Here is a 115,343-nt window from a genome sequence, read left to right on the forward strand (position 1 = left end):
TTGACGGGCTCCAGCGGGAATTCACCAAGGAAGTCAAAACGACGCCCAGTACCCTGGAAACTTTCCAGCGCGCGCAGAATAGCGTCGTCTTCAATACCCTCTTCGGTCGCTACCGCAACCGCGGCTGCCGCGTTCAGCGCATTGTGACGGCCTGGCGCATTTAACGTAACGCGCAGGTCGGCCATCCCCTGACGCAACAGCGTAAAGTGACCCTGCGGGCCAATCTGCTGGTAATCTTCTATGCGTACGTCAGCATCATCGCTGAAACCATAGGTTGTGGTCTGACGACCGACGCGCGGTAGCAATTCACGGATCACCGGATCGTCAACGCACATCACTGCACGACCATAAAACGGCAGGTTATGCAGGAAATTAATAAACGTCTGCTTTAAATTTTCGAAGTCGCCCTGGTAGGTATCCATGTGGTCAGCTTCGATATTGGTGACAATCGCCACCATCGGCTGCAAATGCAGGAACGACGCATCGCTCTCATCCGCTTCCGCAATTAAATAACGGCTATGGCCTAAGCGCGCATGTACGCCCGCCGCCTTCACCAGCCCACCGTTGACAAACGTCGGATCCAGCCCTGCTTCTGCGTAAATGCTGGAGACCATCGCGGTGGTCGTGGTTTTACCGTGCGTCCCGGCAATGGCGATACCATGACGAAAACGCATTAACTCAGCCAGCATCTCTGCGCGACGAATCACCGGAATACGCGCTTCATGCGCCGCCACAATTTCCGGGTTATCCGCAGAAATGGCGCTGGACACCACCACCACGCTCGCATCACGCACGTTTTCCGGGCGATGGTTGAAGAAAATCGTCGCGCCCAGATTACTCAGCTGTTGCGTGACCGGATTCGGCGCTAAGTCAGAACCGCTGATCTGATACCCTTCATTGGCCAAAACTTCGGCAATACCACCCATACCAGCACCACCGATGCCGACAAAGTGAATGTGCCGAACGCGACGCATTTCGGGCACGATGGAACGCAGTTTTGCCAATTGTTGTGTATTCATTGTTTAGCCATTAACTTCTCAGTTCATGCGATGCAAAAGGCATCGCCACAATTACGCCCGGGCAGCCCGGCTCACTGCATTTGCAACCCATTCGGTGGAATTCGGTATGGATGCATTGCGAGCACGTTCTGCCATGGTTAATAAGGTTTCTCGCGACCACCCTTCAAGGGTGCTGGCGACGGCATCCACAGTAAACTGCGGCTGCTCTAAAATTTTGGCGGCGCCCGCTTTTTCCAGCGGCAACGCATTCCAGTACTGCTGTCGGTCTTTATGCTGGAACGGCACAAAAATCGCTGGCAGGCCCGCTGCTGCGATCTCGCTCACCGTTAGCGCGCCGGAGCGACAAACCACCACATCTGCCCACGCATAGGCTGCGGCCATATCATCAATAAATTCGGTGACCTTATGCTGCGGCTGTCCGGCATCAACATAGGCCTGTTCCACGGTCTGCTGTGCGCCTTTACCGCTCTGATGCCAGATAGTCACCGCGTCGCCAAGCTTTGCAGCAACCTGCGGCAGCGTTTGGTTCAGCACGCGCGCGCCCTGAGACCCCCCGACCACCAGCACGCGAACCGGACCTTCACGTCCAGCCAGGCGTTCTTCAGGTAGCGGCAGCGCCAGCACATCGGTACGTACCGGGTTACCCACCACTTCCGCATCCGGGAAGGCGCCAGGAAACGCCTGCATCACCGTGGTGGCAATCTTTGACAGCCATTTGTTGGTTAAGCCCGCAATGCCGTTCTGCTCGTGCAGCACGACTGGAATACCTAACGACCAGGCCGCCAGACCACCGGGACCGGAGACATAACCGCCCATCCCCAGCACCACATCGGGCTTAAACTGCTTCATAATGGCGCGAGCCTGGCGCCAGGCGTTAAAAATACGCACGGGTGCGGCCAGCAGTGCGTTGAGGCCCTTGCCACGCAAACCGGAGATACGAATAAAATCAATGTCAATGCCATGCTTCGGCACTAAGTCCGCTTCCATACGATCGGCGGTGCCCAGCCAACGAACCTGCCAGCCCTGGGCCATTAAATGGTGCGCAACCGCCAGTCCCGGGAACACATGCCCACCGGTACCGCCTGCCATCACCATTAACCGCTTCGGTTGACCACTCATCGTGCACCTCGTGTAAACGCCTGTGCTTTTTCCAGACGCGTTTCATAATCAATACGTAACAAAAACATGATGGCCGTCGACATGATCAACAGACTTGAACCACCATAACTGATCAGCGGCAGCGTCAGACCTTTTGTGGGCAGCATACCTGCCGCCGCTCCGACGTTAACCAGTGCCTGAAAACTAAACCAAACCCCGATCGAGCAGGCTAAAAAGCCTGAAAAACGGTGGTCAATTTCCAGCGCTTTACGGCCAATCGACATCGCGCGAAAAGCGACGAAGAATACCATTAAAAGTGCCAGTACCACACCGATATAACCCAGTTCTTCCCCAATAATGGCGAAGATAAAGTCAGTGTGCGCTTCCGGCAAATACTCCAGTTTTTGTACCGAATTCCCCAGCCCCTGCCCCCAAATCTCACCACGACCAAAGGCCATCAGGGATTGCGTCAGCTGGTAGCCGCTACCAAACGGATCCTCCCAGGGGTTCCAGAAAGAGGTTACGCGACGGATACGATACGGTTCGGCGAGGATCAGCAGCACCACCGCCGAGATCCCCATGCCGATGATGGCGATGAACTGCCACAATTTTGCACCAGCCAGAAACAGCATCGCCAGCGTGGTAACAAACAGCACCACCACCGTACCGAGGTCAGGCTGCGCCAGCAGTAGCACCGCCAGCACCAGGATCACGCCCATCGGTTTTAAGAAGCCGCGCAGGTTGTTACGCACCTCATCCACCTTACGTACCAGGTAGTTGGCGAGATAACAGAACAGCGACAGCTTGGTAAATTCCGCCGGCTGAATACGCAGCGGGCCCAGTGCAATCCAACGCGATGCCCCGTTAACCGAGCTGCCTACCACCAGTACGATCAGCAACATGATGATCGAGGCGATCAACATGGTGGTGCTGTACTTTTGCCAGAATTCCATCGGCAGACGTAGCGTGACCATCGCCAGACAGAACGCCAGGAAGATATACAGCGCATCACGTTTGGCGAACAGGAAAGGATCGCCCGCCAGACGTTGCCCAACGGGCATTGACGCCGATGTCACCATCACAAAACCAATCGCTGCCAGACCAAACGTCAGCCACAGCAACATGCGGTCATACATGATCAGGCTGTCCGCGTCTTTATCACGCGACGCCATCACCCAGCCTTTAAGCGCCGCGAAGATCCACGCCAGGACACCCCATCCCGGTATGCGCGGCATTCTCAGACGAGGGAGAGATAAACGCATCAACCCAACTCCTTCGCCAGGCGGGTAAAGACATCGCCACGCTGCTCAAAGTTTTTAAACTGGTCGAGGCTGGCGCAGGCCGGCGACAGCAACACCATATCGCCCGGTTTAACGCGCGGCGCGAGCAGACGCATCGCCTGCTCCATGGTTTCAGTTTGCTCGGCAACGTCTGGTCGCAGAGCGGCAAGCTGCGCCCCATCGCGACCAAAACAGTAAAGACGAATACGATCGCCAACCAGATAACGACTGAGCGGAGAAAAATCAGCGGATTTCCCGTCCCCGCCCAGCAGCAGATGCAGCGTGCCGTCAACGTGCAGGCCATTCAGCGCCGCTTCAGTACTGCCGACGTTGGTGGCTTTAGAATCGTTAATCCAGCGTACGCCGTTATGTTCCAGCACAACCTGAAAACGATGCGCCAGTCCGGTAAAGGTGGTTAGCGCTTTCAGACTGGATGCCCGCGGCAGGCCAGCCGCATCCGCCAGCGCCAGCGCTGCCAGAGCGTTGGTATAGTTATGCTGGCCGGAAAGCGTCATCTCTTTCACGTTCAGCACTTTTTCGCCCTTCACGCGCAGCCAGGTTTCGCCCTGCTGACGATTCAGGTGATAGTCACCCATATTGATGCCAAAGCTCACGCAGCGTTCATCAGCCCCGCGAACCGGCATCGTCAGCGCATCATCGGCGTTAACCACGCACACTTTCGCGTTCTCATAGACGCGCAGTTTCGCTGCACGGTACTGCTGCAACCCAAACGGGTAGCGATCCATATGATCTTCAGTCACGTTCAGAATAGTGGCCGCCACAGCCTGCAGGCTGGAGGTGGTTTCTAGCTGGAAGCTGGAGAGCTCCAGAACGTACAGCTCGCGTTCAGCATCCAGCAGCATCAGTGCAGGCAAACCAATGTTACCGCCGACGCCGACGTTCACCCCGGCCGCTTTTGCCATTTCACCGACCAGCGTGGTGACGGTGCTTTTACCGTTAGAACCGGTAATCGCCACGATCGGCGCCTGCGCTTCGCGACAGAACAGCTCGATGTCACCCACAATTTCAATCCCGGCATCAGCGGCCGCGCTCAGCGCAGGATGCGCGAGGGCAATACCAGGGCTGGCGACGATGAGATCGGCGGCCAGCAGCCAGTCATCATTCAGGCTGCCAACGTGGCGCTCAACCGCTTCCGGTAATTTATCCAGCCCCGGCGGCGTCATGCGGGTGTCCATCACCCGCGGCGTGACGCCACGCGCGAGGAAAAAATCCACACAGGACAGTCCGGTCAACCCCAGACCGATAATGACGACTTTTTTACCCTGGTAATCAACCATGATTAACGTACCTTCAGCGTTGCCAGGCCAATCAGCACCAGCATCAGCGAAATAATCCAGAAGCGCACAATCACGCGCGGCTCCGGCCAGCCTTTCAATTCATAGTGATGGTGGATCGGCGCCATACGGAAGATGCGCTGTCCGCGCAGCTTGAAGGAGCCCACCTGCAGGATCACCGACAGGGTTTCCACCACAAACACACCGCCCATGATCACCAGCAGGAACTCCTGGCGCAGCAGCACGGCAATAATACCCAGTGCGCCGCCCAGCGCCAGCGAACCGACGTCGCCCATAAAGACCTGTGCCGGGTAGGTGTTAAACCACAGGAAGCCTAATCCTGCCCCGACAATCGCCGTACAGACGATCACCAACTCCCCCGCATGGCGTAAATACGGAATATGCAGATAGTTGGCAAAGTTCATGTTCCCGGTCGCCCACGCCACCAGCGCAAAGCCAGCAGCAACAAACACGGTCGGCATAATAGCCAGGCCATCAAGGCCGTCGGTCAGGTTGACCGCATTGCCGGTACCGACAATCACGAAGTAGGCCAGCAGAACGTAGAACAGGCCCAACTGCGGCATGACGTCTTTAAAGAACGGCACGACCAGCTGCGTGGCGGGCGTATCTTTGCCCACCAGATACAGCGCGAAGGCCACGCCTAATGCAATCACCGACATCCAGAAGTACTTCCAGCGGGCGATCAGGCCTTTGGTGTCTTTACGCACCACTTTGCGGTAGTCATCGACAAAACCGATAATGCCGTAACCCACCAGCACCACCAGTACGCACCAGACGTAAGGGTTAGACGGGTAGGCCCACAGCAGAACGGAGATAACAATCGCGGTGAGGATCATAATGCCGCCCATGGTCGGCGTACCGCGCTTGCTGAAATGCGATTCTGGGCCGTCGTTACGCACAACCTGACCAAAAGACATTTTTTGCAGGCGGGCGATCATGCGCGGGCCCATCCACAACGAGATGAACAGCGCGGTCAGCAGGCTGACGATGGCGCGAAACGTCAGATAAGAGAAGACGTTAAAGCCGGAATAATATTTGACCAAATGTTCGGCCAGCCAAACTAACATGTTGCATTCTCCTGTAATGCGCGTACTACCTCTTCCATAGCGGCACTACGTGAACCTTTCACTAAAATCGTCATCACCTGATGCTCGGCAATCAATGTCTTAAGATGCGCGGCCAGCGCGGGTTTATCCGCAAAATGTTCGCCAACACCACTGGCATCGCTGATTGCCTGACTCAGTTTCCCTGTACTCAATACGCGGTCGATACCCGCCGCCTTCGCAGCCTCTCCTACCTGTATGTGACAGGCTTCGCTTTCCGCGCCAAGTTCTGCCATATCGCCCACCACCAGCACGCGATAGCCCGGCATTTCAGACAACACCTGTACCGCGGCGGTCATCGAACCGACGTTGGCGTTATAGGAGTCATCCAGCAGCAGCTGATTTTCGGCGAGCGGGATAGGGAACAGGCGTCCCGGCACTGCGTGTAACTCTTTCAGGCCAGTTTTAACCGCCTCATGCGTCGCGCCAACCGCCATGGAGAGCGCGGTGGCAGCCAGGGCATTGGCAATGTTGTGACGCCCCGGTAACGGCAGCAAAACATCAATGCTGCCCGTCGGCGTGTGCAGCGTAAACTCGGTGCCGTGTGACGTAACATGAATGTTGGTAGCAGAAAAGTCGCTGTTGGCCGCATTCGGCGAGAAGCGCCAGACGGTGCGATCGCCAATAATGCTCTGCCAGTTCAGCCAGTCGTTGTTATCGGCATTCATAATGGCGATACCGTTTTCCGCCAGGCCGGTAAAGATTTCGCCTTTTGCTTTGGCGACACCCGCCAGAGAACCAAACCCTTCCAGGTGAGCCGCCGCCAGGTTATTCACCAGCGCCGCTTCCGGTCGAGTTAATCCGACGGTCCAGGCAATCTCGCCCTGGTGGTTGGCACCAAGCTCAATCACCGCATAGTCATAATCGTTGTTCAGTCGCAGCAGCGTCATTGGTACGCCGATGTCGTTGTTCAGATTGCCCGCAGTGTATAACGTGTTCCCACACTGGCTGAGAATCGCGGCTGTCATCTCTTTGACAGAGGTTTTACCGGATGAACCGGTCAGTGCCACCACCCGGGCCGGAACCTGAGCGCGCACCCACGCCGCCAGCTCGCCAAACGCCAGGCGCGTATCCTTCACAATCACCTGCGGCAGAGAAACATCCAGCGGACGACTGACCAGCAGCGCTCCCGCCCCGTTCTCCTTCGCCTGTTGGGCAAAATCATGGGCATCGAAGCGTTCGCCTTTCAGCGCCACAAACAGGCAACCCGGCGTGACTTTACGCGTATCGGTGGTCACCGCATCAAGGGTCAGATCGCCCCCTTTCAGTTCGCCACCGAGGATCTCCGCCAACTGGCTGAGCGTTACGCTAATCATGCGATCACCCCCAGCAAACGAGCGGCCGTCACGCGGTCAGAATAGTCGAGGCGATGCGCGCCGACGATCTGGTAATCTTCGTGGCCTTTACCGGCCACCAGCACAACGTCGTTTTCTTTCGCCTGCATAATGGCGTTGGTGACCGCTTCAGCACGACCTTCCATCACCTTCGCGTGCCCGGCATCCAGCATACCGGCCAGAATGTCGTTAATGATGGCGCGTGGCTCTTCAGTGCGCGGGTTATCATCGGTGACCACCACAATATCGGCGAACTCTTCCGCGATGGCGCCCATCAGCGGACGCTTGCCTTTGTCGCGATCGCCGCCGCAGCCAAAGACGCACCACAGCTTACCGGAGCAGTGCAGACGTGCCGCCTGCAGCGCTTTTTCCAGCGCATCCGGCGTGTGGGCATAATCCACCACCACCGTTGTTTTGCCCGGCGCGCTGAACACTTCCATACGCCCGCAAACTGGCTGCAGACGTGCCGCCGTTTTCAGTAAATCCGCTAACGGGTACCCTAATGCCAGCAGCGTTGCCAGCGCCAGCAGCAGATTGCTGACGTTGAAGGCGCCCATCAGGCGGCTTTCAATTTCACCGTCACCCCAGGATGACGTAAAGCGGATCGTCGCGCCGCTGTCGTGATAATTCACCTCAACCGCTTTCAGCCAACGACCGTGGCAGTTCGGGTTAATATGGTCTTCCATCGAAACGGCGACCGCATCCGGCAATTTTGCCAGCCAGCGACGGCCGACTTCATCATCTGCATTGACGATGGCCTGACCGCAATGGTGCGTGGAGTACAGCAGCCACTTCGCGGCTTCGTAATGTTCCATATCACCGTGATAGTCGAGATGGTCACGGCTTAAGTTGGTAAATACCGACGCGGCAAACTTCAACGCTGCCACGCGATGCTGAACCAGACCGTGGGATGACACTTCCATCGCGCCTAACGTGGCACCCTGCTCAACCAGCCCCGCCAGCACATGCTGGACGTCAACGGCTGAACCGGTGGTATTTTCGGTCGGGATCACTTTGCCCAGCAGGCCATTGCCGACGGTCCCCATTACGGCGCTGGTTTCGCCCAACAGCTGGCTCCACTGCGCCAGCAGTTGGGTGGTCGTGGTTTTCCCGTTGGTGCCGGTGACCCCCACCAGACGCATAGTGTCAGAAGGCTCGTGGTAAAAACGGCCCGCCAGTGCTGATAAACGTTCGTTAAGCTGGCTCAGATAGATAACCGGTACGCCGTGCATTTCACGGATTTCACCGTCGGTTGCCTCATCTTTTGCCTCTGCAATAATGGCAGCCACACCTTGCGCTATCGCCTGCGGGATATATCGACGCCCGTCCGCCTGATGACCTACCACTGCCACAAAGAGATCGCCCGATGCAGCCACACGGCTGTCGAGCGTCATCTCCCGCAGTGCTCGCTCCGGTGCACCCGGCACCCATGGAGCAAGAAGGTCGCGCAAATTACGATCTGCCACCTGTCGCCTCGCCTTGATTATTCACAAAATCACTTTTATCGCTCGTTGTCAGCGCATCCGGCTCGATGTTCATGGTGCGCAGTACGCCGCCCATGATGGCACCGAAGACCGGCGCGGAAACGGCGCCACCGTAGTATTTACCCGCCTGCGGATCGTTGATAACAACCACCAGCGCGAAGCGCGGCTGACTCGCAGGCGCAACGCCTGCGGTATAAGCAATGTATTTGTTGATGTAGCGACCATCCGGCCCTACTTTTTTCGCCGTACCGGTTTTAATGGCGATGCGATAGCCTTTAATCGCCGCCTTCACGCCGCCGCCGCCGGGCAGCGCCACGCTTTCCATCATATGAACGACGGTACGTACGGTAGATTCCGGGAAGATACGCTCGCCCGGAACAGGAGGATCAACTTTGGTAATCGACAGCGGGCGATAAACGCCATAGCTGCCGATCGTTGCGTAGACTCGCGCTAACTGTAACGGGGTTACCATTAGCCCATAGCCGAAAGAGAAGGTGGCCCTCTCTATGTCAGACCACCGTTGTTTTTGAGGATATAAGCCACTGCGTTCTCCGACCAACCCCAAATTGGTCGCTTTTCCCAGCCCAAAACGTGAGTAAGTATCTACTAACGCTGAGGACGGCATCGCTAACGCCAGCTTGGAAACACCGACGTTACTCGACTTCTGTAGTACCCCGGTCAGGGTCAATTCGCTATAACGCGCCACGTCTTTGATTTCGTGGCCATTAATTCGATAGGGAATGGTGTTCAGCACGGTATTTTCACGCACCACGCCGCGCTGCAGTGCCGTCATCACCACCATCGGTTTAACCGTTGAGCCCGGTTCAAATACGTCGGTGATGGTACGGTTACGCATGACATCTTTTTGCGTACCGGAGAGATTGTTTGGGTTGTAGGATGGGCTATTCGCCATCGCCAGCACTTCGCCTGTGTTGACGTCTACCAACACGGCGCTACCTGATTCCGCTTTGTTAAACGCGACGGCGTTGTTCAGTTCGCGATAGACCAGTGCCTGCAAGCGCTCATCAATACTCAGCGCCAGGTTATGTGCCGCCTGACTGTCTGTTGAAGAAATATCTTCAATCACGCGGCCATAGCGGTCTTTACGCACCACGCGCTCGCCCGGCTGACCGGTGAGCCATTTATCAAAACTCTTCTCAACGCCTTCAATGCCCTGGCTGTCGACGTTGGTAAAACCGATGAGGTGAGCGGTCACTTCCCCGGAAGGATAGTAACGGCGGGATTCTTCGCGCAGATGAATCCCCGGCAGCTTGAGTTTTTTGATGTAGTCGGCCATGTCAGGGTTGACCTGGCGTGCGAGGTAGATAAAACGCCCTTTCGGGTTGGCATTGATGCGAGAAGCCAGTTGGTCGAGCGGGATGTTCAGCGCAGTCGACAGCGCTCGCCAGCGTTCGCCAACGCTTACGCCACCCGCATCATGCACTTCTTTTGGATCGGCCCAGATGGCCTTCACCGGCACGCTCACCGCCAGCGGACGGCCGGAACGGTCGGTAATCATGCCACGTGACGTGGAGACTTCCTGGACGCGCAAGGAGCGCATGTCGCCCTGACGCACCAGCATGTCAGGCGCAATAATTTGCAGCCACGCAACGCGTCCCAGCAGGAAGCACAGCGCCAGCAAAATACAGCCGCACAGTAACGCAAAACGCCAACTGATAAAGTTGGCTTGTTCTTCCTGGCGTTTTGGTTTGAGCGTCTTTGCCGCTGCTTTCATGCGTCGCGTTTATCCTTATTTTTGTACAACGATATTTTCTTGTGAGGGATCGACATGCTGCAACTGCAGCTTTTCCGTTGCGATCCGTTCAACACGGCTATGGTCACCGAGAGCGTTCTCTTCGAGGATCAGGTTACGCCATTCGATATCCAGTGCATCGCGTTCCAGAACTAACTGTTCACGCTGTGCGGTCAGTAACCGCGTATGGTGCGCGGTCGTCACGACGGTGACCGCCGTCAAAATAATGCAAATGAACAGGCAGAGTGGCAGCTTCCCGAACCGCAAAAGATCGTCACCGATCACGCCAGGCAAAGCATGGCGCTCGTTACTTCCTATCGATCCTTTAACTTTGCTGAGGGCTTCTGTCACTCTGCTGATCATGCGTTCGTCCTCTCTGCAATGCGCAGAACTGAACTACGGGCACGAGGATTTTCTGCGACCTCTTCTTCACCCGGCATCAACTTGCCTAATGCTCTCAACTCACGGCCGCCCAGCTTTTGGATCTGCGCTTCGGTCATCGGGATCCCCGCCGGAACCTGAGGACCGCGACTTTGTTCGCGCATAAAGCGCTTCACAATACGGTCTTCAAGCGAGTGGAAACTGATGACAGAAAGGCGACCACCTGGAGCCAGCACGCTGAGCGAGCTTTTTAGCGCCTGCTCTATCTCCTCCAGTTCACTGTTCACCCAAATGCGCACCGCCTGGAAGGTACGGGTCGCGGGATGTTTGAATTTGTCTTTTACCGGCATGGCCGCCGCAATGACTTCCGCCAGTTGTTTGGTGCGGGTCATCGGTTCAACGCGGTTACGCTCGACAATGGCGCGAGCAATGCGTTTGCCAAAGCGTTCTTCGCCAAAGGTTTTAATCACCCAGGCAATATCCGCTTCATCTGCCGTTTGCAGCCACTCGGCGGCTGACTGGCCGCGCGTTGGGTCCATACGCATGTCCAACGGACCGTCACGCATAAACGAAAAGCCGCGCTCCGCATCGTCTAATTGCGGAGAAGAGACACCAAGATCGAGAAGGATGCCATCGATCTTACCGGTTAGCCCGCGCTCACTCACGTACTCAGCCAGCGCGGAGAAAGGTCCATGAATGATGGAGAAGCGGGGGTCGTTAATGCTCTGAGCCACCGCAATGGCCTGCGGATCGCGATCGATAGCCAGCAAACGCCCCTCTTCGCCAAGCTGCGAGAGGATCAGTCGTGAGTGACCGCCGCGACCAAATGTCCCGTCAATGTAGATGCCGTCCGGACGAATATTCAGACCGTTTACGGCCTCATCCAGCAACACCGTTGTATGTTTAAAATTTTCCATCATCTTATAGAGACAAATCCTGCAATCGTTCCGACAGCGCGCCGGTAACAGATTGCTCAGCGTCGATATCTTCCTTGACCTGTTGATACCAGGTCGTTTCATCCCACAGCTCAAATTTGTTGAACTGCCCAACCAGCATCACTTCTTTTGTTAACCCTGCATGTTGCCGCAAAATGGGTGCTATCAGTAATCGACCGGCGCTATCCATCTGACATTCACTGGCATGCCCCAACAGCAGGCGCTGTACGCGGCGCTCGACCGGATTCATGCTGGACAGACGAGATAGCTTCTGCTCGATAATTTCCCATTCAGGCAGGGGGTAAAGCAGCAGGCACGGGTGATGGATGTCAATGGTGCAAACCATTTGACCGGTAGCACTCTCGAGCAGTTGATCCCGATACCGGGTAGGCACTGATAAGCGCCCTTTACTGTCGAGATTAACTAACGTCGCTCCCCGGAACATGCCAGTCTCACCCCCGATTACCACTTTGTCCCACAAAATCCCACTTATAAGGAGTTTACGGAGCGGAGGAAAACCTTGTCAAGCAAGTCACGGCGCTTAGCGGAGCAAAAAACCCAATGTTTACGGCCAATATCAGCGTTGAACAAATTCCGTACAGCGAACGAAGCAAATTAACGTCATGAATATTTGTAAGAAAAAAATCCAACAACTCATCATTGTTTAAAACAACTCAATATCATCTCGAGAAAATATAAAGTGTCAGTTTGCGACGCGAGCGGCATTTTAGGACAATATGCAGCGAGATAACAGTACCAGTTGATCGGTCTGTACGCCTTGTACGACCAAGGCAGGCGAGAAAAATCTGCAATACGGAAGCAAAGTGTTTGTTAATTCGGCAAATCCACACAACCATGTAACAAAATAATACAATCGTAACGCGTCGTTACGTATCAATAACGTAAAAAGGGTGGGTTGCGTTTTTAATCACGATATATAGAAATTGAATTTCAGATAATTCTAAAGAATATTCTTAAATATAATGAGGTTATTTCTGATAATTGAATAAATGACCGCGCCAGAAGGTTATCGCCTTCCAGCGCGTCCAGCAGAACACCTTAACTCCGACTGAGAATACCGCGGCGATACAGGTTACGCTTGATGCGCGTTAAGCCTGGTTTTGGCTTACGCGGCTCATCCAGACTGGCCAACACGATTTCCAGTACGCGCTCTGCAACGTCGCGATGACGTTGCGCCACCGCCAGTACCGGGCACTGTAGGAAGTCGAGCAATTCATGATCGCCAAAGGTAGCAATCGCTAAATCAGACGGTAGCTGCCCGTCACGACGTAATGTCACATCCATCACGCCCTGTAAAAGCGCAAAGGAAGTGGTAAACAACGCCTGTGGCATCGGGTGCGTTTCCAGCCATTTATCAAACAGCTGCGCGGCGGCTTCCCGCTCATAACTGTTGGCATACAGGAAATTCACTTCACGCGGATCGTCCTTCCACGCGGTACGAAAACCCTGCTCGCGCAGGAAACTCACAGATAATTCCGGCAACGCACCGAGATAAAGGACGGTATCAGCCGGGAACTTACGCAATTCTTCCGCCAGCATTTCTGCATCGTCCTGATCGGCCCCGACAACGCTGGTGAAATGTTCACGATCCAGCGCGCGGTCTAACGCCACAATCGGGAATGCGCTGTTAGCCCAGCGCTGGTAAAACGGATGCTCTGGCGGCAAAGAGGTCGACACAATAATGGCATCAACCTGGCGTTGTAATAGATGTTCAATACAACGCATTTCGTTATCTGGCTGATCTTCAGAGCAGGCAATCAGCAGCTGATAGCCACGCTGACGCGCCTGGCGCTCCAGATAGTTGGCTATCCGGGTATAACTTGTATTCTCCAGATCCGGGATCACCAGCCCGATAGAACGTGTGCGTCCAGCACGTAGCCCGGCTGCCACAGCATTTGGGTGGTAATTATGCTCGCGCACCACCGCCATGACTTTTTCAACCGTTTTGTCGCTTACGCGATATTGCTTTGCTTTGCCATTAATAACGTAGCTTGCAGTCGTTCGCGAAACGCCGGCCAGCCGAGCGATTTCATCCAGTTTCACAATTGCCCCTTGCGTAAAATGTACCAACCATAACCTTTGAGATGGCATGGGTTAAACTCTTAACATCTAAGCGCAGAATAATGACCGCGGCAACCGCTTTTGTCTCTGGTTACCGCTGATTTCTCAAAAAAAAGCCCAACCGGTAGCATTGGGCTCACGAATTAATAACTGGGCCATGATTAGCGCATGATTTTATCACCGCGAGAAAGCCCCACCACGCCGGAGCGCGCAACCTCGACGATTTTCGCCACTTCACGCAATGTAGCCAGGAAAGCATCGAGCTTATCGCTGGTACCTGCCAGTTGTACGGTGTAGATGGACGGCGTGACGTCAATGATTTGCCCGCGGAATATTTCCGTATTGCGCACCACTTCTTCACGACCGTAACCGCTGGCCTGAATTTTCACCAGCATGATCTCTCGTTCAACATGAGCCCCCTGTCCCAACTCGCTTACGCGCAGGACATCCACCAGTTTGTGCAGCTGCTTTTCGATCTGCTCAAGGACCTTTTCATCACCCACCGTCTGGATCGTCATTCGCGATAACGTCGGATCGTCCGTCGGTGCGACGGTCAGGCTTTCAATGTTGTAACCGCGCTGAGCGAAGAGACCAATCACTCGTGACAATGCACCCGACTCGTTTTCCAGTAATACTGATAATATCCGGCGCATAATCAGGTCCTCTCCGTTTTGCTTAACCACATTTCATCCATACCGCCTCCGCGAATCTGCATCGGGTAGACATGTTCACTGCCATCAACGGTGACATCGACAAACACCAGACGATGGTTACGCACGTGTTCCAGCGCCTCAGCCAATTTGCTCTCGAGTTCATCCGGATGGTTTATCTGGATACCAATATGACCATATGCCTCGGCAAGACGTACAAAGTCGGGCAGCGACTGCATGTAAGACTGCGAGTGACGCCCGGAGTAAATCATGTCTTGCCACTGTTTAACCATGCCGAGGTAACGGTTGTTAAGATTGAGTACCAGCACCGGCAGCTCATATTGCAACGCCGTCGACAGCTCCTGGATATTCATCTGAATACTGCCATCGCCGGTGACGCACACCACCGTTTCATTCGGTAGCGCCATCTTTACGCCTAACGCTGCAGGTAAACCGAATCCCATGGTGCCGAGGCCACCGGAGTTAATCCAACGACGCGGCTTATCAAACGGGTAGTACAGCGCGGCAAACATCTGGTGCTGACCAACGTCCGAGGTTACATACGCATCCCCTTTCGTCAGACGCCAGAGGGTTTCAATGACAGCCTGCGGCTTAATGCTCTCACTTTGCGTGTCATATTTCAGACACTGGCGCGCACGCCACTGTTCTATCTGCTGCCACCAGTCGCGGTTATCATCAAGCGGTTGCTGCGATTTCTCCTGCGGTAACAGTTCCAGCATCTGATCCAACACCAGTCGGGCGTCGCCGACAATCGGGATATCCGCCGTGACGGTTTTGGAAATAGAGGTCGGATCGATGTCGATATGCAGCACGGTCGCATTTGGGCAATATTTTGCCAGGTTATTGGTTGTGCGATCGTCAAAGCGAACGCCAACGGCAAAGATCACGTCGGAATGATGCATGGTCATATTGGCTTCGTAGGTGCCATGCATCCCCAGCATGCCCAGCGCCTGACGATGCGTGGCTGGAAACGCGCCCAATCCCATCAACGAAGAAACAACCGGCAGGTTAAGCGCTTGTGCAATCTGGCCAAGTTGTTCATGACAGGCCGCATTGACCGCACCGCCGCCAACATATACCACCGGTTTTTTAGCCGCGACCAGCGTTTGTAGCGCGCGCTTTATTTGCCCCTTATGTCCGGTTGTCGTCGGATTATACGAGCGCATACTGACCGACTCCGGCCAGCTATACGGCAGTTTCTTTGCCGGATTCAGAATATCCTTTGGCAAATCCACGACCACAGGGCCTGGGCGACCGCTTGCCGCCAGCCAGAAGGCCTTTTTCAGGACCTGAGGAATATCTTCCGTTTGCTTAACGAGGAAGCTGTGCTTCACCACCGGACGAGAGATACCGACCATGTCGCACTCCTGAAAGGCATCGTAGCCAATCAGCGACGTCGCCACCTGCCCGGAGAGGATCACCAGCGGAATGGAATCCATATACGCCGTAGCAATACCGGTAATCGCATTGGTTGCGCCCGGCCCGGAGGTCACCAGAACCACGCCGACGTCACCCGTGGCACGCGCCAGACCATCGGCCATATGTACGGCGGCTTGTTCATGACGGACTAGCACATGATCGATTCCCCCGACCGTATGCAGCGCATCATAAATATCGAGGACCGCGCCCCCAGGATAACCAAATACCTGCTTCACACCCTGATCGATGAGCGATCGCACGACCATCTCGGCTCCAGACAACATCTCCATGGCTTGCCTCCACTCTTATAATGAATAACGGTTTAACAACACATTAACCGCTGAGGATGACGCATGGCAATTGACACCTAAGAGGGGGAATTCGCATGAATAAGAATAAAAAGGAGGTAAGCGCAGAATAAATGGAGATTTAAACCAGCATCCGCTAATGAAATGAGAAATAATCGCTTAAAAATGGAGACTTACAGCGATTAGTCTATTTTTTTACACTTTTGGACAGATGCAGAAAGACAAGTTCAGCACAAAATCTTAGATAAAAAGCCAAAAGCAGAATAAACCAGACATCTTGCCCGATTTATTCTGTCGAATACTACTGCTTACAGACGGAGACTAATAATTCTTCCATCCATTGGTGGCCTTTATCCCTGCCCGCAGCTTCATGCCAGGAAAGATAGCATGTACGGCTATTCAATTTTAACGGTAAAGGCAATATCTGTAGATCTAACTGCTCAGAGAATTCTTCCGCTAACCAACGTGGTGCAATAGACACCAGATGCGTTTGCGAAACAATATTCAACACGCTGATTAACGCCATACCTTGATAAGCGACACAAGATTGTTTATCCGCAGTGTCATACCAGGGTTGGCTAAATGATGCAAAGCGATCGAGAGAGACCACCGCATGCTGTTCATTATAAACATCGTTTTCCAATAATGGACCACTAATACGGGGGTGTTTTCTGCTCGCGACTAACACCATCTCGTCATTGAACAAGGGAATACTGGTGAATTCAGGGCGACGGAACTCTTCATAACTAATAACGAACTCCGTTTCCTGATAGCGTAATTGATGTTCGGTATTTTGATTGAGTGAAGATTTAAATGCGACATTAATGTTTGGCGCAACTTGCTCAACCCGATTATAAATCAAGGAGGTCAGAATATTATCCAATGGGCTGCATACGCAGAGGTTGAATACGCGCTCGCTACTGGCAGGCTCAAACCCCGAACCCGGCAGTTCATTCTGTACCAGTTGCAATGCCTGACGGACGGAGCCAAAAAGTTGGAAGGCCCGCGCTGTCGGCTGGATCCCACGGCCATAACGAACAAAAAGTTCATCATTGAACATAATTTTCAAACGCGCCACAGCATTACTGACTGCAGGTTGCGACATCCCCAGAGTATGCGCAGCGCGGGTAATATTTTGTTCCTGCATTACCGCGTCAAAGACGGTTAATAAATTAAGATCAACCATGCGAAGCTGCGGCTTTCCCATTGTTATAGGATTTGGTTTATCTATTATTTTCACTTCTGGCATATTTAACTCCACTGTCACTCTAAACTCCCTTTTCCCAGACGGAGTGAAGAAATAACCTCCGTTAATATGATTTACCATGCATATAAAATAAGAAAAAGGAAAAACATTAAAATTAGGAAAACATAAAGGTACGAACCTAAATGAACAGAAACCCAATGCGAGCGCAGTGTGGCAGATGTCACTGCACGATGATTCATATGTTTAAATTTCACGAACAATATAACCATAAGCACGACGAATACACAATCATACGTACGGTGAATATATATTTAAGATTTGATTAAATGTTTATATTATTAATACATTAAAAGTTAACATTAATTTATCAATCATTGAGAAGCGTGCCCCCTGCATTCATTCATGGACACTATAAAAACTGATAAATCATAAAGATAAAAAGTGTATCTACACCCCATCTCATCAGCATGCTGTCACAATAGTTGCAAACAAATATGCTCAAATATGTCAAAGCATGAAAAGTATGTACGAACGCACACTGATTTATTTTATGCTTCTCTAAAAATTCAGCACAATTCGCTTAGATTGCAAAGGTGTTTTTCTTCTGAATACGGACGTTTACGGGGAGCGGGGTTGACATCAGCTTTCATATCCAGTACCACTAAAAGCATATCGCATTCGCCTGGAGCCTGATTGATGACTTACATTGTTCGTTTTAACGGTCTACTACTACTAAACGCATCTTCGTTGCGCGGTAGACTGGTGAACGACATTTAGCATTACGTCAGCTCCAGTTAAGACAAAAACCCGCGCCGCTGCGCGGGTTTTTTTATGCTCGAAGCAAGGCGCCAAAAAAGACAAAGGACCTAAACCATGAGCCAGCAAGTCATTATTTTCGATACCACCTTACGCGATGGTGAACAGGCGTTACAGGCAAGCCTGAGTGTGAAAGAAAAACTGCAGATTGCTCTGGCTCTCGAGCGTATGGGCGTTGACGTGATGGAAGTCGGTTTCCCTGTGTCTTCGCCAGGTGATTTTGAGTCGGTACAGACCATTGCCCGACAGGTTAAAAACAGCCGCGTCTGCGCCTTAGCCCGCTGTGTGGAAAAAGATATCGATGTGGCCGCTGAATCCCTGAAGGTGGCTGAGGCTTTCCGCATTCATACGTTTATCGCCACCTCGCCGATGCATATCGCCACCAAATTACGTAGTACGCTGGATGAGGTTATCGAGCGGGCTGTATATATGGTTAAGCGTGCGCGTAATTACACGGATGACGTGGAATTCTCATGCGAAGACGCCGGCCGTACCCCTATTGCCGATCTGGCTCGCGTGGTAGAAGCGGCGATTAATGCCGGTGCCAAAACCATTAATATCCCCGATACCGTCGGGTACACCATGCCCTTCGAATTTGGCGCAATCATTTCCGGCCTGTATGAACGAGTGCCGAATATCGACAAAGCGATCATTTCCGTGCACACCCACGACGATTTAGGTCTGGGCGTCGGTAACGCGCTGGCCGCTGTTCATGCCGGTGCGCGTCAGGTCGAAGGGGCGATGAACGGGATCGGTGAACGCGCCGGTAACTGCTCGCTGGAAGAAGTGATCATGGCGATCAAAGTCCGCAAAGATATTCTGAACGTACAGACCCGCATTAATCATCAGGAAATCTGGCGTACCAGCCAGTTAGTCAGCCAAATCTGCAATATGCCGATTCCGGCCAACAAAGCGATTGTCGGTAGCGGCGCCTTTGCCCACTCCTCCGGTATTCATCAGGACGGCGTACTGAAAAACCGTGAAAACTACGAAATCATGACCCCGGAGTCCATCGGTCTGAACCAGGTGCAACTGAACCTGACGTCCCGTTCCGGACGTGCTGCGGTCAAACACCGTATGGATGAGATGGGCTATAAAGAGAGTGAATACAGCCTGGATAACCTGTACGACGCCTTCCTGAAGCTGGCGGATAAAAAAGGTCAGGTATTTGATTACGATCTGGAAGCGCTGGCCTTTATTAACAAACAGCAAGAAGAACCCGAACATTTCCGCCTGGATTACTTCAGCGTGCAGTCTGGCTCCAATGATATTGCCACCGCCTCCGTCAAGCTGGCCTGTGGCGAGAATGTGAAAGCCGAAGCAGCCAACGGTAACGGCCCGGTCGACGCCATCTATCAGGCTATCAACCGCATTACCGACTACAACATCGAACTGGTGAAATACAGCCTGACCGCAAAAGGCCACGGTAAAGATGCACTCGGTCAGGTAGATATCGTCGCCAACTTTAACGGCCGCCGCTTCCACGGCGTAGGTCTGGCAACGGATATTGTCGAATCCTCTGCCAAAGCGATGGTGCATGTACTGAACAACATCTGGCGCGCCGAAGAAGTCGAAAAAGAATTGCAACGCAAAGCTCAAAACAACGAGAACAACAAGGAAACCGTGTGATGTCGAAGAATTATCATATTGCTGTTTTGCCGGGTGACGGTATTGGCCCGGAAGTGATGGCGCAGGCTCTGAAAGTACTGGACGCGATTCGCACCCGTTTCGCTATGCGCATTACCACCAGCCACTATGACGTGGGCGGCGTTGCCATCGACAACCACGGTCAGCCGCTGCCACCCGCAACAGTTGACGGCTGTGAGCAGGCCGATGCCATTCTGTTTGGCTCCGTGGGCGGCCCGAAATGGGAAAACTTGCCGCCAAACCAGCAGCCGGAGCGTGGTGCCCTGTTGCCGTTGCGTAAACACTTCAAATTATTCAGCAACCTGCGCCCGGCTAAGCTGTACCAGGGGCTGGAAGATTTTTGCCCGCTGCGCGCCGATATTGCCGCCAACGGTTTCGACATCCTGTGCGTACGCGAACTGACGGGCGGGATCTACTTCGGTCAGCCAAAAGGCCGTGAAGGTAGCGGTCAACATGAAAAAGCCTTTGATACCGAGGTCTATCACCGTTTCGAGATCGAACGTATTGCGCGCATTGCATTTGAATCTGCCCGCAAGCGTCGCTGTAAAGTGACGTCGATTGATAAAGCCAACGTGCTGCAAACCTCGATTCTGTGGCGTGAAGTGGTCAATGAAATAGCCAATGAATACCCGGACGTTGTCCTGACGCATATGTATATCGACAACGCCACCATGCAGTTGATTAAAGATCCGTCTCAGTTTGACGTGCTGCTGTGCTCCAACCTGTTTGGTGACATCCTGTCCGATGAATGCGCGATGATCACCGGCTCCATGGGCATGCTGCCGTCTGCCAGCCTGAATGAGCAGGACTTTGGCCTGTACGAGCCCGCCGGCGGCTCAGCACCGGATATCGCCGGTAAAAACATTGCCAACCCGATTGCCCAGATTTTGTCACTGGCGCTGTTGCTGCGCTACAGCCTGGACGCCAATGATGCAGCAGCAGCCATTGAAAGCGCCGTTAACCGCGCATTAGCAGAAGGTATTCGCACCGGTGATTTAGCCCGTGGCACAGCCGCAGTCAGTACCGATGAGATGGGCGATATCATTGCTCGCTACGTCGCAGAAGGGGTGTAATCATGGCTAAAACGTTGTATGAAAAGTTGTTCGATGCGCACGTCGTGTATGAAGCGCAGGACGAAACGCCGCTGCTGTATATCGACCGCCATCTGGTGCACGAAGTGACCTCACCGCAGGCATTCGACGGCCTGCGGGCGCATAACCGCCCGGTTCGCCAGCCGGGCAAAACCTTCGCCACCATGGATCATAACGTCTCGACGCAAACCAAAGACATTAACGCCTCCGGTGAAATGGCGCGCATCCAAATGCAGGAGCTGATCAAAAACTGCAATGAGTTCGGCGTCGAACTGTACGATCTGAACCACCCTTTTCAGGGCATCGTCCACGTGATGGGACCCGAGCAAGGTGTGACCTTACCGGGTATGACCATTGTCTGCGGTGACTCCCACACCGCCACACACGGTGCGTTCGGCGCGCTGGCGTTTGGTATCGGGACCTCAGAAGTCGAACACGTGCTGGCCACGCAAACCCTGAAGCAAGGGCGCGCCAAAACCATGAAGATCGAAGTTAATGGCACGGCAGCACCAGGAATTACAGCCAAAGATATCGTGCTGGCGATTATCGGTAAAACCGGTAGCGCAGGCGGTACCGGGCACGTGGTTGAGTTTTGCGGCGATGCCATCCGTGCCCTGAGCATGGAAGGTCGTATGACCCTGTGTAATATGGCAATCGAAATGGGGGCCAAAGCGGGTCTGGTCGCACCGGATGAAACCACCTTCAACTATGTACAGGGACGTTTGCATGCCCCTAAAGGTCAGGATTTTGCCGATGCCGTCGCCTGGTGGAAAACGCTGAAAACCGACGACGGAGCGACGTTTAATACCACCGTCACCCTGCAGGCAGAAGAGATTGCTCCGCAGGTCACCTGGGGCACTAACCCAGGCCAGGTAATCGCCGTGAACGATAACATTCCCGACCCCGCGTCGTTTAGCGATCCGGTTGAACGCGCATCAGCAGAAAAGGCGCTGGCCTATATGGGGCTGAAACCGGGCATTCCGTTGACGGAAGTGGCTATTGATAAAGTGTTTATCGGCTCCTGCACCAACTCGCGTATTGAAGATTTACGCGCCGCAGCTGAAATCGCCAAGGGCCGCAAGGTCGCGCCGGGCGTGCAGGCACTGGTGGTGCCGGGTTCGGGTCCGGTTAAAGCCCAGGCAGAAGCAGAAGGTCTGGATAAGATTTTCATTGAAGCCGGTTTTGAATGGCGCTTACCGGGTTGCTCAATGTGCCTGGCGATGAACAACGACCGTCTGAATCCGGGCGAACGCTGTGCTTCCACCAGCAACCGTAACTTTGAAGGTCGTCAGGGGCGCGGGGGGCGTACGCACTTAGTCAGCCCAGCCATGGCTGCTGCCGCCGCCGTAACCGGTCATTTTGCCGACATTCGCCGCATCAAATAAGGAAACTACCATGGCAGAGAAATTTACCCAGCATACCGGCCTGGTTGTCCCCCTGGATGCCGCCAACGTCGATACGGATGCCATTATTCCCAAACAGTTTTTGCAGAAAGTGACGCGCACCGGTTTTGGTGCGCACCTGTTCAACGACTGGCGCTTTCTCGATGAGAACGGCCAGCAGCCTAACCCGGAATTCGTGCTGAATTTCCCGGAATACAAAGGGGCGTCTATTCTGCTGGCGCGAGAAAACTTTGGCTGCGGATCCTCGCGCGAACATGCACCGTGGGCGCTGACCGATTACGGATTCAAAGTGGTGATCGCGCCAAGTTTCGCCGACATCTTCTACGGCAACAGTTTTAATAACCAACTGCTGCCGGTGAAATTAAGCGACGACGAAGTGGATGAACTGTTCACGTTGGTACAGGCCAATCCGGGGATCCGTTTTGAGGTGGATCTGCAGGCACGGGTGGTGAAGGCTGGCGATAAAGCGTATCCGTTTGAAATCGACGCCTTCCGCCGCCACTGCATGCTGAACGGTCTCGACAGCATCGGGCTGACGTTGCAGCACGAGGACGCGATCTCGACTTACGAGGACAAACAGCCGGCGTTTATGCGCTAGTCATTGTGATGCCGGATGCGCTGCGCTTATCCGGCCTACAAGCGCGCTCCAATTGTAGGCTGGATAAGGCGTTTACGCCGCCATCCGGCGAGCACAGCGACGCCGGGACTGTACCGGACTAGACGTCTTTCACCCGTCCAGTCATCACCAGCGTAACTACCGAAATCGCCGCAATCACCCAGTAGACGGCATAATGCCCGTAGCTTTGCGCCACCGCTCCCTGAATCACCCCCGCCAGAATCACCCCCGTGGAGATACTGTTGGTAAATAAGGTGGTGGCTGAACCCGCCCTGCCCGGCATCAGATCCTGAAACCACAGCATGCCTATTCCGGCAACAATCCCGATGAATACCGCATTAAACAGCTGCAGGACCAGTAGCGCCGTATGGCTATGGAAGAAGATAAGCCCAAGGTAAAACAGCACGCCTGCCGCCACGGCGGTTATCATCATCCGCCGCTTACCAAAACGCTTCACGTAGTAACCCGCCAGAATCATTGCCGGAATTTCCAGCCCGGCGGCGGTGCCCATCAGGATCCCTGCCAGTTTGTCCGGTAGTCCCAGTTCAAGGCTAATCCACAGCGGCATATCGATAATGTACATGGTGTTGCAGGTCCACATCAGCGTGGAGGCAATAAACAACATGCGCACATTTTTGTCCTGCCAGCCGCCGGTCTGCTCAAGCGGGACATCGACAGGCTGCTCGACCCGCGCCGCCGACGGCAGTATCAGCGCGATCAGCACCAGGCTAACGGCAAATATCCCGGCAGCAATCGAAAACATCATCGTGAAGCCGTAATTTAACGCCAGCATAAACGCCAGCGGCGGCCCAATCACCCACGCCAGCGAAAGCTGCGCACGCATCACCGAGCTGAACATCACCACTTCTCGCGCCGAGTTATCGGCATACTCCCGCGCCAGCGCAAACAGCTGCGGCATGGCGGTATTTGCCAGCGAAGCCAGCAGCACCCCGCAGGTGATCAGCGTTAAATAGTGGCGGTTAAAAGCAAACAGCAAAGCATTGCCAATCGCCATCAGACAGCAGAACATGATCAGCTTACGCCGATCGCCCCGACTGTCGGATCGTTTCGCCAGACCAAGGCTGACCGCGATCCCGGCGATCGCATTGACGGTGTAAAACAGCCCAACCCAAAATGGCTGTGCCCCCACCTCGCGACTTAGAAACAGGCTCAGCGTGGGTGCCTGTAACGCGCCCGCTACGCCCATCATAAAGGCAACCAGCATAAACGCCGCATACACGCCGTTGAGGCGCCGTCCCATGGTCATAATCCAGAGCATATCTTTCCTTTTAAGCGCAGCGGAAACGAAAAAAGCCAGCAGATAATACCTGCTGGCGGGTGAACGAGGCTGTATCCTGCCATTATATCTGGCATCGACGCTGGGTAAAAAACGCATAATCCAGGCGGAGGGCGCTGGGTATAGAAACCTATTCCCAAGCCTGACAACGCAGAGTATGCGTTTTTTACACGCGTCCCAGAGGGCTGGGGCTATTTTTTCACATAGCTGTGTTGCTCACACCTTATTTGGTTCACCAAATTTCACTGTTCGCGCCTTGCCATGTGAAAAAATAGCCACCAGCGATGCTCAGAGATAATGGCAGGATACAGCCTGCACCAATACTCAGTCACACATGATGTCTGCAATTCCCAATTCAGAGGTCAGTCTTGCAACTCCCACTGCATCAGTTCATCGAGCATCTTTAAGCGCTGCGGGGCACTCAGGCAAGCCAACCAGGACAAACGCGTTGTCGAGGTAAAGTACTTTAAATAGAACTGACGCATAGATGACCCCTTCGTTGTCTCATCGCTTCATCGGAATTCATTATTGGCTTAATATGGGGATAATAAAATTGCTGAGTTTTCCGTGGGAGTTCCCCTTTTATGTCTTCAGGTCGTTTGCAACAACAGTTTATCCGCCTGTGGCAATGCTGCGACGGCAAAACGCAAGACACCACACTGAACGAGCTGGCAGAGTTGCTCAGTTGCTCGCGCCGCCATATGCGCACCCTTCTCAACACCATGCAGGAACGCGGCTGGCTAACGTGGGAAGCCGAGGTCGGTCGCGGCAAACGTTCACGCCTGACCTTTCTCTATACCGGGCTGGCGCTCCAGCAGCAGCGGGCGGAAGACCTGCTGGAACAGGATCGCATTGATCAACTGGTGCAACTGGTCGGCGATAAAACAGCCGTGCGACAAATGCTGGTTTCCCATCTGGGCCGCAGCTTTCGCCAGGGGCGGCACATCATGCGCGTCCTTTACTATCGCCCGATGCACAATCTGCTCCCCGGTACGGCACTACGCCGTTCCGAAACCCATATCGCCAGGCAAATCTTCAGCGCCTTAACCCGCGTAAATGAGGAAAATGGGGAACTGGAAGCCGACATTGCCCACCACTGGCAACAAATTTCGCCGCTGCACTGGCGGTTCTTCCTGCGTCCTGGGATCCATTTTCATCATGGTCGCGAGCTGGAAATGGAGGATGTGATCGCCTCACTGGGGCGGATCAACAGCCTGCCTCTGTACTCGCACATTACGCAAATTGCCTCCCCCACGGCGTGGACGCTGGATATCCATCTGGCGCAACCTGATCGCTGGTTGCCGTGGCTACTGGGACAGGTCCCCGCCATGATCCTGCCGCGCGAATGGGAAACGCTGAATAACTTTTCCAGCCACCCGATTGGCACCGGTCCCTATGCGGTCGTCCGCAATACGAGTAACCAGCTAAAAATTCACGCTTTTGATGATTACTTTGGTTACCGGGCGCTGATTGACGAAGTGAACGTGTGGGTGTTACCGGACATCGCCGAAGAGCCTGGCGGCGGACTCACGCTCAAAGGCCCGACGGAAGATGAAAAGGCCATCGAAAGTCGGCTGGAGGAAGGGTGTTATTACATGCTGTTTGATTCCCGCGCCCATCGCGGAGCCAATCAGGAGGTGCGCGAATGGGTAAGCCGCATACTCTCGCCGACGAATTTAATTTTTCAGGCTGACGAGCAGTATCAACGACACTGGTTTCCCGCGTACGGATTACTGCCTCGCTGGCATCACGCCAGGCCAGGACTCGGTGAAAAACCGGCGGGACTGGAAACACTGACGCTCACCTACTATCGCGATCATATCGAGCATCGGGTGATTGCGCAGATCATGAAAACATTGCTGGCGGAGCATCAGGTACAGCTGAATATTCAGGAGATCGACTACGATCAATGGCACGCAGGCGAGACCGTCAGCGATATCTGGCTCAACAGCGCCAACTTTACCTTACCGTTGGACTTCTCGCTGTTCGCCCATTTGTGCGAAGTCCCGCTGCTGCAAAACTGTCTTTCTCTGGACTGGGAAAGCGACGCCGCCCGCTGGCGCACCGGCGAGATGAGCCTTGCGGCATGGTGTCAGCAACTGCTTGCCAGTAAAGCCATTGTGCCGCTGATCCACCACTGGCTGATCATTCAGGGGCAGCGCAGTATGCGCGGGTTACGCATGAATACGCTCGGCTGGTTTGATTTTAAATCAGCATGGTTTGCACCGCCGGACCCGTAGATCCGGCTCTTGATTGCCGCATAGCAACAAAATCATTACACTAACGCCGTTCTCAACGGGGTGCTAAATAAAAAACATACACAAAATCATTCATGATGCCTCAAGGCGGCAAGCGAGTGAGTCCCCAGGAGCATAGATAACTATGTGACTGGGGTGAGCGAGCGCAGCCAACACAGAGGCAGCGTGAATGATGAAGTGTATGGGCTGAGAGATACCCGTCGAACCTGATCCGGATAATGCCGGCGAAGGGATTTGAGGCTTATCTCAAGTCCTTTGCCACCCAACTCTTGAGGTGCAAAGTGTTTAAAAAATGTCTTCCGCTTTTACTGCTGTGCGCAGCGCCTGCCTTCGCCAAACCCGTTTTGACCGTCTATACCTACGACTCGTTCGCCGCCGACTGGGGCCCCGGTCCAACCATCAAAAAAGCCTTTGAAGCCGACTGCAACTGCGAACTAAAGCTGGTGGCGCTGGAAGATGGCGTCTCGCTGCTTAACCGCCTGCGTATGGAAGGAAAAAACAGTAAAGCTGACGTGGTACTCGGGCTGGACAACAACCTGCTCGACGCGGCAATGCAGACCAAACTGTTTGCCAAAAGCGGCGTGGCAAGCGATGCCATCAACGTCCCTGGCGGCTGGAAAAATGACACCTTTGTGCCGTTTGATTACGGCTATTTCGCCTTCGTGTATGACAAAAACAAGCTGAAGAATCCGCCAAAGAGCCTGAAAGAACTGGTCGAAAGCGATCAGAAATGGCGCGTGATTTATCAGGACCCGCGCACCAGCACGCCGGGTCTGGGACTGCTGCTGTGGATGCAGAAAGTGTACGGCGATAAAGCGCCGGAAGCCTGGCAGAAACTGGCGGCTAAAACCGTCACCGTCACCAAGGGCTGGAGTGAAGCCTACGGTTTGTTCCTGAAAGGTGAAAGCGATCTGGTGCTGAGCTATACCACCTCTCCGGCGTATCACATCATCGAAGAGAAGAAAGATAACTACGCCGCCGCCAATTTTAGCGAGGGACACTATTTGCAGGTGGAGGTCGCCGCACGTACCGCCGCCAGCAAACAGCCCGAACTGGCGGAAAAATTCCTGACATTTATGGTTTCTCCGGCGTTCCAGAACGCAATCCCCACCGGCAACTGGATGTATCCGGTAACCCAGGTCACGCTTCCTCCTGGCATTGCACAACTGGAAAAACCGTCCACCGCGCTGGAATTCACCCCACAACAGGTAGCAACTCAACGTCAGACATGGATTAACGCATGGCAACGCGCCGTCAGCCGTTAATTCCCGGCTGGCTGCTCCCAGGGCTTTCGGCCGCTACGCTGATAGTGGCCGTCGCCCTGGCGGCGTTTCTGGCGTTGTGGCTGAACGCCCCTCAGGGAGACTGGCTCGCGCTGTGGCAGGACAGCTACCTGTGGCACGTGGTGCGTTTTTCCTTCTGGCAGGCATTTTTATCCGCTGCGCTGTCGGTGATCCCGGCAATCTTCCTTGCCAGGGCGCTTTATCGTCGCCGTTTCCCTGGGCGTATAGCGCTGCTGCGCCTGTGCGCAATGACGCTGATCCTGCCGGTGCTGGTCGCCGTCTTTGGCATCCTTAGCGTCTACGGTCGTCAGGGCTGGCTGGCCTCACTTTGGCAGGCTCTCGGCCTGGAGTGGACGTTTTCACCGTACGGTCTGCAGGGCATTCTGCTGGCACACGTCTTTTTCAACCTGCCGATGGCCAGCCGTTTACTGCTGCAGTCGCTGGAGAATATTCCCGGCGAACAGCGGCAGCTCGCCGCGCAGCTAGGTATGCGCGGCTGGCATTTCTTCCGCTTCGTTGAATGGCCGTGGCTGCGCCGCCAGATCCCTCCGGTAGCGGCGCTCATCTTTATGCTGTGCTTCGCCAGTTTTGCTACCGTGCTGTCGCTCGGCGGCGGGCCGCAGGCAACCACCATCGAGCTGGCTATCTATCAGGCGCTGAGCTTCGACTACGATCCCGCCCGCGCCGCCATGCTGGCGCTGATCCAGATGATTTGCTGCTTAGGACTGGTGCTGCTCAGCCAGCGCATGAGTCGAGCGATAGCCCCCGGTACCACGCTGGTACAAGGCTGGCGCGATCCCGACGACCGCCTGCACAGCCGTCTGACTGACACCCTGCTGATTATTCTGGCCTTGCTGCTGTTGTTGCCGCCGCTGCTGGCGGTAATTGTCGATGGTGTTAACCGTCATTTACTGGACGTGCTTGCGCAACCCATATTGTGGCAAGCACTGGGGACGTCGCTGCGTATTGCGCTGGCGGCAGGCCTGCTGTGCGTCATTCTCACCATGATGCTGTTGTGGAGCAGTCGCGAGCTACGGGCACGGCAGCAAGTTTTAGCCGGTCAGGCGCTGGAACTGAGCGGCATGCTGATCCTCGCCATGCCGGGCATCGTACTGGCAACCGGGTTCTTCCTGCTGCTCAATAACAGTATTGGACTGCCGGACTCTGCCGACGGCATTGTGATTTTTACCAATGCGCTAATGGCCATCCCTTATGCACTGAAAGTGCTGGAAAACCCGATGCGTGACGTGACCGCACGCTACAGCATGTTGTGCCAGTCTTTAGGCATTGAAGGATGGTCGCGGTTGAAAGTGGTTGAGCTGCGTGCGCTGAAACGTCCGCTGGCGCAAGCCATCGCCTTCGCCTGCGTCCTGTCGATTGGTGATTTCGGCGTGGTGGCGCTGTTCGGCAACGAAGACTTCCGCACGTTACCGTTTTACCTCTATCAGCAGATTGGCTCCTATCGCAGTCAGGATGGTGCAGTCACCGCGTTATTGCTGCTGATCCTGTGCTTTACGCTGTTTACTGTTATTGAGAAATTACCGGGTCGACATGTTAAAACTGATTGATATTACATGGCTGTATCACCATTTGCCGATGCGCTTTTCGCTATCGGTCGCGCGGGGTGAACAGGTCGCCATACTCGGACCGAGCGGGGCGGGCAAAAGCACGCTATTGAACCTGATTGCCGGTTTTCTGGCACCGGCCAGCGGCACAATGATGATTGGGGGTGAGGATCACACCACCACGCCGCCCTCTCGGCGTCCGGTTTCCATGCTGTTTCAGGAAAACAATCTGTTCAGCCACCTGAGTGTGCAACAGAACATCGCCCTCGGCCTTAACCCGGGGTTAAAGCTGAACGCACAGCAGCGGGAGAAAATGCACCACATTGCTCAACAAATGGGGCTCGACACGCTGCTGGAAAGACTTCCTGGCGAGCTTTCCGGCGGGCAACGCCAGCGTGTAGCGCTGGCGCGCTGCCTGGTGCGGGAACAGCCCGTGTTGCTGCTCGATGAACCGTTCTCTGCACTCGACCCCGCCCTGCGTCAGGAGATGCTCACACTGGTGGCCGACGTGTGTCGTGAAAAGCAGCTGACGCTGCTGATGGTGTCCCACAGCGTAGAAGACGCCGCGCGCATTGCGCCACGCTCAATCGTGGTCGCCGACGGGCGCATTGCGTGGCAAGGTAAAACGGAGGCGTTGTTGAGCGGTCACGCCAGCGCCTCGGCGCTGTTGGGCATCAAAACCGGATGATAGATTGCGAGATTTTGTAGGCCGGATAAGCATCAGCGCCATCCGGCAAAATCAGCCCTAATAGCCCACCACTTTGCGCAGGATATCGATATACACCGGCATCAGCGGATGGCGGATCAGTGCGACCAGCGCCACCACGCCGATCCCGAGAACAAGCGGCGCCAGATACAGCAGTCGACCTCGCGGCAAATAAACGGTTAAGCGATCAACAGCCGCTTTGCCGCTACGCCATAGCCGCCAGCACAGCCATCCCCCGACCCACAGTAATAGTGCGGTCGCCAGCAATAGCCATTTGAAATCGCCGCTCTGTACATCTGAGGGAATATCAATTGCCGCGCCCGCCAGGATACCTGGTAGAAAATAAAACGGCGGCCACAATACGCAGCCAATGATATTAGGCACTATAAATTTAGCGACAGGCAGATCAAGCATCCCCGCCACCATTGGCACCAGCGGACGCGTCGGACCCACAAAACGCCCCACCAAAATAGTAAACATGCTGTGCTGATGGAGCGCATGTTCAGTTTTATCCAGTAACGCCTTGTTCTTTTTCATAAAAGACCAGCGATGCAGCGGTTTTTTAAACCGCCAGCCCAGCCAGAAGGAGATCCAGTCACCCATCAGGCAGCCGACGATGCCCGCAAGCCAGGCATGCCAGAAGTTCAGTTCACCGCTGCCAATCAGCGCACCCAGTCCGGCCATCAGCACGGTACCGGGTAAAATTAAGCCCACCAGCGCCAGCGACTCCAGAAAAGCCACCAGCAGTACGGCTATCAATGAGTATACGGCGGACTGGAGAATAAAATGTTCCAGCAATGCTTGCATAATGTGTCCGTCAGATTTACGAAGCAAGGATTCTGATAACCCTTCTCAACTTCGTCAAGCCATCATTTGTCTGAATAGTTTGCGAGATATGACAACTTTTCGGACACATCATTCACTTTTTATTCACAGCCTGCGCGGAACTCGCTCGGGCTGGCGCCGGTACATTTTTTGAAAACGCGGGAGAAATAGAGCTGATCGTCAAACCCGACGTTGCGCCCGACGGTGGCGATCGGCATGCGCGTGGTGCTCAACAGGAGCTTCGCCTGGCTGATTCGCTGATCCTCACGCCAGCTGAGTACGCTGATGCCGAGCTGCTGGCGGAACAGGTGCGACAAACGAGACGGCGAAAGGCAGACATGCTGCGCGACGCTGGCAATATCAAAATTGCTGTCCGCCAGGCGATCGCTGATGTACTGACAGGCATCGCGCACGCGGTTATCCATGGGGGGATGCAGTGATTCGTTAATCGCTTCCATACGTCTGAGCAGCAGTTGCTCCAGCAAGTTGATCGCCAGCAACTCAGAGTAACGTCCCTCCCGTTGCCCGGCGCTGATTATCTGGCCGAACAGTTCGTTGAAGTGTGGCTGATGTGCTTCATCCGGGCGGAAAAAACCGGTTTGTGCAAAAATCGCCGGCCAGGTAAGCCACTCCTGCCAATAGGCGCGAGGTCGAAAGTAGACCCACTGGTGGTACCATTCGCTGGCATCGGGATGGCGACCGTAATGGTGAACTTCACCCGGCGGAAACAGCAAAATATCACCCGGTCGGCAAACAAACTGCTTGCCCTGATTGTTGATGACGCCTTCCCCACGAATGGTCAGGTTCAGGATATAGCCCTTCATTCCCAGTGGTCTGTCGATAAAAAAATCCAGGTACCCGTTCGCCTCAATAGGGGTTAATCCCGCCACTAAATGCGCGTTAAACGAGTAGCCCGGCAACAGGGGATCGTTTTGCGGTTCAGCCATAATTTCAATACTCCCGGTGTTCTGATAAGAAACCAATCGTCCATATTACGCAAGATATTGTCACCATCTCCCCTGTAGGCCGCTATGGTTTCAGTAATGGACCATCAACCCCGCATGCGAAAAGCATTTTGTAAAAAACATGTCCTGCGCCAACGATAAAAACGGCTAACAAAAGTGTCTATAACTACGGCAGAAATGTCCACATTGAATATTTGCACGGCGTCACACTTTGTGATGCCACAGCATTTTAGTCCATAAGATTAGCGGATCCTGCCTGACGGTTTTTACCCCCATTATCTACTGTTTATCCATACCCGTATTTTTGGATGGAGTAAGACGATGGCGATTGCAATTGGCCTCGATTTTGGTAGTGATTCAGTACGAGCTCTGGCGGTGGAATGTGCCACCGGCGAGGAGATCGCCACCAGCGTTGAGTGGTACCCACGTTGGCAGGAAGGGCAATATTGCGATGGCCCAAACAACCAGTTTCGCCATCACCCGCGTGACTACATTGAATCCATGGAAGCGGCGCTAAAAACCGTCCTCGCTGAACTGAGTACAGAACAACGTGCGGCAGTGGTCGGGATTGGCGTTGACAGCACCGGTTCAACTCCTGCGCCTATTGATGCCAACGGCAATGTACTGGCGCTGCGCCAGGAGTTCGCGGAAAACCCGAACGCGATGTTCGTCCTGTGGAAAGATCACACGTCAGTCGAAGAAGCCGAAGAAATCACCCGCCTGTGTCATACGCCGGGTAAGACTGATTACTCCCGCTATATCGGCGGCATTTATTCCAGTGAATGGTTCTGGGCCAAGATCCTGCACGTGACTCGCCAGGACAACGCGGTCGCGCAGGCTGCCGTATCCTGGATTGAGCTATGCGACTGGATCCCCGCCCTGCTTTCTGACACCACGCGCCCACAGGATATTCGTCGCGGACGCTGCAGCGCCGGTCACAAATCCCTGTGGCATGAAAGCTGGGGAGGCCTGCCGCCAGCCAGTTTCTTTGATGAACTCGACCCCCTCATCAACCAACATCTGCAATACCCGATGTTTACCGATACCTTCACCGCAGACCTGCCAGTGGGCACGCTCTGTGCGGAATGGGCACAGCGCCTGGGTCTGCCGGAAAGCGTGGTCATTTCCGGCGGTGCATTCGACTGCCATATGGGCGCAGTCGGCGCGGGCGCACAGCCAAACACGTTGGTGAAAGTCATTGGCACCTCGACCTGCGACATTCTGATTGCCGACAAAGCCAGCGTCGGCGAGCGCGCAGTGAAAGGCATATGCGGCCAGGTTGATGGCAGCGTGGTGCCGCACTTTATTGGCCTGGAAGCCGGTCAATCCGCCTTCGGCGATATCTATGCCTGGTTTAGCCGCGTGCTGAGCTGGCCGCTGGAGCAGCTTGCTGCGCAGCACCCGGAACTCAAAACGCAGATTAAAGCCAGCCAAAAACAGCTGCTGCCTGCGCTAACCGAAGCATGGGCAAAAAATCCGTCGCTGGATCATCTGCCGGTAGTACTCGACTGGTTCAACGGGCGTCGTACACCCAATGCCAACCAACGTCTGAAAGGGGTCATTACCGACCTTAACCTCGCGACCGACGCACCAGCGCTGTTTGGTGGATTGATTGCCGCAACGGCGTTTGGCGCACGCGCCATTATGGAATGCTTTACCGAACAAGGCATCGCAGTGAATAACGTGATGGCGCTCGGCGGCATCGCACGTAAAAACCCGGTCATCATGCAGGCCTGTTGTGACGTCCTTAATCGTCCGCTGCAGATTGTCGCCTCAGACCAGTGCTGCGCGCTTGGTGCGGCAATTTTTGCCGCCGTTGCCGCAAACGTGCATGCCGATATCCCCGCCGCCCAGCAAAAAATGGCGAGTGCCGTGGAAAACACACTGCACCCTCGTCCTGAGCAGGCTCAACGTTTTGAACAACTGTATCGCCGCTACCAGCAGTGGGCAGTAAGCGCCGAACAACAATACCTTCCGACTGCCGCACCGGCGCACAAAGCCCCGGTAGATCTGGCAACCCTGACACATTAAGGACACGACAATGACGATTTTTGATAACTATGAAGTGTGGTTTGTGATTGGTAGCCAGCATCTGTATGGCCCAGAGACCCTGCGTCAGGTAACCCAGCACGCCGAGCACGTTGTTAACGCACTGAATACTGAAGCTAAACTGCCCTGTAAACTGGTGTTAAAACCGCTGGGCACATCACCTGACGAAATCACGTCTATTTGCCGCGATGCCAACTATGACGATCGTTGTGCGGGCCTGGTGGTCTGGTTGCATACCTTCTCTCCGGCCAAAATGTGGATCAACGGCCTGACCATTCTCAACAAACCGCTGATGCAGTTCCATACCCAGTTCAACGCCGCCCTGCCGTGGGACAGCATTGATATGGACTTTATGAACCTGAACCAAACGGCACACGGCGGCCGTGAGTTCGGCTTCATCGGCGCGCGTATGCGCCAGCAGCATGCCGTGGTCACCGGTCACTGGCAGGATAAGCAAGCGCACGAGCGTATCGGTTCCTGGATGCGCCAGGCCGTATCCAAACAGGATACCCGCCATCTGAAAGTGTGCCGTTTTGGCGACAACATGCGTGAAGTGGCGGTCACTGACGGCGATAAAGTGGCAGCACAGATCAAATTCGGTTTCTCGGTGAATACCTGGGCCGTTGGAGACCTGGTGCAGGTAGTGAACGCGATTAGCGATGGCGAGATCAACGCGCTGATCGACGAATATGAAAGCACCTACACCATGACGGCAGCAACGCAAATCCACGGTGACAAGCGTCAGAACGTGCTGGAAGCCGCCCGTATTGAACTGGGCATGAAGCGTTTCCTCGAACAGGGTGGATTCAATGCCTTTACCACCACGTTTGAAGATTTGCACGGCCTGAAACAACTTCCGGGTCTGGCCGTACAGCGTCTGATGCAGCAGGGCTACGGCTTTGCAGGCGAAGGTGACTGGAAAACTGCCGCGCTGCTTCGCATCATGAAGGTGATGTCAACTGGTCTGCAAGGCGGCACTTCATTTATGGAGGATTACACCTACCACTTCGAGAAGGGCAACGATCTGGTGCTCGGCTCGCACATGCTGGAAGTGTGTCCGTCGATTGCCGTAGAAGAAAAACCGATCCTCGACGTGCAGCACCTGGGCATTGGCGGTAAAGACGACCCTGCTCGTCTGATCTTCAACACCAAAACCGGCCCGGCCGTGGTTGCCAGCCTGATCGATCTCGGCGATCGCTATCGTCTGCTGGTCAACTGCATTGATACAGTACAAACCCCGCACGACCTGCCGAAACTGCCGGTGGCGAACGCGCTGTGGAAAGCCCAGCCGGATCTGCCTACCGCGTCTGAAGCCTGGATCCTGGCCGGTGGCGCACACCACACCGTGTTCAGCCATGCGCTGGATCTGAATGACATGCGTCAGTTCGCTGAAATGCACGATATCGAGATCGCGGTGATCGACAACGATACCCGCCTGCCGACCTTTAAGGACGCGCTGCGCTGGAACGAAGTGTACTACGGGTTCAAACGTTAATTATCGAAACGGATTGCCCGGTGGCATTTCATTTACCGGCCTACAAATCACCGTAGGCCGGATAAGCGTAACGCCATCCGGCATTCAGGAGTTAACATGCTAGAAGATCTTAAACGTCAGGTCCTGGAAGCGAATCTGGCGCTGCCAAAGCACAACCTGGTGACCCTCACCTGGGGGAATGTCAGCGCCGTCGACCGTGAACATGGCGTATTGGTGATAAAACCTTCCGGTGTTGATTACAGCGTAATGACCGCGGACGATATGGTAGTGGTCAGTATTGCCACCGGTGAAGTGGTGGAAGGGCAGAAAAAACCGTCTTCCGATACGCCCACTCACCGTCTGCTGTATCAGGCTTTCCCGAGCATTGGCGGTATTGTCCACACCCATTCACGTCACGCGACGATCTGGGCACAGGCGGGTCAGTCGATTCCGGCTACCGGTACGACCCACGCAGACTATTTCTACGGCGCTATTCCCTGCACGCGCAAAATGACCGATGCAGAAATTAACGGTGAATACGAGTGGGAAACCGGGAATGTGATCGTTGAAGCCTTTGAAAAACAAGGTATTGATGCGGCACAAATGCCAGGCGTACTGGTACATTCTCACGGCCCGTTTGCATGGGGTAAAAACGCCGAAGATGCCGTTCATAACGCGATTGTGCTGGAAGAGGTCGCCTATATGGGGATTTTCTGCCGCCAGCTCGCACCGCAGCTACCGGATATGCAGCAAACGCTGCTGGACAAGCATTATCTGCGTAAGCACGGTGCTAAAGCCTACTACGGACAATAATCTTCTTTTATAAGCGCGTAGATAAACTACGCGCTCCAGTATCATTATTCGCTGAAGTATTCAGCAAAGGAAGCTTGATATACGCAATCATTTGAGCAGAGATAGTCAATTACAGTATCACAATGCCCATTATCTTGATCGCCCCCCACACAATGGAAAAAGACATAATCTGAAATTGTAGTCTGCCACTTCTGACCATTCACCACGTAATTAATAACCGTATCACGATGACCGTTGCTTTTATCACTACCCTGCCAATGGAAAAAAGCATTGCCATCATCAATAACTTCAGCATTCCACAGTTGACCGTTCCATGTTTTATATAAAATAAATTTACTCACGGTCTTTACAGCAGGGTTAGCCAGCAATGTATTAACAAAAATATAGTTACTGTACTTGGCGCTAAGTTGCTGTTTAGAGAAAATATTCATAAAGACTCCATTCTCATATTAATTACATAAAATATAATAAACATTTGAAGTATCCCAGTTAGCGCTAGAAATAAAATTATATTAAAATAAAAATCAAATAACACAGAGAGATAACCCGACGAAATCGAACTGAAATCCGTTTTTATTCAACAATAGAATCTCGATTAAATATATTATATTTAACCCACTAGCCCGAACACTTCGAATAAAATTCTTACACCAACCTGTAATAAACACAAATAGAAAAAACATATTTTTCTAATTCCGAGAAATTAGTTGCATAATTAAATAAGCACAATTCCTAAAAATCGACAAAAATCCGGAAATGGACTTGAATTCAACTCGCAATATATAAATAAGATAAGTAATAAAAAATTAAAAAAGTAAGCCTACGAATAAAATAATTCATCCACCCAAATCTTCATCCTCGTATTCATGAATCAAATTCGTCATAAGCTGTATAAAAAAACAGTACAATCAGATAAACCAGGCTATAATCATGCCGGGTTTTTTGATGGGTACGCAGCGTGGCGCAGGCAGGTTTTATTTTAACCCGGCACTGGCGGGATACCCCACAGGGGACAGAGGTTTCATTCTGGCTGGCAACGGACGACGGGCCATTGCTGGTCACGCTTGCGCCGCAGGAGTCAGTTGCCTTCATCCCAACCAGCCAGGTTTCCCGCGTTACTTCACTATTACGCGCAGAAAACGGCTTTCGGCTGGCTCCGCTTAACCTGCAGGATTTTCATCGCCAGCCCGTTTCGGGGCTGTACTGCCGATCCCATCGCCAGTTGATGCGTCTTGAGAAGCTGCTACGCGAAAATAGCGTCACGGTGTATGAGGCCGACGTGCGTCCGCCGGAACGTTATCTGATGGAGCGCTTTATCACCTCCCCCGTTTGGGTGGATGGCGATCGGTATAACGACACGCTGATCAACGCGCGGCTGAAGCCAAACCCGGACTATCGCCCACCCTTAAAATGGCTATCGCTGGATATCGAAACCACGCGGCACGGCGAGCTTTACTGCATTGGTCTCGAAGGCTGCGGACAGCGTATTGTCTATATGCTCGGCCCGGCCAACGGTGATGCCTCACAGCTTGATTTTGAACTTGAATATGTGGCGAGCCGTCCGCAGTTGCTGGAAAAGCTCAACGCGTGGATAGCCCACCACGATCCTGATGTCATCATCGGCTGGAACGTAGTGCAGTTCGATTTACGTGTCCTGCAAAATCATGCCGAGCGTTACCGAATTCCCCTGCGTTTTGGTCGTGACAACAGCGAACTGGAATGGCGCGAGCACGGTTTCAAAAACGGCGTTTTTTTCGCCCAGGCCAAAGGCCGCCTGATCATTGACGGCATTGAGGCCCTCAAATCCGCGTTCTGGAACTTTTCCTCGTTTTCGCTGGAAACGGTGTCGCAGGAGCTACTGGGTGAAGGGAAATCAATTGATAATCCCTGGGACCGCATGGACGAAATTGACCGCCGATTCGCTCAGGATAAGCCCGCGCTTGCCACTTATAATCTCAAAGACTGTGAACTGGTCACGCGCATCTTTCATAAAACCGAGATCATGCCGTTTCTGCTGGAGCGCTCGACGGTCAACGGTCTGCCGGTCGACAGGCACGGTGGCTCGGTTGCGGCATTTGGTCATCTCTATCTTCCGCGCATGCACCGTGCCGGTTACGTTGCGCCAAATCTCGGGGAAGTCCCCCCCCATGCCAGCCCCGGCGGCTATGTGATGGACTCGCGTCCTGGTTTGTACGACTCGGTGCTGGTTCTGGATTACAAAAGCCTGTACCCGTCGATCATCCGCACCTTTCTGATCGATCCGGTGGGACTTATCGAAGGTATGGCGCAGCCGGATCCTGAACACAGCACTGAAGGATTCCTTGGTGCCTGGTTTTCGCGCGAAAAACACTGCCTACCGGAAATAGTGACCCAGATCTGGCACGGGCGTGACGAAGCAAAACGCCAGGGAAATAAGCCGCTCTCGCAGGCGCTCAAAATCATTATGAACGCCTTTTACGGCGTGCTAGGCACCACGGCATGTCGATTTTTCGATCCCAGACTGGCCTCGTCGATCACCATGCGCGGGCATGCGATCATGCGCCAGACCAAAGCGCTGATTGAAGCGCAGGGTTATGACGTTATCTATGGCGATACCGACTCAACGTTTGTCTGGCTCAAAGGCGCACACGCGGAAGAGGATGCGGCAAGGATTGGTCGGGAGTTGGTCCATCATGTCAACACCTGGTGGGCGCAGTCGCTGCAACAACAAAACCTGACCAGCGCGCTCGAACTGGAGTTTGAAACCCATTTTCGCCGCTTTTTGATGCCGACCATTCGCGGCGCGGATACGGGCAGTAAGAAGCGCTACGCCGGACTCATTCAGGACGGGGACCAGCAGCGCATGGTCTTCAAAGGACTGGAAACCGTACGCACTGACTGGACACCGCTGGCACAACGGTTCCAGCAGGAACTCTATTTGCGGGTCTTTCGCCAGGAGCCGTATCAGGATTTTGTCAGGGAAACCATCGACCGCCTGATGGCCGGTGAACTGGACGATCAGCTGGTTTACCGTAAGCGCCTGCGCCGCCCGTTAAGCGAATATCAGCGTAATGTCCCACCCCACGTTCGCGCCGCGCGGCTTGCCGATGAACAGAACATCAAGCGAGGCCGTCCTCCGCAGTATCAAAACCGTGGCACCATAAAATATGTCTGGACGATAAACGGCCCGGAACCTGTGGATTATCAGCTTTCTGCGCTGGATTATGAGCATTATCTTACGCGCCAGATACAGCCGGTTGCCGAGGGAATTCTTCCCTTTGTTGATGATAACTTTGCTACACTACTCACAGGGCAACTGGGGTTATTTTGACGCGTGACGAAACCGTCGCCATCCAGTACCATAGCGCCCTTTCCATTCCTGGACCCATTTTACACCACTACCACTGATTCATTAGCCTGGTAGCGGGGTCGTATGCTCTGAAAACTCGGGATACCCGATACATGACGAGTATTACCTGCAATTAAAGATATAGAGCCGAACACATATGCCTTTTACACTTGGTCAACGCTGGATCAGCGATACAGAAAGCGAATTGGGACTTGGTACCGTTGTCGCCATGGATGCGCGAACCGTCACCTTACTTTTCTCATCGACGGGTGAAAACCGTCTGTATGCGCGCAGTGACTGCCCTGTGACCCGCGTGATGTTCAATCCTGGTGATACGATCACCAGCCATGAAGGCTGGCAATTGCATGTCGATGAAGTAAAAGAAGAAAACGGACTGCTTGCCTATATCGGAACCCGCCTTGATACCGAAGAAACCGGCGTCGTGCTGCGCGAAGTCCTGCTCGACAGCAAGCTGGTGTTCAGCAAACCTCAGGATCGTCTGTTTGCTGGCCAAATCGACCGTATGGACCGCTTTGCGCTGCGCTATCGTGCGCGTAAATTTCAGAGCGAACAGTATCGTATGCCGTGGAGTGGTCTGCGCGGTCAACGTACCAGCCTGATCCCCCACCAGCTTAATATTGCCCATGATGTCGGTCGTCGCCATGCCCCTCGCGTTTTGCTGGCAGATGAAGTGGGCCTGGGAAAAACCATTGAAGCCGGGATGATCCTGCATCAGCAACTGCTGTCCGGTGCCGCCGAACGCGTGCTGATCATCGTCCCTGAGACGTTACAGCACCAATGGCTGGTCGAAATGCTGCGCCGTTTCAACCTGCGCTTTGCGCTGTTTGATGATGAGCGCTATGCCGAAGCGCAGCACGATGCCTACAATCCGTTTGAAACCGAGCAGCTTGTCATCTGCTCTCTGGATTTTGCGCGTCGTAGCAAGCAGCGTCTGGAGCATTTGTGTGAAGCAGAATGGGATCTGTTGGTGGTCGATGAAGCTCATCACCTGGTGTGGAGCGAAGATGCGCCAAGTCGCGAGTATATGGCGATCGAACAACTGGCCGAGCGCGTACCGGGCATCTTGCTGCTGACCGCAACGCCGGAACAGCTGGGTATGGAAAGTCACTTTGCGCGTTTACGCCTGCTGGACCCAAGCCGTTTCCACGATTTCGAGCAGTTTGTTGAAGAGCAAAAAAATTACCGTCCGGTAGCCGATGCCGTCGCCATGCTGCTGGCAGGCAACAAACTGAGCAACAATGAGCTGAACATGCTCGGCGATCTGATTGGTGAGCAGGACATCGAGCCGCTGCTGCAAGCTGCTAACAGCGATCGTGAAGATGCCCAGAGCGCGCGCCAGGAACTGGTTTCCATGCTAATGGACCGCCATGGCACCAGCCGCGTACTGTTCCGTAACACCCGTAATGGGGTGAAAGGTTTCCCGAAACGCGAACTGCATACTATTAAGCTGCCGCTGCCGACCCAATACCAGACAGCCATTAAAGTCTCCGGCATTATGGGCGCACGTAAAAGCGCAGAAGAGCGCGCCCGCGACATGCTCTATCCGGAGCAGATTTATCAGGAGTTCGAAGGCGATACCGGCACCTGGTGGAACTTCGACCCACGCGTTGAATGGTTGATGGGCTACCTGACCAGTCATCGTTCGCAGAAAGTACTGGTTATCTGTGCAAAAGCGACCACCGCGTTGCAGCTGGAGCAGGTGCTGCGCGAGCGTGAAGGCATTCGCGCTGCCGTATTCCATGAAGGTATGTCGATCATCGAACGTGACCGTGCTGCCGCCTGGTTTAGCGAAGAGGACAGCGGTGCACAGGTGATGCTGTGCTCGGAGATCGGTTCTGAAGGCCGTAACTTCCAGTTCGCCAGCAACCTGGTGATGTTTGACCTGCCGTTTAACCCGGATCTGCTGGAACAACGTATTGGACGTCTGGACCGTATTGGTCAAGCGCACGATATTCAGATCCACGTCCCGTACCTGGAAAAAACCGCCCAGTCCGTGCTGGTGCGCTGGTACCACGAAGGTCTGGATGCGTTTGAGCACACCTGTCCGACCGGGCGTACGATTTATGATACGGTCTATAACAACCTGATTGGTTATCTGGCGGAGCCGGAAAACAACGAAGGATTTGATGATCTGATCAAAGCCTGCCGTGAACAGCATGACGCACTGAAAGCGCAGCTGGAACAAGGGCGCGACCGTCTACTCGAGATTCACTCCAACGGCGGCGAAAAAGCTCAGCGGCTTACCGAGAGCATTGAGGAGCAGGATGACGACACCAGCCTGATCGCCTTCGCCATGAATCTGTTTGATATCGTCGGTATTAACCAGGACGATCGCGGAGACAACTTAATTGTGCTGACGCCGTCCGATCATATGCTGGTCCCGGATTTCCCGGGGTTGCCTGAAGACGGCTGCACCATTACCTTTGAGCGAGATATTGCGCTGTCGCGTGAAGACGCCCAGTTTATCACCTGGGAGCATCCGCTGATCCGTAACGGTCTGGATCTGATCCTGTCTGGTGATACCGGCAGCAGCACCATATCTCTGTTGAAAAACAAAGCATTGCCGGTTGGTACCCTGCTGGTTGAACTGGTGTACGTGGTCGAAGCGCAGGCACCGAAGCAACTGCAGCTCAACCGCTTCCTGCCACCGACGCCGGTGCGCATGTTGCTGGATAAAAACGGTAACAACCTCGCCGCTCAGGTGGAGTTTGAAACCTTTAACCGCCAGCTCAGTGCCGTTAATCGCCATACCGGTAGCAAGCTGGTCAACGCCGTGCAGCAAGATGTCCATGCGATTCTGCAGTTGGGTGAAGCGCAGGTTGAGCAATCTGCCCGCGCGCTGATCGACGCCGCACGTAAGGAAGCCGATGAGAAGCTGTCTGCGGAGCTGTCGCGCCTGGAAGCGCTGCGCGCCGTGAACCCGAACATCCGTGATGACGAACTTGCCGCGATTGAAAGCAACCGTCAACAGGTGATGGAAAGCCTGGATCAGGCCGGCTGGCGTCTGGATGCCCTGCGCCTCATCGTCGTGACGCATCAGTAACGGAGCCATACATGGGGATGGAAAACTACAATCCGCCGCAGGAACCCTGGCTGGTTATCCTGTATCAGGATGAACACATTATGGTGGTCAACAAGCCGAGCGGCTTGTTGTCCGTGCCGGGTCGCCTTGAAGAGCACAAAGACAGCGTGATGACGCGTATTCAACGCGACTATCCACTGGCAGAATCAGTGCATCGCCTGGACATGGCCACCAGCGGCGTGATTGTAGTGGCGCTGACCAAAGCGGCAGAGCGCGAGCTAAAGCGTCAATTTCGCGAGCGCGAACCGAAGAAGCAGTATGTCGCACGCGTGTGGGGGCATCCCTCACCCGCCGAGGGACTGGTGGATTTACCGCTGATTTGCGACTGGCCGAACCGACCAAAACAGAAAGTCTGTTATGAGACGGGCAAAGCCGCGCAGACTGAGTATGAAGTAGTGGAATTCGCGGCGGATAATACCGCGCGGGTGGTGCTGAAACCCATTACCGGGCGTTCTCATCAGCTACGCGTGCATATGCTGGCGTTAGGGCATCCGATTCTGGGTGACCGCTTCTATGCCCCGCCACAGGCCCTGGCGTTAGCGCCGCGACTGTTGCTGCACGCAGAGATGCTCACCATTACCCATCCGGCTTTCGGCAATAGCATGACCTTTAAAGTCCCGGCAGATTTTTAAAACGTTGCTGCTGACACATTTCGTTTTTGCTTTGTGTCTCGGTTTATAGACACAAATCATTCGAGATGCATCGAGGCGGCAAACGAAGAAATCCCCAGGAACATAGATAACTATGTGACTGGGGTTTCACAGTGCAGCCAACAAAGAGGCAGCTTGAAGGATGCCGTGTATATTTACTTGAATCCTTTTTGATCCTTAATCAGCTCGTAAGCCTTCTGAATTTCCTGCGCTTTTTGCTTGGCCATTTCCATCATTTCTGGCGGCAGCCCTTTCGCGACCAGTTTATCGGGATGGTGTTCGCTCATCAGTTTGCGATAAGCGCGCTTAATGGTGGTGGCATCGTCGGTCGCTTTAACACCCAGCACATTACACGCATCCTCCAGCGTTGGGCCACGCTGTGCCTGCTGCCAGCCACCGCCAGACTGTTGCTGATATCCACCACCAAACTGCGCACCACCCTGCATCATGCGCAGATACTGATCAAATTGCGCGCGCGAGATCCCCAGCTCTTCAGCAATCACATACAGCACTTCACGTTCGTTAGGATGCAGCGACCCGTCCGCAAACGCCGCCTGGATCTGGATCTCCAGAAACATACGGATCAGGTCGAAGCGGCCAAAACAGACGCTGCGAAACTGGCGCATTTTTTCACGTAATGGGTAATTGTCTGATTTTCCCACCCGGAAGGCATGCTGCGCAGCGGTACGTGAGTCACCGTGTAAATTCATCCGGTCCATCAGTTGGCTGGCGATATGAATATCGGCTTCCGTGACGCGTCCTTTTGATTTGGTCAGGTGTCCCATCACCTCAAAGGTGGTAGCAAAAAACAGCGCCTGACGTTCACGTTGATTGGCAAACCACGCCATTTTGCGCATGCGGGCTTTGTCGAACATATGACCCACAAGCAAGCCTAAAACCACGCCCCAGAAGCCGCCGCCCATCATTAAGGCCACGGCGACACCAATAATCTTTCCCCAATACTGCATAGACTCCCCAAATCTTTACGCTGCCGGCCGGGCTATGTACCACAATATAAGGTGCTTTTACCGTTTTACGGCAGCGGTCAATTGTGGGACATCGCCTATAATTTGCATTATCATACCTGTCATTCAATGCCGTGCCTAACACCACAAACGCTATACCCGTTGGATTTCGAGTTGCAACAAGGCGGCAACGCAGTGAAGCCCCTGGAGCTTACCCATGTAAGTGACTGGGATGAACGAGGAAGACAACGAAGATGCAGCTTGAAAGGTGGCGGGTATAAAATGGGCAGGATTAATACTAGCGAAGTGAAGATGAGATAAGTTAGGCTGTGACCGTTTGTCACGCGCGACGCTACTGATGATGGAACAATAAATACAACGTATGAAAAAACGTATTCCCACTCTTCTGGCCACCATGATTGCCAGTGCCCTTTATAGTCAACAGGGTCTGGCAGCCGATCTCGCCTCACAGTGCATGTTGGGCGTGCCGAGCTATAACCGTCCTCTGGTGCAGGGCGAAACCAATGAATTACCTGTTACCATCACTGCCGATCACGCGAAAGGGAATTACCCGGATGACGCCGTGTTTACTGGCAACGTGGATATCGCACAGGGTAATAGCCGCCTGCAGGCTGACGAAGTGCAGCTGCACCAGAAGCAGGCCGAGGGTCTGCCGGAACCGGTCCGTACCGTCGATGCGCTGGGTAACGTCCACTATGATGACAATCAGGTCATTCTGAAGGGGCCGAAGGGTTGGTCGAATCTGAATACCAAAGATACCAACATCTGGGAAGGCGACTATCAGATGGTCGGTCGTCAGGGACGCGGGAAAGCCGACCTGATGAAACAGCGGGGCGAAAACCGCTACACCATTCTGGAAAACGGGAGCTTCACCTCCTGCCTGCCGGGTTCCAATACCTGGAGCGTTGTCGGTAGCGAAGTGATCCACGACCGTGAAGAACAGGTCGCGGAAATCTGGAACGCCCGCTTTAAGCTAGGGCCGGTTCCGGTCTTTTACAGCCCGTATTTGCAGTTGCCTGTCGGCGACAAACGTCGCTCCGGTTTCCTGATCCCGAACGCAAAATACTCCACCAAAAACTATTTTGAGTTCTACCTGCCGTATTACTGGAACATCGCGCCCAATATGGACGCCACCCTCACGCCACATTATTTGCACCGTCGTGGCGGCGTGATGTGGGAGAACGAATTCCGCTATCTCACCCAGGCCGGCACCGGTTTGATAGAGTTCGACTATCTGAACTCCGATAAAGTCTACGACGATGAACATCCGAATGATGATAACTCACGCCGCTGGCTGTTCTACTGGCAACATGCTGGCGTGATGGATCAGGTGTGGCGCTTCAACGTCGACTACACCAAGGTCAGCGATTCCAGCTACTTTAATGATTTCGATAACAAGTACGGTTCCAGTACCGACGGCTACGCCACGCAGAAATTTAGCGTCGGCTATGCGGTCCAAAACTTTGACGCCACGGTATCTACTAAACAGTTCCAGGTCTTTGACGATCAGAACACCAGTAGCTATTCCGCCGAACCGCAGTTAGACGTCAACTTCTATCAGAACGATGTTGGTCCGTTTGATACCCGCGTTTATGCGCAGGCGGTACATTTCGTTAACACCACCGACAACATGCCGGAAGCGACGCGTTTACACCTTGAACCAACCATCAATCTGCCGTTGTCCAACCAATGGGGAAGTATCAACACTGAAGCCAAAATGCTGGCTACGCACTATCAGCAGAGTAATCTTGACGATTACCCTCAGTATGACGAGACCGTAAACCGTGTGATGCCGCAGTTTAAAGTCGACGGTAAGATGATCTTTGAACGCGATATGGCAATGCTGGCACCGGGTTATACCCAGACGCTGGAGCCGCGTGCACAGTATTTGTACGTGCCATATCGTGATCAAAGCCACATTAATAACTACGACTCTTCCCTGCTGCAAGCTGACTACAGCGGCCTGTTCCGTGACCGCACCTACGGCGGTCTGGACCGCATTGCTTCTGCCAACCAGGTAACGACCGGGGTCACATCTCGCGTATATGATGACGCCGCCGTTGAACGTTTTAACGTTTCTGTGGGTCAAATCTACTATTTCACCGAGTCTCGCACCGGCGATGACAACATAGAATGGGAGAATGACGACAAAACCGGTTCGCTGGTGTGGGCTGGCGACACCTACTGGCGTATCTCCGAGCGCTGGGGTTTACGCAGTGGGATCCAGTACGACACCCGTCTGGACAGCGTTGCGACCAGCAGCAGCAGCATCGAATACCGTCGTGACGAAAACAGTTTGTTGCAGTTGAACTACCGGTACGCCAGCCCAGAATACATCCAGGCCACACTGCCGAATAGCAGTACTGATAAAGATAAATGGAATCAGGCGCAATATGAAAACGGGATCTCTCAGGTAGGTGCCGTGGCCAGCATGCCGATTGCTGACCGCTGGTCGATTGTGGGAGCGTATTACTTCGATACGAACGTCAATAAACCCGCTGACCAGATGCTGGGCGTACAGTACAACTCCTGCTGTTATGCCATTCGCTTTGGCTACGAGCGTAAGCTGAACGGTTGGGATGACAAACAGCAACACGCGATTTATGACAACACGATCGGCTTTAACATCGAACTGCGCGGTCTGAGCTCTAACTATGGTCTCGGCACCAACCAAATGTTGCGTTCGAACATTTTGCCGTATCAAAGCGCTTTATGATCTGATTGATTTAAACGTAATCCGCCTTGCGGTTAATTAATAATGGAAAAAGTATGAAGAACTGGAAAACGCTGCTTCTCGGTATCGCCATGGTCGCGAATACCAGTTTCGCTGCCCCACAGGTAGTCGATAAAGTCGCAGCCGTCGTCAATAACGGCGTCGTTCTGGAAAGCGACGTTGATGGCTTAATGCAGTCAGTAAAACTTAATGCGGGTCAGGCGGGTCAGCAATTACCCGACGACGCTACGCTGCGCCATCAGATCCTCGAACGTTTGATCATGGATCAAATCGTTTTGCAGATGGGTCAGAAGATGGGGGTGAAAATCACTGATGAGCAGTTGGATCAGGCCATCGCCAACATCGCTAAGCAGAACAACATGACGCTGGAGCAGATGCGCAGCCGTCTGGCCCACGATGGTCTGAGCTATTCGACCTATCGTAACCAGATCCGTAAAGAGATGACCATCTCTGAAGTGCGTAACAATGAAGTTCGCCGTCGCGTCACCATTCTGCCGCAGGAAGTGGATGCGCTGGCTCAGCAAGTTGGCAACCAAAATGATGCCAGCACTGAGCTGAACCTGAGCCACATTCTGATTCCGTTACCGGAAAACCCATCCTCCGACCAGGTTAATGAAGCAGAAAGCCAGGCGCGTGCTGTCGTCGAAGAAGCGCGTAACGGTAGCGATTTCGGTAAACTGGCGATCACCTATTCCGCAGACCAGCAGGCGCTGAAAGGCGGCCAGATGGGATGGGGACGTATTCAGGAACTGCCGGGCATCTTTGCGCAGGCACTCAGCACGGCGAAAAAAGGCGATATCATCGGCCCGATTCGTTCAGGTGTCGGCTTCCACATTCTGAAAGTCAACGATATGCGTGGCCAGAGCCAGAGCATCTCCGTAACGGAAGTTCATGCCCGCCATATCCTGCTGAAACCGTCTCCGATCATGACCGATCAGCAGGCGCGTCTGAAACTGGAGCAAATCGCGGCTGATATTAAGAGCGGTAAAACGACCTTTGCCGCCGCGGCTAAAGAGTTCTCTCAGGATCCGGGCTCTGCAAACCAGGGCGGCGATCTGGGTTGGGCGGCAGCGGATATTTTCGATCCGGCCTTCCGCGATGCGCTGACCCGACTGAACAAAGGTCAGATGAGCGCTCCGGTGCACTCCTCTTTTGGCTGGCACCTGATCGAACTGCTGGACACGCGTAACGTTGATAAAACTGACGCCGCGCAGAAAGACAGAGCCTACCGCATGCTGATGAACCGTAAGTTCTCAGAAGAAGCGGCGACCTGGATGCAAGAACAGCGTGCCAGCGCGTACGTTAAAATTCTGAGCAACTAATGGTCCGTACTCAACGCGTTGTCATCACTCCCGGCGAACCCGCCGGGATTGGTCCGGACCTGGTGGTCCAGCTTGCGCAGCGTGAGTGGCCGGTTGAACTCGTCGTCTGCGCCGATGCCGCGTTACTTTCGAACCGAGCAGCTATGCTCGGTTTACCGCTTTCGCTCCTCCCCTACTCTCCTGATATCCCAGCCAAACCACAAGCAGCGGGCACATTGACGCTGTTACCGATTGCGCTGCGGGCCCCTGTCATTGCGGGGCAACTGGCGGTAGAGAATGGACCGTATGTGGTTGATACGCTGGCTCGCGCATGCGACGGTTGCTTACACGGTGAATTCGCCGCGCTGATTACTGGCCCGGTTCACAAGGGCGTGATCAACGATGCCGGCGTGCCGTTTACCGGACACACTGAGTACTTTGAAGAACGCTCGCAGGCGAAAAAAGTGGTGATGATGCTGGCGACCGAGGAGCTGCGCGTTGCCCTGGCAACCACGCACCTGCCGCTCAGAGACGTTGCCGATGCCATTACGCCCACACTACTGCGGGAAGTGATCGGCATTCTGCACCATGATTTACGCAGCAAATTTGGCCTGAACGATCCGCAGATCCTGATATGTGGCCTGAACCCACATGCGGGGGAAGGTGGTCATATGGGAACGGAAGAGATCGACACGATCATTCCGGTACTGGATGAGATGCGCGCCCAGGGTATGAAATTACACGGCCCATTGCCCGCAGATACCCTGTTTCAACCTAAATATCTCGATAGCGCGGATGCCGTGCTGGCAATGTACCACGATCAGGGTCTCCCCGTGCTAAAATACCAGGGATTTGGTCGCGGTGTGAATATCACACTGGGCCTGCCCTTTATTCGCACATCCGTTGATCACGGCACCGCACTTGAACTGGCGAGTCGTGGACAAGCAGATGTCGGCAGTTTTATTACGGCGCTTAACCTCGCCATCAAAATGATTGTTAATACTAATGAATAATCGAGTCCATCAGGGCCATTTAGCCCGTAAACGTTTCGGGCAAAACTTCCTCAACGATCAGTTTGTGATCGAAAGTATTGTCTCTGCTATCAACCCGCAAAAGGGTCAGGCTATGGTCGAAATCGGCCCGGGCCTGGCGGCATTGACCGAGCCGGTAGGTGAACGTCTGGACAAGCTCACGGTCATTGAACTGGACCGCGATCTGGCCGCACGCCTGCAAACGCACCCGTTTTTAGGGCCGAAGCTGACTATCTATCAGCAAGATGCCATGACCATGGACTTTGGCGAGCTGTCACAAACCCTGGGTCAGCCGCTGCGCGTATTTGGTAACCTGCCATACAACATCTCCACGCCGCTGATGTTCCATCTTTTTACCTATACTGATGCCATTGCCGACATGCATTTCATGTTGCAAAAAGAAGTGGTCAACCGTCTGGTTGCAGGGCCAAACAGTAAAGCGTATGGTCGACTAACCGTTATGGCGCAATATTACTGCCAGGTGATCCCAGTACTTGAAGTACCGCCATCCGCGTTCACGCCTGCGCCTAAAGTTGATTCCGCCGTGGTACGCCTGGTCCCTCACGCGACGATGCCGTACCCGGTCAAAGACGTTCGCGTCCTGAGCCGTATTACCACCGAAGCGTTTAACCAGCGTCGTAAAACGGTACGTAACAGCCTCGGTAATCTGTTCAGCGTTGAAGTGCTGACGGAACTGGGTGTTGATCCGGCGCTGCGAGCGGAAAATATCTCTGTCGCCCAATACTGCCGGATGGCTAACTATCTGTCAGAAAAAGCGTCATCGAAGGAGAGTTAAGCATGATCAATTCGCCCCGAGTGTGTATTCAGGTACAAAGCGTCTATATTGAGGCGCAATCCTCACCTGATGATGAACGTTACGTTTTTGCCTATACCGTAACCATCCGCAATTTGGGGCGAGCGCCGGTGCAACTGTTGGGACGTTACTGGTTGATTACCAATGGTCATGGCCGTGAAACCGAAGTTCAGGGTGAAGGTGTAGTTGGCGTTCAGCCCCACATTGATCCCGGTGAAGAGTACCAATATACCAGCGGCGCGGTGATTGAAACCCCGCTGGGCACCATGCAGGGTCATTACGAAATGATCGATGAGCAAGGCGTTGCCTTTACCATCGATATTCCCGTATTCAGGCTCGCCGTTCCAACGCTCATCCACTAAAACAATAGCTATGGCAACATACCTCATTGGCGACGTTCACGGTTGTTACGATGAACTGGTAGCCTTGCTGCATCAAGTCAATTTTGCCCCTGGGAAAGATACCTTATGGCTCACAGGCGACCTGGTCGCGCGTGGCCCCGGCTCGCTTGACGTACTGCGTTATGTCAAATCGCTCGGCGACAGCGTAAGATTAGTCTTAGGTAATCACGATTTGCACCTGCTGGCCGTATTTGCAGGCATCAGCCGGAATAAACCCAAAGACCGGCTCACGCCGCTACTCGATGCCCCGGATGCGGATTCGCTGCTGAACTGGCTTCGTCGCCAGCCGCTGTTACAGGTTGATGAAGAGAAGAAGCTGGTGATGGCGCATGCCGGGATTACGCCACAGTGGGATCTGCAAACCGCGAAAGACTGCGCCCGCGATGTCGAAGCCGTGCTGTCGAGCGACTCGTACCCATTCTTTCTTGATGCCATGTATGGCGACATGCCAAATAACTGGACGCCGGAACTGACCGGACTTGCCCGCCTACGTTTTATTACTAACGCCTTTACCCGCATGCGTTACTGTTTCCCGAATGGCCAGCTGGATATGTACAGCAAAGAGTCGCCGGAAGACGCGCCCGCTCCACTGAAACCGTGGTTTGCCATCCCGGGACCGGTCAGTGACGCCTATAGCATTGCCTTTGGGCACTGGGCCTCGCTGGAGGGTAAAGGGACGCCGGAAGGGGTTTACGCGCTGGATACAGGCTGCTGTTGGGGCGGGGATCTCACCTGTCTGCGCTGGGAAGACAAACAGTACTTTACTCAGCCGTCAAACCGCCACCTGAATCGTGATCCTGGCGAGGCGGTCAGCGCCTGATATTCGTGTGCCGGATGCGGTGCGCGCACCTTATCCGGCCTACGCATATGTCACCCTGTAGGCCGGATAAGCGCAGCGCCATCCGGCAGTGACATGATTAACGACGTTCCAGCACTTCGAAGCAGTAACTGTGTGAGTTTTGCGCGTCGGCATCGTGGAATTCGCTGAACACCGATTCCCAGTCATCCGGCTCGTAGTCCGGGAAATGCGTATCCCCTTCGACTTCCGCATCAATATGCGTCAGATACAGCTTCTGTGCTTTTGGCAGGAACTGTTCATACACGCGCCCACCGCCAATCACCATAATTTCAGGTTCATCGCCACAGGCCGCAATCGCCTCATCAACAGACTTTACCCACTGCACGCGATCGTCGGTGCCAGGCTTGCTGCTAATGACGATATTTTTACGCCCGGGCAATGGTCGCCCGATGGATTCCCACGTGTGGCGTCCCATAACAACTGGCTTATTTAAGGTGTTACGTTTAAACCAGGCGAGATCGGCAGGGAGGTTCCACGGCATGGCGTTTTCCATACCGATGACGCGATCTACCGCTAACGCCGCAATCAGACTGATCATTGAATGTTTCCCGGATACAAAAAAATTGTCGCCACTATACGGAAAGCGCAATCTTTCGTCGACTGGAGGAAAGGGGATGAGCATGAAAATTTTCCGTTCTGCTGGCGAACCGACCTATTTAAAGTGGTACGCCAGCATTACAGTAGTTCAAAAACAGCCCATTAGCAGTAAAGTTTGCAGAACATCACATTTTTTACCCTATGCTGACGGCTTCACTTCCGGCTCATCTGCGACATCACCCGTATGTTTACCTTCATCCGTGCCTTGCCAACCATGGCGTTGAATGAGAGACAAATGCTGACGGTCCTCGGAAATAATTTCGCTCAGCATAGCGCTGGTGCGTTTATACACCGCCGCGCGAGAAAGCGCGTCGTTTTCACCTTTCACCATCTCTTCAACCATCAGCGTATTGAAGCGACGGAACACATCGGCACGCTCGCGTGCTTCATAGCGTCCGAGCCCCAGACCTTCCAGCGCCAGACGCCCGGTCTTCAGCGCGCCCTCAAAGGTTTCACGTTCAGGCATCTCGACTCCCGCCTGGCGCAGGCGAATGTAATGATCGACATCGCGCGCGCGGGCGATAATTTGCAGGTGTGGGAAATGGGTTTTCACCATTTCAGTTAGCTGCAGGCTGGTTTGCGGATCGTCAATGGCATTAATGATCACTTCAGCTTTGGCCGCTCCGGCAGACTCCAGCAAATCCATCCGCGTCGCATCGCCGTAAAAAACCTTCATGCCAAATTTGCGCAGCGTTTCGATATGGTCCGGGTCGTGATCGAGGACCACCATCTTCACACCGCTCGACAACAGCAAGCGGCCGGTTATCTGACCAAATCGACCAAACCCGGCGATAATCACTCGCGGTTGTTCCTCATCGATTTCATCCGCCTCACGCGCTTCACCGGTAGACGATTTTTCCAGGCGTGTCAGAACCACCAGTAAAATGGGGGTGGCCGCCATCGACAGCGCCACCGCCAGCGTTAGCGCTTTTGCCCATTCAGGATCGAGCACATTGGCCATTTGCGCCGCGCCAAACACCACGAAGGCAAACTCACTTCCCTGTCCTAATAATACGGCAAACCAGCGGCGTTGCTTGTTCGGCACCTGCAACGGCTTCGCAATCACCCACAGCATGATGGTTTTGATTGCCAGGAAGCCCGCCAGCAGAATAATAATACGCAGCGGATTATCGATCAGCGTGCCGAAGTCGATAGACATCCCGACGCCGATGAAAAACAGCCCCAGCAGCAGCCCTTTAAACGGTTCGATATCGCTTTCCAGCGCATGACGATACTCCGAGCTTGCCAGCAACACCCCCGCCAGGAATGCGCCCATCGCCATCGACAGGCCCACTTCTTCCAGCAATAAACCAAAACCAAAAACCAGGAACAGGGCGACGGCGCTGAACACCTCCCGCAGTCCGGAGCGCGCGACAAAACGCAGGGCCGGTCGTGTGACGTAACGCCCCAGCAGTACCACCAGCACCAGCGCGCCGGCCACTTTCAACGCCGACAGCGCAAACGCCCCGAGCGTGGTTGACGCCCCGCTTGCTGCCAGCAGCGGGATCATCGCAACCAGCGGAATGGCGGCAATATCCTGGAACAGCAGCACGGCAAACGCACTGCGGCCCATTTGCGACACCATCAGGTTGCGTTCATTCATCGCCTGCATGGCAATCGCGGTGGAAGAAAGCGCCAGCGTCATGCCAATCAGCTCAGCGACCTGCCAGCGCAGGCCGAGGAACATACAGAACAAGCCAATTAATCCGCCGCAGACCACCATTTGCAGCGCGCCGCCGCCAAACACCGAGGCACGTAGCTTCCACAAGCGCTGCGGGTCAAGTTCCAGACCGATGACAAACAGCATCAGCACTACGCCGATTTCCGCAAAATGCAGGATAGATTCGGCGTCCGTCACCAGCCTTAAGCCCCACGGGCCGATAATGCACCCGGCAATGAGATAACCCAGCACCGAGCCTAACCCCAGCCGGACTGCAATCGGCACAATCAACGCCGCCGAACCGAGATAAATCAGCGCCTGTATTAGCGTATGGCTATCCATGATGTGCCTCCTGCCATTCCATTAAGCGCTGCTTGTAATGCCGCGCCTGCGCCTGCAGCGTTTCGTCGTCACAGATAAACGTACAGTGCATCGCAAACGGCGGTAACCACTTGAGACCGCAATATAAGGCCGTAGCCTGTAAAGGTTGGGAAAGGACGTCAAAACCCGGATGTGAGCCGATATCAAAATGATTTTCACCGCCGCCGGTGGTGACCGCCCACAGCAGATGTTTACCGTGCAGCGCGCTGCCGCCATGACCATACGCCCAGCCGTGGGCGAGGACTTTGTCCATCCACAGTTTGAGGAGCGGCGGTGTGCTGTACCACTGCATGGGATGCTGCCAGACGATAAGGCTCGCGCGTGAAAGCGCGTCCTGCTCAGCGGCGATGTCGATATTGAAGTCGGGATAAAGCTGGTAGAGCGAACGAACCTCTACGCCCTCCAGCGTCCTTGCCTGCTCAAGCATCCGCTTATTCGCATGCGAGTGCTGCGGATAGGGATGCGCATAAATGATGAGAATCATGATTAGCCTGCTATCACTGCATTATTGTAATACCAGTGAGTTTAGTCAGTTAATCAGCAGGCTAAAAGTCAATATTATTGAGGTCTATACACAAAATCATTCATGTTGCATCAAGGCGGCAAGGGAATGAATCCCCAAGAGCTTACTAAAGTAAGTGACTGGGGTGAATGAGCGCAGCCAACACTGAGGCAACTTGAAGGATGAAGTGTATATTAGTTATCTAACTCACTCATATCTTTAACCTGATCGCGATTGATCTGTTCCGTTTTACCGGTTTCCGCATTTTCATACGACACCAGGCCAGTATCATCATCCACCTGCGGCTTGCCGTTGGTGACAATGGTTTTACCGTCGGTGGTTTTAACCGCCTGGTTGGAGGAACAACCGACGACGGTGAACAGCGCTGCTGCGGTAAAAATGGTGGTGATCAGAATGTGTTTTTGCATGGTGTTCTCCCTGCTTTTCAGTCATTTTCAGTGATATACCGTTTAAGTTTAGGCTAACTGACTGAGTAACAGGGAAAATACAGAACACTCCTAATGGCTGGCTCTCGACACTGGCTTACTGCGGATCGTCATTTGGCTGGTCTGAGCCAGCGTCAGCCCCCGCGTTTCTGGCGCAAAGGCAATGGAAACCAGCAGGCCAATCAGCGAAATCCCGGCCCCCATCAGCATCACATGGCTGATCCCGTATTTGGTGATGAATACTGGCAGCGCCCAAGTAGACACAATGGTTCCTACCCGGCTTAGCGACATGATCACCCCGACGGCGGACGCGCGAATATCGGTGGGGAACAGCTCATTGGGGTACAACCACTGAAGGTTCCCCGGTCCTCCTGAGAAAAACGCATACACGGCAAACGCCAGCACCACCAGCCAGACGCCCATATCAGGAATCAGCCCTAACACCGCCAGCGCCAGCGTCATCATAATAAAGCTGCCGATCAACAGCGGCCTACGACCAGCACTGTTGAGCCAGAACATCGGTGGAATACAGCCCAGCATAAAGCACAGGCTAATCACCACGTTACCCAACGCGGCGCTTTTCCCAACGCCGAGGCCGAGCAGCCCGACAATTTGTGGACCGAAGGTGTAAATGGCGAACATCGGGATCACCTGACAGGTCCAGATGGCGGCGACAAACAGGACAAACGGGAAATGGCGGCGATTAAACAACTGGAGAAAGCGTGTTTCCTGCGGTGCTTCTTCGTCGAACACCACCGGCTCGCCGAACAGCTTGATCATCATCGCGTCACACTCTTTTACCCGCCCTTTACGCAGTAGCCAGCGCGGCGATTCGGGAAGATCAAAGCGACCGATGAGGATCAAAATGCAGGGGATCACCGCGCTGCCCAACATCCAGCGCCATCCGCCTTCAACATCATACAGCCAGTAGCCGACCAGATCGGCGCAGGTCGCACCGACATACCACATGGCAGCGATAAAACCGATGGAAAAGGCGCGCTGTCGGGTATTGGAAAACTCGGTGATCATCGAAGTGGCTATCGGATAATCTGCGCCGATGACCACCCCGATCAACACCCGCATCACCAGCAGCTCTACGGGAGAAGAAACAAACATCGTCGCCGCCGATATCACGCCAATGGCGATGATATCGATGATGAACATTTTGCGCCGCCCGACTTTATCGGAGATGTAGCCAAACAGCGACGTGCCGACAAACAGCCCGGCCAGTGTCCCGGCACCTAACAAACCAATCCACTCTGCATCCAGCTTCAATGCCGGTGTGAGCTGCTCCAGTGCCACACCAATCATTACCAGCACATAACCATCCAGAAACGGCCCACCGCTTCCCCACAGCATTATCCGGCGGTGAATAGAGGTGAATTTGATGTCATCAAAGTTCCTGGGCTGCTGCATGGTGATGTCCTGTTTCAACACGGGCAAAGCGTCATCTGTAGGCCGGATAAGGCGTTTACGCCGCCATCCGGCATTGGCGCCACATGATTGCCGGATGGCGATGCTACCGCATCTGATCCGGCCTACGGGTGCACAACCTCGTACTTATTAGCCGTAGCGGAATTCCACGCCAAAGGTGCCGCGTGGGTATTCCCATTTCTCCAGCGCCGTATCGAGTCCGAGAATTCGACAGGTGCCGCATTCCAGGCAACCGGCGTAATCAAAGCGCACGCTGCCGTCATCCTGCTTTTTGTACAAGCCGGCCGGACAGGCTTTGATCAACACCTCCAGCACCTGTTTATCAGGCTGAGTCTTCAGAACGATGTGCGGGCTTTCTTCATCGACATTGAATTTATTGACGCCCAGTTTGACGTCCACATTGACGGGAGAAGTCATAATACGGTCACTCCTTTAAGGCCATCCTTCATCAGGTTGATGAAGCCCACTTTCTTCGCATGACGCAGCAATGTTTTACGCATCGGAACCGGCGCTGAACTATCCACGGTAAACAGGTCGCGGGCGATATTCACTACCATTTCTGGATAGGCGGTAAACATGCGGGGGTTATCGAGAAACGCGGGCAGCTTCTGATACATGCGCATATCGCGCATCGGGCCGTCGTCCAAATGCTGGTGATATTCGGCAAGCGCTTGCTTGCTAAAGTCGTCACGCTTCATGGCTGAAAGTACCGTTTTAGCGGCCGCTTCGCCTGCCGAGATAGCCAAATCCATACCGCGAATGGTGAAGCCAAGGTTCATACACATTCCGGCCGCATCACCGGCAATCAGGACACCGTCGCCCACCAGTTCCGGCTGCATATTCATCCCGGCTTCCGGCACTACGTGAGCGGCATATTCCACCAGCTTGCCACCAGCAATCAGTGGGGCAACGGCCGGGTGCTGTTTGAAATCTTCCAGCATTTGCGGGACCGATTTTTTCGCGTCCTTCAGGTGATGAAGGCCGCATACCAGCCCTAAAGAAACAGTGGTTTCATTAGTATAGAGGAAGCCACCGCCCATCAGGCCGTCGGTTGGCGACCCAGCAAACAGACAGGCAGCGCCTTCGTTACCCTGCAGATGAAAGCGGTCTTCAATCACCGATTTCGGCAATTCAATAAGCTCCTTCACGCCAACAGCCACATGTGACGCGTCAACGCGCCTGGCCATACCCAACTTTTCTGCCAGCAGAGAATTCACGCCGTCAGCGAGGATCACCACTTTGGCTTCAAGGATGTCGCCATCCGCTTCCACGCCCACCACCTTGCCATCACGCTGGACGACGTTATCCACGCGGATACCGGTAATCAGCTGGGCGCCCGCCTCTTCAGCCTGCTCCATCAGCCAGGCGTCAAATTTACTGCGCAATACGGAATAAGAAACCTGCGACGCCGCCGCCTCTTCTCCGTTGCAATAATCCATCGTCATCGCCCCTTTTTCAGTCATAAAGGCGAGTTTTTCGTGGGTGATCATGCGTTCAATGGGAGCATGCTCAGCAAAGCCAGGGATGATACGCTCCAGACTGTGCGCATACATGCGCCCACCGGTGACATTCTTCGCGCCAGCAGAATTGCCGCGCTCGATAACCAGCACCTGTGCACCTTCACGAGCAAGCACCAGTGCCGCAACCGAACCGGCCAGCCCTGCACCCACGATGATGGCATCAAAGATATCTTCGGACATAGACAACTCCTCTCAGCGGCAGAGTACTTTCGTACTCTGCCCGGAATGGTTTAGCGCGCTAATGCGGCCGTCAGCGCAGGCAGGATCTTCAGCGCATCGCCAACGATGCCAAAGTCTGCGTACTGGAAAATCGGGGCATTTTTATCTTTGTTGATAGCAAAAATCGTCTGTGCGCCGTTCGCGCCAACCATGTGCTGAATCTGCCCGGAGATCCCCACCGCCAGATACAGCTCGGGCTTAAGCATCAGGTTGGATATCCCAACGTAGCGTTCATGCTCCATCCACTTCTCGTTTTCCGCCACCGGACGGGAACAGGCCAGCTCAGCGCCCATGGCCTGACACAGCGCTTCCGCCAGCGAGATATTCTCTTTGCTGCCAATGCCGCGCCCTACGCTGACCACCAGTCGCGCCTTGTCGAGATCGACGCTGTTGCTCTTACGCGCCTGCGTGGCTGTGCGGGTGACCGCGACGGCCGGGGCCTGCCACTGCACCTCATGCTTATCACCGCTGCGGGATGCATCCGACTGCATCGCATCAAACGTTCCGCTGCTGAGCGTGACCACCGCAAATGGCGAGGCGATAGTTTCTGCCCCCATTGCCAGACCGCCATACACCATGTGTTTGACCGCCACATTGCCGTCCTGCAACGTCACCGCGCTGGCATCGTTAGACACCGCCGCCGACAAACGAAAGCCCAGCTTTGCCGCCAGCAGTTTGCCGCGACGAGTGTTCGGCAGCAGGACCGCGCCACCTTCACTGTGCTGACGAATAGTCTGGGCCATCACGTCCGCATAATCTTCGATCATTCGGTCATCTGGCTTACCGCTGAGCAGCCAGACATGGTTGGCGCCCAGTTGGATTGCTGTCGCGCTGTCAGCCTCGCTCAGTACGAACGTGTTGATAGACTCACCTAAAGCCTGCGCACCATTCATCAGTTCCGGCAGACGAGAAGGGGTATCGCTGAATACCCAGACACTGGAAAACTTGTTCATAACATCCCCTGATAATTAAATGATTTTGCGCAGGCTCTCGACAAACGCGGCAATCTGTTCTTCACCGTCACCTTCAATCACAACGCGCTGACGCTCGCGTTGCTTCGGTGCAGCAACCTGTTGGACGGAATATGCATCCACGCTATTTAGCGCAATATCCGCTGGCGACCAGACCTGAACCGGTTTTTTCGCCGCGCCAAGAATGGCTTTCATGGAAGGGATTTGTGGTGTGTTGATGTCGGTAGAGACCGCAATCACCGCCGGCAGCGGGATGCTCAGGGTTTCAATTTCATCTTCCAGCTCGCGTTCTACCGTGAGGGTGTTATCCGCCAGTGAGAGGATCTTGCTCACACCGTTAATCGCCGGGATATTCAATGCTTCGCCCACCAGCAGACCGACCTGCTGGGCATAAAGATCGGAAGATCCATCACCGCAGATAATCAGATCAAAACCGGATTTTTGTGCCGCGGCAGCCAGTGCTGTCGCCGTCTGCTGAGGCAGCGCCTGTTCGAATTGATCGTCAATCACCACGATCAGCTCATCCGGACCGCGAGAAAGCACATCTTTGCGCCCTTTAGCATTGGTCAACGCTTTGCCACCCACGCTTAGTGCAACAACCTGAACCTCTCCCAGCTGCTGTTTTAACTGACAAGCAGCCTCAATCGCATTCAGGTCGTACTGACTGATTTTGGCATCAGCCTTGCTGAGATCCAGCGAACCATCAGCATTATTAATCGCAATATCCTGTTCGTCAGGCACGCATTTGTAGCAAGTAATTATCTTCATTGCATCTCCAGAAATCATGAAGGAAACGTTATTCATATCGGCTGTGTTAAATACAGATATCACGCTCTTTAATTCGGAAATAAAACATTAATCACCAATATTGAAAATGTCACACATTCATATTCGTAACTTTCAATAGTGTTATGCATCTCAACAATATTGAAAATCACCTGTCAAACATGAAAGTTTTCAATATTGTTTACTGGTTCAACAATATTGAAAGATAGCGACTTATAAAACTTAAAAAACCAACATCAACATACTGATTTAAAACAATAAATAACAAAAAATCCAACAAAATAGCCAGCATAAAAAAGTGTGACACACATAACAGAACCACCGGTAATGAATACCCATTATGAGTTACTCACCGAGGCGCCCCAGAGGTTAAATAGTTATCAACAAATCATTAATAATAAATATACAAAACAGCACAATCGGGAACGCTAAATAAATTTCGTTTTCACACTGGAATTCACTTATGAAAAATGAAAAGAAAAAATCGGGAATAGAACCAAAGGTTTTTTTCCCGCCATTAATAATTGTCGGAATACTTTGCTGGCTAACAGTTCGAGATCTTGATGCCGCCAATGTAGTTATTAATGCGGTATTCAGTTATGTCACCAATGTCTGGGGCTGGGCATTTGAATGGTATATGGTCATCATGCTGTTCGGCTGGTTCTGGCTAGTCTTTGGCCCGTATTCCAAAAAGAAATTAGGTGATGAAAAACCGGAGTTTAGCACCGCCAGCTGGATTTTTATGATGTTCGCCTCCTGTACATCGGCTGCCGTGTTGTTCTGGGGTTCCATCGAGATCTATTACTATATCTCCACCCCGCCGTTTGCGCTCGCCCCCAACTCCACCGGCGCGAAAGAACTCGGTCTGGCGTACAGCCTGTTCCACTGGGGACCGCTGCCATGGGCAACCTATAGCTTCCTTTCTGTGGCCTTTGCCTACTTCTTCTTTGTGCGCAAGATGGACGTCATCCGTCCCAGCTCCACGCTGGTGCCGTTAGTTGGCGAAAAGCATGCCAAAGGATTGTTCGGCACCATTGTCGATAACTTCTATCTGGTGGCGCTGATCTTCGCGATGGGGACCAGCCTCGGTCTGGCTACACCGCTGGTGACCGAGTGTATCCAGTATCTGTTCGGCATTCCGCATACCCTGCAATTAGACGCCATCATCATTACCTGCTGGATCATTCTGAACGCCATTTGCGTGGCCTGCGGTTTGCAAAAAGGGGTGAAGATCGCCAGCGACATTCGTAGCTATCTGAGCTTCCTGATGCTGGGCTGGGTGTTTATCGTCAGCGGCGCCAGCTTCATCATGAACTACTTCACCGACTCCGTCGGCATGCTGATGATGTATTTACCGCGCATGCTGTTCTATACCGACGCTATCGGTAAAGGCGGCTTCCCGCAGGGCTGGACTGTCTTCTACTGGGCATGGTGGGTGATTTATGCCATCCAGATGAGCATCTTCCTCGCCCGTATTTCTCGCGGCCGTACCGTACGTGAGCTGTGCTTCGGCATGGTACTGGGTCTGACTGCTTCCACCTGGATCCTGTGGACGGTCCTTGGCAGCAACACGCTGCTGTTGATGGATAAAAACATTCTCAACATCCCGCAACTGATTGAGCAACACGGCGTGGCGCGCGCCATCATCGAAACCTGGGCCGCATTGCCGTTCAGCACCGCCACCATGTGGGGATTCTTTATCCTCTGCTTTATTGCCACCGTCACGCTGATTAACGCCTGCTCTTATACCCTGGCAATGTCCACCTGCCGCGAAGTTCGCGACGGCGAAGAACCGCCGCTGCTGATCCGCATCGGTTGGTCGGTACTGGTCGGTGTCATCGGTATTGTTCTGCTGGCGCTGGGCGGACTGAAGCCCATCCAGACGGCGATTATTGCCGGAGGATGCCCGCTGTTCTTCGTCAACATTATGGTCACGCTGTCCTTTATTAAAGACGCCAAAGTGCACTGGAAAGACAAGTAAGTTTAATTAACCCATTACTGAAGAGGCTTGAAGATGGATTTCAATTTGAATGACGAGCAGGAACTGTTTGTCGCAGGTATTCGTGAACTGATGGCCAGTGAGAACTGGGAAGCTTACTTTGCCGAGTGCGATCGTGACAGCGTCTACCCAGAACGTTTTGTAAAAGCGCTGGCGGATATGGGCATCGACAGCCTGCTGATCCCGGAAGAACACGGCGGTCTGGAAGCCGGTTTCGTCACCGTTGCCGCGGTGTGGATGGAATTAGGTCGCCTTGGCGCACCGACTTACGTGCTGTATCAATTGCCGGGAGGTTTTAACACTTTCCTGCGTGAAGGCACCCAGGAACAAATTGATAAAATCATGGCGTTCCAGGGCACCGGTAAGCAGATGTGGAACTCCGCTATCACAGAACCGGGAGCTGGATCGGATGTTGGCAGTCTGAAAACCACTTATACACGCAAAGATGGTAAGGTTTATCTTAATGGCAGTAAGTGCTTTATCACCAGTAGCGCCTATACCCCGTATATCGTGGTGATGGCTCGTGATGGTGCATCGCCGGATAAACCGATTTACACCGAGTGGTTTGTTGACATGACGAAAGTCGGTATCAAAGTCAATAAGCTGGAGAAGCTCGGCCTGCGCATGGACAGTTGCTGTGAAATTACCTTTGATGACGTCGAACTGGATGAAAAAGACATGTTCGGTCGGGAAGGTAATGGCTTTAACCGCGTGAAAGAAGAGTTTGACCACGAACGTTTCCTCGTCGCCCTGACCAACTACGGTACAGCAATGTGCGCCTTTGAAGATGCGGCGCGCTACGCCAATCAACGCGTCCAGTTTGGCGAAGCAATCGGTCGTTTCCAGCTCATTCAGGAGAAGTTTGCGCATATGGCGATCAAACTGAACTCCATGAAAAACATGCTGCTGGAAGCCGCGTGGAAAGCAGATAACGGCACCATTACCTCGGGTGATGCAGCGATGTGCAAATACTTCTGCGCTAACGCCGCGTTTGAGGTCGTGGACACCTCCATGCAGGTACTCGGCGGTGTGGGTATTGCGGGCAATCATCGCATCACGCGCTTCTGGCGTGACCTGCGCGTTGACCGTGTTTCCGGTGGCTCTGATGAAATGCAGATCCTGACGTTGGGTCGTGCGGTACTCAAGCAATACCGCTAAGTGGGATGCCGGATGGCGCTTCGCCTATCCGGCCTACAACTAACTGCCAGGAGTTACATTATGGACCATTTATCAATGCCTGCGTTTGGGCCACTTGCCGGAGTACGCGTTGTCTTTTCAGGGATCGAAATCGCCGGGCCGTTCGCCGGACAGATGTTTGCCGAATGGGGCGCTGAGGTTATCTGGATTGAAAACGTCGCCTGGGCCGATACCATCCGCGTGCAACCCAACTACCCGCAGCTGTCACGCCGCAACCTGCACGCCCTGTCACTCAATATTTTCAAAGATGAAGGCCGGGAAGCGTTTCTGAAGCTCATGGAAACCACCGACATTTTCATTGAAGCCAGTAAAGGCCCGGCCTTTGCCCGCCGCGGTATTACCGATGAAGTGTTATGGGAGCATAACCCGAAGCTGGTTATCGCTCACCTCTCCGGCTTCGGTCAGTATGGTACCGATGAGTACACCAACCTCCCGGCGTACAATACCATCGCCCAGGCGTTCAGCGGTTATCTGATTCAAAACGGCGACGTTGACCAACCGATGCCGGCCTTCCCGTACACCGCAGATTACTTCTCCGGCATGACCGCCACCACGGCAGCCCTGGCAGCCCTGTATAAAGTGCGCGAAACGGGTAAAGGCGAAAGTATTGATATTGCCATGTACGAAGTGATGCTGCGTATGGGCCAGTACTTCATGATGGATTACTTCAACGGCGGTGAAGTTTGCCCGCGCATGACCAAAGGTAAAGACCCCTACTACGCCGGTTGCGGCCTGTATAAATGTGCCGACGGCTACATCGTGATGGAGCTCGTTGGCATTACGCAAATCAACGAGTGCTTTAAGGATATTGGCCTGGCGCACATTCTCGGAACGCCAGAAGTTCCGGAAGGCACACAGCTCATCCATCGTGTTGAGTGTCCGTACGGCCCGTTAGTCGAAGAGAAACTGGATGCCTGGCTGGCAGAACACACTATTGCAGACGTTCAGGCGCGCTTTGCCGAACTGAATATCGCCTGCGCGAAAGTACTGACGATCCCGGAACTGGAAGACAACCCGCAGTACGTAGCCCGTGAATCTATTACCCAGTGGCAAACGATGGATGGTCGCACCTGTAAAGGACCCAACATCATGCCGAAATTCAAAAATAACCCAGGGAAAATCTGGCGTGGCATGCCGTCACACGGCATGGATACCGCCGCCATTCTGAAAAATATCGGTTACAGCGAAGCAGACATTAATGAGCTGGTCGGCAAAGGCCTGGCCAGGGTTGAGGATTAAACGCGATGCGCTGACCGGCTTTGCGGGTTAGCGCTCACGCCTGATTTCAGTGGATAAGGTAAAATGGATATCGTTGGCAGACAAAACTTACGTCAGATGTGGGACGACCTGGCCGGGGTGTACGGAGATAAAGCAGCACTTATTTTCGAATCCTGCGAAGGAAATGTTCGGCAGTTTAGCTATGCCTCACTTAATGAAGAGATTAACCGTACGGCGAACCTTTTTCATTCATTGGGCATACGCAAAGGCGATAAGGTCGCATTACATCTGGATAACTGCCCGGAGTTCATTTTTTGCTGGTTTGGGCTGGCAAAAATTGGCGCCGTGATGGTACCGATTAACGCCCGCTTGCTGGGGGAAGAAAGCGCCTGGATCCTGCAAAACAGCCAGGTCAGCCTGTTGGTCACCAGCGCTCAGTTTTATCCAATGTACCGCCAGATAAAACGGGAAAATACCACCCCGCTGAATCACATTTGTCTTATCGGTGAGCAGGTTCCGGCTGACGATGGCGTGAGCCATTTTTCTCAGCTCAAGGACCAGCAGCCGACAACGCTGTGCTATACACCACCGTTATCCACTGATGACACGGCAGAAATTCTGTTTACCTCAGGCACCACCTCACGTCCCAAAGGGGTGGTGATTACCCACTATAACCTGCGTTTTGCCGGTTACTACTCCGCCTGGCAGTGCGCCCTGCGCGACGACGACGTCTACCTGACGGTCATGCCCGCTTTCCATATTGACTGCCAGTGTACGGCAGCCATGGCGGCTTTTTCCGCAGGCAGTACCTTTGTACTGATAGAGAAATACAGCGCCCGGGCCTTCTGGGACCAGGTACGCAAATATCAGGCGACGGTGACGGAATGCATTCCGATGATGATCCGCACCCTGATGGTACAGCCCGCAAGCCCGACTGACAGGCAGCACAAGCTGCGCGAAGTGATGTTCTACCTCAATTTGTCGGTGCAGGAAAAAGATGATTTTATCGCGCGCTTTGGCGTCAGGCTGCTGACCTCCTACGGCATGACGGAAACCATCGTCGGTATTATTGGTGACCGCCCCGGTGACCAACGGCGCTGGCCGTCCATTGGTCGCGTGGGTTTTAGCTATGAAGCCGAAATCCGCGACGATCATAATCAGCCACTACCCGCCGGAGAGATTGGCGAAATCTGCATTAAGGGCGTGCCGGGTAAAACGATATTTAAAGAGTACTACGCACAGCCACAGGCCACGGCCAACGCGCTGGAGCCGGACGGCTGGTTGCATACCGGTGATTCCGGCTACCGGGATGAAGACGGTTTTTTCTATTTCGTTGACCGGCGCTGCAACATGATTAAACGCGGCGGGGAAAATGTTTCCTGCGTCGAGCTGGAAAATATAATCGCTGCTCACCCTAAAATTCAGGACATTGTCATTGTCGGTATTAAAGACGCTATCCGCGATGAGGCGATTAAAGCCTTTATCGTATTGAATGAGGGGGAAACATTAAGCGAAGCGGAATTTTTCAGTTTCTGCGAAGGCAATATGGCGAAGTTTAAGGTTCCCTCGTTTATGGAGATAAGAACCGACCTGCCGCGTAATTGTTCCGGAAAAATAATCAAAAAAAATCTGAAATAAATCCTCCGCCAGGAATACCTCCTGTCGGCAAATCTATTTTTTGGAGATGAGCTATGAGTGAATCATTACATCTGACCCGTAACGGCCCGATTCTGGAAATTACATTAGACAGGCCCAAAGCGAATGCCATTGACGCCAAAACCAGCTTTGCCATGGGGGAAGCTTTTCTAAATTTTCGTGACGACCCGGAATTACGCGTAGCGATTATCACCGGCGGCGGCGAGAAATTCTTTTCTGCGGGCTGGGACCTAAAAGCGGCAGCAGAAGGTGAAGCGCCGGATGCCGATTTTGGTCCCGGCGGTTTTGCCGGTTTAACGGAAATATTTGATCTCGACAAGCCGGTCATCGCCGCAGTAAACGGCTATGCCTTCGGCGGCGGATTCGAGTTAGCGCTGGCGGCAGACTTTATCGTCTGTGCGGAAAACGCCAGCTTTGCGTTGCCGGAAGCCAAACTCGGTATCGTACCGGACAGCGGCGGCGTGCTGCGTCTGCCGAAGCTGCTGCCGCCTGCTATCGTCAACGAAATGGTGATGACCGGCAGACGAATGAGCGCCGAAGAAGCGCTGTGCTGGGGGATTGTGAACCGCGTCGTCAGCCAGGCTGAACTGATGGACAGCGCCCGCGAACTGGCGCAGCAGCTGGTGCATAGCGCCCCGTTGGCTATCGCCGCGCTGAAAGAAATTTACCGCGCGACCAGCGAAATGCCGGTAGAAGAAGGCTACCGCTACATCCGCAGCGGCGTGCTGAAGCATTACCCATCCGTGCTGCACTCTGAGGATGCGCTCGAAGGACCGCAGGCGTTTGCCGAAAAACGCGATCCGGTGTGGAAAGGTCGTTAATGTGCTGAGGCCGGATGGCGCTTTGCTTATCCGGCCTACAAAAAATGCACACTCGTAGGCCGCGTTATCCGGCAAAAACAACTGAGGAATATCGTGAGTTATTATGCGTTTGAAGGCCTGATCCCGGTGGTACACCCACAGGCGTATGTCCATCCTAGCGCAGTGCTGATTGGCGATGTGATCGTCGGTGCTGGCGTGTATATCGGCCCTCTTGCCTCGCTGCGCGGCGACTATGGGCGCCTGATCCTTGAAGCAGGCTCGAATCTTCAGGATGGTTGCATCATGCACGGCTACTGTGACACCGACACCATCGTGCATGAGAATGGGCACATCGGGCACGGCGCAATCCTGCACGGCTGCGTCATTGGCCGGGACGCGCTGGTTGGCATGAACAGCGTCATAATGGACGGCGCAACAATTGGCGAAGAGAGCATTGTCGCCGCCATGAGCTTTGTTAAAGCCGGATTTACCGGCGAGGCAAGGCAAATGCTGGTCGGTTCACCTGCCCGCGTGCTGCGAGAGGTGACAGACCAGGAGCTGCACTGGAAGCGGCTGAACACCAAAGAGTATCAGGATCTCGCGGTTCGCTGTCGGGCAGGGTTACGCGAAACACAGCCGTTAACGCAGATTGATAAAAACCGCCCGCGTCTGAAAGGCACGACAGATGTGAAGCCCAAGTCAGCACGGTAATTGATGCCGGATGCGCTCACGCTTATCCGGCCTATGAGTCAATCACCGTTTATGTCGCCATCAGGCAAACTTACAATTAGCGACGCATACTTTTTGACAGCATCATCTGCCATTTCTGCTCGCGATTAAGCTCTGTTGGCGGTACAGCCGACATACGCGGCATTTTCCCTACGCTCACTTTTTTATCCTGCAAATTGTGATTCAATCTGCTGTAGAGATGAGAATCAATACTCACGACTTTCACCAGACGCTGGCACTGACAGCCCCGGCCTGCAATCTGGTTAGGGATCATCTTAACTTCACAAACAATTTCTCCCACCTCAGACAGAATATAGGAGAGCGTATTAATTGCTTTGCAGTGTTCAATATTAAAATGGAGGGAGATTTCTTTTGCCGTGACCCAACGATCTTCAGCCCTGATCCAATCGGCAATTAACAAATAAAGCGGTCTTTCAACATATTCTTCACACATAAGCACACCATTTCACAAATTAAAAATCTGGCTACGGCCTGTCTGGATAAATAAAAACAAAGCCCTATTAAAATTGTGTATATGAGAGATAGTATGCGACTTGAATGTTGATTAGTGTGAGCAACATCTTGCTTATTACATTGAAAATGTGGTTATCACAGCGCTATTTGCCTGTAATGACCTTAATAGATAAAAAAAACGGTTTCTTTACAGAAACCGTTTCTTATTAAATTGCAGACCCGACCCGCTCAGAAGCGGGTGGGTCATTGTCGATTACTTCGCGATCTGTGCGTGCATTTCCTGAACGGAGGTCACCTTCTCGGTAGCATCCGCATTCAGCGCCATCGCCGTGGCGAAACCGCCGTTTAGCGTGGTGTCATAATGAACTTTGTACTGCAGCGCGCTGCGGCGAATCAGCTTGGAGTCTTCAATCGCCTGACGACCTTCAGTGGTGTTGATGATATAGGTATATTCGCCATTCTTGATACGGTCCTGAATATGCGGACGACCTTCATGCACCTTGTTTACCAGACGCGGGTTGATACCGGCTTCCCCCAGTACAATTGCCGTACCGTGGGTGGCGTCCAGCTCGAAACCAAACTTCAGCAGCTTCGCCGCCAAGTCAACGACGCGCTCTTTATCGCCTTCACGCACGGAGAGCAATGCGCGGCCCTGTTTCTTCATGGTGGAGCTGCTGCCCAGCTGCGCCTTGGCGAATGCTTCCGCAAAGGTGCGGCCTACGCCCATCACTTCACCGGTAGAGCGCATTTCTGGCCCTAACAGGGGGTCAACGCCCGGGAACTTGTTAAACGGCAGCACCACTTCCTTCACCGAGTAGTACGGCGGGATAATTTCTTTGGTGACGCCCTGCTGTGCCAGCGTTTGACCGACCATCACGCGCGCCGCCACTTTTGCAAGCGGTACGCCGGTGGCTTTGGAGACAAACGGTACGGTACGCGCCGCACGCGGGTTGACTTCAATCAGGTAAACTTCGTTGTTCTTCACCGCAAACTGGACGTTCATCAGACCACGAACCTGCAGTTCGAAGGCCAGTTTCTGCACCTGCTGGCGCATCACGTCCTGAATTTCCTGGCTCAGCGTGTAGGCTGGCAAGGAACACGCGGAGTCGCCGGAGTGAACGCCCGCCTGCTCAATGTGCTCCATAATGCCACCAATCAGCACCCTTTCGCCGTCGCAGATAGCGTCCACGTCCACTTCTACTGCGTCATCCAGGAAGCGGTCCAGCAGCACTGGCGCGTCGTTGGAGACGCTGACCGCGGTCTGGAAGTAGCGACGCAGGTCGGCTTCGTCATAGACAATTTCCATCGCCCGACCGCCAAGCACGTAGGACGGGCGCACCACCAGCGGGTAGCCAATCTCTTTTGCTTTCTCGACCGCCATTTCAATGGCGGTGACGGTGGCATTGGCCGGTTGTTTCAGCTTCAGACGGTCAACCGCCTGCTGGAAACGCTCACGGTCTTCAGCGCGGTCAATCGCGTCCGGGCTGGTGCCGATAACCGGCACGCCTGCGGCTTCCAGCGCACGCGCCAGCTTCAGCGGAGTCTGCCCGCCGTACTGCACGATAACGCCTTTCGGCTTCTCGATACGCACGATTTCCAGCACGTCTTCGAACGTTACCGGTTCAAAGTACAGACGGTCGGAGGTGTCGTAGTCGGTAGAAACCGTTTCCGGGTTACAGTTGACCATAATGGTCTCGTAACCGTCTTCGCGCAGCGCCAGCGAGGCATGTACGCAGCAGTAATCGAATTCGATACCCTGACCGATACGGTTCGGACCACCGCCCAGCACCATAATTTTGTCGCGATCCTGAGTCGGGTTCGCTTCGCACTCTTCTTCATAGGTGGAGTACATGTAGGCGGTGTCGGTGGAGAATTCTGCGGCGCAGGTATCCACACGCTTATAAACCGGGTGCAGCTTATACTGTTCGCGCAGTTTGCGGATTTCCGCTTCGCGCACGCCAGCCAGTTTTGCCAGACGCGCATCGGCAAAGCCTTTACGCTTAAGCTGGCGCAGGAAATCAGCGTCGAGGCCGTTAATCCCCAGCTCTGCAACTTTTTCTTCCAGACGCACCAGTTCTTCAATCTGTACCAGGAACCAGCGGTCAATGTTGGTCAGGTTGAAGACGCCATCAACGGACAGACCAGCACGGAACGCATCGGCGATGTACCAGATACGCTCAGCGCCTGCGTCTTTCAGCTCACGGCGAATTTTGGTCAGCGCTTCCGGGTCATCCAGGCTCACTTTCGGGTCGAAACCGGTGGCGCCCACTTCCAGACCACGCAGCGCTTTTTGCAGCGATTCCTGCTGTGTGCGGCCAATCGCCATCACTTCGCCGACGGACTTCATCTGCGTCGTCAGACGGTCGTTAGCACCGGCAAACTTCTCGAAGTTAAAGCGCGGGATCTTAGTCACAACGTAGTCGATAGACGGTTCGAACGACGCCGGAGTACGGCCGCCGGTGATGTCGTTCATCAGCTCATCGAGGGTGTAACCGACCGCCAGTTTCGCCGCCACTTTCGCAATCGGGAAGCCGGTGGCTTTCGACGCCAGCGCCGAGGAGCGGGAAACGCGTGGGTTCATTTCAATGACAATCAGGCGGCCGTTTTTCGGGTTCACCGCAAACTGCACGTTAGACCCGCCGGTTTCTACGCCGATTTCACGCAGTACCGCCATCGAGGCGTTACGCATGATTTGATATTCTTTGTCGGTCAGCGTCTGGGCAGGTGCCACGGTGATGGAGTCACCGGTATGAATGCCCATGGCGTCGAAGTTTTCGATGGAGCAGACAATAATGCAGTTATCATTTTTGTCACGTACCACTTCCATCTCGTACTCTTTCCAGCCAATCAGCGATTCATCAATCAGCAGCTCTTTCGTTGGGGAAAGATCCAGACCGCGTTCGCAAATCTCTTCAAACTCTTCGCGGTTATAGGCAATACCGCCGCCGGTACCGCCCATGGTGAAGGACGGGCGGATGATGCACGGGAAGCCGACGTCAGCGGCAACCGCCAGCGCTTCTTCCATGGTGTGTGCGATACCAGAACGCGCGGTGTCGAGACCGATTTTCTTCATTGCGATGTCGAAGCGACGGCGATCTTCTGCTTTATCAATCGCATCGGCGGTGGCACCAATCATGGTCACACCGAATTCTTCAAGAACGCCCTGACGCTCCAGCTCCAGCGCGCAGTTCAGCGCCGTCTGGCCGCCCATGGTAGGCAGTACCGCATCCGGGCGCTCTTTTTCGATAATTTTGCGTACCACTTCCCAGTGAATTGGCTCGATGTAGGTGGCATCGGCCATTTCCGGGTCGGTCATGATGGTCGCCGGGTTGGAGTTGACCAGAATAACGCGGTAACCCTCTTCACGCAGGGCTTTACACGCCTGCGCACCGGAATAGTCAAACTCACACGCCTGGCCGATAACAATCGGACCCGCGCCCAGAATCAGGATACTTTTTATGTCTGTACGTTTTGGCATGGCTCTTTTAACTCCTGATTATTTCGCGGACTGACGGTATTGCTCAATTAACTCGATAAAGTGGTCGAACAGCGGCGCAGCATCGTGCGGCCCCGGGCTCGCTTCAGGGTGGCCCTGGAAGCTAAACGCCGGTTTGTCGGTGCGATGGATACCCTGCAGGGTGCCATCGAACAGTGATTTGTGCGTGACGCGCAAGGTAGCAGGCATAGAGGCTTCATCCACCGCAAAACCGTGGTTCTGCGCGGTAATCATCACGGTGTTGTTATCGATATCTTTCACCGGATGGTTGCCGCCGTGGTGGCCAAACTTCATCTTGATGGTCTTCGCACCGCTCGCCAGCGCCAGCAGCTGATGGCCGAGACAGATGCCAAACACCGGAATATCGGTTTCGAGGAATTTCTGAATCGCGGCAATCGCGTAGTCACATGGTGCCGGGTCGCCAGGACCGTTGGACAGGAAGATACCGTCCGGATTCATCTTTAATACATCTTCTGCGGAGGTCTGCGCAGGCACAACCGTCAGGCGGCAGCCGCGGTCCACCAGCATACGCAGAATGTTGCGTTTCGCGCCGAAATCGTAGGCAACCACGTGGAACGGGAGTTCTTCAGCGGATTTTGCTTCCGGCAGGTCGCCTTCCAGCGTCCAGCTTCCCTGGGTCCAGCCATACGGTTCTGCCGTGGTGACTTCTTTCGCCAGATCCATGCCGTTCAGGCCCGGGAAGGCTTTCGCTTTTTCCAGCGCCAGCTGTGCATCCAGGTTATCCCCTGCGATGATGCAGCCGTTCTGAGCGCCTTTCTCGCGCAGCAGACGGGTCAGCTTACGGGTATCAATATCGGCAATCGCCACGATGTTATGGCGCTTCAGGTAAGAAGAGAGGTCTTCGGTATCGCGGTAATTGCTGGCAATCAGCGGCAGGTCTCGGATGACCAGACCTTGCGCATGTACCTGAGAAGATTCTGCATCGGCTTCATTGGTGCCGACATTGCCGATATGAGGATAAGTAAGGGTGACGATTTGGCGGGAATAGGAAGGATCAGTGAGGATTTCTTGATAACCGGTCATTGAAGTATTGAAAACGACTTCCCCAACCGCCGAACCTGTTGCCCCTATGGCCCGACCGTGAAACTGGGTTCCGTCTTCCAGAACCAATAGCGCTGACTTAATCAAAACACCCTCCAGAGAATATTCACTCACTTTATTTGCATATTAATTCATTAACACAGTATGAATCAATGCAAATTTGCTTACCTATGGATTTCTGGCAAACGGCGGCATTCTAGAGACAGCCCGGGAAAAAGTCTACCCAAAAGGGGATTTTTTATTATTATTTTACGCCACTGGGACAAATCATGTGATTTAACAGGCAAAAAGATCAGCTAAGTAACGGTAGAAAACGCTTGCGGGAGGTCAAGAATGTAAAAATGAATCATGGCAGACAAAAAAGTGGACCATTTGGTCAAAATTTACATTGAGGCAACAAAAACACATTACAAAACATCTTAAAATAAGTGTTTTAATTGAAAATTATAAAAACAATGGAAAAATAAAAGGGCAATAAAATATTGCCCCATGTAATCAATGAATTATGATTACAATAACCACATCACGAAGGGTAATAAAACCTTATAAACTGCCTAAATCAAGCACATCTTTCATATCAAAAAGACCGTTTGATTTACCTTTCAACCACATCGCCGATCTTACCGCACCGTTGGCGAACGTCATGCGGCTGGACGCTTTGTGCGTAATCTCGATACGTTCGCCAATATCGGCGAACATCGCTGTATGTTCCCCGACGATGTCACCAGCACGCACGGTGGCAAAACCGATAGTGCCAGGCACACGTTCACCGGTGTAACCTTCACGCGAGTAGACGGCACAGTCCTTTAAATCTTTGTCCAGCGCCCCGGCAATCGCCTCGCCCATCGCCAGCGCGGTTCCTGACGGCGCATCCACTTTATGACGGTGGTGCGCTTCAATAATTTCGATGTCGGTATAGTCGCCCATCACCTTCGCCGCTTTCTCCAGCAGTTTAAGCATCACGTTCACGCCGACGCTAAAGTTGGCGGCAAACACAATGCCGATATCCTGCGAGGCATCGCGAATGGTCTGCTTACCGGCATCATCAAACCCGGTCGTGCCAATCACCATGCCTTTTGCATGCTGCCGACAAAATGCCAGATGCGTCAGCGTGCCTTCCGGGCGGGTAAAATCGATAAAGACATCGAAATCGTCTTTTACCGCTTCGAGGCTGCTCTGAACGGTTACGCCAGATTTTCCAACGCCCGCCAGCTCACCAGCATCGCTGCCCAGTAAAGAGGAGCCGTCACGCTCGAGTGCCGCCCCCAGTTGTACTCCTTCCATCGCCATCGTGGCCTGAATTAACTGCCGTCCCATGCGGCCACCGGCGCCTGCAATGGCGACGCGGATTTGTGCATCATGCATAGCTATTCTCTTTTGTTAAAATTGCGTAAATCGTTTTCAGAGTAACCAGCCCGCGACAGGGTCGCCAGCCGAAAACGTCCATAATTAGAAATTAATGATAAACAGAGAGGAATATCAGTAAAAGACATGATTCACCCCGCAGGATGAATCATTGCCGCAGTCGGGGAAAGAAGTCAAACTCGCTCAGAATGGCGACAGACGATAAGAAAAGCACTTTAAAACCCAACGGTAGGTAGCCAATTCGCGTGACCGTTTCTTCCAGCCCATTTTCAGGCCGCTAGAGTATAGCTCACCACCATCTGCCCTTTTTTCAGCTTCACCTGTGTAATAATCACCTCACCCAACTCGGATAAACGGGCCACGTGCGTACCGCCACAAGGATATCCCGGTAGGTCACCAAAACCGACCTGGCGTAAGCCGCCGTCAAAGGTAATTCGGCGCGCAAGATTGTCGGTCTGCCATTGGCCAATTTTCGCCATCAGTTGTGCCGCTTCCGGCAAAGTGCTGCCCTCACCTATCGCAAAAGTAATGCGCCCTTCATTCGGCCAATGGTGGGCTTTAACCGGTCGCCAACCAAATATTTCACCGGCCTGACCAATCATGTGCCCGGCTGAGTGCAGACGGGCGTGAAGATGGCGGGCAGCAGCATCAATATTAAGCGTCGTTTCGCCAGGCGGCAGCGGTTGCGCCACAATATGCACCACCTCTTCACCGCGCGTCATCACGCCTTCAACCGGGACGCCACCGATCGCGCCACTGTCCGAGGGTTGTCCGCCGCCCTGTGGATGAAACAGCGTGCTATCGAGCGTAATCGCATAGCGCCCATCGGGTTCTGCCGTGCAGTGTGTGATCGTCGCATGGCCTCGCGTGTCATCGCTGGTGTAATAAAGACGTTCAGTCATGGTTGTTCTCCTCTTGATGAGCAGAGTATATTCACTTTACCAGCACCGATAATCCCATCAACATTCAATGCATCTTTGCCCGGTACGCACAAATGAATCCCAACCTGCTTCCTGATCTTGCCACCTTTGTATTGATTATCGACCAGGGGAGTTTCTCCGCCGCCGCCAAAATATCCGGCGCAACGCCTTCCGCTATCAGCCGCAGCGTCTCGCGGCTTGAGCAGGCATTAGGCAGCAAACTGCTGCACCGCACCACCCGTAAGCTGGCGCTAAGCGAGACCGGGAAGATGGTTTATGAACACGCGCAAGAGATGCTAAACGCCGCTCAAATGGCGGTAGACTCCGGCAGCAGCCTCCAGACCATTGCCCAGGGGAAGCTAACGGTCAGCGTGCCAAAGGCGGTCGGGCGTTTTGTTATTCACCCCTTAATGGCGGAGTTTTTCACCCGCTTCCCGGAAGTGGATGTCTGTCTGAGGCTGGAAGACCGCTATATGGACTTGATTGATGATGGCGTGGATCTGGCACTGCGCATCAGTCAGTCGCCGTCGCCGGGTTTGTACGGCAAGCCGCTGATGCCGGTCAGTCACGTTATCTGCGCCACGCCGGAATATTTGCGTCAGCACGGTACGCCCGATACCCCACAAGCCCTGCGCGATCATAGCTGTATTAGCCTTGGCGAAACGCCCGCTGATTCGCGCTGGAAGTTTCGCCGTGGGGATAAAATTGAAACTCTGCAAACTCATGGGCGTTATGCTGCCAACCATACCGGCGTGCGGCTGGACGCGGTAAAGCATCATCTGGGGATTGGCAGCCTGCCGCTGTTTACCGCCCGTGAAACGCTTGCCAGCGGCGAGATTGTCCAGGTATTACCGGAGTGGGAGTTTATCAGCGATTACAGCGGCGGTCTGTGGCTCTTATGGACACGCAACCGACATATGCCCGCCAGAATGCGGGCCATGATTGATTACCTTAGCGAGAAATTGCCTCAATCTGGCCGTTGATTATGGCGCGCGTGACAGCACCTCAGCGACCCACTGGCGGAAGCCGTCAACATCCAGCGCCAGCGCGACCTGCGCGTTGACGGGCTGCCCAAGGCGACCCTCGATATCCACTACCGTCGTTCCCGAGGTGTATTCCCCCTGGGTTTCCACCGCCACAAAGCAGGGCTGGAGCGTGAACAGATCCGGGCGGACCAGCCAGGCTATGGCGCAGAGATCGTGCATACGCAGACCGGTATTCATGCTGCCGCTACGATAATGACTGAACAGCGCGTGCAGCATTTTCCCCGTCTGATTAAGTGCGGGTAATGTTGCCAGGTACTCCGGTGCCAGCATGGCCTGGTTGGTGACATCCAGCCCGCACATGACTATCTCCAGCCCACTGCGAAAGACCTTTGCCGCCGCTTCGGGATCGACAGCAATATTAAACTCCGCATTGGGCGTAAAGTTACCGCGCCCGGCTGAACCGCCCATCATCACCAGGCGGCGAATATTGAATACGCATTCAGGATAGTGGGTAAGCAACAGAGCAATATTGGTCAACGGGCCAATTGCCACCAGCGTAACGGGCTGCGGGGCATGCATCAGCGCGTCACGAATAGCCTGGAAGGCGGGTTTCGCCAGCGGCTGCCGATTGTGTTCGACAAATTCATACCCTTCCATACCGGACTCACCGTGTACGGAAGCGGCATCGCGCAGCGGCCGCACCAGCGGCATAGCTGCCCCCTGCGCCAACGGAATATCCGCATTCCAAAAGTGCAGCAACTGCAACGCATTACGGGTCGTTTTTTCCACTGACACGTTGCCTGCCACCGTCGTCATCAGTTGCAGATCCAGCTCGGGGGCAAACAATGCAGCGGCAATCGCGGCAGCATCATCAATGCCGGGATCGGTATCAAGAATGATCGGTAAGCGCATGGTTTCTCCATAAAAAAATGCCAGACGTTAAGTCTGGCATCTTCTCATAATCGTCTCGCGAAAGACTTACTCTACTTCACGAACATCCACACGCAGTTCTTTCGGCACTTCGAACACGATGTTCTCTTCACGGCCTTCCAGTGGGATAGCATCCCCACCACCGAGCTCCTGCAGACGGACAATCACGTTCTGTACCAGAATATCCGGCGCAGAAGCACCGGCCGTCACGCCGACGCACGCCGCATCTTTCACCCAGACTTCCTGGATATCGGTCGCATCGTCAATCAGATACGCGGCCTTGCCCATACGCTGGGCCAGTTCTGCCAGGCGGTTGGAGTTCGACGAGTTTTTCGAGCCGACAACCAGTACCACATCCGCTTGCTCCGCCAACGCACGAACCGCTTCCTGACGGTTGGTGGTGGCATAGCAGATATCGTCTTTGCGCGGCCCAACAATTTTCGGGAAGCGTTGACGCAGGGCATCAATCACATCAGAGGTGTCATCAACTGAGAGCGTAGTCTGGGTCATGAAGGAGAGCTTACCTTCATTTTTGACATTCAACGTCAGGACGTCTTCCGGCGATTCCACCAGGTACATCCCCCCCTGCGGGTTGCTGTACTGGCCCATCGTACCCTCAACCTCCGGGTGTCCGGCGTGACCAATCAGAATCGACTCTTCGCCACGGCGGCTGGCGCGCGCGACTTCCATATGCACTTTGGTCACCAGCGGGCAGGTGGCATCAAAGACCGTCAGATCGCGGCCTTTGGCTTCGTTACGCACGGCCTGAGACACGCCGTGGGCGGAGAAAATCAGGATCGCACCGTCCGGTACTTCACTGATTTGCTCAATAAAAATAGCGCCGCGCTCGCGCAGGCTATCCACCACATAGCGGTTATGCACCACTTCATGACGGACATAAATCGGCGCGCCGTAGATGGCCAGCGCGTTTTCCACAATGCTGATAGCGCGGTCTACGCCAGCGCAAAAACCGCGCGGGTTAGCCAACAGGATCTGCATTTTACGCCTCCAGTGCCGGTTCGACTTCCAGCACTTCAATATCAAAATGAACGGTATGCCCGGCCAGCGGATGGTTGAAGTCAACCGTGATCGAATCACCGTTGATTTCGCGGATCACGCCAGGCATCTCACTGCCGTCCATTGCGGTAAAGAGCATGATAGCGCCAATTTCTGGCTCACCCGCGTCCATAAACTCCCGACGCGAGAAATACTGAATGAGGTCCGGGCTTGATACGCCAAAAGCAGCATCAGGCTCCAGAGCAAAAGTGGTTTTATCGCCCTCTTTTAACCCCAGCAGGTGTTGTTCCAGTCCTTCAGACAGAGAACCGTCGCCCAGGCGAAACAGCGCAGGCTTGCCGTTATTGCGGGTTGACTCTGCGGTGGAGCCATCGTCGAGCTTTAAGGTGAAGTGCACCAGCACCGCACTGTTACTCTGTACTGATTTAGACATGCAGGTTGCTCTTTAAAAGTGCTGCCGCTTGTTTGCCCGGTGGCGCTATGCTTACCGGGCCTACAAGGTTCGCGATAGACTGTAAGCCGGATTAGCATAGCGCCATCCGGCATTTTTTATGCGGTTTTTTTCTCTTTCGACGGTAAGAAACCTTCCAGCACAATCAACGCCGCACCGATACAAATCGCCGTATCGGCAAGGTTGAAGGTGGCGAAATGCCAGTCACCGACGTAAAAGTCAATCATATCAACCACGAAGCCGTGCCACAGGCGGTCGAACAGGTTGCCCAGTGCACCGCCAATGATTAACGCATACGCGATATTGTTCAGCTTCTGCGTCGCCTTCGAGCGATACATCATCACCGCCAGGATGACGCAAATACCAATAGCGATACCGGCAAAGAACCAACGTTGCCAGCCGCCGCTGTCGGCTAAGAAGCTAAACGCCGCGCCATAGTTTCGCGCGTAGTGCAGATTAAGCGACGGGAGCAGCGATACCGTATCCCCCAGAGCAAAGTTCTGGAGGATCAGGTACTTGCTGCCCAAATCAATAATCAGCACGACTACCACTAGCCACAGCCAGCGTAGTCCTGTTGAACAAAGAGGCTGACTCATCAGGCAAACTTACGTTGTTCGCCATCACCGGCGATGTTGCTGACACAGCGTCCGCAGATTTCTGCGTGTTCCGCCACCTGACCCACGTCGGTCGTGTAATGCCAGCAGCGCGGGCATTTTTCACCTTCGGCTTTGCTCAGAGCAATTTTCAAGCCTTTGAGCAGTTCGCTCTGCTGAGCATCGGCCGGTGCTGCAGCATAGTCCGCAACAGTCGCACCCGATGTCAACAGAACAAAGCGTAACTCTTCGCCCAGCGCTGTCAGCTTGGCAGCCAGCTCAGGTTCAGCGTACAGGGTCACTGCCGCTTCCAGAGAACCGCCCACTTTCTTATCCGCACGCGCCTGCTCGATGACCTTATTCACTTCGCCACGCACTTTCAGCAGCTCGTCCCAGAACGTATCGTTCATCGCTTCGGTATCGGCCAGGCCAAACAGCCCCTGGTACCACTCACCGGTGAAGACGTACTTCTCGCGGGAGCCCGGCAGGTAGCCCCAGATTTCATCTGCGGTGAAGGACATGATCGGCGCCATCCAGCGTACCAGCGCTTCGGCAATATGGAACAGCGCGGTCTGGCAGCTACGACGCGCCACGCTGTCCGCTTTCGCGGTGTACTGACGGTCTTTGATGATGTCGAGGTAGAACGACCCCATTTCAACGGAGCAGAAACGCATCAGGCGCTGTACCACTTCGTGGAAGTCATAGGCTTCGTAGGCTTTGAGGATCTCATCCTGCGCCGCTTGCGCACAGCCCACTGCCCACCGGTCCAGAACAACCATCTCTTCCGGTTTCACCATGTCTTTCACTGGATCAAACCCGTTCAGGTTTGCCAGCAGGAAACGCGCGGTGTTACGGATACGGCGATAGCTGTCGGCAGCACGCTTCAGGATTTCGTCAGAAACGGCCATTTCGCCGGTATAGTCGGTAGACGCCACCCACAGACGCAGAATGTCCGCACCCAGCTTGTTCATCACGTCCTGCGGAGAAACGGTGTTACCGATGGACTTGGACATCTTGCGACCCTGACCATCAACGGTGAAACCGTGGGTCAGTACCTGACGGTACGGCGCTTTGCCCTTCATCGCAGTAGAGATCATCAGCGAAGACATGAACCAGCCACGATGCTGGTCAGAACCTTCCAGATACATATCTGCCGCGTGTCCCGAAAACTCAGGGCGCACGTCGACAACGGATGAATGGGTAGAGCCAGAGTCGAACCATACGTCCAGGGTATCCGGTACTTTAACGTACTGGTCGGCTTCATCACCGAGAATATCTTTTGGATCGAGATCCCACCACGCCTGGATACCGTCAACTTCAACGCGTTTAGCCACTTCTTCCATCAGTTCGATGGCACGCGGATGCAGCTCTTCAGTGTCTTTGTGGACAAACAGTGACATCGGCACACCCCACGTACGCTGACGGGAGATACACCAGTCAGGACGGTTGGCAACCATGGATTCAATACGCGCCTGGCCCCAATCGGGGATCCACTGCACGCCTTTGATCTCTTTCAGCGACTGCGCACGCAGGCCTTTCTGATCCATGCTGACAAACCACTGCGGGGTGGCACGGAAGATGATCGGTGACTTATGACGCCAGCAGCACGGATAGCTGTGCTGCATCTTCTCAACGTGCAGCAGTGCACCTTTTTCAGTCAGCAGCGCCACGACAACATCGTTCGCTTTGAAGACGTTAACCCCATCCAGGGTCGGGTACGTACCCGGCAGATAGGTACCATCTGGCCCTACCGGGTTTGCGACTTCCAGGCCGTATTTCTGACCAATCACGTAGTCATCCGGACCGTGGCCTGGCGCGGTGTGTACCGCACCGGTACCGGCATCCAGCGTCACGTGATCGCCCAGGATCGCCGGAACATCAAAGCCCATGAACGGATGGGTAAAGCGCAGCAGTTCCAGCTCAGCGCCTTTTACCGTGCCCAGAATGGTGTAATCCGCCGCGCCGAGACGCTGCATCACACTTTCGACCAGATCTTTTGCCAGAATCACGGCCTGACCGTCAATCTGCACCAGTGCATAGTCAAAATCAGGGGCCAGAGAAATCGCACGGTTAGCCGGCAGGGTCCACGGGGTGGTGGTCCAGATAACCAGAGAGATCGGGCCATTCACGTCAGAAACGCCAAATTTCGCTTTCACCGCATCCTGATCGGCGGCGTGGAACGCAACGTCGATAGACGGGGAGGTTTTGTCGTAATACTCAACTTCCGCTTCCGCCAGCGCGGAACGGCAGTCTACACACCAGTGCACCGGCTTCGCGCCTTTATGCAGATGGCCGTTACCGATGATTTTTCCCAGCGCGCGAATGATGTTGGCTTCGGTTTTGAAGTCCATCGTCAGGTACGGCTTCTGCCAGTCACCCAGCACGCCCAGACGGATAAAGTCTTTACGCTGACCGTCAACCTGCGTTGCGGCGTATTCGCGGCACTTGGCGCGGAACTCAGCGGCGGTGAACTTCTCACCCGGCTTGCCGAACTCTTGCTCTACTTTCAGTTCGATAGGCAGACCGTGGCAGTCCCAGCCTGGGACATAGGGGGAGTCGTAACCGGAAAGCCCTTTGGACTTCACGATAATGTCTTTCAGAATCTTGTTAACGGAGTGACCAATATGAATGCTGCCATTCGCATAAGGAGGGCCATCATGCAGAATAAAGGTTTTTTTGCCTTTTTTAGCCGCACGAATGATGCCGTACAGGTCATCATCGGTCCAACGCGCCAGCATTCCCGGTTCACGCTTGGCGAGATCGCCACGCATCGGGAACCCTGTTTCCGGCAAATTCAGGGTTGATTTATAGTCACTCATCAGATTCTCGGTTCCGTATTTAAAACTCGTATAGGCGTTAAGCCGGTTTTGATAGCCCAAAAAATTCGCGGGCAGTTAACTCATCACGCGCAATCTGCGCTTTTAGTTCATCCAGCGAGGCAAATCGCTGCTCGCTGCGTATTTTTTTACGCAGCACAACATCTATATGGCGACCATAGAGGTCCATTACAACGTCCAGTAGATGCACTTCTAACTGTTGGCGTACACCGGCCACCGTTGGGCGGGTACCGATATTCGCGACCCCGGGTAAAGGCGTTTCGCCCAAGCCCATCACCTCAACTGCGTACACCCCTTTCACCGGAGAAACCTGGCGACGAAGGGGGACATTTGCCGTCGGGAAACCAATGGTACGCCCTAACTCGTCGCCGTGTACCACCCGTCCTGAGATGGTAAACGGATGACCCAGTAAGCTTTCTGCCAGCAGCAGATTATCGTCTGCCAGCGCCTGACGCACCGCGGTGCTGCTGATCCGTACGCCGCCTTCACAGAAGGTCTGCGTGCTGGTGATATCGAAGCCATACTCCGCGCCCGCTTCCTGTAATAACAAGAAATCGCCCGCGCGGCTAGCGCCAAAGCGGAAATCATCACCCACGGCAAGAAATTGTACGCCAAGGCGCGTCACCAACAGATCGCTGATAAAGTTCTGCGCCGTTAATGCGGCAAAACGTCGGTCAAAACGCACGCACAGCACATAATCAACGCCACATTCCGCCAGATAACGCAGCTTTTCCCGCAGACGAGTCAGTCGCGCAGGTGACTTTTCAGTCGCAAACAGTTCCAGCGGCTGCGGCTCGAAAATCATCACCATGACGGGTAAATTTCGTTTGCGCCCTTCTTCCTGTAAGCCCTGCAACAGCGCGCGATGACCACGGTGCACGCCGTCGAAATTACCAATAGTCAGCACACACCCATGCGGGGCCTGACTGAGATTATGTATGCCTCGTATCAGCTTCATGTCTGGCTCAAAACAGTGAAAATCGTGAAAGTATACCCTGTACCGCGGTCAAGGTTAACCGGCGATTGGTTCTGCGAAACAGAAAGAAGATTGTTTTCATTGTTATGAAACAAAATGCGGTCCTCCGCTGACCAATCAATTCAACTTTTCTCGTGGAAAAGCTGTATTCACAGCACGCAAGCTGGTAGAATCCTGCGCCATCACTACGCAACGAGTGCTGCATTTTAAACGGCGCTTATTTGCACAAATCCATTGACAAAAGAAGGCTAAAAGGGCATATTCCTCGGCCTTTGAATTGTCCATATAGAACACATTTGGGAGTTGGACCTTGGCTAATATCAAATCAGCTAAGAAGCGCGCCGTTCAGTCTGAAAAGGCCCGCAAGCACAACGCTAGCCGTCGCTCTATGATGCGTACTTTCATCAAGAAAGTATACGCAGCCATCGAAGCTGGCGACAAAGCTACTGCACTGAAAGCATTTAACGAAATGCAACCAATCGTGGATCGTCAGGCTGCTAAAGGTCTGATCCACAAAAACAAAGCTGCACGTCATAAAGCAAACCTGACTGCACAGATCAACAAACTGGCTTAATCACCTGCTTGTTGTCGCTTTGTGAAAAAACCCGCGCAAGCGGGTTTTTTTATGTCTGCTGCACGCTGATTTTCGCCAACACCTGACGTCTCTCACTCACTCAACCACTCGTCTTCTTCAGTCCGCTTGTTTTTCAGCACTGCGCCCTTCAGCAGTAGCGGGGATTTATTCGAAAGTTATTTTCTTTCACTGTTTTCCTTTTTTTATTTCATTGTCACAGAAATTGTGACCATCATAGCAAATAAAAACATCACTTGACCGAAAACGAATAAACGCAATCCCGATGTAAGATTTGATAATTGATCGCTACGATGGGGTTAACTATTTTTTATCTACACCGTAATCACGCATTTTAAACCGAGGCTAAATTTCATCACGCCATAAAATAATCATTAAAAATTGCTTAGAAAGTAGAAGCTGTTTTTCTGGGCGTATCGTTCCAATACAGGAGTTATCATCATGAGTTCTGTTATTGAGGATACCCAATCTTCCGGGTCAGCATCATTGCCTTTACTACAGCGTATCAGCTACGGTTCTTTAGACGTGGCGGGTAATCTGCTGTACTGCTTCGGTTCAACCTACATATTATATTTCTACACGGATGTTGCAGGGATCAGTCTCGCCGTTGCCGGGGTCATCCTGCTACTGGCGCGCATTGTAGACGGGATCGATGCCCCCATCTGGGGGATCATCATCGATAAAACACGTTCTCGTTACGGGAAATGCCGTCCGTGGTTCTTATGGCTACCGCTGCCCTTTGGCGTATTCAGCGCGCTGTCATTTTGGTCCCCTGATATCAGTATGACGGGAAAAGCCATATATGCAGCAATATCCTATATGATTGCCAGTATTTTATTTACCGGGCTAAACACGCCGCTTAGCGCAATATTACCCTTAATGACGCTATCGCCAAAGGAGCGACTGGTACTTAACTCCTGGAGAATGACCGGTGGACAAATCGGCGTCTTATTAATGAATGCAACCGCGCTACCGTTAGTGGCGTTTTTAGGTAACGGTGATGATCATGCCGGGTTTATTTACACGGCAGTTCTGTTCGCCATTATATCCTGCTCACTGACTCTTTTTGCGTTTAAAAATATTCGTGAAATGGATGCGGATAAAATACAGCAAGAACCCAAATTGCCGATGAAAAAGAGCTTCGCGGCAATGAAAGGTAACTGGCCGTGGATCCTGATGGTGCTGGCCAACCTGATTTTCTGGATAGCTCTGCAGCAGCGCTCAACAACTATCGTTTACTATCTGACTTATAACCTTGACCGCAAAGATCTGGTCCCGCTGATCAACAGCCTTGCCACCATTCAGATTCTGTTCATCATCGCCATTCCCTTCTTTAGCAAATACCTCTCGAAAACATGGATTTGGATTAGCGGTCTGCTGGTCGCCACCCTGGGCGGTGTGCTGATGTGGCTGGCTGCCGATAACATTCCTTTACTGATCGCCGCCTGGGTTCTCGGTAATATCGGCAGCGGCATCGCCTGTTCAATGCCCTTTGCCATGCTGGGCTTTGCGGTCGACTTTGGCGCATGGAAGACGGGTATCAAAGCAACCGGCATCCTTATCGCCTTCGGCAGCACGTTCTGCATCAAAATGGGCAGCGGCCTCGGCACTGCCTTCGCCGCCTGGATCATGAACAGCTTCGGCTACGTTCCCAACCATGCTCAAAGCGTCGCCGGGCTGGAGGGGATAACCTGGGCCTTTATCTGGGCACCCGCCCTGCTCTTCGCACTCGCGGCGATCCCGCTGCTTTTCTTCCGTAAGTACGAAGCCATGGAAGACCAGGTCCGCCGCGATCTGGAAACCGCCCACCGCTAACACTCTTAACCGCCACCACCTGAATACGGGAGTACCATCATGCCATTTTTACAGCAAGACCCGCGCCGCCTGGTCTGGCAGCAAAACGATCGCTATTTATGGATAGAACCCTGGGGCGAGAACAGCCTGCGCGTGCGCAGCGGCCGTCACCTGCCGGTTATGCGAAATGAGGACTGGGCACTGACGGAGCCGGTCGCAGAAAGCACCTGCCACATCGACTATGACCACAGGCAGGCAACGCTAACCAACGGAAAAATCACCGCTATCGTCAACCAGAAGGGGCAAATCGCGTTTTATCGCCATCCGCATAAGTGCCTGCTGCAGGAGTTCTGGCGGCAGCGTGGAGAAATTGGCGAAGATGAATCGTCCCATGGTCAGTATGTCAGTGCGCTTAACCTTGAGGGGCGTGAGTTTCGTCCGATCCCGGGAGGGAAATACGCGCTAAAAGCCCGCTTTGAAGCCGCTGAAGGCGAAAAAATTTACGGTATGGGCCAGTACCAACAAGCCAATCTTGACCTCAAAGGATGCGTACTCGAGCTAGCCCAGCGCAATTCTCAGGCCTCGGTGCCGTTTATGCTCTCCAGTCTCGGCTACGGATTTTTATGGAACAACCCGGCAGTTGGCCGCGTGACGTTCGCCCACAATGTGACCGAGTGGGAAGCCCACGTCAGCGAGCAACTGGACTACTGGATCACCGCTGGCGATACCCCGGCTGAAATCAGCCAGGCCTATGCGCTCGCCACCGGCACCCCACCGATGATGCCGGATTACGCCATGGGCTTCTGGCAGTGCAAACTGCGTTATCGTACTCAGGAGGAGCTGTTAGCAGTCGCCCGCGAGTATAAACAGCGTAATTTACCCATCTCGGTGATCGTTATCGATTTCTTCCACTGGCCGAATCAGGGCGACTGGACGTTCGACCCGCGCGACTGGCCTGACCCTGACGCAATGATCGCCGAGCTGAAATCATTAGGTATCGAGCTGATGGTCTCCGTCTGGCCAACGGTCGATAGCCGCACCGAAAGCTATCGGGAGATGCGCGAAAACGGCTGGCTGGTACAAACAGAACGCGGATTGCCGATTAATATGGATTTCCTCGGCAATACCACCTTCTTTGATGCCACCCACCCCGGAGCGCGCGACTACATCTGGGGCAAAGCAAAGCGTAATTATTACGACAAAGGCGTGAAGCTCTTCTGGTTAGATGAAGCCGAACCAGAGTTCAGCGTCTACGACTACGATAACTATCGCTACCACGCCGGACCAGTGCTTGAAGTAGGTAATATCTATCCGCGAATGTTCGCCAAAACCTTCTTTGACGGCATGAAAGCAGAGGGTGAAGAGCAGGTAATCAACCTGCTGCGCTGTGCATGGGCGGGCAGCCAACGCTACGGCGCGCTGGTGTGGTCCGGCGATATCCACTCATCGTTTCGTTCTCTGCGCAATCAGTTTGCCGCCGGCCTGAATATGGGAATCGCGGGCATTCCGTGGTGGACGACGGATATTGGCGGTTTTCATGGCGGTAATATTCATGACCCGCACTTTCATGAGCTACTGATTCGCTGGTTCCAGTGGGGGGTCTTTAGCCCGGTAATGCGCCTGCACGGCAATCGCGATCCGCAAATTTTACCTGAGCAGCCGTATCGGGACGGGATTGCCCAATGCCCAACCGGCGCGCCAAACGAAGTCTGGAGCTATGGCGAGGAGGTGTGCAACGTGCTGACGGGTTGCCTGAAGCTGCGCGAAAAACTCAAGCCCTACATTAAAGCGCTAATGGCGGAAACGCATAAACACAATACGCCGGTGATGCGTACCCTGTTTTTTGAATTTCCTGAGCAGGCAAAAAGCTGGGAAATCACTGACCAGTACTGCTTCGGTCCCGACCTGCTGATTGCCCCAGTCATGCATGAAGGCATGTGCGAGCGTAACGTCTGGCTGCCGGAAGGCGAGCAATGGACGGATCTTGCAACTGGCGAGTGCTATCAGGGTGGGCAAACGCTGCATTACGCCACGCCGCTGAACAGGATCCCGGTATTTATCCGTGAAGGCGGGCAGTACCGAAGCATGTTAACCCTGTAGTCATAACCCGGCTGCGGTACGCCCGCAGCCGGAAACAGGATGTTATCTATGCCTGTTGTGGCTTAAACAATGCCGAATAGTTGGCATTGCAAATCCGCTGTACCGCCGGATGCTGGATCATCCTTTCTGCAAATATGGCGTGGTACTCCTCCATCACATTCTCCACGCGTCCAATCTCAATGATGGAATCATCAGCGTAGAAATTGTGAGAATAGAGCGTAGGGGCGACGAAAATGGCATTGTGCGTAGCACCAAAGGCTTTCATCAATGCGGCATCGTCAAATTCCCCGAGGATCTCAACGTTCAATCCCTGCGAGTTGATCCAGTTCAGCAGCTTGCGCCCGAGCATTGAGCGACGCCCGGGTATCAGCAGGCGACGCTCCTCAAGGCAGGCTGGAAACGGCTTCTCCGGCAGCGGATTGGTGCACCAGAAGCTCACGCTGCACTCGCCGATTTTCACCGAAAATAACCCTTCCTGTTGCGTTGAGTCTATTGGGCAGTCGGAGATAATCATATCCAGCTTATGCTGGCTGAGCTGTTCCAGTAGCATCTCATGCGTGGATTCAAAGCAGCGTAAATGGATTTGTTCATCGTCAACGACGGCGGCGTCGAGCACGCTGCTGACCAGCTGTTTAGACAACGCATCCGCCACACCCACATCGAACAATAAGTTAGACTCTTTACGGTAGTTCACGATATCCAGCATCTCCTGGCTTAGGGTGAACATTTTGTCTGCATACCGAAAAACTAATTCGCCTAGCTCACTGGGTTCCAGACCTCGCCCCTTGCGCTTAAACAACTTCCCCTGTAAGCGCTCCTCCAGCGCTTTGATCTGCCCGGTAATGGTTTGCGGTGTCAGATAAAGCGCTTCTGCGGCCCCTACCACCGAACCTTCTTTATACACATGCCAGAAGTAATACAGGTGGTTGTAATTTATATGAGACATACTCTCTCCCTGAAAATTGTCACCAAAGGGTTATCGGCTCAGACTGACGCGTTTAACCGGGTACGCAGCCAGCAATAACCGATCACCGCCGACAGCAGAGAACCAATCAGGATCCCCAGTTTCGCCCAGTTAATCAGCTCCGGATCAACGTTACCAAACGCCAGGCTGGCGATGAAAATAGACATCGTAAAACCAATTCCGCACAGAATACCCACAGCCATGATTTGCTGGAAGTTCGTACCTTCCGGCAGCTGCGCCACCTTGAGGCGTAACGCCAGCCAGCAGAACAGGCTGATCCCCAGCGGCTTACCGATAAGCAGACCGGCGATAATCCCCAGCGGCAAGATGGAGGTCAGTCCGTCCATCGTCACACCCTGCAGTGGAACCCCCGCATTGGCGAAGGCAAACAGCGGCAGGATCAAATAAGCCACCCACGGATGCAGCACGTGCTCCAGACGTTTCGCCGGAGAGCGACCATGTTTTTCCTTCAGCGGGATAAAGAAACCGACAATCACACCCGCCAGCGTCGCATGCACGCCTGACTTCAGCACCGCGGTCCACAGTACGACCCCCACCAGGATGTAAATACCGGTACGTCTGACACCGCACAGATTCAACGCCGCCAGAATGAAAATCGCGAACGCGGCAACCCCCAACGACAGCAGGGAGAGATCGCTGGTATAGAACAGTGCGATGATCACAATCGCACCAAGATCGTCGATAATCGCCAGCGCCATCAGGAAGATTTTCAGCGCCAGCGGAACACGGCTGCCCAGCAGCGCCAGCACGCCGAGTGCAAACGCGATATCCGTCGCCGCCGGGATCGCCCATCCTTCACGGGTAATCGGATCGGCATAGTTGAACGCCAGATACAGCAACGCCGGGACAATCATCCCGCCAATCGCGGCTATCACCGGAAATGCCGCCTGCCGCAGGCTGGCCAGCGAACCCTGCATCAGCTCACGCTTAACTTCCAGACCAATCAGCAGGAAAAACACCGCCATTAAGGCGTCGTTGATCCACAGCAGCATATTTTTATTGATCTCAAGCGCACCAACCCGCAGTTGAACCGGGGTCTCCAGAAAGTCGTGGTACCATCCACTGGTTACGCCGCTATTGGCCATCAACATTGCTACTACCGCAGCGATGATAAGAATAATGCCTCCCGAGGCATCGCTACTAAAAAAACGATGTAGATGTTTCACTTTTATTCTCTCTATTGGGTGAATACTTCGTAATTACTATCTTACTCCGCATGACTCATCGTTAATATTAGATTATTCATGATGAACAGCTCGGATTTTTCGATGCTTTTACTCACGCTGTAATCAAAACGACCTACTGAGAGCAGTACTACAGAGGGAAAGATATCCTCCGCCAAGATCTACAAAAATTTCGAGATCAGAGTATTCTCGTATTCATTGGTATATTGGGATAATAATCAAAGAGCTAAAATGGACTTAACACCTCGCCCACAAGAAATACTAAAATCCTGGCAACGAACTGAGTTTTTCCAGCCTTATACGCTTGAAAAAAAAGATGAAAGTGTGCTAATCCCACTAAAAAGTCTTATTAAACTTGGTGATACTTTACTTCCGTGGCATTCAGAAGAATTACGCCAGCAATATGATATATCGACAAAAACATCATTTATTGTCCACTTGGGATTATTCGAGAAAAACATCGTCAGTCGCATTAGCCGGGAAGTGATTGGGCCAAGTGAAGAGAATCACGAAGAATGTGAGCAACGACTGAATCAGGAAGGAACAACCTGTTTTGCCAAGATGCAGTTAAATGGAGAAGGTGTACCCGCAAGCGACAAACTGTCGGTCAGCTCGTTACCTTGGGCATTAGGTCACCTAAAAAAACGCCAACTCCACAAGCTTGACTCATCTGAATTCGCGGCTGATTGCATGTATCTTGCTGATATTTTCCGTAATTTCTGCAGCATGCTAAAACCGGTTAGAGAAAAAGGCCCTGGTGTATTGTGTGCAAACGATATTCTCATGCTGCTTAACACACATTTAGCGACATGGGCGGACTTTACACCCGAATGGCAATATGCCGTACAAATTGACTGGTTTAATGGCAACAGCGAGAGCAAGGACACGGAACAAGAAGAAGCTAGCGAAACGGAAGACCTCATAAGCGACAATGAAAAAGCATTAGTACTTCCTATCTTAAATAGCTTCTTTTTTGAGGATATTGAAGATGCAATGTCATCACTGACAGACACTCAATGTCGAACTCTCAATACTTACCTCACTCACAGCGCTCACAGAGAACCGGATCTCTATTCTCAGGAAGGACTAACAGCCATCATCAATAAGCTGCATCCGAGCAAAATGCCTCTGGGACGCTGGCCTTCAGAGCCAGGGCATGCGATGTCATTAATGCAGCAGTTTGCAATTAATACGGCGGTAGAAGAGCTTGCTGAAGGTGGATTACTATCAGTAAATGGACCTCCGGGAACGGGGAAAACGACGTTGCTGCGCGATTTAGTTGCGCATAATGTCGTTGAACGAGCGAGAGTCCTTGCGGGTTTTAGCAACGTGGAAGATACGCTTACCCATGAAGGCTTTATCGTCCCGGAACTGACCGGTTTCGAAATGATTGTGGCTTCATCCAATAATGCAGCCGTAGAAAATATCTCTAACGAATTACCGCAAAAGAAATCGCTGGCCGAAGAATTTCGTTCTCTTGACTATTTATCGCCGACCGCAAATCAAGTTGCAGCACAATCCCTGCCCAAATCAGCGCATAAAAGAGATAAAGACGGGAAAGGAACTGAGCGTAATTACCATCTCTTTCGTCCTCTTGAGACAGAAAAACAGTGTTGGGGATTAATTTCGGCAGCTCTTGGAAGAAAGGCAAATCGTACACAATTAGCCCAGAGACTACTGTTTGATGAGCATTTTTTACGCGATACTTCAGTCGAAATGCTCAGACCGAACAATGAAAACTTTCTCAGCCTTTGGCGCTGGAAGTCTTGTCACAATAAACTCTCTTTCACCACTGCGAAGCAGCATTTCATTGATTGCCTAAAAACAACACAGGAACTGCAAAAACAGTTAGTAGAATTTGCCGAATTGTTGGCTATAAAACCTGATGATTCATCTGATGTTCTGTCTTCGGACCTGGCAAAAACAACAGTGCGATGTGAAGAGCTACTTAGCGTATTAAAGGCATTTGAAGATGAGCGGGACGTAATTGAAAAACAGGCTCAGCATGCAAGGCAGCAGCAAAAAGTTAAAGAAGATAATGCCCCAGGCTTGCTGACTCGTTTGCTAAACCGTAAAAAAGTACATGCTCACCAGCAGTCATTACATCACGTACAACAGCATCTTTTAACCCTCGATACATTGTTGGTGCAAAAAAGACAACACATTACCGAGCAGTGTAAACAACTGAATGAAGCAAAAACCAAACAACGTCTCTTACAGGAAGAAATAGAACGGATTACCCGGCAGCGAAAAGCAATAGAACAAAAATTGCGGAGCCTGACAAAACAGTTTTCAGGCATATCAATACCTGATAGCCATAAGTCCATTGATAATGCCGACTTACAGCGCACCGCATTTTGGCAAAACATACAGGTTAACCGCCAACGCTCTCTGCTATTTATGGCTGCGATGGATCTTCACCAGGCCTGGCTTTATGAGTCAATGGGAATCAATCGTTTCAGAGAAATGTTCCTGCGCCGTTTGGGGGGCTTTTTAAGTTCCCCTCATCTTGAGCCCACGCCACTACCCTGGTGGCAAACGTTATGCATGTTTGTCCCGGTACTCTCGACAACCTTTGCCTCAGTGGGACGTATGCTGCATGGAGTGAAGGGCGGCGAGCTCGGCTGGGTAATGATCGATGAAGCAGGCCAGGCATCACCTCAGCAGGCTGTCGGAGCTATCTGGCGCGCCAGGAGCGTGCTCGTAGTAGGCGATCCATTACAGATTGAGCCCGTATTCACCACCTCACCTGAACTGGCTCTGCACCTTTGTCAGAACCTCTTACACGAGCATGCAGAAAAGTGGAATCCAGAAAAACTCTCAGTCCAACAGGTTGCCGATCGCGTCAATCATTGGGGCTGTAAATTGGAGGCGATGAATAATAGCATCTGGATTGGGATCCCTTTGTGGGTGCATCGCCGTTGTATTGAACCTATGTTCAGTATTGCTAATAAGCTCGCATACAATGGTCGGATGATTCACGGGCTTGATACAGAAAAAATCTGCAGTCGTCTCGTGAATGATGAACTTGAAAACCACTGGCTTATATCAAGAGGTGGTCAGGGCGACAAACAGTATCGTGATAGCCACGGGCAAAGCCTAATTATTCTGCTGGACCGCCTACTCGCGGAAAACACAGAACTGGGGTCTATTTACGTTATTACCCCATTCAAGGCTGTTAAGTATGCGTTGTTGGAACTGATTGAACAAAGAGAGTTGGCAAGCTGGCAACAATACTCGCCGCGATTAAAACGTAAAGAAATCAAAGAGTGGCAAAAAAAGTGTATTGGGACAGTCCATACATTTCAGGGGAAAGAAAACGACATTGTTATTTTTGTTCTCGGTTGCGATGAACATAATCGCGGCGGCGCGGAATGGGCGTCGAGCAAACCTAATCTTCTTAACGTCGCCCTTACCCGGGCTAAAAAACATATTTTCGTTATCGGCGATCCCTTGGTATGGCAGACATTACCTGGATTTAAAAGTGTAGCGCATGTCTTACCAGAGAAAGCAGAAGCAAGTATTATTGTTGAACAGGTAAGCTTGGATTGTCAGTGACATCAAACCAAAAATAAAAGCCTGAGATCTTCCAATCTCAGGCTTTTTATTAAATTTAAGGCGGTGAATTAGCGCGTCAGATCGTCAAAGAATTTCTTCACGCCGTCGAAGAAGCTTTTAGAACGCGGGCTGTTTTGTTCCCCCGTTGGGCCACCAAAACTGTCCTGCAGATCTTTCAGCAACTGTTTCTGCTTGTCGTTCAAACCAACCGGAGTTTCAACCACCACGCGACACAGCAGATCGCCCTGGGCGCCACCGCGTACCGACTTAACGCCTTTGCCACGCATACGGAAAAGTTTACCGGTTTGCGTTTCGCCAGGGACTTTTAACTTCACGCGACCGTCCAGCGTCGGGACTTCAATCTCGCCGCCCAGCGCAGCCATCGCAAAGTTGATCGGCACTTCACAGTACAGGTTATTTCCTTCACGTTCGAAAATCGGGTGCTGTTTCACCTGCACCTGAACGTACAAATCGCCTGACGGTGCGCCATGCTCACCCGCTTCGCCTTCACCCGACAAACGAATACGGTCACCGGTATCAACCCCTGCCGGGATTTTAACGGACAGTGTTTTGCTCTTCTCTACGCGGCCATGCCCGTGACATTTGTTGCACGGATCTTTAATCAGCGTACCACGGCCCTGACAGTGTGGACAGGTCTGTTGTACGGCAAAGAAACCCTGACGCATCTGCACCTGACCGGAACCGTGACAGGTCGGACAGGTCTGCGGCTGAGTCCCGGATTTCGCGCCGCTGCCGTGGCAAACGTCACACTCTTCCAGCGTAGGAATACGGATCTCTTTGGTGACGCCACGCACGGCTTCTTCCAGAGTGAGATCCATGTTGTAACGTAAATCCGCACCACGTGAGGCGCGCTGACGGCCACGACCACCGCCAAAGATATCGCCAAACACGTCACCAAAGATATCGCTGAAGTCAGCACCGCCGCCGAAACCGCCACCGCCGCCCATACCGCCTTGCTCAAACGCAGCATGACCGTACTGATCGTAAGCCGCGCGTTTTTGCGCGTCGGTCAGGATCTCGTAAGCTTCTTTGATCTCTTTGAATTTGGCTTCGGCCTCTTTATCACCCTGGTTACGGTCCGGGTGAAATTTCATGGCCAGGCGCTTATAGGCCTTTTTGATTTCACGCTCTTCCGCTGTTTTGGAAACGCCCAAAATCTCGTAATAGTCTTGCTTAGCCATCTCTTTTTATCTGCCCCTAACATGCGTGCACGGGCGGAGAGGAAACCTCTTCGCCCGTGCCAGTGTTTTACCCGTTCAAAGGGCGATTATTTTTTGTCTTTCACTTCTTCAAACTCAGCGTCGACAACATCGTCATCTTTCGCATTGTTCGCGGAAGCATCAGCTGAACCCGCCTGCTGCTGTGCATGCTGCTGCTGAGCGATTTCCATCAGTTTCTGGGAAACCTGTGCCAGCGCCTGCATTTTCGCTTCGATATCTGCTTTGTCTTCGCCTTTCAAAGACGTTTCCAGCGCAGTCAGAGCGGACTCGATAGCAGTTTTGTCGTCAGCCGGCAGTTTATCGCCTGCTTCTTCAACCTGCTTGCGAGTGCTGTGCAGCAGATGGTCACCCTGGTTACGGGTCTGGACCAGCTCTTCAAACTTACGGTCAGATTCTGCGTTCGCTTCTGCTTCGCGAACCATTTTCTGAATTTCTTCTTCGTTCAGACCAGAAGACGCCTTGATGGTGATCTTCTGCTCTTTACCGCTGTTTTTATCTTTCGCAGAAACGTGCAGGATACCGTCAGCATCGATATCGAAGGTCACTTCGATCTGCGGCATACCGCGCGGTGCCGGGCTGATACCATCCAGGTTAAACTGACCCAGATCTTTGTTATCAGCGGCACGTTTACGTTCACCCTGCAGCACATGGATGGTTACCGCAGACTGGTTGTCTTCAGCGGTAGAGAACACCTGGCTGTGCTTGGTCGGGATAGTGGTATTTTTCGCGATCAGCGGAGTCATCACGCCGCCCATGGTTTCGATACCCAGAGACAGCGGGGTAACGTCCAGCAGCAGTACGTCTTTAACATCACCGGTCAATACACCACCCTGAACAGCAGCACCGATTGCTACAGCTTCGTCCGGGTTAACGTCTTTACGCGGTTCTTTACCGAAGAACTCAGCAACTTTCTTCTGTACCATCGGCATACGAGTCTGACCACCGACCAGGATAACGTCCTGAACGTCAGAAACAGACAGACCCGCATCCTGCAGAGCAACTTTCAGCGGCTCGATAGAACGGTTAACCAGGTCTTCCACCAGGCTTTCCAGTTTCGCACGAGTCACTTTGATGTTCATGTGTTTCGGACCAGACGCATCTGCAGTGATGTACGGCAGGTTAACGTCGGTCTGCTGCGCAGAAGACAGCTCAATTTTCGCTTTCTCTGCGGCTTCTTTCAGGCGCTGCATTGCCAGCGGGTCGTTACGCAGGTCAATGCCCTGATCTTTCTTAAATTCATCAACGAGATAGTTGATCATGCGGCTATCGAAGTCTTCACCACCGAGGTGGGTATCACCGTTGGTTGCCAGAACTTCGAAGGTTTTTTCACCGTCAACTTCGTCGATTTCGATAATAGAGATATCGAAAGTACCACCACCGAGGTCGTAGACCGCGATAGTACGGTTGCCGACTTCTTTGTCCAGACCGTAAGCCAGTGCGGCAGCGGTCGGTTCGTTGATGATACGTTTGACTTCCAGACCTGCGATACGGCCGGCGTCTTTCGTTGCCTGACGCTGAGCATCGTTGAAGTATGCAGGTACGGTGATAACCGCTTCAGTTACCGGTTCGCCCAGGTAATCTTCAGCCGTTTTCTTCATTTTTTTCAGCACTTCAGCAGAGATCTGCGGCGGTGCCAGTTTCTGACCTTTTACGTCAATCCATGCATCACCGTTGTCAGCACCGATGATTTTGTACGGCATGATGGCTTCATCACGCTGTACCTCTTCGTCCTGGAAGCGGCGGCCAATCAGGCGTTTAATCGCAAACAGGGTGTTTTGCGGGTTTGTCACTGCCTGACGTTTAGCCGGCTGACCAACCAGAGTTTCACCATCCTGGGTATAAGCAATGATAGAAGGCGTGGTGCGATCGCCCTCGGCGTTCTCCAGCACACGTGCAGTAGTGCCATCCATAATCGCTACACAAGAGTTGGTAGTACCCAGGTCGATACCAATAATTTTACCCATCTAAACGTCTCCACTAAAAATTCTGTCATCAGGTGGTTGTGAATCTGTAATAAGGGCGAAACGTGCGGTTTCAACTACCCTGAATCGTTTTTTTTCAGACTCACCACTGCGGTTGTCTACAAGATGGGGTCGTAACCCACGTCATCAAGGGGGGCATGCAAATTTTTTTTAGCCCGATCGCAATAAAATGAGAGATAACGGGCAGAAAAACAGGAAAGTAAATAGTCACCACCCCAAAATAATTCATAAAACCAATATTAAAAATACCAGTCATTCACTTGAAAATTGTAATAAAAAGAAAAGATTACCTGCATGAACCGTTTTTCCAACGGCGGTATTATGGTCACTGGTCACTCACTTTTGAACCCGTCGAAGAGAAATTTCATGAAATCCCTGTTTACCCTTTCTGCCAGCCTGTTGACAGGCCTGCTGCTGTGCAGCGCTGCACAGGCTAACGATCATAAAGTTCTGGGGATGATTGCCATGCCCAGAAATGCAACTAACGATCTCACGCTAAGAATCCCTGTTTGTCGCGTAGTGAAGCGTATTCAACTGGAGGCAGACCGTGGCGATATTACGCTAAATGGCGCTTCCGTTTATTTTAAAGCCGCGCGTATGTCCAGCCAGAGCCTGAATGTTCCTTCCTCCATCAAAGAGGGGAAAACCACCAACTGGATTGACATCAATAGCGACAACGACAACAAACGCTGTGTGTCTAAAATCACCTTCTCTGGCCAGTCCGTAAACTCCTCCGACATGGCGACCTTAAAAGTCATTGGTGATGACTAACCCCCTGACCTCTCGACCATGATATTCATTACTGGGGAAAAAAATTCATTTTCCCCTCATCAGATCATAGACAGCCCCCTCTCCCCTGATTATTATGCCGCGCCCCGAAGTCCATGATCGTTTTTCGGGGAAATTATTTCACCATTCAATCAATGATGATTTTGAGGAATTATGGGCAACACTAAGTTGGCTAATCCGGCACCGCTGGGCCTGATGGGCTTCGGCATGACCACCATTTTGCTTAACCTGCATAATGCGGGTTTCTTCGCCCTTGACGGTATTATCCTGGCGATGGGACTGTTCTACGGCGGTATCGCGCAAATTTTTGCCGGCCTGCTGGAGTACAAAAAAGGCAATACCTTCGGCTTAACCGCCTTCACCTCCTACGGCTCGTTCTGGCTGACGCTGGTCGCGATCCTGTTAATGCCGAAAATGGGCCTGACAGAAGCACCGAACGTGCAGTTCCTCGGCGTGTATCTGGGACTGTGGGGCGTGTTCACCCTGTTCATGTTCTTCGGCACGCTGAAAGCAAACCGCGCGCTGCAGTTTGTCTTCCTGAGCCTGACCGTGCTGTTCGCCCTGCTGGCTGTGGGCAATATTGCGGGTAACGAAGCGATTATTCATGTTGCTGGCTGGATTGGCTTAGTGTGTGGCGCAAGCGCCATTTACCTGGCGATGGGTGAAGTGCTGAACGAACAGTTTGGCCGCACCATCCTGCCAATTGGTGAAATGCACTAATTCTGTCTGTATCCCCCCGCAAGGGGGGATAATCCTTACAGACGCTGTAATTCTCCCTCAGCGTCTGTATCACAATGATAAATATCCTGTCGTAGCCAAATCCCCAGTCCTAAACCCACCAGCGAAAGCGCCAGCACATACCAGGCCGGAGCCATCGGCGACACACTCATCAACATCGTGACCGCGATTGGCGTCAAACCACCGAAAATGGCATACGAGACGTTATAGGAAAAAGAGATTCCGGTAAAACGGACTTCCGCCGGGAACGCCCGTACCATCACGTAAGGCACCGCGCCAACCACGCCAACGCACAGCCCAACCAGACCGTACAACAGGAACAGGTGCTCAGGATGACTGCCGGTCAGGTGATAGAAAAACCAGCTGGAACAGGCCAGCAGCAGGCTACCGACAATAAAGGTTTTGCTGGCACCCACTCTGTCGACCACGAATCCCGCCAGCAGGCACCCGATGCACAGCATAATGGTGGCCACGCTGTTGGCCTGTAACGTCAGCGCAGGTGCAAAACCATACTGTTTTTGCAGCCAGACGGGCGACATCAGGATCACCACCACAATCCCAGCCGAGAGCAGCCAGGTCAGTAGCATCGACACCGCCACCGCTTTTTTATGCTTGCTGACGACCGACTTCACCGGCAGTTCTTGCGCCAACGCTTTGCGCTGCTGCATCTCGAGAAAAATCGGTGTCTCCTGCAGCCAACGGCGCAGATACATTGCCACCAGCCCAAACGCGCCCCCCAGCAGGAAAGGGATACGCCAGCCGTACTCATGCACCGCCTGCTGCGTCAGGCTGGTATTCACCAACGTGGCCACCACAGATCCCAGAAGGATCCCCACCGTTAACCCGGCGGTCAGCGTTCCACAGGCAATGCCGATGCGTCGCTCAGGCACATGTTCGGCAACAAACACCCACGCTCCCGGCACTTCGCCACCAATGGCGGCACCTTGCAAAATACGCATCAGCAACAGTAGCAGAGGGGCCAGAATCCCCATCGAGGCATACGTCGGCAGCAGACCTATCGCCAGCGTCGGTATCGCCATCAGTAAAATGCTCAGAGTGAACATTTTTTTGCGCCCGACCAGATCGCCAAAATGCGCCATGATGATGCCGCCTAACGGGCGCGCCAGATAGCCCGCGGCAAAAATACCGAAGGTTTGCACCTGACGTAGCCATTCGGGAATGTCCGCGGGGAAGAACAGCTCACCCACAACGGCGGCAAAGAAGACAAAGATAATAAAATCATAAAACTCGAGCGCCCCACCGAGAGCAGCGAGCGAAAGGGTTTTATAATCCTGGCGATTCAGCGGTCGAGAATGTTGTGACATAGCAAACCATGCGTCAGTGGAGTGATTGAAGGTGTTTAGCGATACGTGTAAATCAAAAATTACTATATCGTAAACAATTCAATACTCCACCGGCATTGCGCTTTATGTCACGAAAAGGCTACTTTCAGGCGTTTGTATCGCGTATCGCGCTTTTAGGCCGAAAAGATGCTACCACTTCCGGGGCGGTTTCCACATACGGCCCATCCAGCAACTGTATACAATATGGTACACTTGCAAAAATACCCGCCACAATAACGTTACCGTCGGCGTCTTTCACCCCTTCCAGCGTTTCTTTGATCGATTTCGGTTGGCCAGGCAGGTTGAGGATCAGTGCCTGCTTGCGAATAACCCCAACCTGACGGGAGAGTATCGCCGTCGGCACAAAGTGCAGGCTAATCTGGCGCATTTGTTCACCAAAGCCGGGCATCTGCCTGTCGGCTACCGCCAGCGTAGCATCTGGGGTTACATCACGACGCGCCGGGCCGGTGCCGCCGGTGGTCAGCACGAGGTGACAGCCCATTTCATCAACCAGTTCGCACAACGTTTGTTCGATGATCGCCTGCTCATCCGGGATCAGCCGGGTTTGCAGTTCAAAAGGGGTTGTCAGGGCGGACGCCAGCCACGCTTCAAGCGCGGGGATACCCTTATCCTGATAAACACCGCTGGAGGCACGGTCAGAAATAGAAACTAAGCCAATGCGTAAAGTATTCATGATTATTCCGTTTAAACAGTCTCGTTAAACAGAATGATACACTGCGAAGGGAAGGACAGACAGATTTCAGAAGAGGTAGCGTGACCCCCGTCAGGGCCACGCGCAAATGATTACAGCAGATCGCCGATCATTTTTTCCAGTTTGCCCTGGTCTACAGCAAACTTACGGATACCGTCCGCCAGTTTGTCTACAGCCATCGGATCCTGGTTGTGCTGCCACAGGAACTCAGCTTCAGTGATACGTGCAGGACGCGCTTTCACTTCGCCAGAGAAGGACAGTTTACGTTCGAGCGCGCCTTCGCTTTCCGCCAGCTCTTTCAGCAGTGCCGGGGCAATCGTCAGACGATCGCAGCCCGCCAGCTCAATGATTTCGCCGATGTTACGGAAGCTCGCGCCCATCACCACGGTTTCGTAACCGTGCTGTTTGTAGTACTCATAGATTTCCGTGACGGAAACCACACCCGGATCTTCTGCCGGTGCGTACTCTTTCTTATCGGTGTTGGATTTGTACCAGTCCAGAATACGGCCAACGAACGGAGAAATCAGGTACACGCCTGCTTCTGCACATGCACGCGCCTGCGCGAAGGAGAACAGCAGAGTCAGGTTACAGTTGATGCCTTCTTTTTCCAGCTGCTCCGCGGCACGGATACCCTGCCAGGTAGAAGCCAGTTTGATCAGAATGCGATCGTTGCTGATGCCAGCATCGTTGTACATTTTGATCAGACGTTTCGCTTTCGCGATAGACGCTTCGGTGTCGTAGGACAGGCGCGCGTCAACTTCAGTAGAGATACGACCAGGGACCAATTTCAGGATCTCCAGGCCGATATTTACCGCCAGTTTGTCCGTCGCGTCGACGACCTGCTGCGCGCGGTCGTTGCTCTGCTGCTTAGCCCAGGCCACAGCGTCATCAATCAGCTTGCGGTATTCCGGGATCTGCGCTGCGTTAAGAATGAGAGAAGGGTTAGTTGTGGCATCCTGAGGCTGATACAGCTTCATTGCCGCGATGTCTCCGGTGTCGGCCACTACAGTGGTGAACTGACGAAGGGAGGTCAATTTGTCCGTCATGATAGCGTTTCTCTTTAAACAGCGTGTTAGGGGGATGTAACCGATCTTTCCTGATGATAGCACGACGCACTCTCAGCGCAACCGCCGGGAGTGCCTCACCTGCCGTTCAGCCCTGATTACGCATCTCATAGCCTATAGTGCGCAATTAAAGAGTCGACCTGATGTTATGGTAAACTCCCGCTATCAATCTCATTACAAGGTTTATACTGTTCGATAATTGGTAGCGCTTACATCAGGATATTAGCGCGTGCCGGCATCAACAAGAGGGATGTTAATGCCTGATTTTTTCGCATTTATTAATGAAATACTGTGGGGCTCGGTGATGATCTATCTCCTGCTGGGCGCAGGATTTTGGTTCACTTACCGTACCGGTTTCGTCCAGTTCCGCTACGTTCGCCAGTTTGGCAAAAGTCTTAAAAATAGCATCAACCCACAACCTGGGGGTTTAACCTCATTTCAGGCTCTGTGTACCAGCCTCGCCGCCCGTATCGGCAGCGGAAACCTGGCAGGCGTTGCCCTGGCTATCGCGGCTGGGGGGGCGGGTGCCGTCTTCTGGATGTGGGTCTCGGCGGTGATCGGCATGGCAACTTCATTTGCCGAATGCTCACTCGCCCAACTGTATAAAGAACGCGACAGTAAAGGCCAGTTTCGCGGCGGCCCAGCGTGGTATATGGCGCGCGGGCTGGGCATGCGCTGGATGGGCGTGCTGTTCGCCATCTTTTTACTCATTGCCTATGGCTTAGTTTTTAACAGCGTCCAGGCGAACTCGGTGTCGCGTGCGCTGGAGTTTGCTTTCGACATCCCGCCCCTCGTATCCGGGATCTCGCTGGCAGTGCTGTCTTTGCTCGTCATCGTCGGCGGTATTAAAGGCGTTGCCCGCCTGATGCAATGGATCGTGCCCTTAATGGCCCTGCTGTGGGTCGGCTGCAGCATCGTCATCTGCCTGTGGCATATCGGACAGATCCCTGAGGTCATCGTCACCATTGTGAAAAGCGCGTTTGGCTGGCAGGAAGCCGCCGCCGGCGCCGCCGGTTATACGCTAAGCCAGGCCATTGCCAGCGGCTTTCAACGCGGTATGTTTTCTAATGAAGCGGGCCTGGGTTCAACGCCTAACGCCGCGGCCGCGGCCGCGTCATGGCCTCCGCATCCCGCCGCACAAGGCATTGTGCAGATGATTGGCGTGCTGGGCGATACGTTGGTTATCTGTACAGCCAGCGCAATGATTATTCTACTGGCAGGCAATGGTACCACGTACGTTCCAATGGAAGGTATTCAACTGGTCCAGAAGGCCATGGTAACGCTCACGGGGGAATGGGGTGCCGGGTTCGTTGCGCTGATTGTGGTTCTGTTCGCCTTCAGCTCTATTGTCGCTAACTACATTTATGCAGAAAATAATCTGATCTTTCTGAAACTGGACACCATTCGCGTCATCTGGATTTTGCGTATTACCACCGTCTGCACCGTGATCGGCGGAACACTACTCCACTTTCCGCTGGTGTGGCAGCTCGCCGACATTATTATGGCCTGCATGGCCATCACGAATCTGACGGCGATTTTGCTGCTTTCCCCGGTTGTGCATACTCTTGCCAGCGACTACCTGCGTCAGCGTAAACTTGGCGTGCAACCGGAATTTGATCCACGCCGTTATCCTGATATTAGACAACAGCTTGCACCCGATGCCTGGGATGAACCGCCGCGCAGCTAGCGCGGCAATCGCAACCATCGATCAATTCTGTCGTTTTTTTTGCTACAGTCGCAGTAAATCTCCCGCAAGGACTGGATATGCTGATTCTGATTTCACCTGCAAAAACGCTCGACTACCAAAGTCCACTGGCCACCACGCGCCATACGCTGCCCGAGCTGCTGGACCATTCCCAGCAGCTTATCCACGAAGCGCGTCAGCTGTCTGCACCGCAAATAGGTAAGCTGATGGGGATAAGCGACAAGCTGGCGGACCTGAACGCCACCCGTTTCCACGACTGGCAGCCTGACTTCACGCCCGACAATGCGCGTCAGGCCATTCTGGCGTTTAAAGGCGACGTCTACACCGGGCTGCAGGCAGAGACCTTCAGCGAGGCCGATTTTGATTTCGCCCAACGGCATTTGCGCATGTTGTCCGGGTTGTACGGCGTGCTGCGCCCGCTGGATCTGATGCAGCCTTACCGCCTCGAGATGGGCATTCGCCTTGCCAACACCAAAGGCAAAGATCTCTACCAGTTCTGGGGAGATATTATCACTGACAAGCTGAACGAAGCGCTGGAAGCACAAGGCGACAACGTGGTGATTAACCTCGCCTCGGATGAGTATTTTAAATCGGTGAAACCGAAAAAACTGAATGCGGAGCTGATTAAACCGGTCTTCCTCGACGAGAAAAACGGCAAATTCAAAGTGATCAGTTTCTATGCCAAAAAGGCACGCGGCCTGATGAGTCGCTATATCATTGAAAACCGCTTAACCAAGCCAGAACAGCTGACCGCCTTTAACAGCGAGGGCTATTTCTTTGATGAAGAAGCTTCCGGTAAAGGCGAACTGGTGTTTAAACGTCACGAGCACTAATGTACATGCCGGATGGCGGCTAACGCCTTATCCGGCCTACGACACAAAACGAATGCCCGTAGGCCGGATAAGACGCGCTAGCGTCACCATCCGGCACAACAATTACCCGCGGGTCATCATCAACTGACGCAGTGCGGCAAAATCAGCCGGCAGATGGTGTGACAGCAATGGCAAGTCCGCACGCTCCGCCAGCTCTTTTGGCAGATCCAGCGTCACATCCAGGATCTGTTCCACGCTTTCTTTAAACTTCGCCGGGTGCGCGGTCCCAAGGAACAGGCCATATTCGCCCGGATTCAGTTGATCACGCAGCGCACGGTACGCTACCGCTGCGTGCGGCTCAGAGGTGTAGCCAATCGCCTGCAGCTCACGCATCGTTTCCTCAGTGGTCGCATCATCAACGGCTGCATAGCCCAGCTCGTTCAGACGCCAGATTTTACGACGGAACAACTCTTCCACCCGCGGCCAGTTGTTCGGCTGGCTGACATCCATGGCATTCGATAAGGTCGCCTGGGTGGCTTTCGGTGCCCACTCGCCTTCTTCAAGAAAACGCGGAACCGTATCGTTGACGTTGGTCGCGGCAATAAAACGCTTCACCGGCAGGCCGAGTGATTTCGCCAGCAGCCCGGCAGTCAGATCGCCAAAGTTGCCGCTCGGCACAGAAACCACCAGCTGATTGCGCGCTTCCTGAGGCAGTTGCGCCACGGCCTCAAAGTAATAGCAGATTTGCGCCAGTAACCGGCTGATGTTGATCGAGTTAGCTGAGTTTAATCCCAGTGCTATCTTCAGTTCTTCATCATCAAACGCCTGTTTCACCAGCGCCTGGCAGGCATCAAAATCGCCATCAATGGCGACAGTCTCAATGTTTCCGCCCAGCGTACAGAACAGTTTTTCCTGTAACGGGCTGATTTTACCGTTCGGATAGAGGATCACCACACGCACATTTTTCAGGCCATAAAAGGCATGTGCGACCGCCGCCCCGGTATCGCCGGACGTGGCCGTCAGGATGGTCACCGGCTTATCGCCGCTGATGTGCGTCAGCATCTGCGCCATAAAGCGCCCGCCAAAGTCTTTAAAGGCCAGCGTCGGGCCGTGGAACAGCTCCAGACAACCGACATCAGCCGTCACCTGAGCAACCGGCGCAGGGAATGCAAACGCCGCGCGCACGCGATCTGCGAGGACATCATGCGCAATTTCATCGCCAATAAAGGCGGACAGGATCTTTGCGCTACGGCTGACAAAATCCAACTTCAGCATTTCATCGATTTCAGTCAGGTTAAATTCCGGCAGATCGTGCGGAAAAAATAACCCCTGCTTTCTACCCAGCCCTTGGGTAACCGCCTGCGCGAAACTGACCTGCTCGTTATGATCTTTTAGATTGTAGAGTTTCATTTATTTTCCCAGTACCCGTGCGCCCGCCGTGTCCAGCCGGCAAATATGAACAAAGCCTTCCTGATTTTGCAGGTAATTTTTACCCAGCCAGTCTGCAACCCGCTGCGCCGTATCCGGTTTATCGCACAGGGCAAACAGCGTCGGCCCAGAGCCGGAGATGCCGCTGGCCACCGCGCCGATTTCCGCCACCGCCTGACGCGCCTGGCTGAAGCCGGGCAGCAAGCGGGTGCGATATGGCTCGGCAATCACATCTTTCATCAGCTTTGCAGCTAACCCAGGCTGACGGGAATAGCAGGCATGAATGAAGCCCGCCAGATGCCGCCCGTGGGCGATGCAGTCCTGGCGACGGTACTGCGCTGGTAAAATTGCCCGCGCTTCAGCCGTGGAAACCTTAATTCCCGGATAGGCCAGCACCCACAACCACTCATCAAAGCCTGGCACCTGTTGGCTGATAATACCGTTTTCCTCAATCATCAACTGCATACCGCCCAAAAAGCACGGTGCTACGTTATCGTAGTGAACGCTGCCGGAGATACGCCCTTCCAGCTCACCCATGATCGCCAACAGGCGGGTGTCGTTGAGTGGTTTACCGCAATGCTCGTTCATCGCCACCAGCGCAGCCACAACAGAACAGGCGCTGGAGCCTAAGCCGGAGCCAATCGGCATATTTTTTTCCAGCGTCATCGTCACCGGAACGGCTTTCCCCAGCTCCTGACAAAATCGCTCCCAGCACTGGTAGACGATATTTTCCCGCGGCTCTGACGGCAGTTTGCTGGCAAAGCGCCCCAGATTGTTGAGACTAAAGCTATCGGCTGCCTCCACAGAGACAACATCGCCTAACAAAGAACCATCCACCGGCGTGACCGCCGCCCCGAGCACATCAAACCCGACGCTCATATTGGCACTGGAAGCCGGGGCATAAACTCTCACCATGTTAAACTCCTAACTTCCATGAAAGGGTACGCAGCAAGTCGGCAAAGACGCCCGCTGCCGTGACATCATTACCTGCACCGTAACCACGCAGTACCAGCGGTAATGGCTGGTAGTAGTGACTGTAGAACGCCAGCGCGTTTTCGCCATTTTTCACTTTATACAGCGGATCGTTGCCATCCACTTCGGCGATTTTCACCCGACACACACCGTCTTCTTCGATATTGCCAACATAGCGCATGACTTTCCCCTCATCACGGGCTTTCGCCACGCGCGCGGCAAACGCATCATCAAGCTGAGACAGCTTAGCCATAAACGCAGAGATATCGCCAGAATCATCAAAATCTTGCGGTAACACCGGCTCAATAACGATATCGCTAAGCTCCAGCTCGCGACCGGTTTCGCGGGCGAGGATCAGCAGTTTGCGCGCCACATCCGTTCCGGAAAGGTCATCGCGTGGATCGGGCTCGGTATAGCCCATTTCGCGTGCCAGCGTGGTGGCTTGCGAGAAGCTCATGCCTTCATCCAGTTTGCCAAAAATAAACGACAGCGAACCGGACAGAATCCCCGAGAAACGTTGCAGTTCATCACCTGCACTGAGCAGGTTTTGCAGGTTTTCGATAACCGGTAATCCCGCGCCAACGTTGGTGTCATAGAGGAATTTACGTCGGGACTTCGCGGCGGCAAAACGTAGCTGATGGTAGTAATCCATCGACGAGGTATTCGCCTTTTTATTCGGCGTCACGACGTGGAAGCCTTCGCGCAGGAAGTCTGCATACTGATCTGCCACGGCCTGACTTGACGTACAGTCCACAATCACCGGGTTAAGCAGATGGTATTCTTTCACCAGGCGAATTAAGCGACCGAGGTTGAAAGGCTCCTTGGCTTCCGCCAGCTCCGCCTGCCAGTTTTCCAGATTCAGACCGTGAACATGGGTCAGCAGGGCCTTCGAATTCGCCACCCCGCAAACACGTAAATCAATATGCTTGCTCTTCAGCCAGGTTTGTTGCCGCTTAAGCTGTTCAAGCAGCGCAGCCCCGACGCCACCGACGCCTATGACAAAGACTTCGATCACCTGATCGGTATTGAACAGCATCTGATGCGTCACGCGCACGCCGGTGGTGGCATCATCATTGTTCACCACCACCGAAATAGAGCGCTCAGACGAGCCCTGGGCGATAGCCACGATATTGATGTTGGCACGCGCCAGCGCGGCAAAGAATTTCGCGGAGATACCGCGCAGCGTACGCATACCGTCGCCAACAACTGAGATGATCGCCAGACGCTCAGTGACCGCCAGCGGCTCCAGCAGCCCTTCTTTCAGCTCGAGGTAGAATTCATCCTGCATCGCACGCTGTGCACGCGCACAGTCGCCCTGCGGGACGCAGAAGCTGATGCTGTATTCAGAAGACGACTGGGTGATCAGTACCACCGAAATCCCTGCGCGAGACATCGCGGCAAACACGCGGGCCGCCATGCCGACCATCCCTTTCATTCCAGGGCCCGACACGCTGAACATCGCCATATTGTTGAGATTCGAAATGCCTTTTACCGGCAGATCATCTTCATCGCGGCTGGCGCCAATCAGCGTACCCGGCGCTTGCGGGTTACCGGTATTTTTAATCAGGCAAGGGATCTGGAACTGGGCAATCGGGGTAATGGTACGCGGGTGAAGCACTTTGGCGCCGAAATAAGACAGCTCCATCGCTTCCTGATAAGACATTGACTTCAGTAGTCTGGCATCGGGGACCTGACGCGGGTCGCAGGTATACACGCCGTCAACGTCCGTCCAGATCTCACAGCAGTCTGCACGCAAACAGGCGGCCAGCACGGCGGCGGAGTAATCAGAGCCGTTACGTCCCAGCACCACCAGCTCACCTTTTTCATTCCCGGCAGTAAAGCCTGCCATCAACACCATATGGTCTGCCGGAATGCGGCTGGCGGCAATTCGACGCGTAGACTCGGTAATATCAACGGTCGATTCGAGGTAATGACCCACCGCTAACAGTTTCTCAACCGGATCAATGACCGTCACTTTGTGGCCACGTGCTTCCAGCAGCCCGGCCATAATTGCGATCGACATTTTTTCACCACGGCAAATAAGCGCGGCGTTGATGCTGTCCGGGCACTGTCCCAGCAGGCTGATACCGTGCAGAACATGCTTAATTTGGGCAAATTCTTGTTCAACAAAGGTTTTGAGTTGCGCCAGCGGGAAAGCGGGCTGAACCGCGGCAAGACCGAGCAAAAGCTCAGAGAAAATACGTTCGGCGTCGCTGATATTGGCTAAAGCATCCTGGCCACCGATGGTCTTCTCAATCATCGCCACCAGATGGTTAGTGATTTTTGCCGGGGCAGAGAGGACGGTCGCAACCTGCCCCTGCCTGGCATTGCTTTCCAGAATATCGGCAACCCGCAGAAAGCGCTCTGCATTTGCCACTGATGTACCGCCAAACTTCAACACTCGCATGGTTTACCTCGTTGCCTCTGGTCGAAAAAAAAGCCCGCACTGTTTAGGTGCGGGCTTTTTTCTGTGTTTCCTGTACGCGTCAGCCCGCACCGTTACCTGTGGTAATGGTGATGGTGATGGTTGTAGTAATGGTGGTGCCGATGCGTTTCATGATGTTGTGTGCTCTGTAATTATTATCTGTCTGTGCTCTATTCTTTTAGGGTTAAAGTATCTCGTGACCTAAGTCAATAAATTTCTAAATTGATCACGTTCCGAAACTTGTTCACGAGTCACTGCTTACCGTTTTACTTTCGACCAATACGGCGCGTCAGACACGCTTGAAGTTAGAATAAAAAACTCACACAGAATAGATTGGCAATATTTTATTTTGTGATATTTTTTTCAATATCATGTAAAAAACGGTGCAACATTGCCGTGTCTCGCTGTCCTAACAGGCCCATTCGTTGTTGCAACCAGTCCGTGAGTTTGATGTCATCGGCAACATCCAGCGTGGTCAATAAACGTAAAACACGCGTCCGTAATGCCTGGAGCTGAAGCTCATCCGTCACCTCAGTGGTTTTAGCGGGCTGTTGTATTAAACCGGCTAATTGATAGCAATACACCATCACCGCCTGCCCCAAGTTCAGTGAAGGATAGTCAGCCACCATCGGTACGCCGGTCAACACGTCCGCCAGCGCCAGTTCTTCATTCGTCAGGCCAGAATCCTCACGGCCAAAAACCAGCGCAGCGTGATCCATCCACGCCGATTTTTCCTCCAGCAACGGAACCAATTCGACCGGAGTAGCGTAATAATGAAACTTTGCGCGACTGCGCGCCGTGGTAGCAACGGTAAAATCCACGTCGTGCAGCGCCTCGGCTAACGTTGTAAAAACGTTAATATTATCAATAATGTCACCCGAACCGTGGGCCACCCAGCGCGTGGCCGGTTCCAGGTGTGCCTGACTGTCAACGATCCGCAACTCGGTGAATCCCATGGTTTTCATCGCGCGGGCTGCCGCACCAATATTTTCCGCTCTGGCAGGGGCCACCAGAATAATTGTTAAACGCATTTTGCTACTCTTTTTGGTCAGTTTGCCGATAATAATGTGATGCACATCAACATATTACGCAGCGCGAATTTACATATTTTTAACAGAGATCACTGAAAAAGCATTTTACATTAAGTAAAAAATGCTAAACTGTTTCGTACCTGTACTATTGCTTTTTATGTTAACAGAAGTTGCATATCCTTCTGTTTATTCATGATAATTTAATTTAAAATGGATCTCATTCGTTGGATTCATTACATTTATTAGTTAGCGCGTGCAACTAGTTGTATTATTGCAATTTTGTGATGAAAGCTAACATTTGGATACGATGATTTCATCAAACTGTTAACGTGCTACAATTGAACTTGATATATGTCAACGAAGCGTAGTTTTATTGGGTGTCCGGTACGTCTTAGCCTGTTATGTTGCTGTTAAAATGGTTAGGATGACAGCCGTTTTTGACACTGTCGGGTCCAGAGGGAAAGTGCCCACGACCAAGCTAATGATGTTGTTGACGTTGATGGAAAGTGCATCAAGAACGCAATTACGTACTTTAGTCATGTTACGCCGATCATGTTAATTTACGACATGCATCAGGCAGGTCAGGGACTTTTGTACTTCCTGTTTCGATTTAGTTGGCAATTTAGGTAGCAAACATGCAGACCCCGCACATTCTTATCGTTGAAGACGAGTTAGTAACACGTAACACGTTGAAAAGCATTTTCGAAGCGGAAGGCTATGATGTATTCGAGGCGACAGATGGCGCGGAAATGCATCAGATCCTCTCTGAATATGACATCAACCTTGTGATTATGGATATCAATCTGCCAGGTAAAAACGGTCTTCTGTTAGCGCGCGAACTCCGCGAACAAGCTAACGTTGCGCTGATGTTCCTGACGGGCCGCGATAACGAAGTCGATAAAATTCTCGGCCTCGAAATCGGCGCGGATGATTACATCACCAAACCGTTTAACCCGCGTGAACTGACTATCCGTGCTCGTAACCTGCTGTCCCGTACCATGAACCTGGGCACGGTCAGCGAAGAACGTCGTAGCGTCGAAAGCTACAAGTTCAATGGTTGGGAACTGGACATCAACAGCCGTTCTCTGATCGGCCCTGACGGCGAGCAGTATAAACTGCCACGCAGCGAATTCCGTGCCATGCTTCACTTCTGTGAGAATCCGGGCAAGATCCAGTCTCGCGCAGAACTGCTGAAAAAAATGACCGGTCGCGAACTGAAGCCGCATGACCGTACCGTTGACGTGACTATCCGTCGTATTCGTAAGCATTTCGAATCTACGCCGGATACGCCAGAAATCATCGCCACCATTCACGGTGAAGGCTATCGTTTCTGCGGCGACCTGCAGGATTAATCTCATCCTTGCGGGAACAAAAACGGCGCTTTACGCGCCGTTTTTCATTTTATCTCTACCCTACTTCCACAAACGAAATTCATCGTTTTCCACGGGTTGCGTCTCTTTTGCTTTGGGCCGAGCCAGTGCGTGCCAGTCAAGATGACGCGTCAGGAACATAATCCCGCATAGTGCCAGCAGCAGCACGCCGGTTCCCAACAATAAAGAACTGTCCTGTGAACGCAGCAATATCCACATCACCCCGTCCAGAGCCAACAGCGCCACGGTGAACAAAATACTGTTACGCCACCCTTGTAATACCGCCTGTAAATACACGCCATTCATCAGGGCGCCAATCAGGCTGGCAATAATCCATGCCGCGGTAAAACCAATATGTTCTGACAGCGCCAGCAATAGCAGATAAAACATCACCAGCGATAACCCTACCAGCAAATACTGCATGGGGTGCAGACGCAGACTGGTCATACTCTCCAGCACAAAGAAAGACATAAAAGTCAGTACGATCAGTAAGATAGCATACTTCGTCGCTCTGTCGGTCAGCTGATATTGATCGGCCGGTGTAGCTACCGCCACGCTAAACGCTGGCATTCCCTGCCAGCCAATTTTTTCCCCATCAAAACGATCACCGAGGTTATTGGCAAACCAGCTGCTTTGCCATTGGGCCGTAAACCCTGATGCACTAACTTCACGCTTCGTGGGCAAAAAATCCCCCAGAAAATTGGGATGCGGCCAGTTACTGGTTAGGGTCATTTCGCTGTTACGTCCAATGGGGACAACGGAAAAATCCCCGGTACCGTTCAGATTAAGCGACAGCGCCAGACTAAGGTTTTGCTTCGTCCATTCCGCATCCGGCAGCGGAATGTGGATCCCCTGCGCACGCCCATCAAGCCCCGTTCCCGGCTCAACGGCCAGCGACGTCCCGTTAATCTGCGGCACTTTCACCACGCCAATCCCGCGTGCGTCGCCGACGCCAACCACTATAAACGGTTTCCCTAACGTTATATTAGGGTGATGCAATTCACTCAGCCGTTCAGCATTGAACTCCGCGTTCAACGACACATCGTTGTGCCAGACCTGGCCCTCATAAATGCCGACTTTACGTCCTTCAACATTTTGATTGCCCTCAACCATCAACGACTCCGGCAGCCAGAAATGGATATAGCTGCGCTTTTGCGAGACCTCTTTGCCGTCTTCCAGCGAGGTATAAAGTTCGGTCACGGGGATAGCAATTAGCGGCCCAACTAGCTTCTGCGGCCCACTGGTACTCTGCCGGATAGCATCTTCGACCTCATTACGGTAATCCGATCGCTCAACGATTATCTGCCTGACCATCGTCAGCGGAATTAACAGCAACAGCATGGCACCACCTAAGGTGACGATTTTCCAGAACAGGGGGGATTTCAACATAGCGTTCTCCTTTGCAATGACGACAAGGTAGAACAGCTATGTGCGCAGAATTTGAAGCTATGTGAAGTGACGGTGAAGTGTGAACGACGCCTGCACCCCACCTTCGGGTCGATTGCTCAGCGTGACGTCACCTTCCAGCAGACGCGCGACTTCGCTGACAAACGCCAGCCCCAGACCGCTGCTCTTGTGGCCATTCTCGCGGGGCAGTGAATAAAATCGTTCGAAGATGCGCGGTAACGCAAAGTCAGGGATCCCGCTGCCGCTGTCCGTCACCTGCAACGTAATCTTCTCTCCTTGCTGTTGCGCACTCAGAACAATGGTCCCCTGACCTGGGGTAAAGTCGATGGCGTTATCCAGCAGATTGCCCATGGCCTGCTCCAGCAGCGCAGGCTCAGCAGAAACCACCCATGATGAGGGCTCAATGTTGAGCGTGATATGTTTAGCAGCCAGCTGGACGCTACGCGACTCGCGCAGTTGGGCAAACAGCTCATCAACCGCAACGGGCGTAAATGCAACATCCTGCCGGTTTTCCAGTCGCGCCTGGCGCAGCAGGGTTTCGACCAGCGCCTGCATACGCGCATTTTGCGTCAGAATATTTTCGGTAAAACGCGCCACCACGTCAGGTGGCGGCCCTTCACGTAAAATCTCCGCCGCGCCACGAATAGCCGCCAGCGGGCTTTTCAGTTCATGGGTTAAGGCATACACATACTGCTCAATGTAATTCTTACCCTCCAGCTTAAGGCGCATACTTTCCAGCGCCTGCGCCAGTTTTCGCAATTCACTGCTGCCTAAATCCGGTAACGCGACGGGCCGATTCTCCGTCACCGAGTCAGCATAGCGCGCCAGCCGGGCAATAGAGCGGTTGATCCACCATACCATTCCCACGCCAATCACTAATGCGATCCCCAGCAACACCGCGCTCGCCCACAGCATCCGCCGCTCGCTGCGTTTAATTACCGGAGCCATTGCCGCATTGGGCTTCCCGACGCTAAGCACGCCAATAATGCGCTCACCGTCGATAATCGGCGCCGCAACGTACATCACCGAACTTTCCGAGTCAGCCGGATTTTGCAGCGTACTGCGCGCGCCATATTGCCCGCGCAGCGTTAACCACACGTCGTTCCAGCGGGAATAATCTTCCCCTACTGCTTTATTGGCGGAATCAAACAACACCTTGCCCTGAGCATCTGTCATGTAGACGTGATACTCATTGCGCACTTTGTTAATACCACTGATGTTGGCACGAAAAGGGCGGTTATGCAGTTGCGAGAAGGCCTGCGCCAACTTACCGTTGGCAGCAGAGCCAGAGAGTACGTCGTCGCGTGCCAGCGCCGCTAACAGCGTGGCGGTGTCAATCAGCGTGCCTTCGGTGGCCCGGCGTACGCCAGGTTTAATCTCCTGCACAAAAATAGACAGAACAAACCAGGCGGCAACGGCGACAATCAAAAAGTAGCCCAGCAGCAGTCGCATGCCAATGCGCATCAGGCGTTCCTCAGGCTGTATCCCATCCCGCGATGCGTGTTAATCGGCGAGAGATCCGGATTAATAGCCCGCAGTTTGGCGCGCAGTGTTTTGATGTGCGTGTCCACCGTTCTGTCGTAGGTATCCTGCGCATCGGCCCAAACTAAATCCATCAGTTGCTGGCGCGAGTAGATACGCCCCGGCGACATCAGCAAGGTTTTCAGCAACAGGAACTCATAGCGCGTCAGGTTTAACGGACAGCCAAACCACGCAATCTGCGCGGCGGGTTCATTGAGTTCAAAATTGCCAAAACGCGCTGCCGATGGCGGTGCTGCAAATTTCCTCACCCGCCGCAGCAGCGTGCGCACTCGGGCGCACACCTCGCGCGGCGAGAAGGGTTTGGCGACGTAATCATCCGCGCCAATCTCCAGACCTAACAGGCGGTCCACTTCATCGCTGCGGGCGGTCAGAAAAAGGACCGGCAGCGCCGGGTGGCGCTCCAGCAGACGTCGGCACAGTTCAAAACCGCTGATATCAGGCAGTCCGACATCGAGGATTATCGCATCCGGGCATCGCTGACGCGCGCTTTCCAGCACCGGCAGCCCTCGCTCAAACGCTTCCACGCTAAAACCTTCCTGTTGCAGCATGTAGATAAGCGTATCCGCGATACCCTGCTCATCCTCAACCAACCAGATCAACGCCTGTTGCATTTTGCTTCCTTGTTACTGCCGCCACGGCATGATGGGCACCGCGCTGATGGCATTTTTCGGCGAACCGTCGACAACCTTGTCGGAATAGGCCAGATACGCCAGCGTGTTGCGTTTTTCATCATAAAAACGCACCACCTGTAATGATTTAAACACCAGCGACGTCCGTTTCTTAAAGACGACTTCGCCCTGCGCTTTACCGTTCTTGATTCTGTCGCTCAGCTCAACCGGCCCCACTTGTTGGCAGGAAATGGCGGCATCGGAGGTATCTTCAGCCAGCCCTAACCCGCCCTTAATGCCACCGGTTTTTGCGCGGCTAACATAGCAGGTCACATTGGTTACATCGGGATCGTCAAACGCTTCGACGACGATTTTATGATCCGGTCCAAACATTTTAAATACCGTATCGACAGAACCAATCTGCTCCGCATGGGCCACCTGCGCCAACAACAGCAAAATTGAGGAAATGACTAAGCTCTTATATTTCATATTGTTACCATTTTTAAAAGTTGCCCTGAGCAATTATTCAACATTCTAAAATAAAATGTATACAGATCACAGGATTACAATAATCACGCTTTCGTATGTCCGAAAACAGCATTTATGAGCAAAAAAAACACTGAATGCTAAAACAGCAAAAAATGCTATTATCCTCTTACCTGACGTCAGGTACTCGCTGTTGAAAGGATGAGGATATTTTATGGATCAGGCTGGCATTATTCGCGACCTATTAATCTGGCTGGAAGGTCATCTGGATCAGCCTCTGTCGCTTGACAATGTGGCGGCAAAAGCAGGCTATTCCAAGTGGCATCTGCAGAGAATGTTTAAGGACGTGACGGGCCACGCTATTGGTGCCTACATCCGCGCCCGTCGTTTATCGAAGTCCGCTGTGGCGCTACGCCTGACTGCGCGTCCGATTCTGGATATTGCCCTGCAATACCGTTTTGACTCTCAACAGACGTTTACCCGTGCGTTCAAAAAACAATTCGCTCAGACGCCTGCACTGTACCGCCGCTCGCCGGAATGGAGCGCTTTTGGTATTCGCCCACCGATGCGACTCGGGGAATTTGCGATGCCAGCGCATCAGTTCGTGACGCTGGAAGACACGCAGTTGCTCGGCACCACGCAAAGCTACTCTTGCTCGCTGGAACAGATTTCCGACTTCCGTCATGAAATGCGTATTCAGTTCTGGCGCGACTTCCTGAGCCAGGCTCCTGCCATCCCGCCGGTGCTGTACGGACTCAACGAAACGCGTCCGAGTTTTGAAAAAGATGACGAGCAGGAAGTCTTCTATACCACAGCACTCACGCCGGAACAGGCCAGCGGCTATGTAC

The 115,343-nt window shown here is 53.4% G+C and carries 97 protein-coding genes, 1 riboswitch and 1 other annotated feature (2 of these 99 cut by a window edge); of the genes, 38 read left to right on the top strand and 59 right to left on the bottom strand.

The annotated features are described in order from the left end of the window. From murC to leuO, 15 genes are all read right to left on the bottom strand, one after another. Nucleotides 1–1,019, bottom strand: partial view of a UDP-N-acetylmuramate--L-alanine ligase gene (gene murC / locus QNN86_RS13130; RefSeq protein ID WP_115259457.1) — the 5' portion only. Its footprint begins 457 nt before the window's first position; the window shows 1,019 of its 1,476 coding nt (coding positions 1–1,019); it begins with the start codon at nt 1,017–1,019; the stop codon falls past the left edge of the window. Between the two features lie 51 nt (nt 1,020–1,070). After that, the gene (murG, locus tag QNN86_RS13135) at nt 1,071–2,138 is read right to left on the bottom strand and encodes an undecaprenyldiphospho-muramoylpentapeptide beta-N-acetylglucosaminyltransferase (RefSeq protein ID WP_115259458.1); all 1,068 of its coding nucleotides are present in this window, start codon (nt 2,136–2,138) and stop codon (nt 1,071–1,073) included. Next, nucleotides 2,135–3,379, bottom strand: coding sequence for a cell division protein FtsW (ftsW, locus tag QNN86_RS13140; protein WP_135912587.1), 1,245 nt, complete (start codon nt 3,377–3,379; stop codon nt 2,135–2,137). Before ftsW ends, murG begins: the two co-directional genes overlap by 4 nt. After that, nucleotides 3,379–4,695: a UDP-N-acetylmuramoyl-L-alanine--D-glutamate ligase gene (gene murD / locus QNN86_RS13145; RefSeq protein WP_181618647.1), complete on the bottom strand. Its 1,317-nt coding sequence runs from the start codon at nt 4,693–4,695 to the stop codon at nt 3,379–3,381. The genes ftsW and murD overlap by 1 nt, the downstream gene beginning before the upstream one ends. A gap of 2 nt (nt 4,696–4,697) precedes the next feature. Then, nucleotides 4,698–5,780 (bottom strand): phospho-N-acetylmuramoyl-pentapeptide-transferase, encoded by a 1,083-nt coding sequence (mraY, locus tag QNN86_RS13150; protein WP_096758305.1) that lies wholly within the window; start codon nt 5,778–5,780, stop codon nt 4,698–4,700. Continuing rightward, the gene (murF, locus tag QNN86_RS13155) at nt 5,774–7,132 is read right to left on the bottom strand and encodes a UDP-N-acetylmuramoyl-tripeptide--D-alanyl-D-alanine ligase (RefSeq protein ID WP_181618646.1); all 1,359 of its coding nucleotides are present in this window, start codon (nt 7,130–7,132) and stop codon (nt 5,774–5,776) included. The genes mraY and murF overlap by 7 nt, the downstream gene beginning before the upstream one ends. Continuing rightward, nucleotides 7,129–8,616, bottom strand: a complete 1,488-nt coding sequence (murE, locus tag QNN86_RS13160) for a UDP-N-acetylmuramoyl-L-alanyl-D-glutamate--2,6-diaminopimelate ligase (RefSeq protein WP_181618645.1) — start codon at nt 8,614–8,616, stop codon at nt 7,129–7,131. Before murE ends, murF begins: the two co-directional genes overlap by 4 nt. Next, on the bottom strand, nt 8,603–10,369 hold the full coding sequence (gene ftsI, locus QNN86_RS13165; protein WP_096758308.1) for a peptidoglycan glycosyltransferase FtsI: 1,767 nt from the start codon (nt 10,367–10,369) through the stop codon (nt 8,603–8,605). The genes murE and ftsI overlap by 14 nt, the downstream gene beginning before the upstream one ends. 15 nt (nt 10,370–10,384) lie before the next feature. Beyond that, the gene (gene ftsL, locus QNN86_RS13170) at nt 10,385–10,750 is read right to left on the bottom strand and encodes a cell division protein FtsL (RefSeq protein ID WP_115259462.1); all 366 of its coding nucleotides are present in this window, start codon (nt 10,748–10,750) and stop codon (nt 10,385–10,387) included. After that, on the bottom strand, nt 10,747–11,688 hold the full coding sequence (rsmH, locus tag QNN86_RS13175) for a 16S rRNA (cytosine(1402)-N(4))-methyltransferase RsmH (RefSeq protein ID WP_115259463.1): 942 nt from the start codon (nt 11,686–11,688) through the stop codon (nt 10,747–10,749). The genes ftsL and rsmH overlap by 4 nt, the downstream gene beginning before the upstream one ends. Before the next feature lies 1 nt (nt 11,689). Next, complete coding sequence (mraZ, locus tag QNN86_RS13180; protein ID WP_005124560.1) at nt 11,690–12,148, bottom strand: division/cell wall cluster transcriptional repressor MraZ; 459 nt, start codon at nt 12,146–12,148, stop codon at nt 11,690–11,692. Between the two features lie 614 nt (nt 12,149–12,762). Next, complete coding sequence (cra, locus tag QNN86_RS13185; protein WP_096758311.1) at nt 12,763–13,767, bottom strand: catabolite repressor/activator; 1,005 nt, start codon at nt 13,765–13,767, stop codon at nt 12,763–12,765. A 179-nt stretch (nt 13,768–13,946) separates the two neighbouring features. Further along, nucleotides 13,947–14,438, bottom strand: coding sequence for an acetolactate synthase small subunit (ilvN, locus tag QNN86_RS13190; protein ID WP_096758312.1), 492 nt, complete (start codon nt 14,436–14,438; stop codon nt 13,947–13,949). Between the two features lie 2 nt (nt 14,439–14,440). Further along, entirely contained in the window at nt 14,441–16,165 is a 1,725-nt protein-coding gene (gene ilvI, locus QNN86_RS13195) for an acetolactate synthase 3 large subunit (protein ID WP_153880552.1), read from the bottom strand. Between the two features lie 319 nt (nt 16,166–16,484). After that, nucleotides 16,485–17,432, bottom strand: coding sequence for a transcriptional regulator LeuO (gene leuO, locus QNN86_RS13200; RefSeq protein ID WP_135912591.1), 948 nt, complete (start codon nt 17,430–17,432; stop codon nt 16,485–16,487). 654 nt (nt 17,433–18,086) lie between these two features. Between leuO and leuL the strand changes: the two genes are divergently transcribed. From leuL to leuD, 5 genes are all read left to right on the top strand, one after another. Further along, a complete protein-coding gene (leuL, locus tag QNN86_RS13205; protein WP_115259466.1) occupies nt 18,087–18,167 on the top strand; it encodes a leu operon leader peptide in 81 nt (26 codons plus the stop codon). Between the two features lie 96 nt (nt 18,168–18,263). After that, nucleotides 18,264–19,835 carry a 2-isopropylmalate synthase gene (gene leuA / locus QNN86_RS13210; protein WP_181618644.1) on the top strand — a complete coding sequence of 524 codons (1,572 nt, stop codon included), beginning with the start codon at nt 18,264–18,266 and terminating at the stop codon, nt 19,833–19,835. Further along, nucleotides 19,835–20,926, top strand: a complete 1,092-nt coding sequence (gene leuB / locus QNN86_RS13215) for a 3-isopropylmalate dehydrogenase (protein WP_115259468.1) — start codon at nt 19,835–19,837, stop codon at nt 20,924–20,926. The genes leuA and leuB overlap by 1 nt, the downstream gene beginning before the upstream one ends. A gap of 2 nt (nt 20,927–20,928) precedes the next feature. Continuing rightward, nucleotides 20,929–22,329, top strand: a complete 1,401-nt coding sequence (leuC, locus tag QNN86_RS13220) for a 3-isopropylmalate dehydratase large subunit (RefSeq protein ID WP_181618643.1) — start codon at nt 20,929–20,931, stop codon at nt 22,327–22,329. A gap of 10 nt (nt 22,330–22,339) precedes the next feature. Beyond that, the gene (gene leuD, locus QNN86_RS13225; RefSeq protein WP_181618642.1) at nt 22,340–22,945 is read left to right on the top strand and encodes a 3-isopropylmalate dehydratase small subunit; all 606 of its coding nucleotides are present in this window, start codon (nt 22,340–22,342) and stop codon (nt 22,943–22,945) included. 118 nt (nt 22,946–23,063) lie between these two features. Here the strand turns inward: leuD and QNN86_RS13230 are convergent, their stop codons facing one another. After that, nucleotides 23,064–24,242, bottom strand: a complete 1,179-nt coding sequence (locus QNN86_RS13230) for a sugar efflux transporter (protein WP_181618641.1) — start codon at nt 24,240–24,242, stop codon at nt 23,064–23,066. 380 nt (nt 24,243–24,622) lie between these two features. Beyond that, complete coding sequence (sgrT, locus tag QNN86_RS13235) at nt 24,623–24,745, bottom strand: glucose uptake inhibitor SgrT (protein WP_181618640.1); 123 nt, start codon at nt 24,743–24,745, stop codon at nt 24,623–24,625. A 99-nt stretch (nt 24,746–24,844) separates the two neighbouring features. Here sgrT and sgrR point away from each other — a divergent pair, with 99 nt between their 5' ends. From sgrR to thiQ, 4 genes are all read left to right on the top strand, one after another. Then, nucleotides 24,845–26,500: an HTH-type transcriptional regulator SgrR gene (gene sgrR / locus QNN86_RS13240; protein WP_181618639.1), complete on the top strand. Its 1,656-nt coding sequence runs from the start codon at nt 24,845–24,847 to the stop codon at nt 26,498–26,500. Between the two features lie 46 nt (nt 26,501–26,546). Continuing rightward, a riboswitch (TPP riboswitch) is annotated at nt 26,547–26,769 on the top strand. 30 nt (nt 26,770–26,799) lie between these two features. After that, nucleotides 26,800–27,783 carry a thiamine ABC transporter substrate binding subunit gene (gene thiB, locus QNN86_RS13245; RefSeq protein WP_115259471.1) on the top strand — a complete coding sequence of 328 codons (984 nt, stop codon included), beginning with the start codon at nt 26,800–26,802 and terminating at the stop codon, nt 27,781–27,783. Further along, nucleotides 27,759–29,369: a thiamine/thiamine pyrophosphate ABC transporter permease ThiP gene (gene thiP, locus QNN86_RS13250; protein WP_182270441.1), complete on the top strand. Its 1,611-nt coding sequence runs from the start codon at nt 27,759–27,761 to the stop codon at nt 29,367–29,369. The genes thiB and thiP overlap by 25 nt, the downstream gene beginning before the upstream one ends. Next, complete coding sequence (gene thiQ / locus QNN86_RS13255) at nt 29,353–30,054, top strand: thiamine ABC transporter ATP-binding protein ThiQ (RefSeq protein WP_181618637.1); 702 nt, start codon at nt 29,353–29,355, stop codon at nt 30,052–30,054. The genes thiP and thiQ overlap by 17 nt, the downstream gene beginning before the upstream one ends. Nucleotides 30,055–30,111: 57 nt before the next feature. Here the strand turns inward: thiQ and QNN86_RS13260 are convergent, their stop codons facing one another. Both QNN86_RS13260 and araC read right to left on the bottom strand, forming a co-directional pair. Next, nucleotides 30,112–30,879, bottom strand: a complete 768-nt coding sequence (locus QNN86_RS13260; RefSeq protein WP_096758325.1) for a DedA family protein — start codon at nt 30,877–30,879, stop codon at nt 30,112–30,114. Nucleotides 30,880–30,998: 119 nt separating this feature from the next. Beyond that, nucleotides 30,999–31,844 carry an arabinose operon transcriptional regulator AraC gene (gene araC / locus QNN86_RS13265; RefSeq protein ID WP_181618636.1) on the bottom strand — a complete coding sequence of 282 codons (846 nt, stop codon included), beginning with the start codon at nt 31,842–31,844 and terminating at the stop codon, nt 30,999–31,001. A gap of 339 nt (nt 31,845–32,183) precedes the next feature. Between araC and araB the strand changes: the two genes are divergently transcribed. The 3 genes from araB to araD all read left to right on the top strand — a co-directional run bounded on the left by araB (nt 32,184) and on the right by araD (nt 36,198). Next, complete coding sequence (gene araB / locus QNN86_RS13270) at nt 32,184–33,893, top strand: ribulokinase (RefSeq protein ID WP_414211234.1); 1,710 nt, start codon at nt 32,184–32,186, stop codon at nt 33,891–33,893. Between the two features lie 10 nt (nt 33,894–33,903). Then, nucleotides 33,904–35,406 (top strand): L-arabinose isomerase, encoded by a 1,503-nt coding sequence (araA, locus tag QNN86_RS13275; RefSeq protein WP_181618634.1) that lies wholly within the window; start codon nt 33,904–33,906, stop codon nt 35,404–35,406. Nucleotides 35,407–35,502: 96 nt separating this feature from the next. Beyond that, nucleotides 35,503–36,198, top strand: a complete 696-nt coding sequence (gene araD, locus QNN86_RS13280; protein ID WP_181618633.1) for an L-ribulose-5-phosphate 4-epimerase — start codon at nt 35,503–35,505, stop codon at nt 36,196–36,198. Between the two features lie 44 nt (nt 36,199–36,242). On the opposite strand, the gene QNN86_RS13285 is transcribed toward araD, so the two are convergent. Beyond that, nucleotides 36,243–36,629, bottom strand: a complete 387-nt coding sequence (locus QNN86_RS13285) for a DUF4751 family protein (protein ID WP_181618632.1) — start codon at nt 36,627–36,629, stop codon at nt 36,243–36,245. Nucleotides 36,630–37,156: 527 nt separating this feature from the next. Between QNN86_RS13285 and polB the strand changes: the two genes are divergently transcribed. From polB to rluA, 3 genes are all read left to right on the top strand, one after another. Further along, on the top strand, nt 37,157–39,508 hold the full coding sequence (gene polB, locus QNN86_RS13290; RefSeq protein WP_137362019.1) for a DNA polymerase II: 2,352 nt from the start codon (nt 37,157–37,159) through the stop codon (nt 39,506–39,508). 175 nt (nt 39,509–39,683) lie between these two features. Continuing rightward, the gene (gene rapA / locus QNN86_RS13295) at nt 39,684–42,590 is read left to right on the top strand and encodes an RNA polymerase-associated protein RapA (protein ID WP_096758331.1); all 2,907 of its coding nucleotides are present in this window, start codon (nt 39,684–39,686) and stop codon (nt 42,588–42,590) included. 11 nt (nt 42,591–42,601) lie between these two features. Beyond that, a complete protein-coding gene (gene rluA / locus QNN86_RS13300; protein WP_181618630.1) occupies nt 42,602–43,261 on the top strand; it encodes a bifunctional tRNA pseudouridine(32) synthase/23S rRNA pseudouridine(746) synthase RluA in 660 nt (219 codons plus the stop codon). 173 nt (nt 43,262–43,434) lie between these two features. On the opposite strand, the gene djlA is transcribed toward rluA, so the two are convergent. After that, nucleotides 43,435–44,247 (bottom strand): co-chaperone DjlA, encoded by an 813-nt coding sequence (djlA, locus tag QNN86_RS13305; protein ID WP_181618629.1) that lies wholly within the window; start codon nt 44,245–44,247, stop codon nt 43,435–43,437. A 379-nt stretch (nt 44,248–44,626) separates the two neighbouring features. Here djlA and lptD point away from each other — a divergent pair, with 379 nt between their 5' ends. From lptD to apaH, 6 genes are read left to right on the top strand one after another with little or no spacing between them, the layout of a single operon-like run. Then, a complete protein-coding gene (lptD, locus tag QNN86_RS13310) occupies nt 44,627–46,981 on the top strand; it encodes an LPS assembly protein LptD (protein ID WP_414211235.1) in 2,355 nt (784 codons plus the stop codon). Nucleotides 46,982–47,034: 53 nt separating this feature from the next. Continuing rightward, complete coding sequence (surA, locus tag QNN86_RS13315; RefSeq protein WP_181618627.1) at nt 47,035–48,321, top strand: peptidylprolyl isomerase SurA; 1,287 nt, start codon at nt 47,035–47,037, stop codon at nt 48,319–48,321. Beyond that, nucleotides 48,321–49,313, top strand: a complete 993-nt coding sequence (gene pdxA / locus QNN86_RS13320) for a 4-hydroxythreonine-4-phosphate dehydrogenase PdxA (protein WP_414211236.1) — start codon at nt 48,321–48,323, stop codon at nt 49,311–49,313. Before surA ends, pdxA begins: the two co-directional genes overlap by 1 nt. Next, nucleotides 49,306–50,127, top strand: coding sequence for a 16S rRNA (adenine(1518)-N(6)/adenine(1519)-N(6))-dimethyltransferase RsmA (gene rsmA, locus QNN86_RS13325; RefSeq protein WP_096758337.1), 822 nt, complete (start codon nt 49,306–49,308; stop codon nt 50,125–50,127). The genes pdxA and rsmA overlap by 8 nt, the downstream gene beginning before the upstream one ends. A 2-nt stretch (nt 50,128–50,129) precedes the next feature. After that, a complete protein-coding gene (apaG, locus tag QNN86_RS13330; protein WP_181540046.1) occupies nt 50,130–50,507 on the top strand; it encodes a Co2+/Mg2+ efflux protein ApaG in 378 nt (125 codons plus the stop codon). A gap of 10 nt (nt 50,508–50,517) precedes the next feature. Next, a complete protein-coding gene (gene apaH, locus QNN86_RS13335; RefSeq protein WP_181618625.1) occupies nt 50,518–51,366 on the top strand; it encodes a bis(5'-nucleosyl)-tetraphosphatase (symmetrical) ApaH in 849 nt (282 codons plus the stop codon). Between the two features lie 97 nt (nt 51,367–51,463). Here the strand turns inward: apaH and folA are convergent, their stop codons facing one another. The 9 genes from folA to QNN86_RS13380 form a co-directional block, all read right to left on the bottom strand. After that, nucleotides 51,464–51,943 carry a type 3 dihydrofolate reductase gene (gene folA, locus QNN86_RS13340; RefSeq protein WP_137383754.1) on the bottom strand — a complete coding sequence of 160 codons (480 nt, stop codon included), beginning with the start codon at nt 51,941–51,943 and terminating at the stop codon, nt 51,464–51,466. A 198-nt stretch (nt 51,944–52,141) separates the two neighbouring features. Further along, the gene (gene kefC, locus QNN86_RS13345; protein WP_414211237.1) at nt 52,142–54,004 is read right to left on the bottom strand and encodes a glutathione-regulated potassium-efflux system protein KefC; all 1,863 of its coding nucleotides are present in this window, start codon (nt 54,002–54,004) and stop codon (nt 52,142–52,144) included. After that, the gene (gene kefF / locus QNN86_RS13350; protein WP_181618623.1) at nt 53,997–54,527 is read right to left on the bottom strand and encodes a glutathione-regulated potassium-efflux system oxidoreductase KefF; all 531 of its coding nucleotides are present in this window, start codon (nt 54,525–54,527) and stop codon (nt 53,997–53,999) included. The genes kefC and kefF overlap by 8 nt, the downstream gene beginning before the upstream one ends. Nucleotides 54,528–54,739: 212 nt before the next feature. Then, nucleotides 54,740–54,973, bottom strand: a complete 234-nt coding sequence (locus tag QNN86_RS13355) for a YgdI/YgdR family lipoprotein (RefSeq protein ID WP_174360729.1) — start codon at nt 54,971–54,973, stop codon at nt 54,740–54,742. A 90-nt stretch (nt 54,974–55,063) separates the two neighbouring features. Further along, the gene (locus tag QNN86_RS13360) at nt 55,064–56,407 is read right to left on the bottom strand and encodes an MFS transporter (RefSeq protein ID WP_181618622.1); all 1,344 of its coding nucleotides are present in this window, start codon (nt 56,405–56,407) and stop codon (nt 55,064–55,066) included. Between the two features lie 147 nt (nt 56,408–56,554). Beyond that, on the bottom strand, nt 56,555–56,842 hold the full coding sequence (fixX, locus tag QNN86_RS13365; RefSeq protein ID WP_181618621.1) for a ferredoxin-like protein FixX: 288 nt from the start codon (nt 56,840–56,842) through the stop codon (nt 56,555–56,557). After that, complete coding sequence (locus QNN86_RS13370; protein WP_414211238.1) at nt 56,839–58,125, bottom strand: FAD-dependent oxidoreductase; 1,287 nt, start codon at nt 58,123–58,125, stop codon at nt 56,839–56,841. Before QNN86_RS13370 ends, fixX begins: the two co-directional genes overlap by 4 nt. A 50-nt stretch (nt 58,126–58,175) precedes the next feature. Further along, on the bottom strand, nt 58,176–59,117 hold the full coding sequence (locus QNN86_RS13375) for an electron transfer flavoprotein subunit alpha/FixB family protein (protein ID WP_182270448.1): 942 nt from the start codon (nt 59,115–59,117) through the stop codon (nt 58,176–58,178). A gap of 15 nt (nt 59,118–59,132) precedes the next feature. Further along, entirely contained in the window at nt 59,133–59,903 is a 771-nt protein-coding gene (locus QNN86_RS13380) for an electron transfer flavoprotein FixA (RefSeq protein WP_414211239.1), read from the bottom strand. Nucleotides 59,904–60,384: 481 nt separating this feature from the next. Between QNN86_RS13380 and caiT the strand changes: the two genes are divergently transcribed. The 6 genes from caiT to caiE all read left to right on the top strand — a co-directional run bounded on the left by caiT (nt 60,385) and on the right by caiE (nt 67,502). After that, complete coding sequence (gene caiT / locus QNN86_RS13385) at nt 60,385–61,902, top strand: L-carnitine/gamma-butyrobetaine antiporter (protein ID WP_181618617.1); 1,518 nt, start codon at nt 60,385–60,387, stop codon at nt 61,900–61,902. A gap of 33 nt (nt 61,903–61,935) precedes the next feature. Continuing rightward, nucleotides 61,936–63,078 carry a crotonobetainyl-CoA dehydrogenase gene (gene caiA / locus QNN86_RS13390; RefSeq protein WP_181618616.1) on the top strand — a complete coding sequence of 381 codons (1,143 nt, stop codon included), beginning with the start codon at nt 61,936–61,938 and terminating at the stop codon, nt 63,076–63,078. Between the two features lie 60 nt (nt 63,079–63,138). Then, a complete protein-coding gene (gene caiB / locus QNN86_RS13395) occupies nt 63,139–64,356 on the top strand; it encodes an L-carnitine CoA-transferase (protein WP_181618615.1) in 1,218 nt (405 codons plus the stop codon). A 63-nt stretch (nt 64,357–64,419) separates the two neighbouring features. Next, a complete protein-coding gene (gene caiC / locus QNN86_RS13400) occupies nt 64,420–65,973 on the top strand; it encodes a crotonobetaine/carnitine-CoA ligase (protein WP_182270451.1) in 1,554 nt (517 codons plus the stop codon). 53 nt (nt 65,974–66,026) lie between these two features. After that, nucleotides 66,027–66,812, top strand: coding sequence for a crotonobetainyl-CoA hydratase (gene caiD, locus QNN86_RS13405; RefSeq protein WP_414211240.1), 786 nt, complete (start codon nt 66,027–66,029; stop codon nt 66,810–66,812). Nucleotides 66,813–66,905: 93 nt separating this feature from the next. Further along, the gene (caiE, locus tag QNN86_RS13410; RefSeq protein ID WP_414211241.1) at nt 66,906–67,502 is read left to right on the top strand and encodes a carnitine operon protein CaiE; all 597 of its coding nucleotides are present in this window, start codon (nt 66,906–66,908) and stop codon (nt 67,500–67,502) included. A gap of 76 nt (nt 67,503–67,578) precedes the next feature. On the opposite strand, the gene caiF is transcribed toward caiE, so the two are convergent. The 5 genes from caiF to QNN86_RS13435 all read right to left on the bottom strand — a co-directional run bounded on the left by caiF (nt 67,579) and on the right by QNN86_RS13435 (nt 74,819). Further along, nucleotides 67,579–67,974: a carnitine metabolism transcriptional regulator CaiF gene (caiF, locus tag QNN86_RS13415; RefSeq protein WP_096758355.1), complete on the bottom strand. Its 396-nt coding sequence runs from the start codon at nt 67,972–67,974 to the stop codon at nt 67,579–67,581. 273 nt (nt 67,975–68,247) lie between these two features. Continuing rightward, complete coding sequence (gene carB / locus QNN86_RS13420; protein WP_096758356.1) at nt 68,248–71,472, bottom strand: carbamoyl-phosphate synthase large subunit; 3,225 nt, start codon at nt 71,470–71,472, stop codon at nt 68,248–68,250. An 18-nt stretch (nt 71,473–71,490) separates the two neighbouring features. Next, nucleotides 71,491–72,639, bottom strand: a complete 1,149-nt coding sequence (gene carA, locus QNN86_RS13425) for a glutamine-hydrolyzing carbamoyl-phosphate synthase small subunit (RefSeq protein ID WP_414211243.1) — start codon at nt 72,637–72,639, stop codon at nt 71,491–71,493. A 456-nt stretch (nt 72,640–73,095) separates the two neighbouring features. Then, nucleotides 73,096–73,917 carry a 4-hydroxy-tetrahydrodipicolinate reductase gene (gene dapB / locus QNN86_RS13430; RefSeq protein ID WP_135912611.1) on the bottom strand — a complete coding sequence of 274 codons (822 nt, stop codon included), beginning with the start codon at nt 73,915–73,917 and terminating at the stop codon, nt 73,096–73,098. A gap of 269 nt (nt 73,918–74,186) precedes the next feature. Continuing rightward, entirely contained in the window at nt 74,187–74,819 is a 633-nt protein-coding gene (locus QNN86_RS13435) for an alanyl-tRNA editing protein (protein ID WP_181618611.1), read from the bottom strand. A 92-nt stretch (nt 74,820–74,911) separates the two neighbouring features. Here QNN86_RS13435 and QNN86_RS13440 point away from each other — a divergent pair, with 92 nt between their 5' ends. Next, nucleotides 74,912–75,820 carry a LysR family transcriptional regulator gene (locus QNN86_RS13440; protein ID WP_414211244.1) on the top strand — a complete coding sequence of 303 codons (909 nt, stop codon included), beginning with the start codon at nt 74,912–74,914 and terminating at the stop codon, nt 75,818–75,820. Here QNN86_RS13440 and rihC read toward each other — a convergent pair whose 3' ends face one another. The 7 genes from rihC to QNN86_RS13475 all read right to left on the bottom strand — a co-directional run bounded on the left by rihC (nt 75,821) and on the right by QNN86_RS13475 (nt 82,832). After that, nucleotides 75,821–76,735: a ribonucleoside hydrolase RihC gene (rihC, locus tag QNN86_RS13445; protein ID WP_414211245.1), complete on the bottom strand. Its 915-nt coding sequence runs from the start codon at nt 76,733–76,735 to the stop codon at nt 75,821–75,823. Between the two features lie 66 nt (nt 76,736–76,801). Then, a complete protein-coding gene (ispH, locus tag QNN86_RS13450) occupies nt 76,802–77,752 on the bottom strand; it encodes a 4-hydroxy-3-methylbut-2-enyl diphosphate reductase (RefSeq protein ID WP_182296702.1) in 951 nt (316 codons plus the stop codon). A gap of 1 nt (nt 77,753) precedes the next feature. Then, on the bottom strand, nt 77,754–78,203 hold the full coding sequence (fkpB, locus tag QNN86_RS13455; protein WP_003018929.1) for an FKBP-type peptidyl-prolyl cis-trans isomerase: 450 nt from the start codon (nt 78,201–78,203) through the stop codon (nt 77,754–77,756). Nucleotides 78,204–78,319: 116 nt separating this feature from the next. Then, a complete protein-coding gene (gene lspA, locus QNN86_RS13460; protein ID WP_414211246.1) occupies nt 78,320–78,817 on the bottom strand; it encodes a signal peptidase II in 498 nt (165 codons plus the stop codon). After that, a complete protein-coding gene (gene ileS / locus QNN86_RS13465) occupies nt 78,817–81,633 on the bottom strand; it encodes an isoleucine--tRNA ligase (RefSeq protein WP_181618607.1) in 2,817 nt (938 codons plus the stop codon). The genes lspA and ileS overlap by 1 nt, the downstream gene beginning before the upstream one ends. A 37-nt stretch (nt 81,634–81,670) precedes the next feature. Continuing rightward, the gene (gene ribF, locus QNN86_RS13470) at nt 81,671–82,609 is read right to left on the bottom strand and encodes a bifunctional riboflavin kinase/FAD synthetase (protein ID WP_279277289.1); all 939 of its coding nucleotides are present in this window, start codon (nt 82,607–82,609) and stop codon (nt 81,671–81,673) included. A gap of 7 nt (nt 82,610–82,616) precedes the next feature. Further along, nucleotides 82,617–82,832, bottom strand: a complete 216-nt coding sequence (locus QNN86_RS13475; RefSeq protein WP_096758366.1) for a DUF2575 family protein — start codon at nt 82,830–82,832, stop codon at nt 82,617–82,619. A gap of 105 nt (nt 82,833–82,937) precedes the next feature. On the opposite strand from QNN86_RS13475, the gene rpsT reads away from it, so the two are divergent. From rpsT to QNN86_RS13490, 3 genes are all read left to right on the top strand, one after another. Continuing rightward, entirely contained in the window at nt 82,938–83,201 is a 264-nt protein-coding gene (gene rpsT / locus QNN86_RS13480) for a 30S ribosomal protein S20 (RefSeq protein WP_003018940.1), read from the top strand. 459 nt (nt 83,202–83,660) lie between these two features. Beyond that, entirely contained in the window at nt 83,661–85,034 is a 1,374-nt protein-coding gene (locus QNN86_RS13485) for a glycoside-pentoside-hexuronide (GPH):cation symporter (protein WP_182270457.1), read from the top strand. A 39-nt stretch (nt 85,035–85,073) separates the two neighbouring features. Further along, nucleotides 85,074–87,113, top strand: a complete 2,040-nt coding sequence (locus QNN86_RS13490; protein ID WP_182270458.1) for a TIM-barrel domain-containing protein — start codon at nt 85,074–85,076, stop codon at nt 87,111–87,113. A gap of 46 nt (nt 87,114–87,159) precedes the next feature. Here QNN86_RS13490 and nhaR read toward each other — a convergent pair whose 3' ends face one another. Next, nucleotides 87,160–88,059, bottom strand: coding sequence for a transcriptional activator NhaR (nhaR, locus tag QNN86_RS13495; RefSeq protein WP_181618603.1), 900 nt, complete (start codon nt 88,057–88,059; stop codon nt 87,160–87,162). A gap of 38 nt (nt 88,060–88,097) precedes the next feature. Then, a complete protein-coding gene (gene nhaA, locus QNN86_RS13500) occupies nt 88,098–89,264 on the bottom strand; it encodes a Na+/H+ antiporter NhaA (RefSeq protein WP_181618602.1) in 1,167 nt (388 codons plus the stop codon). A gap of 249 nt (nt 89,265–89,513) precedes the next feature. Here nhaA and QNN86_RS13505 point away from each other — a divergent pair, with 249 nt between their 5' ends. Further along, the gene (locus QNN86_RS13505; RefSeq protein WP_279277292.1) at nt 89,514–92,840 is read left to right on the top strand and encodes a DEAD/DEAH box helicase; all 3,327 of its coding nucleotides are present in this window, start codon (nt 89,514–89,516) and stop codon (nt 92,838–92,840) included. Between the two features lie 68 nt (nt 92,841–92,908). Here QNN86_RS13505 and dnaJ read toward each other — a convergent pair whose 3' ends face one another. Both dnaJ and dnaK read right to left on the bottom strand, forming a co-directional pair. After that, nucleotides 92,909–94,042, bottom strand: a complete 1,134-nt coding sequence (dnaJ, locus tag QNN86_RS13510; RefSeq protein WP_115259505.1) for a molecular chaperone DnaJ — start codon at nt 94,040–94,042, stop codon at nt 92,909–92,911. A gap of 86 nt (nt 94,043–94,128) precedes the next feature. After that, nucleotides 94,129–96,045, bottom strand: coding sequence for a molecular chaperone DnaK (dnaK, locus tag QNN86_RS13515; RefSeq protein WP_096758373.1), 1,917 nt, complete (start codon nt 96,043–96,045; stop codon nt 94,129–94,131). A 384-nt stretch (nt 96,046–96,429) separates the two neighbouring features. Between dnaK and QNN86_RS13520 the strand changes: the two genes are divergently transcribed. Both QNN86_RS13520 and satP read left to right on the top strand, forming a co-directional pair. Further along, the gene (locus tag QNN86_RS13520; protein ID WP_181618600.1) at nt 96,430–96,834 is read left to right on the top strand and encodes a DUF2541 family protein; all 405 of its coding nucleotides are present in this window, start codon (nt 96,430–96,432) and stop codon (nt 96,832–96,834) included. Nucleotides 96,835–97,005: 171 nt separating this feature from the next. Further along, complete coding sequence (satP, locus tag QNN86_RS13525; protein ID WP_096758375.1) at nt 97,006–97,572, top strand: acetate uptake transporter; 567 nt, start codon at nt 97,006–97,008, stop codon at nt 97,570–97,572. 35 nt (nt 97,573–97,607) lie between these two features. On the opposite strand, the gene QNN86_RS13530 is transcribed toward satP, so the two are convergent. The 3 genes from QNN86_RS13530 to tal form a co-directional block, all read right to left on the bottom strand. Further along, nucleotides 97,608–98,915, bottom strand: coding sequence for an MFS transporter (locus QNN86_RS13530; protein ID WP_181618599.1), 1,308 nt, complete (start codon nt 98,913–98,915; stop codon nt 97,608–97,610). 124 nt (nt 98,916–99,039) lie between these two features. Further along, complete coding sequence (gene mog, locus QNN86_RS13535) at nt 99,040–99,627, bottom strand: molybdopterin adenylyltransferase (RefSeq protein WP_181618598.1); 588 nt, start codon at nt 99,625–99,627, stop codon at nt 99,040–99,042. 110 nt (nt 99,628–99,737) lie between these two features. Then, on the bottom strand, nt 99,738–100,691 hold the full coding sequence (tal, locus tag QNN86_RS13540; protein ID WP_414211247.1) for a transaldolase: 954 nt from the start codon (nt 100,689–100,691) through the stop codon (nt 99,738–99,740). Nucleotides 100,692–100,965: 274 nt separating this feature from the next. Here tal and QNN86_RS13545 point away from each other — a divergent pair, with 274 nt between their 5' ends. Together QNN86_RS13545 and yaaA are read left to right on the top strand one after the other, a co-directional pair. Continuing rightward, entirely contained in the window at nt 100,966–102,396 is a 1,431-nt protein-coding gene (locus tag QNN86_RS13545; protein ID WP_182270462.1) for an amino acid carrier protein, read from the top strand. A gap of 77 nt (nt 102,397–102,473) precedes the next feature. Then, a complete protein-coding gene (yaaA, locus tag QNN86_RS13550) occupies nt 102,474–103,247 on the top strand; it encodes a peroxide stress protein YaaA (RefSeq protein ID WP_182270463.1) in 774 nt (257 codons plus the stop codon). Nucleotides 103,248–103,349: 102 nt separating this feature from the next. Here yaaA and thrC read toward each other — a convergent pair whose 3' ends face one another. The 6 genes from thrC to yjjY form a co-directional block, all read right to left on the bottom strand. Further along, a complete protein-coding gene (thrC, locus tag QNN86_RS13555) occupies nt 103,350–104,636 on the bottom strand; it encodes a threonine synthase (protein WP_181618595.1) in 1,287 nt (428 codons plus the stop codon). Beyond that, nucleotides 104,637–105,569, bottom strand: a complete 933-nt coding sequence (gene thrB / locus QNN86_RS13560; protein WP_181618594.1) for a homoserine kinase — start codon at nt 105,567–105,569, stop codon at nt 104,637–104,639. A 1-nt stretch (nt 105,570) separates the two neighbouring features. Next, on the bottom strand, nt 105,571–108,033 hold the full coding sequence (gene thrA, locus QNN86_RS13565; protein WP_414211251.1) for a bifunctional aspartate kinase/homoserine dehydrogenase I: 2,463 nt from the start codon (nt 108,031–108,033) through the stop codon (nt 105,571–105,573). 23 nt (nt 108,034–108,056) lie between these two features. Next, nucleotides 108,057–108,183: a sequence feature (Thr leader region), on the bottom strand. Then, a complete protein-coding gene (gene thrL, locus QNN86_RS13570; RefSeq protein WP_414211310.1) occupies nt 108,113–108,184 on the bottom strand; it encodes a thr operon leader peptide in 72 nt (23 codons plus the stop codon). It overlaps the preceding feature by 71 nt. 211 nt (nt 108,185–108,395) lie before the next feature. After that, nucleotides 108,396–109,082 carry a tRNA/rRNA methyltransferase gene (locus tag QNN86_RS13575; RefSeq protein WP_181618592.1) on the bottom strand — a complete coding sequence of 229 codons (687 nt, stop codon included), beginning with the start codon at nt 109,080–109,082 and terminating at the stop codon, nt 108,396–108,398. 399 nt (nt 109,083–109,481) lie between these two features. Next, complete coding sequence (gene yjjY, locus QNN86_RS13580) at nt 109,482–109,622, bottom strand: protein YjjY (protein WP_001541509.1); 141 nt, start codon at nt 109,620–109,622, stop codon at nt 109,482–109,484. Nucleotides 109,623–109,717: 95 nt separating this feature from the next. On the opposite strand from yjjY, the gene arcA reads away from it, so the two are divergent. Beyond that, nucleotides 109,718–110,434, top strand: a complete 717-nt coding sequence (gene arcA / locus QNN86_RS13585) for a two-component system response regulator ArcA (RefSeq protein WP_001194359.1) — start codon at nt 109,718–109,720, stop codon at nt 110,432–110,434. A 60-nt stretch (nt 110,435–110,494) separates the two neighbouring features. Here arcA and creD read toward each other — a convergent pair whose 3' ends face one another. Genes creD through creA form a run of 4 tightly spaced genes read right to left on the bottom strand, consistent with a single transcriptional unit; the run spans nt 110,495 to nt 114,498 of the window. After that, nucleotides 110,495–111,841, bottom strand: coding sequence for a cell envelope integrity protein CreD (creD, locus tag QNN86_RS13590; RefSeq protein WP_414211256.1), 1,347 nt, complete (start codon nt 111,839–111,841; stop codon nt 110,495–110,497). A gap of 57 nt (nt 111,842–111,898) precedes the next feature. Further along, a complete protein-coding gene (gene creC / locus QNN86_RS13595; protein ID WP_182270467.1) occupies nt 111,899–113,323 on the bottom strand; it encodes a two-component system sensor histidine kinase CreC in 1,425 nt (474 codons plus the stop codon). Then, nucleotides 113,323–114,012 carry a two-component system response regulator CreB gene (gene creB, locus QNN86_RS13600; protein ID WP_096758387.1) on the bottom strand — a complete coding sequence of 230 codons (690 nt, stop codon included), beginning with the start codon at nt 114,010–114,012 and terminating at the stop codon, nt 113,323–113,325. The genes creC and creB overlap by 1 nt, the downstream gene beginning before the upstream one ends. Nucleotides 114,013–114,024: 12 nt before the next feature. Further along, complete coding sequence (gene creA, locus QNN86_RS13605) at nt 114,025–114,498, bottom strand: protein CreA (protein ID WP_096758388.1); 474 nt, start codon at nt 114,496–114,498, stop codon at nt 114,025–114,027. 211 nt (nt 114,499–114,709) lie between these two features. Here creA and robA point away from each other — a divergent pair, with 211 nt between their 5' ends. Continuing rightward, nucleotides 114,710–115,343, top strand: partial view of an MDR efflux pump AcrAB transcriptional activator RobA gene (gene robA, locus QNN86_RS13610; RefSeq protein ID WP_096758389.1) — the 5' portion only. Its footprint extends 236 nt past the window's final position; only the first 634 of its 870 coding nucleotides appear in the window; the start codon lies at nt 114,710–114,712; its stop codon lies off the right edge, out of view.

It is taken from the genome of Citrobacter sp. C348, assembly GCF_047467975.1.
Lineage (GTDB): Bacteria > Pseudomonadota > Gammaproteobacteria > Enterobacterales > Enterobacteriaceae > Citrobacter > Citrobacter gillenii.

Bases quoted from the DNA above. Each gene is read 5' to 3' on its own strand.
- murG (WP_115259458.1), bottom strand. From the start codon at position 2,138: ATGAGTGGTCAACCGAAGCGGTTAATGGTGATGGCAGGCGGTACCGGT.
- ftsW (WP_135912587.1), bottom strand. From the start codon at position 3,379: ATGCGTTTATCTCTCCCTCGTCTGAGAATGCCGCGCATACCGGGATGG.
- murD (WP_181618647.1), bottom strand. From the start codon at position 4,695: ATGGTTGATTACCAGGGTAAAAAAGTCGTCATTATCGGTCTGGGGTTG.
- mraY (WP_096758305.1), bottom strand. From the start codon at position 5,780: ATGTTAGTTTGGCTGGCCGAACATTTGGTCAAATATTATTCCGGCTTT.
- murF (WP_181618646.1), bottom strand. From the start codon at position 7,132: ATGATTAGCGTAACGCTCAGCCAGTTGGCGGAGATCCTCGGTGGCGAA.
- ftsI (WP_096758308.1), bottom strand. From the start codon at position 10,369: ATGAAAGCAGCGGCAAAGACGCTCAAACCAAAACGCCAGGAAGAACAA.
- ftsL (WP_115259462.1), bottom strand. From the start codon at position 10,750: ATGATCAGCAGAGTGACAGAAGCCCTCAGCAAAGTTAAAGGATCGATA.
- rsmH (WP_115259463.1), bottom strand. From the start codon at position 11,688: ATGATGGAAAATTTTAAACATACAACGGTGTTGCTGGATGAGGCCGTA.
- mraZ (WP_005124560.1), bottom strand. From the start codon at position 12,148: ATGTTCCGGGGAGCGACGTTAGTTAATCTCGACAGTAAAGGGCGCTTA.
- ilvN (WP_096758312.1), bottom strand. From the start codon at position 14,438: ATGCGCCGGATATTATCAGTATTACTGGAAAACGAGTCGGGTGCATTG.
- ilvI (WP_153880552.1), bottom strand. From the start codon at position 16,165: ATGGAGATGTTGTCTGGAGCCGAGATGGTCGTGCGATCGCTCATCGAT.
- leuO (WP_135912591.1), bottom strand. From the start codon at position 17,432: ATGCCAGAAGTGAAAATAATAGATAAACCAAATCCTATAACAATGGGA.
- leuL (WP_115259466.1), top strand. From the start codon at position 18,087: ATGACTTACATTGTTCGTTTTAACGGTCTACTACTACTAAACGCATCT.
- leuA (WP_181618644.1), top strand. From the start codon at position 18,264: ATGAGCCAGCAAGTCATTATTTTCGATACCACCTTACGCGATGGTGAA.
- leuB (WP_115259468.1), top strand. From the start codon at position 19,835: ATGTCGAAGAATTATCATATTGCTGTTTTGCCGGGTGACGGTATTGGC.
- leuC (WP_181618643.1), top strand. From the start codon at position 20,929: ATGGCTAAAACGTTGTATGAAAAGTTGTTCGATGCGCACGTCGTGTAT.
- leuD (WP_181618642.1), top strand. From the start codon at position 22,340: ATGGCAGAGAAATTTACCCAGCATACCGGCCTGGTTGTCCCCCTGGAT.
- QNN86_RS13230 (WP_181618641.1), bottom strand. From the start codon at position 24,242: ATGCTCTGGATTATGACCATGGGACGGCGCCTCAACGGCGTGTATGCG.
- sgrT (WP_181618640.1), bottom strand. From the start codon at position 24,745: ATGCGTCAGTTCTATTTAAAGTACTTTACCTCGACAACGCGTTTGTCC.
- sgrR (WP_181618639.1), top strand. From the start codon at position 24,845: ATGTCTTCAGGTCGTTTGCAACAACAGTTTATCCGCCTGTGGCAATGC.
- thiP (WP_182270441.1), top strand. From the start codon at position 27,759: ATGGCAACGCGCCGTCAGCCGTTAATTCCCGGCTGGCTGCTCCCAGGG.
- thiQ (WP_181618637.1), top strand. From the start codon at position 29,353: ATGTTAAAACTGATTGATATTACATGGCTGTATCACCATTTGCCGATG.
- QNN86_RS13260 (WP_096758325.1), bottom strand. From the start codon at position 30,879: ATGCAAGCATTGCTGGAACATTTTATTCTCCAGTCCGCCGTATACTCA.
- araC (WP_181618636.1), bottom strand. From the start codon at position 31,844: ATGGCTGAACCGCAAAACGATCCCCTGTTGCCGGGCTACTCGTTTAAC.
- araB (WP_414211234.1), top strand. From the start codon at position 32,184: ATGGCGATTGCAATTGGCCTCGATTTTGGTAGTGATTCAGTACGAGCT.
- araA (WP_181618634.1), top strand. From the start codon at position 33,904: ATGACGATTTTTGATAACTATGAAGTGTGGTTTGTGATTGGTAGCCAG.
- araD (WP_181618633.1), top strand. From the start codon at position 35,503: ATGCTAGAAGATCTTAAACGTCAGGTCCTGGAAGCGAATCTGGCGCTG.
- QNN86_RS13285 (WP_181618632.1), bottom strand. From the start codon at position 36,629: ATGAATATTTTCTCTAAACAGCAACTTAGCGCCAAGTACAGTAACTAT.
- rapA (WP_096758331.1), top strand. From the start codon at position 39,684: ATGCCTTTTACACTTGGTCAACGCTGGATCAGCGATACAGAAAGCGAA.
- rluA (WP_181618630.1), top strand. From the start codon at position 42,602: ATGGGGATGGAAAACTACAATCCGCCGCAGGAACCCTGGCTGGTTATC.
- djlA (WP_181618629.1), bottom strand. From the start codon at position 44,247: ATGCAGTATTGGGGAAAGATTATTGGTGTCGCCGTGGCCTTAATGATG.
- lptD (WP_414211235.1), top strand. From the start codon at position 44,627: ATGAAAAAACGTATTCCCACTCTTCTGGCCACCATGATTGCCAGTGCC.
- surA (WP_181618627.1), top strand. From the start codon at position 47,035: ATGAAGAACTGGAAAACGCTGCTTCTCGGTATCGCCATGGTCGCGAAT.
- pdxA (WP_414211236.1), top strand. From the start codon at position 48,321: ATGGTCCGTACTCAACGCGTTGTCATCACTCCCGGCGAACCCGCCGGG.
- rsmA (WP_096758337.1), top strand. From the start codon at position 49,306: ATGAATAATCGAGTCCATCAGGGCCATTTAGCCCGTAAACGTTTCGGG.
- apaG (WP_181540046.1), top strand. From the start codon at position 50,130: ATGATCAATTCGCCCCGAGTGTGTATTCAGGTACAAAGCGTCTATATT.
- apaH (WP_181618625.1), top strand. From the start codon at position 50,518: ATGGCAACATACCTCATTGGCGACGTTCACGGTTGTTACGATGAACTG.
- folA (WP_137383754.1), bottom strand. From the start codon at position 51,943: ATGATCAGTCTGATTGCGGCGTTAGCGGTAGATCGCGTCATCGGTATG.
- kefC (WP_414211237.1), bottom strand. From the start codon at position 54,004: ATGGATAGCCATACGCTAATACAGGCGCTGATTTATCTCGGTTCGGCG.
- kefF (WP_181618623.1), bottom strand. From the start codon at position 54,527: ATGATTCTCATCATTTATGCGCATCCCTATCCGCAGCACTCGCATGCG.
- QNN86_RS13355 (WP_174360729.1), bottom strand. From the start codon at position 54,973: ATGCAAAAACACATTCTGATCACCACCATTTTTACCGCAGCAGCGCTG.
- QNN86_RS13360 (WP_181618622.1), bottom strand. From the start codon at position 56,407: ATGCAGCAGCCCAGGAACTTTGATGACATCAAATTCACCTCTATTCAC.
- fixX (WP_181618621.1), bottom strand. From the start codon at position 56,842: ATGACTTCTCCCGTCAATGTGGACGTCAAACTGGGCGTCAATAAATTC.
- QNN86_RS13370 (WP_414211238.1), bottom strand. From the start codon at position 58,125: ATGTCCGAAGATATCTTTGATGCCATCATCGTGGGTGCAGGGCTGGCC.
- QNN86_RS13375 (WP_182270448.1), bottom strand. From the start codon at position 59,117: ATGAACAAGTTTTCCAGTGTCTGGGTATTCAGCGATACCCCTTCTCGT.
- QNN86_RS13380 (WP_414211239.1), bottom strand. From the start codon at position 59,903: ATGAAGATAATTACTTGCTACAAATGCGTGCCTGACGAACAGGATATT.
- caiT (WP_181618617.1), top strand. From the start codon at position 60,385: ATGAAAAATGAAAAGAAAAAATCGGGAATAGAACCAAAGGTTTTTTTC.
- caiA (WP_181618616.1), top strand. From the start codon at position 61,936: ATGGATTTCAATTTGAATGACGAGCAGGAACTGTTTGTCGCAGGTATT.
- caiB (WP_181618615.1), top strand. From the start codon at position 63,139: ATGGACCATTTATCAATGCCTGCGTTTGGGCCACTTGCCGGAGTACGC.
- caiC (WP_182270451.1), top strand. From the start codon at position 64,420: ATGGATATCGTTGGCAGACAAAACTTACGTCAGATGTGGGACGACCTG.
- caiD (WP_414211240.1), top strand. From the start codon at position 66,027: ATGAGTGAATCATTACATCTGACCCGTAACGGCCCGATTCTGGAAATT.
- caiF (WP_096758355.1), bottom strand. From the start codon at position 67,974: ATGTGTGAAGAATATGTTGAAAGACCGCTTTATTTGTTAATTGCCGAT.
- carB (WP_096758356.1), bottom strand. From the start codon at position 71,472: ATGCCAAAACGTACAGACATAAAAAGTATCCTGATTCTGGGCGCGGGT.
- dapB (WP_135912611.1), bottom strand. From the start codon at position 73,917: ATGCATGATGCACAAATCCGCGTCGCCATTGCAGGCGCCGGTGGCCGC.
- QNN86_RS13435 (WP_181618611.1), bottom strand. From the start codon at position 74,819: ATGACTGAACGTCTTTATTACACCAGCGATGACACGCGAGGCCATGCG.
- QNN86_RS13440 (WP_414211244.1), top strand. From the start codon at position 74,912: ATGAATCCCAACCTGCTTCCTGATCTTGCCACCTTTGTATTGATTATC.
- rihC (WP_414211245.1), bottom strand. From the start codon at position 76,735: ATGCGCTTACCGATCATTCTTGATACCGATCCCGGCATTGATGATGCT.
- ispH (WP_182296702.1), bottom strand. From the start codon at position 77,752: ATGCAGATCCTGTTGGCTAACCCGCGCGGTTTTTGCGCTGGCGTAGAC.
- fkpB (WP_003018929.1), bottom strand. From the start codon at position 78,203: ATGTCTAAATCAGTACAGAGTAACAGTGCGGTGCTGGTGCACTTCACC.
- lspA (WP_414211246.1), bottom strand. From the start codon at position 78,817: ATGAGTCAGCCTCTTTGTTCAACAGGACTACGCTGGCTGTGGCTAGTG.
- ileS (WP_181618607.1), bottom strand. From the start codon at position 81,633: ATGAGTGACTATAAATCAACCCTGAATTTGCCGGAAACAGGGTTCCCG.
- ribF (WP_279277289.1), bottom strand. From the start codon at position 82,609: ATGAAGCTGATACGAGGCATACATAATCTCAGTCAGGCCCCGCATGGG.
- QNN86_RS13475 (WP_096758366.1), bottom strand. From the start codon at position 82,832: ATGCAGCACTCGTTGCGTAGTGATGGCGCAGGATTCTACCAGCTTGCG.
- QNN86_RS13485 (WP_182270457.1), top strand. From the start codon at position 83,661: ATGAGTTCTGTTATTGAGGATACCCAATCTTCCGGGTCAGCATCATTG.
- QNN86_RS13490 (WP_182270458.1), top strand. From the start codon at position 85,074: ATGCCATTTTTACAGCAAGACCCGCGCCGCCTGGTCTGGCAGCAAAAC.
- nhaR (WP_181618603.1), bottom strand. From the start codon at position 88,059: ATGTCTCATATAAATTACAACCACCTGTATTACTTCTGGCATGTGTAT.
- QNN86_RS13505 (WP_279277292.1), top strand. From the start codon at position 89,514: ATGGACTTAACACCTCGCCCACAAGAAATACTAAAATCCTGGCAACGA.
- dnaJ (WP_115259505.1), bottom strand. From the start codon at position 94,042: ATGGCTAAGCAAGACTATTACGAGATTTTGGGCGTTTCCAAAACAGCG.
- dnaK (WP_096758373.1), bottom strand. From the start codon at position 96,045: ATGGGTAAAATTATTGGTATCGACCTGGGTACTACCAACTCTTGTGTA.
- QNN86_RS13520 (WP_181618600.1), top strand. From the start codon at position 96,430: ATGAAATCCCTGTTTACCCTTTCTGCCAGCCTGTTGACAGGCCTGCTG.
- satP (WP_096758375.1), top strand. From the start codon at position 97,006: ATGGGCAACACTAAGTTGGCTAATCCGGCACCGCTGGGCCTGATGGGC.
- QNN86_RS13530 (WP_181618599.1), bottom strand. From the start codon at position 98,915: ATGTCACAACATTCTCGACCGCTGAATCGCCAGGATTATAAAACCCTT.
- mog (WP_181618598.1), bottom strand. From the start codon at position 99,627: ATGAATACTTTACGCATTGGCTTAGTTTCTATTTCTGACCGTGCCTCC.
- tal (WP_414211247.1), bottom strand. From the start codon at position 100,691: ATGACGGACAAATTGACCTCCCTTCGTCAGTTCACCACTGTAGTGGCC.
- QNN86_RS13545 (WP_182270462.1), top strand. From the start codon at position 100,966: ATGCCTGATTTTTTCGCATTTATTAATGAAATACTGTGGGGCTCGGTG.
- yaaA (WP_182270463.1), top strand. From the start codon at position 102,474: ATGCTGATTCTGATTTCACCTGCAAAAACGCTCGACTACCAAAGTCCA.
- thrC (WP_181618595.1), bottom strand. From the start codon at position 104,636: ATGAAACTCTACAATCTAAAAGATCATAACGAGCAGGTCAGTTTCGCG.
- thrB (WP_181618594.1), bottom strand. From the start codon at position 105,569: ATGGTGAGAGTTTATGCCCCGGCTTCCAGTGCCAATATGAGCGTCGGG.
- thrA (WP_414211251.1), bottom strand. From the start codon at position 108,033: ATGCGAGTGTTGAAGTTTGGCGGTACATCAGTGGCAAATGCAGAGCGC.
- QNN86_RS13575 (WP_181618592.1), bottom strand. From the start codon at position 109,082: ATGCGTTTAACAATTATTCTGGTGGCCCCTGCCAGAGCGGAAAATATT.
- yjjY (WP_001541509.1), bottom strand. From the start codon at position 109,622: ATGACTAAAGTACGTAATTGCGTTCTTGATGCACTTTCCATCAACGTC.
- arcA (WP_001194359.1), top strand. From the start codon at position 109,718: ATGCAGACCCCGCACATTCTTATCGTTGAAGACGAGTTAGTAACACGT.
- creD (WP_414211256.1), bottom strand. From the start codon at position 111,841: ATGTTGAAATCCCCCCTGTTCTGGAAAATCGTCACCTTAGGTGGTGCC.
- creC (WP_182270467.1), bottom strand. From the start codon at position 113,323: ATGCGCATTGGCATGCGACTGCTGCTGGGCTACTTTTTGATTGTCGCC.
- creB (WP_096758387.1), bottom strand. From the start codon at position 114,012: ATGCAACAGGCGTTGATCTGGTTGGTTGAGGATGAGCAGGGTATCGCG.
- creA (WP_096758388.1), bottom strand. From the start codon at position 114,498: ATGAAATATAAGAGCTTAGTCATTTCCTCAATTTTGCTGTTGTTGGCG.